At 67.1% G+C, this 109,440-nt stretch carries 116 protein-coding genes and 3 tRNA genes (1 of these 119 only partly in view); 55 read left to right on the top strand and 64 right to left on the bottom strand.

All coding sequences use genetic code 11. From position 1 onward, the window contains the following. Window positions 1-231, top strand: partial view of a hypothetical protein gene (locus tag ABDZ89_RS06355; RefSeq protein ID WP_343777561.1) — the 3' portion only. Its footprint begins 282 nt before the window's first position; 231 of the gene's 513 nt are visible here — the last part of the coding sequence; its start codon lies off the left edge, out of view; it ends in the stop codon at window positions 229-231. Window positions 232-608: 377 nt separating this feature from the next. On the opposite strand, the gene ABDZ89_RS06350 is transcribed toward ABDZ89_RS06355, so the two are convergent. The 9 genes from ABDZ89_RS06350 to ABDZ89_RS06310 all read right to left on the bottom strand — a co-directional run bounded on the left by ABDZ89_RS06350 (window position 609) and on the right by ABDZ89_RS06310 (window position 7,999). Further along, a complete protein-coding gene (locus ABDZ89_RS06350) occupies window positions 609-1,178 on the bottom strand; it encodes a hypothetical protein (protein ID WP_343777560.1) in 570 nt (189 codons plus the stop codon). A gap of 348 nt (window positions 1,179-1,526) precedes the next feature. After that, window positions 1,527-2,180 (bottom strand): DUF2238 domain-containing protein, encoded by a 654-nt coding sequence (locus ABDZ89_RS06345; RefSeq protein WP_343777559.1) that lies wholly within the window; start codon window positions 2,178-2,180, stop codon window positions 1,527-1,529. Then, on the bottom strand, window positions 2,177-2,878 hold the full coding sequence (locus ABDZ89_RS06340; protein WP_343777558.1) for a hypothetical protein: 702 nt from the start codon (window positions 2,876-2,878) through the stop codon (window positions 2,177-2,179). The genes ABDZ89_RS06345 and ABDZ89_RS06340 overlap by 4 nt, the downstream gene beginning before the upstream one ends. A 368-nt stretch (window positions 2,879-3,246) precedes the next feature. Continuing rightward, window positions 3,247-3,534 (bottom strand): amphi-Trp domain-containing protein, encoded by a 288-nt coding sequence (locus ABDZ89_RS06335; RefSeq protein WP_343777557.1) that lies wholly within the window; start codon window positions 3,532-3,534, stop codon window positions 3,247-3,249. Window positions 3,535-3,927: 393 nt separating this feature from the next. After that, on the bottom strand, window positions 3,928-4,923 hold the full coding sequence (locus tag ABDZ89_RS06330; RefSeq protein WP_343777556.1) for a M48 family metalloprotease: 996 nt from the start codon (window positions 4,921-4,923) through the stop codon (window positions 3,928-3,930). A gap of 438 nt (window positions 4,924-5,361) precedes the next feature. Next, window positions 5,362-6,093, bottom strand: a complete 732-nt coding sequence (locus ABDZ89_RS06325) for a hypothetical protein (protein ID WP_343777555.1) — start codon at window positions 6,091-6,093, stop codon at window positions 5,362-5,364. Window positions 6,094-6,558: 465 nt separating this feature from the next. Next, on the bottom strand, window positions 6,559-6,972 hold the full coding sequence (locus tag ABDZ89_RS06320; RefSeq protein WP_343777554.1) for a TRAM domain-containing protein: 414 nt from the start codon (window positions 6,970-6,972) through the stop codon (window positions 6,559-6,561). A 55-nt stretch (window positions 6,973-7,027) separates the two neighbouring features. Continuing rightward, entirely contained in the window at window positions 7,028-7,180 is a 153-nt protein-coding gene (locus ABDZ89_RS06315) for a DUF7837 family putative zinc-binding protein (protein ID WP_343777553.1), read from the bottom strand. A 534-nt stretch (window positions 7,181-7,714) separates the two neighbouring features. Further along, window positions 7,715-7,999, bottom strand: coding sequence for a hypothetical protein (locus tag ABDZ89_RS06310; RefSeq protein WP_343777552.1), 285 nt, complete (start codon window positions 7,997-7,999; stop codon window positions 7,715-7,717). Between the two features lie 151 nt (window positions 8,000-8,150). On the opposite strand from ABDZ89_RS06310, the gene ABDZ89_RS06305 reads away from it, so the two are divergent. Both ABDZ89_RS06305 and ABDZ89_RS06300 read left to right on the top strand, forming a co-directional pair. Further along, entirely contained in the window at window positions 8,151-8,690 is a 540-nt protein-coding gene (locus tag ABDZ89_RS06305) for a DUF7342 family protein (RefSeq protein ID WP_343777551.1), read from the top strand. 3 nt (window positions 8,691-8,693) lie between these two features. Beyond that, window positions 8,694-9,152 (top strand): hypothetical protein, encoded by a 459-nt coding sequence (locus tag ABDZ89_RS06300; protein WP_343777550.1) that lies wholly within the window; start codon window positions 8,694-8,696, stop codon window positions 9,150-9,152. 370 nt (window positions 9,153-9,522) lie between these two features. Here the strand turns inward: ABDZ89_RS06300 and ABDZ89_RS06295 are convergent, their stop codons facing one another. After that, complete coding sequence (locus tag ABDZ89_RS06295; protein ID WP_343777548.1) at window positions 9,523-9,849, bottom strand: hypothetical protein; 327 nt, start codon at window positions 9,847-9,849, stop codon at window positions 9,523-9,525. A 242-nt stretch (window positions 9,850-10,091) separates the two neighbouring features. On the opposite strand from ABDZ89_RS06295, the gene ABDZ89_RS06290 reads away from it, so the two are divergent. After that, window positions 10,092-10,280 carry a ribbon-helix-helix domain-containing protein gene (locus tag ABDZ89_RS06290; protein WP_094557920.1) on the top strand — a complete coding sequence of 63 codons (189 nt, stop codon included), beginning with the start codon at window positions 10,092-10,094 and terminating at the stop codon, window positions 10,278-10,280. Window positions 10,281-10,387: 107 nt separating this feature from the next. Here the strand turns inward: ABDZ89_RS06290 and ABDZ89_RS06285 are convergent, their stop codons facing one another. Then, window positions 10,388-11,275, bottom strand: a complete 888-nt coding sequence (locus tag ABDZ89_RS06285; RefSeq protein ID WP_343777547.1) for an SDR family NAD(P)-dependent oxidoreductase — start codon at window positions 11,273-11,275, stop codon at window positions 10,388-10,390. Next, on the bottom strand, window positions 11,272-11,664 hold the full coding sequence (locus ABDZ89_RS06280; protein WP_343777545.1) for a hypothetical protein: 393 nt from the start codon (window positions 11,662-11,664) through the stop codon (window positions 11,272-11,274). Before ABDZ89_RS06280 ends, ABDZ89_RS06285 begins: the two co-directional genes overlap by 4 nt. A 263-nt stretch (window positions 11,665-11,927) precedes the next feature. Here ABDZ89_RS06280 and ABDZ89_RS06275 point away from each other — a divergent pair, with 263 nt between their 5' ends. Then, window positions 11,928-12,290: a DUF6141 family protein gene (locus tag ABDZ89_RS06275; RefSeq protein ID WP_343777543.1), complete on the top strand. Its 363-nt coding sequence runs from the start codon at window positions 11,928-11,930 to the stop codon at window positions 12,288-12,290. A 73-nt stretch (window positions 12,291-12,363) separates the two neighbouring features. Here ABDZ89_RS06275 and ABDZ89_RS06270 read toward each other — a convergent pair whose 3' ends face one another. The 7 genes from ABDZ89_RS06270 to ABDZ89_RS06240 form a co-directional block, all read right to left on the bottom strand. Further along, window positions 12,364-12,999: an SOUL family heme-binding protein gene (locus tag ABDZ89_RS06270; RefSeq protein ID WP_343777541.1), complete on the bottom strand. Its 636-nt coding sequence runs from the start codon at window positions 12,997-12,999 to the stop codon at window positions 12,364-12,366. Between the two features lie 80 nt (window positions 13,000-13,079). Beyond that, the gene (locus tag ABDZ89_RS06265) at window positions 13,080-13,409 is read right to left on the bottom strand and encodes a hypothetical protein (RefSeq protein WP_343777539.1); all 330 of its coding nucleotides are present in this window, start codon (window positions 13,407-13,409) and stop codon (window positions 13,080-13,082) included. Between the two features lie 1,777 nt (window positions 13,410-15,186). Next, window positions 15,187-17,394, bottom strand: coding sequence for a type B DNA-directed DNA polymerase (locus ABDZ89_RS06260; protein ID WP_343777538.1), 2,208 nt, complete (start codon window positions 17,392-17,394; stop codon window positions 15,187-15,189). Then, a complete protein-coding gene (locus ABDZ89_RS06255) occupies window positions 17,378-17,659 on the bottom strand; it encodes a DUF8156 family protein (RefSeq protein ID WP_343777537.1) in 282 nt (93 codons plus the stop codon). The genes ABDZ89_RS06260 and ABDZ89_RS06255 overlap by 17 nt, the downstream gene beginning before the upstream one ends. Continuing rightward, on the bottom strand, window positions 17,659-18,348 hold the full coding sequence (locus ABDZ89_RS06250; protein WP_343777536.1) for a P-loop NTPase family protein: 690 nt from the start codon (window positions 18,346-18,348) through the stop codon (window positions 17,659-17,661). The genes ABDZ89_RS06255 and ABDZ89_RS06250 overlap by 1 nt, the downstream gene beginning before the upstream one ends. 417 nt (window positions 18,349-18,765) lie before the next feature. Beyond that, a tRNA-Val gene (locus ABDZ89_RS06245) sits at window positions 18,766-18,840 on the bottom strand. A 130-nt stretch (window positions 18,841-18,970) separates the two neighbouring features. After that, window positions 18,971-19,399, bottom strand: coding sequence for a hypothetical protein (locus ABDZ89_RS06240; RefSeq protein WP_343777534.1), 429 nt, complete (start codon window positions 19,397-19,399; stop codon window positions 18,971-18,973). Window positions 19,400-19,443: 44 nt separating this feature from the next. On the opposite strand from ABDZ89_RS06240, the gene ABDZ89_RS06235 reads away from it, so the two are divergent. Then, the gene (locus ABDZ89_RS06235) at window positions 19,444-19,983 is read left to right on the top strand and encodes a hypothetical protein (RefSeq protein ID WP_343777532.1); all 540 of its coding nucleotides are present in this window, start codon (window positions 19,444-19,446) and stop codon (window positions 19,981-19,983) included. Between the two features lie 48 nt (window positions 19,984-20,031). Here the strand turns inward: ABDZ89_RS06235 and ABDZ89_RS06230 are convergent, their stop codons facing one another. Together ABDZ89_RS06230 and ABDZ89_RS06225 are read right to left on the bottom strand one after the other, a co-directional pair. Continuing rightward, window positions 20,032-20,307: a DUF7553 family protein gene (locus tag ABDZ89_RS06230; protein WP_343777531.1), complete on the bottom strand. Its 276-nt coding sequence runs from the start codon at window positions 20,305-20,307 to the stop codon at window positions 20,032-20,034. A gap of 105 nt (window positions 20,308-20,412) precedes the next feature. Then, window positions 20,413-21,366 carry an alpha/beta fold hydrolase gene (locus ABDZ89_RS06225; protein ID WP_343777529.1) on the bottom strand — a complete coding sequence of 318 codons (954 nt, stop codon included), beginning with the start codon at window positions 21,364-21,366 and terminating at the stop codon, window positions 20,413-20,415. Between the two features lie 159 nt (window positions 21,367-21,525). Between ABDZ89_RS06225 and ABDZ89_RS06220 the strand changes: the two genes are divergently transcribed. Both ABDZ89_RS06220 and ABDZ89_RS06215 read left to right on the top strand, forming a co-directional pair. Beyond that, window positions 21,526-23,115 carry a sulfatase family protein gene (locus ABDZ89_RS06220; protein WP_343777527.1) on the top strand — a complete coding sequence of 530 codons (1,590 nt, stop codon included), beginning with the start codon at window positions 21,526-21,528 and terminating at the stop codon, window positions 23,113-23,115. Next, window positions 23,115-23,537, top strand: a complete 423-nt coding sequence (locus ABDZ89_RS06215; RefSeq protein WP_343777526.1) for a GtrA family protein — start codon at window positions 23,115-23,117, stop codon at window positions 23,535-23,537. The genes ABDZ89_RS06220 and ABDZ89_RS06215 overlap by 1 nt, the downstream gene beginning before the upstream one ends. Before the next feature lie 25 nt (window positions 23,538-23,562). On the opposite strand, the gene ABDZ89_RS06210 is transcribed toward ABDZ89_RS06215, so the two are convergent. Further along, complete coding sequence (locus ABDZ89_RS06210; protein ID WP_343777524.1) at window positions 23,563-23,976, bottom strand: winged helix-turn-helix transcriptional regulator; 414 nt, start codon at window positions 23,974-23,976, stop codon at window positions 23,563-23,565. 139 nt (window positions 23,977-24,115) lie between these two features. Between ABDZ89_RS06210 and ABDZ89_RS06205 the strand changes: the two genes are divergently transcribed. Further along, entirely contained in the window at window positions 24,116-24,676 is a 561-nt protein-coding gene (locus ABDZ89_RS06205) for a DUF2703 domain-containing protein (protein ID WP_343777523.1), read from the top strand. Window positions 24,677-24,874: 198 nt separating this feature from the next. Here the strand turns inward: ABDZ89_RS06205 and ABDZ89_RS06200 are convergent, their stop codons facing one another. From ABDZ89_RS06200 to trmY, 6 genes are all read right to left on the bottom strand, one after another. After that, window positions 24,875-25,576: a TVP38/TMEM64 family protein gene (locus ABDZ89_RS06200; RefSeq protein ID WP_343777520.1), complete on the bottom strand. Its 702-nt coding sequence runs from the start codon at window positions 25,574-25,576 to the stop codon at window positions 24,875-24,877. 135 nt (window positions 25,577-25,711) lie between these two features. Next, window positions 25,712-26,491, bottom strand: a complete 780-nt coding sequence (locus ABDZ89_RS06195) for a DUF429 domain-containing protein (protein ID WP_343777518.1) — start codon at window positions 26,489-26,491, stop codon at window positions 25,712-25,714. A gap of 358 nt (window positions 26,492-26,849) precedes the next feature. Then, window positions 26,850-28,754 carry an ABC transporter ATP-binding protein gene (locus tag ABDZ89_RS06190; RefSeq protein WP_343777516.1) on the bottom strand — a complete coding sequence of 635 codons (1,905 nt, stop codon included), beginning with the start codon at window positions 28,752-28,754 and terminating at the stop codon, window positions 26,850-26,852. 329 nt (window positions 28,755-29,083) lie between these two features. After that, window positions 29,084-29,156, bottom strand: a tRNA-Pro gene (locus tag ABDZ89_RS06185). A gap of 105 nt (window positions 29,157-29,261) precedes the next feature. Continuing rightward, window positions 29,262-29,711: a CHY zinc finger protein gene (locus ABDZ89_RS06180; RefSeq protein WP_343777515.1), complete on the bottom strand. Its 450-nt coding sequence runs from the start codon at window positions 29,709-29,711 to the stop codon at window positions 29,262-29,264. Window positions 29,712-29,722: 11 nt separating this feature from the next. After that, complete coding sequence (trmY, locus tag ABDZ89_RS06175; protein ID WP_343777514.1) at window positions 29,723-30,337, bottom strand: tRNA (pseudouridine(54)-N(1))-methyltransferase TrmY; 615 nt, start codon at window positions 30,335-30,337, stop codon at window positions 29,723-29,725. 50 nt (window positions 30,338-30,387) lie between these two features. Between trmY and ABDZ89_RS06170 the strand changes: the two genes are divergently transcribed. Beyond that, complete coding sequence (locus ABDZ89_RS06170; protein WP_343777513.1) at window positions 30,388-30,528, top strand: hypothetical protein; 141 nt, start codon at window positions 30,388-30,390, stop codon at window positions 30,526-30,528. A gap of 34 nt (window positions 30,529-30,562) precedes the next feature. On the opposite strand, the gene pyrF is transcribed toward ABDZ89_RS06170, so the two are convergent. The 3 genes from pyrF to ABDZ89_RS06155 form a co-directional block, all read right to left on the bottom strand. Further along, window positions 30,563-31,393: an orotidine-5'-phosphate decarboxylase gene (gene pyrF / locus ABDZ89_RS06165; protein WP_343777512.1), complete on the bottom strand. Its 831-nt coding sequence runs from the start codon at window positions 31,391-31,393 to the stop codon at window positions 30,563-30,565. 72 nt (window positions 31,394-31,465) lie between these two features. Continuing rightward, complete coding sequence (locus ABDZ89_RS06160) at window positions 31,466-32,353, bottom strand: ABC transporter substrate-binding protein (RefSeq protein WP_343777511.1); 888 nt, start codon at window positions 32,351-32,353, stop codon at window positions 31,466-31,468. A gap of 198 nt (window positions 32,354-32,551) precedes the next feature. Then, window positions 32,552-33,868: a carboxylate--amine ligase gene (locus ABDZ89_RS06155; RefSeq protein ID WP_343777510.1), complete on the bottom strand. Its 1,317-nt coding sequence runs from the start codon at window positions 33,866-33,868 to the stop codon at window positions 32,552-32,554. A gap of 114 nt (window positions 33,869-33,982) precedes the next feature. On the opposite strand from ABDZ89_RS06155, the gene ABDZ89_RS06150 reads away from it, so the two are divergent. Together ABDZ89_RS06150 and ABDZ89_RS06145 are read left to right on the top strand one after the other, a co-directional pair. Next, entirely contained in the window at window positions 33,983-34,561 is a 579-nt protein-coding gene (locus ABDZ89_RS06150) for a DUF5813 family protein (protein WP_343777509.1), read from the top strand. An 80-nt stretch (window positions 34,562-34,641) separates the two neighbouring features. After that, on the top strand, window positions 34,642-34,965 hold the full coding sequence (locus ABDZ89_RS06145) for a DUF7991 family protein (RefSeq protein ID WP_343777507.1): 324 nt from the start codon (window positions 34,642-34,644) through the stop codon (window positions 34,963-34,965). Window positions 34,966-35,001: 36 nt separating this feature from the next. On the opposite strand, the gene tmk is transcribed toward ABDZ89_RS06145, so the two are convergent. Further along, entirely contained in the window at window positions 35,002-35,595 is a 594-nt protein-coding gene (gene tmk / locus ABDZ89_RS06140; protein WP_343777505.1) for a dTMP kinase, read from the bottom strand. A gap of 180 nt (window positions 35,596-35,775) precedes the next feature. Here tmk and ABDZ89_RS06135 point away from each other — a divergent pair, with 180 nt between their 5' ends. From ABDZ89_RS06135 to cofC, 5 genes are all read left to right on the top strand, one after another. Continuing rightward, window positions 35,776-37,152, top strand: coding sequence for a hemolysin family protein (locus ABDZ89_RS06135; protein WP_343777503.1), 1,377 nt, complete (start codon window positions 35,776-35,778; stop codon window positions 37,150-37,152). A 53-nt stretch (window positions 37,153-37,205) separates the two neighbouring features. After that, window positions 37,206-38,069 carry a universal stress protein gene (locus tag ABDZ89_RS06130; protein WP_343777502.1) on the top strand — a complete coding sequence of 288 codons (864 nt, stop codon included), beginning with the start codon at window positions 37,206-37,208 and terminating at the stop codon, window positions 38,067-38,069. 97 nt (window positions 38,070-38,166) lie between these two features. Then, window positions 38,167-39,063: a complex I NDUFA9 subunit family protein gene (locus ABDZ89_RS06125; RefSeq protein ID WP_343777500.1), complete on the top strand. Its 897-nt coding sequence runs from the start codon at window positions 38,167-38,169 to the stop codon at window positions 39,061-39,063. A gap of 109 nt (window positions 39,064-39,172) precedes the next feature. Next, window positions 39,173-40,351, top strand: coding sequence for a tubulin/FtsZ family protein (locus ABDZ89_RS06120; RefSeq protein ID WP_172863972.1), 1,179 nt, complete (start codon window positions 39,173-39,175; stop codon window positions 40,349-40,351). 15 nt (window positions 40,352-40,366) lie between these two features. Further along, window positions 40,367-41,014 (top strand): 2-phospho-L-lactate guanylyltransferase, encoded by a 648-nt coding sequence (gene cofC, locus ABDZ89_RS06115; RefSeq protein ID WP_343777498.1) that lies wholly within the window; start codon window positions 40,367-40,369, stop codon window positions 41,012-41,014. Window positions 41,015-41,058: 44 nt separating this feature from the next. Here cofC and ABDZ89_RS06110 read toward each other — a convergent pair whose 3' ends face one another. Continuing rightward, window positions 41,059-41,454 (bottom strand): hypothetical protein, encoded by a 396-nt coding sequence (locus ABDZ89_RS06110; RefSeq protein WP_343777497.1) that lies wholly within the window; start codon window positions 41,452-41,454, stop codon window positions 41,059-41,061. A gap of 194 nt (window positions 41,455-41,648) precedes the next feature. Between ABDZ89_RS06110 and cofG the strand changes: the two genes are divergently transcribed. Further along, window positions 41,649-42,812, top strand: coding sequence for a 7,8-didemethyl-8-hydroxy-5-deazariboflavin synthase subunit CofG (gene cofG, locus ABDZ89_RS06105; protein WP_343777496.1), 1,164 nt, complete (start codon window positions 41,649-41,651; stop codon window positions 42,810-42,812). A 98-nt stretch (window positions 42,813-42,910) separates the two neighbouring features. Further along, window positions 42,911-43,771 (top strand): mechanosensitive ion channel family protein, encoded by an 861-nt coding sequence (locus ABDZ89_RS06100; protein ID WP_343777495.1) that lies wholly within the window; start codon window positions 42,911-42,913, stop codon window positions 43,769-43,771. 81 nt (window positions 43,772-43,852) lie between these two features. On the opposite strand, the gene ABDZ89_RS06095 is transcribed toward ABDZ89_RS06100, so the two are convergent. Then, on the bottom strand, window positions 43,853-45,304 hold the full coding sequence (locus ABDZ89_RS06095) for an MATE family efflux transporter (protein WP_343777493.1): 1,452 nt from the start codon (window positions 45,302-45,304) through the stop codon (window positions 43,853-43,855). Window positions 45,305-45,406: 102 nt separating this feature from the next. On the opposite strand from ABDZ89_RS06095, the gene thiE reads away from it, so the two are divergent. Next, window positions 45,407-46,042: a thiamine phosphate synthase gene (gene thiE / locus ABDZ89_RS06090; RefSeq protein ID WP_343777491.1), complete on the top strand. Its 636-nt coding sequence runs from the start codon at window positions 45,407-45,409 to the stop codon at window positions 46,040-46,042. Then, window positions 46,035-46,898 (top strand): hydroxyethylthiazole kinase, encoded by an 864-nt coding sequence (gene thiM / locus ABDZ89_RS06085; RefSeq protein WP_343777490.1) that lies wholly within the window; start codon window positions 46,035-46,037, stop codon window positions 46,896-46,898. Before thiE ends, thiM begins: the two co-directional genes overlap by 8 nt. 36 nt (window positions 46,899-46,934) lie before the next feature. Here thiM and ABDZ89_RS06080 read toward each other — a convergent pair whose 3' ends face one another. Continuing rightward, window positions 46,935-47,726: an SDR family oxidoreductase gene (locus ABDZ89_RS06080; protein ID WP_343777489.1), complete on the bottom strand. Its 792-nt coding sequence runs from the start codon at window positions 47,724-47,726 to the stop codon at window positions 46,935-46,937. A 157-nt stretch (window positions 47,727-47,883) separates the two neighbouring features. Here ABDZ89_RS06080 and ABDZ89_RS06075 point away from each other — a divergent pair, with 157 nt between their 5' ends. The 7 genes from ABDZ89_RS06075 to moaA all read left to right on the top strand — a co-directional run bounded on the left by ABDZ89_RS06075 (window position 47,884) and on the right by moaA (window position 54,363). Continuing rightward, window positions 47,884-49,386, top strand: coding sequence for a phytoene desaturase family protein (locus ABDZ89_RS06075; RefSeq protein WP_343777488.1), 1,503 nt, complete (start codon window positions 47,884-47,886; stop codon window positions 49,384-49,386). After that, on the top strand, window positions 49,383-50,297 hold the full coding sequence (locus ABDZ89_RS06070) for a prenyltransferase (RefSeq protein ID WP_343777487.1): 915 nt from the start codon (window positions 49,383-49,385) through the stop codon (window positions 50,295-50,297). The genes ABDZ89_RS06075 and ABDZ89_RS06070 overlap by 4 nt, the downstream gene beginning before the upstream one ends. Further along, window positions 50,294-51,172 carry a bisanhydrobacterioruberin hydratase gene (gene cruF / locus ABDZ89_RS06065; RefSeq protein ID WP_343777485.1) on the top strand — a complete coding sequence of 293 codons (879 nt, stop codon included), beginning with the start codon at window positions 50,294-50,296 and terminating at the stop codon, window positions 51,170-51,172. The genes ABDZ89_RS06070 and cruF overlap by 4 nt, the downstream gene beginning before the upstream one ends. 131 nt (window positions 51,173-51,303) lie before the next feature. Then, the gene (locus ABDZ89_RS06060) at window positions 51,304-51,861 is read left to right on the top strand and encodes a hypothetical protein (RefSeq protein WP_343777483.1); all 558 of its coding nucleotides are present in this window, start codon (window positions 51,304-51,306) and stop codon (window positions 51,859-51,861) included. Between the two features lie 85 nt (window positions 51,862-51,946). Further along, a complete protein-coding gene (locus ABDZ89_RS06055; RefSeq protein WP_343777481.1) occupies window positions 51,947-52,372 on the top strand; it encodes a universal stress protein in 426 nt (141 codons plus the stop codon). Between the two features lie 66 nt (window positions 52,373-52,438). Continuing rightward, complete coding sequence (locus ABDZ89_RS06050) at window positions 52,439-53,206, top strand: MBL fold metallo-hydrolase (RefSeq protein ID WP_343777480.1); 768 nt, start codon at window positions 52,439-52,441, stop codon at window positions 53,204-53,206. 152 nt (window positions 53,207-53,358) lie between these two features. Next, on the top strand, window positions 53,359-54,363 hold the full coding sequence (moaA, locus tag ABDZ89_RS06045; RefSeq protein ID WP_343777479.1) for a GTP 3',8-cyclase MoaA: 1,005 nt from the start codon (window positions 53,359-53,361) through the stop codon (window positions 54,361-54,363). A gap of 724 nt (window positions 54,364-55,087) precedes the next feature. Here moaA and ABDZ89_RS06040 read toward each other — a convergent pair. Continuing rightward, a tRNA-Arg gene (locus tag ABDZ89_RS06040) sits at window positions 55,088-55,162 on the bottom strand. 100 nt (window positions 55,163-55,262) lie between these two features. Here ABDZ89_RS06040 and ABDZ89_RS06035 point away from each other — a divergent pair. Next, window positions 55,263-55,886 carry an AAA family ATPase gene (locus tag ABDZ89_RS06035; protein WP_343777477.1) on the top strand — a complete coding sequence of 208 codons (624 nt, stop codon included), beginning with the start codon at window positions 55,263-55,265 and terminating at the stop codon, window positions 55,884-55,886. Then, a complete protein-coding gene (locus ABDZ89_RS06030) occupies window positions 55,883-56,335 on the top strand; it encodes an RNA-binding domain-containing protein (protein ID WP_343777476.1) in 453 nt (150 codons plus the stop codon). Before ABDZ89_RS06035 ends, ABDZ89_RS06030 begins: the two co-directional genes overlap by 4 nt. Window positions 56,336-56,366: 31 nt before the next feature. Here ABDZ89_RS06030 and ABDZ89_RS06025 read toward each other — a convergent pair whose 3' ends face one another. The 5 genes from ABDZ89_RS06025 to ABDZ89_RS06005 all read right to left on the bottom strand — a co-directional run bounded on the left by ABDZ89_RS06025 (window position 56,367) and on the right by ABDZ89_RS06005 (window position 60,481). Then, window positions 56,367-56,969, bottom strand: a complete 603-nt coding sequence (locus ABDZ89_RS06025; protein WP_343777474.1) for a DUF7978 family protein — start codon at window positions 56,967-56,969, stop codon at window positions 56,367-56,369. Window positions 56,970-57,080: 111 nt separating this feature from the next. Further along, complete coding sequence (locus ABDZ89_RS06020; RefSeq protein ID WP_343777472.1) at window positions 57,081-57,674, bottom strand: GNAT family N-acetyltransferase; 594 nt, start codon at window positions 57,672-57,674, stop codon at window positions 57,081-57,083. 125 nt (window positions 57,675-57,799) lie between these two features. Further along, entirely contained in the window at window positions 57,800-58,729 is a 930-nt protein-coding gene (locus tag ABDZ89_RS06015; protein WP_343777471.1) for an alpha/beta hydrolase, read from the bottom strand. Window positions 58,730-58,802: 73 nt separating this feature from the next. After that, a complete protein-coding gene (locus ABDZ89_RS06010; RefSeq protein WP_343777469.1) occupies window positions 58,803-59,723 on the bottom strand; it encodes a DMT family transporter in 921 nt (306 codons plus the stop codon). Between the two features lie 98 nt (window positions 59,724-59,821). Then, window positions 59,822-60,481 (bottom strand): ArsR/SmtB family transcription factor, encoded by a 660-nt coding sequence (locus ABDZ89_RS06005; RefSeq protein WP_343777468.1) that lies wholly within the window; start codon window positions 60,479-60,481, stop codon window positions 59,822-59,824. A 127-nt stretch (window positions 60,482-60,608) separates the two neighbouring features. Here ABDZ89_RS06005 and gpmI point away from each other — a divergent pair, with 127 nt between their 5' ends. Next, window positions 60,609-62,132, top strand: a complete 1,524-nt coding sequence (gene gpmI / locus ABDZ89_RS06000) for a 2,3-bisphosphoglycerate-independent phosphoglycerate mutase (RefSeq protein ID WP_343777467.1) — start codon at window positions 60,609-60,611, stop codon at window positions 62,130-62,132. Window positions 62,133-62,195: 63 nt separating this feature from the next. After that, a complete protein-coding gene (locus ABDZ89_RS05995; protein WP_343777466.1) occupies window positions 62,196-63,338 on the top strand; it encodes a thiolase family protein in 1,143 nt (380 codons plus the stop codon). Between the two features lie 462 nt (window positions 63,339-63,800). Here ABDZ89_RS05995 and thiL read toward each other — a convergent pair whose 3' ends face one another. Beyond that, window positions 63,801-64,715, bottom strand: a complete 915-nt coding sequence (gene thiL, locus ABDZ89_RS05990) for a thiamine-phosphate kinase (protein WP_343777465.1) — start codon at window positions 64,713-64,715, stop codon at window positions 63,801-63,803. A 275-nt stretch (window positions 64,716-64,990) separates the two neighbouring features. Between thiL and ABDZ89_RS05985 the strand changes: the two genes are divergently transcribed. Genes ABDZ89_RS05985 through aceA form a run of 3 tightly spaced genes read left to right on the top strand, consistent with a single transcriptional unit; the run spans window position 64,991 to window position 66,649 of the window. After that, window positions 64,991-65,368 (top strand): hypothetical protein, encoded by a 378-nt coding sequence (locus ABDZ89_RS05985; RefSeq protein WP_343777463.1) that lies wholly within the window; start codon window positions 64,991-64,993, stop codon window positions 65,366-65,368. Further along, window positions 65,365-65,607, top strand: a complete 243-nt coding sequence (locus tag ABDZ89_RS05980; protein WP_343777461.1) for a hypothetical protein — start codon at window positions 65,365-65,367, stop codon at window positions 65,605-65,607. Before ABDZ89_RS05985 ends, ABDZ89_RS05980 begins: the two co-directional genes overlap by 4 nt. Before the next feature lie 4 nt (window positions 65,608-65,611). Then, complete coding sequence (gene aceA, locus ABDZ89_RS05975) at window positions 65,612-66,649, top strand: isocitrate lyase (protein WP_343777459.1); 1,038 nt, start codon at window positions 65,612-65,614, stop codon at window positions 66,647-66,649. A 135-nt stretch (window positions 66,650-66,784) separates the two neighbouring features. Here the strand turns inward: aceA and ABDZ89_RS05970 are convergent, their stop codons facing one another. The 3 genes from ABDZ89_RS05970 to ABDZ89_RS05960 form a co-directional block, all read right to left on the bottom strand. Beyond that, the gene (locus ABDZ89_RS05970; RefSeq protein ID WP_343777457.1) at window positions 66,785-68,047 is read right to left on the bottom strand and encodes a CaiB/BaiF CoA transferase family protein; all 1,263 of its coding nucleotides are present in this window, start codon (window positions 68,045-68,047) and stop codon (window positions 66,785-66,787) included. A 117-nt stretch (window positions 68,048-68,164) separates the two neighbouring features. Then, window positions 68,165-68,329: a DUF7838 family putative zinc beta-ribbon protein gene (locus tag ABDZ89_RS05965; RefSeq protein WP_343777455.1), complete on the bottom strand. Its 165-nt coding sequence runs from the start codon at window positions 68,327-68,329 to the stop codon at window positions 68,165-68,167. A 114-nt stretch (window positions 68,330-68,443) separates the two neighbouring features. Continuing rightward, entirely contained in the window at window positions 68,444-69,427 is a 984-nt protein-coding gene (locus ABDZ89_RS05960) for a nucleoside recognition protein (RefSeq protein WP_343777453.1), read from the bottom strand. Between the two features lie 84 nt (window positions 69,428-69,511). Between ABDZ89_RS05960 and ABDZ89_RS05955 the strand changes: the two genes are divergently transcribed. Together ABDZ89_RS05955 and ABDZ89_RS17085 are read left to right on the top strand one after the other, a co-directional pair. After that, complete coding sequence (locus tag ABDZ89_RS05955) at window positions 69,512-70,399, top strand: HVO_0234 family beta-propeller protein (RefSeq protein WP_343777451.1); 888 nt, start codon at window positions 69,512-69,514, stop codon at window positions 70,397-70,399. A gap of 137 nt (window positions 70,400-70,536) precedes the next feature. Next, a complete protein-coding gene (locus ABDZ89_RS17085; RefSeq protein WP_371153050.1) occupies window positions 70,537-71,238 on the top strand; it encodes an HU family DNA-binding protein in 702 nt (233 codons plus the stop codon). A gap of 26 nt (window positions 71,239-71,264) precedes the next feature. Here ABDZ89_RS17085 and ABDZ89_RS05940 read toward each other — a convergent pair whose 3' ends face one another. Beyond that, window positions 71,265-72,215, bottom strand: a complete 951-nt coding sequence (locus tag ABDZ89_RS05940) for an aminopeptidase (RefSeq protein ID WP_343777450.1) — start codon at window positions 72,213-72,215, stop codon at window positions 71,265-71,267. Window positions 72,216-72,399: 184 nt separating this feature from the next. Here ABDZ89_RS05940 and ABDZ89_RS05935 point away from each other — a divergent pair, with 184 nt between their 5' ends. Beyond that, window positions 72,400-73,467, top strand: a complete 1,068-nt coding sequence (locus ABDZ89_RS05935; RefSeq protein ID WP_343777448.1) for a type II glyceraldehyde-3-phosphate dehydrogenase — start codon at window positions 72,400-72,402, stop codon at window positions 73,465-73,467. 111 nt (window positions 73,468-73,578) lie between these two features. On the opposite strand, the gene ABDZ89_RS05930 is transcribed toward ABDZ89_RS05935, so the two are convergent. The 4 genes from ABDZ89_RS05930 to ABDZ89_RS05915 all read right to left on the bottom strand — a co-directional run bounded on the left by ABDZ89_RS05930 (window position 73,579) and on the right by ABDZ89_RS05915 (window position 77,700). Then, window positions 73,579-73,755, bottom strand: a complete 177-nt coding sequence (locus ABDZ89_RS05930) for a hypothetical protein (RefSeq protein WP_343777447.1) — start codon at window positions 73,753-73,755, stop codon at window positions 73,579-73,581. A 151-nt stretch (window positions 73,756-73,906) separates the two neighbouring features. After that, window positions 73,907-74,230, bottom strand: coding sequence for a WNWW family protein (locus ABDZ89_RS05925; protein ID WP_465261074.1), 324 nt, complete (start codon window positions 74,228-74,230; stop codon window positions 73,907-73,909). Window positions 74,231-74,275: 45 nt separating this feature from the next. Further along, window positions 74,276-75,268, bottom strand: coding sequence for a hypothetical protein (locus ABDZ89_RS05920; RefSeq protein ID WP_343777444.1), 993 nt, complete (start codon window positions 75,266-75,268; stop codon window positions 74,276-74,278). Window positions 75,269-75,330: 62 nt separating this feature from the next. Beyond that, window positions 75,331-77,700, bottom strand: a complete 2,370-nt coding sequence (locus ABDZ89_RS05915) for a heavy metal translocating P-type ATPase (protein ID WP_343777442.1) — start codon at window positions 77,698-77,700, stop codon at window positions 75,331-75,333. Between the two features lie 138 nt (window positions 77,701-77,838). Here ABDZ89_RS05915 and ABDZ89_RS05910 point away from each other — a divergent pair, with 138 nt between their 5' ends. The 3 genes from ABDZ89_RS05910 (at window position 77,839) to ABDZ89_RS17165 (ending at window position 79,478) form a co-directional block, all read left to right on the top strand. After that, the gene (locus tag ABDZ89_RS05910; protein ID WP_343777441.1) at window positions 77,839-78,201 is read left to right on the top strand and encodes a DUF5518 domain-containing protein; all 363 of its coding nucleotides are present in this window, start codon (window positions 77,839-77,841) and stop codon (window positions 78,199-78,201) included. 529 nt (window positions 78,202-78,730) lie between these two features. After that, complete coding sequence (locus ABDZ89_RS05905; RefSeq protein ID WP_209486728.1) at window positions 78,731-79,000, top strand: HalOD1 output domain-containing protein; 270 nt, start codon at window positions 78,731-78,733, stop codon at window positions 78,998-79,000. 298 nt (window positions 79,001-79,298) lie between these two features. Further along, on the top strand, window positions 79,299-79,478 hold the full coding sequence (locus tag ABDZ89_RS17165; RefSeq protein ID WP_464388566.1) for a DUF7987 family protein: 180 nt from the start codon (window positions 79,299-79,301) through the stop codon (window positions 79,476-79,478). Between the two features lie 462 nt (window positions 79,479-79,940). On the opposite strand, the gene ABDZ89_RS05900 is transcribed toward ABDZ89_RS17165, so the two are convergent. The 3 genes from ABDZ89_RS05900 to ABDZ89_RS05890 all read right to left on the bottom strand — a co-directional run bounded on the left by ABDZ89_RS05900 (window position 79,941) and on the right by ABDZ89_RS05890 (window position 82,264). Next, window positions 79,941-80,588 (bottom strand): DUF389 domain-containing protein, encoded by a 648-nt coding sequence (locus tag ABDZ89_RS05900; RefSeq protein ID WP_343777438.1) that lies wholly within the window; start codon window positions 80,586-80,588, stop codon window positions 79,941-79,943. Between the two features lie 553 nt (window positions 80,589-81,141). Then, a complete protein-coding gene (locus ABDZ89_RS05895) occupies window positions 81,142-81,615 on the bottom strand; it encodes a redoxin domain-containing protein (RefSeq protein WP_343777437.1) in 474 nt (157 codons plus the stop codon). Between the two features lie 145 nt (window positions 81,616-81,760). Then, window positions 81,761-82,264 (bottom strand): DUF367 family protein, encoded by a 504-nt coding sequence (locus ABDZ89_RS05890; protein ID WP_343777436.1) that lies wholly within the window; start codon window positions 82,262-82,264, stop codon window positions 81,761-81,763. A 439-nt stretch (window positions 82,265-82,703) separates the two neighbouring features. Between ABDZ89_RS05890 and ABDZ89_RS05885 the strand changes: the two genes are divergently transcribed. From ABDZ89_RS05885 to ABDZ89_RS05875, 3 genes are all read left to right on the top strand, one after another. Continuing rightward, window positions 82,704-83,459, top strand: coding sequence for a coenzyme F420-0:L-glutamate ligase (locus ABDZ89_RS05885; protein ID WP_343777434.1), 756 nt, complete (start codon window positions 82,704-82,706; stop codon window positions 83,457-83,459). Between the two features lie 2 nt (window positions 83,460-83,461). Then, window positions 83,462-84,445, top strand: coding sequence for a 5,10-methylenetetrahydromethanopterin reductase (locus tag ABDZ89_RS05880; RefSeq protein ID WP_343777432.1), 984 nt, complete (start codon window positions 83,462-83,464; stop codon window positions 84,443-84,445). Window positions 84,446-84,605: 160 nt separating this feature from the next. Then, window positions 84,606-86,270 carry a methyl-accepting chemotaxis protein gene (locus ABDZ89_RS05875; RefSeq protein ID WP_343777621.1) on the top strand — a complete coding sequence of 555 codons (1,665 nt, stop codon included), beginning with the start codon at window positions 84,606-84,608 and terminating at the stop codon, window positions 86,268-86,270. Window positions 86,271-86,341: 71 nt separating this feature from the next. On the opposite strand, the gene ABDZ89_RS05870 is transcribed toward ABDZ89_RS05875, so the two are convergent. After that, entirely contained in the window at window positions 86,342-86,581 is a 240-nt protein-coding gene (locus tag ABDZ89_RS05870) for a DUF8024 family protein (RefSeq protein WP_343777431.1), read from the bottom strand. 128 nt (window positions 86,582-86,709) lie between these two features. After that, window positions 86,710-87,267: a DoxX family protein gene (locus tag ABDZ89_RS05865; RefSeq protein WP_371153051.1), complete on the bottom strand. Its 558-nt coding sequence runs from the start codon at window positions 87,265-87,267 to the stop codon at window positions 86,710-86,712. Window positions 87,268-87,383: 116 nt separating this feature from the next. Here ABDZ89_RS05865 and ABDZ89_RS05860 point away from each other — a divergent pair, with 116 nt between their 5' ends. The 7 genes from ABDZ89_RS05860 (at window position 87,384) to ABDZ89_RS05830 (ending at window position 94,374) form a co-directional block, all read left to right on the top strand. Beyond that, a complete protein-coding gene (locus tag ABDZ89_RS05860; protein ID WP_343777429.1) occupies window positions 87,384-89,285 on the top strand; it encodes a site-2 protease family protein in 1,902 nt (633 codons plus the stop codon). Between the two features lie 82 nt (window positions 89,286-89,367). After that, on the top strand, window positions 89,368-90,684 hold the full coding sequence (locus ABDZ89_RS05855; RefSeq protein ID WP_343777427.1) for an ornithine cyclodeaminase family domain: 1,317 nt from the start codon (window positions 89,368-89,370) through the stop codon (window positions 90,682-90,684). Continuing rightward, on the top strand, window positions 90,681-91,220 hold the full coding sequence (locus ABDZ89_RS05850; RefSeq protein WP_343777425.1) for a GNAT family N-acetyltransferase: 540 nt from the start codon (window positions 90,681-90,683) through the stop codon (window positions 91,218-91,220). Before ABDZ89_RS05855 ends, ABDZ89_RS05850 begins: the two co-directional genes overlap by 4 nt. A gap of 94 nt (window positions 91,221-91,314) precedes the next feature. After that, window positions 91,315-92,295: a Gfo/Idh/MocA family protein gene (locus ABDZ89_RS05845; RefSeq protein WP_343777423.1), complete on the top strand. Its 981-nt coding sequence runs from the start codon at window positions 91,315-91,317 to the stop codon at window positions 92,293-92,295. 133 nt (window positions 92,296-92,428) lie between these two features. Beyond that, window positions 92,429-92,854 (top strand): universal stress protein, encoded by a 426-nt coding sequence (locus ABDZ89_RS05840; RefSeq protein ID WP_343777420.1) that lies wholly within the window; start codon window positions 92,429-92,431, stop codon window positions 92,852-92,854. Window positions 92,855-92,993: 139 nt separating this feature from the next. Then, on the top strand, window positions 92,994-93,866 hold the full coding sequence (locus ABDZ89_RS05835; protein ID WP_343777418.1) for a sulfurtransferase: 873 nt from the start codon (window positions 92,994-92,996) through the stop codon (window positions 93,864-93,866). Window positions 93,867-93,942: 76 nt separating this feature from the next. Beyond that, window positions 93,943-94,374, top strand: coding sequence for a universal stress protein (locus ABDZ89_RS05830; RefSeq protein WP_343777416.1), 432 nt, complete (start codon window positions 93,943-93,945; stop codon window positions 94,372-94,374). Between the two features lie 9 nt (window positions 94,375-94,383). On the opposite strand, the gene ABDZ89_RS05825 is transcribed toward ABDZ89_RS05830, so the two are convergent. Both ABDZ89_RS05825 and ABDZ89_RS05820 read right to left on the bottom strand, forming a co-directional pair. After that, window positions 94,384-95,589 carry an inorganic phosphate transporter gene (locus ABDZ89_RS05825; RefSeq protein WP_343777617.1) on the bottom strand — a complete coding sequence of 402 codons (1,206 nt, stop codon included), beginning with the start codon at window positions 95,587-95,589 and terminating at the stop codon, window positions 94,384-94,386. 211 nt (window positions 95,590-95,800) lie between these two features. Then, a complete protein-coding gene (locus ABDZ89_RS05820; RefSeq protein WP_343777414.1) occupies window positions 95,801-97,720 on the bottom strand; it encodes a S9 family peptidase in 1,920 nt (639 codons plus the stop codon). A 123-nt stretch (window positions 97,721-97,843) separates the two neighbouring features. On the opposite strand from ABDZ89_RS05820, the gene ABDZ89_RS05815 reads away from it, so the two are divergent. The 4 genes from ABDZ89_RS05815 to ABDZ89_RS05800 all read left to right on the top strand — a co-directional run bounded on the left by ABDZ89_RS05815 (window position 97,844) and on the right by ABDZ89_RS05800 (window position 101,732). Continuing rightward, a complete protein-coding gene (locus ABDZ89_RS05815; protein WP_343777616.1) occupies window positions 97,844-99,472 on the top strand; it encodes an FAD-binding domain-containing protein in 1,629 nt (542 codons plus the stop codon). 121 nt (window positions 99,473-99,593) lie between these two features. Then, window positions 99,594-99,827: a YgaP family membrane protein gene (locus ABDZ89_RS05810; RefSeq protein WP_343777410.1), complete on the top strand. Its 234-nt coding sequence runs from the start codon at window positions 99,594-99,596 to the stop codon at window positions 99,825-99,827. A gap of 174 nt (window positions 99,828-100,001) precedes the next feature. Further along, complete coding sequence (locus ABDZ89_RS05805) at window positions 100,002-101,234, top strand: FAD-dependent oxidoreductase (RefSeq protein WP_343777408.1); 1,233 nt, start codon at window positions 100,002-100,004, stop codon at window positions 101,232-101,234. Window positions 101,235-101,324: 90 nt separating this feature from the next. Further along, window positions 101,325-101,732, top strand: coding sequence for a MaoC family dehydratase (locus ABDZ89_RS05800; RefSeq protein WP_343777406.1), 408 nt, complete (start codon window positions 101,325-101,327; stop codon window positions 101,730-101,732). 28 nt (window positions 101,733-101,760) lie between these two features. Here the strand turns inward: ABDZ89_RS05800 and ABDZ89_RS05795 are convergent, their stop codons facing one another. The 7 genes from ABDZ89_RS05795 to ABDZ89_RS05765 form a co-directional block, all read right to left on the bottom strand. Further along, window positions 101,761-102,861, bottom strand: a complete 1,101-nt coding sequence (locus ABDZ89_RS05795) for a 3-oxoacyl-[acyl-carrier-protein] synthase III C-terminal domain-containing protein (protein WP_343777404.1) — start codon at window positions 102,859-102,861, stop codon at window positions 101,761-101,763. A gap of 188 nt (window positions 102,862-103,049) precedes the next feature. Next, complete coding sequence (locus ABDZ89_RS05790; protein WP_343777402.1) at window positions 103,050-104,417, bottom strand: branched-chain amino acid ABC transporter permease; 1,368 nt, start codon at window positions 104,415-104,417, stop codon at window positions 103,050-103,052. Further along, window positions 104,407-105,459: a branched-chain amino acid ABC transporter permease gene (locus ABDZ89_RS05785; RefSeq protein ID WP_343777400.1), complete on the bottom strand. Its 1,053-nt coding sequence runs from the start codon at window positions 105,457-105,459 to the stop codon at window positions 104,407-104,409. The genes ABDZ89_RS05790 and ABDZ89_RS05785 overlap by 11 nt, the downstream gene beginning before the upstream one ends. Then, a complete protein-coding gene (locus ABDZ89_RS05780; protein WP_343777398.1) occupies window positions 105,456-106,154 on the bottom strand; it encodes an ABC transporter ATP-binding protein in 699 nt (232 codons plus the stop codon). Before ABDZ89_RS05780 ends, ABDZ89_RS05785 begins: the two co-directional genes overlap by 4 nt. Then, window positions 106,151-107,053 carry an ABC transporter ATP-binding protein gene (locus ABDZ89_RS05775; RefSeq protein ID WP_343777396.1) on the bottom strand — a complete coding sequence of 301 codons (903 nt, stop codon included), beginning with the start codon at window positions 107,051-107,053 and terminating at the stop codon, window positions 106,151-106,153. Before ABDZ89_RS05775 ends, ABDZ89_RS05780 begins: the two co-directional genes overlap by 4 nt. Further along, window positions 107,053-108,489, bottom strand: coding sequence for an ABC transporter substrate-binding protein (locus ABDZ89_RS05770; protein WP_343777395.1), 1,437 nt, complete (start codon window positions 108,487-108,489; stop codon window positions 107,053-107,055). Before ABDZ89_RS05770 ends, ABDZ89_RS05775 begins: the two co-directional genes overlap by 1 nt. Window positions 108,490-108,625: 136 nt before the next feature. Continuing rightward, window positions 108,626-109,327 carry a helix-turn-helix domain-containing protein gene (locus tag ABDZ89_RS05765; protein WP_343777394.1) on the bottom strand — a complete coding sequence of 234 codons (702 nt, stop codon included), beginning with the start codon at window positions 109,325-109,327 and terminating at the stop codon, window positions 108,626-108,628. Window positions 109,328-109,440: the final 113 nt, after the last annotated feature.

Here is a 109,440-nt window from a genome sequence, read left to right as displayed (position 1 = left end):
GAAAAGCCGAGCGACTTTGAGGGGAGCACATACCCGACAGATATCTCGAATATTCGAATTACCGGTGATCCCCAATTCATTGAAACCATCGCAGGGCTATTCCGCTGGGTTGTCGATATGGAGGACTACAGTCGTCGGGTTGAGATTAACCTGAAGGAGACTGAGGACCGGGAGACTGGTGAGAAAACGGGAAATTACGCATTATATTTGTCTGTTACAGAACGCGGATAGCACGCTTGTAGGACGCCATTACAGACTATTTCTCCGCAAGTAGCGATGCGCCATAGTGACTCGACTAGTAACATTTCGGCTAGTTATGAGCGTCACTGACAGCAACTTCTCGACGGCCCGGATAACGGCCAGTTAATGATCAGTGGCTCTGTTGAAATCCTATTCTTCAGATATATTCTCACCTGAAACAGCCGGTCGATGAGAACTGCGTATTGACTACCGAGAATGTTACCATCTCAGTGCCAAGTTGCGATAGCCGTGCGAGATACAGACGGTCTATGCAGCACGGCCATACTCATAGAGTGGGTGTGGGCTGAGTCTCATCCATCTCTGTCAGTCGGTAGTTCATGGAGACCACAACTCGTTACTTGAATCACCTAGTTTTCGGGGAGGATATCACCGATGGAAGCCCCGACACTCATGACGACACCAATCAACACCGTCTGTCCGCCCGCAATTAGTGGTTCGCTCCATGCAACTCGGCCCCAACCAGTCATCAACACAATAGCCAACCCACCTGCGATACACATGATAGCCACCGGTCGCAATGGAACAACTCCGAAAAGTCGGTCCTCAACGACCTGTTCGAACTCACCAGCATGTAATATCCCGAAAACAAGGGTCCCTCCAAACAGGAGCGTGAGGAGAAGAACCGGCGGACGTTTAGCGATGAACCGACCGATCTCAAGCGCGCCATCTTCAACTATCATCGGCATCCCGAACACGAAACTTCCCACCAGCGCTTCGCCAGCATCGCGGGGGCCGAATTGGGATTGGAATCGACCGATGATTCCTCGGCGACGGACCTGTCGAGCAGTCTGCATCGTCTCACGAACCTGTTGTAACTCCTCATCCCGATCAACGATATCCTCGAGTTCGTCCAATTCGGTCAGTACATCATCAATATCCGCGTCTCGGTCAATCCGAGACGATTCGGTACGAGCCATCACATCGTACTGTCTTCCTCTCGATTTATGCTCTTCCTTGTGACCCGCAACAACTACCACGTGTCGAGTGAGTCTTTCATTCTGAAACGGATCTTGGTCGAATATATGTGCTCTCTATTCACCATGATTTGGCGGTACTCCCAATTTGCCAGCATGAAACCGACTGCGCGTGTCTCACCCACTGATTAAGCGCCGGCTCAAAAGCGCTCGGTCGGAGGATAACCGGCAGAAATCCTCCCACCCTTCGAGCGCAATCAGACTTTTCTCGACCGCGGTTAGAATGAACTGCCTCGGCGTTAAACCCTGAGGCACTCGGCTTGCCCCGCCTGTGTAGACTCTGTTAGAATTTTAAGACTCCTTGTCTAACGTCCCATACAGCCCTGCTCGGATCCGCTCTGCGACTCCGGTGAGGTGTGCCTGTCCGAACGTCGCCACGATCAGCGCCCCGACGGAGTTGTACATCAGGTCGAGCACCGTGTCATCGAGTCCGTGCTGGGCGAGCGGCATGGAGATCCCCGTCTCGTCGGCGACGATGTCGAGACCGAACTCGAACAGCTCCCAGACGACGCCGAACGCGAGCACGACCACGAAGATGAACACGAACGCGAAGCGCGCTGGGATCCGGACTTGGTCGCTGTGGAGGTCGATCGCTCGCAGTGTCGTGTACCCTGCGCCGGCGATTAGCGACGCCGACAGCGCGTGCGTGAGGTGGTCCCACCACGGGACCTGCGCGTAGAACCACGCCGATCCCAGCGTGTGGAGGAACACCGCCGACGTGATCCACACGCCGAGCCACGGGTCGAGTGGAATATTGTAATTGCGCTCAAGCAGCGCCGGAATGAACGTGACGAACAAGCCGAGCCCGCCGTTGGTGATCGCCTTCGGCTGGCCGAACGCCACGCCGTATCCGACGATAGCGACCAAGAGAACCTGCATCACCCTCGTGAGCCGCCGCTGTGTCCGCAACGACGGGCGAGCGCGGAGGACACCCCGAACGCTCATCGGCGCACCACCCACCCTATCGTGCGGCGGAGCCGCGCTCCGCGTCGCCGGAAGTATGCGTCGAAGAGAATCCCGGCGGTGAGCCCGGCGAGCGTCACATAGATCCACTCGATCATCAGCGCCTCGTTGGTCGTCAGGAAGTTGGTACCGAGCAGCCGATCGGCGTTCCACCGGAGCACCGCCCACACAGCCGCCGTCGCCAGCGTCGTCATCATGACGAACACGACCGCGAACCAGTGTGTCACGCGCAGCGTGGTGAACATTTGGAGTTCGACGGTGATGATCAGCGCGAACGCGGCGATCGCAAGGTACGTCGCAAACGTCCCGAGTTCTCCCCCGAGGAGGGCACGCACCAGCACCGGTAACAGCGCGAGACCGAGCACCTCCCACGGAGGCATTACCCGCGGATTCCGCGCCGCGACCGCCGGCACGACCACGACGGCGATCATTCCGGTGACGAGAGCCATCGGGAGGATGTCGAATTCGAGCAGGCTCTCGACGAACACTCCCACCAGGACAGTCACCATCGCCCACGCGACCACCGCGTTCGTCCGCCCGCTACGGAACAGCCGCCCCAGCCGGTCCTCAATTGCATTTCCCTCCGGAACGTCGGGTTCAGGATCGGAGGGATCGATCCCATCGATCTCGACCTCAGAGTCTCCGTCCGCGGTGTCCGTAGCGGATCGGTCGGTATTCATACTCATTTGCAGTCTGGCCCCCACTATATGAGTTGCCTCTGTGGCACGCCGAACGGACGCGTTTGTGACCGTCACCTCTATTTTTCAGCTATGGATTGTTAATGGTATGAAGAACCACACGTTCGACTGCTGAAAATAGAGGGCACCGATGCGTTTGGTATGACATCTGTGTTGACCGATCCCTCCTGAGTATAGGTAGAGCTAATTCTGTCCGAAATATGCGCTGTACATGCAGCAGGCCCCCCCAACATCTGCCTAGTCTCTGTCAGTACTGGTGTGCGAAATGTAGAAGGCGGGTTCAGCACACCGGCTTTGTTTGTTTCAGGTAAGTCCTCCTGAATCAATTGCTCGGCGTGCGTCGGGACTAACTACTCGATTTCTAACTGACCACTTCCGCTACCCTTTTGACCGCCGTTCTCGTCCCATTCGAGTTCGAACTCGACACTTCGTTCAGTCATGTTGCCAGCCGGGCCTTCGCGTTCAGCTTTGACTTCAAAGGTGGGTCGGGCAGGGGGATTCAGCGTTACAGACTCGGAGCCTGCTTTCAGGGTGATACCATCTCCGCTGTCGAGATTATCCGCGACTTTTCGAAGGTACGATGCAATCTCTTCTCGACTCTGGTCGCTCTCTGATTTGAACAGGACTTCTTCAGGCATACAAGAATTAGTACACAGACGGCACCAATAAAGACAGCCGTCCGAAACCGATCTGATTGAATCGACAGATATTCTGTGTGCGATACGCGCTCTATATCTCGCAAGGTGTTCCTAACAGAAGTGGGAGAGGTATAGACGGACTCTGGTCTGTGAGTCCCCTGTACTGAGCGATTGGGGTGAAAAACTATCAGATGCTGAGGATTTCAACAGAGCCATAAATACTAATTTTGCATTCAGTAATCCTAGAGTGCTAAATTCGCGCTCTGTATGTAGCACGGCCTCGACGAATTATCAGTGACCAAGGATTTCAACAAAGCGATAATGTTTAACCGGCTTGACGTGGGCTGACTGTGAAATCCACATTAAACCAGGATCAGACGGTCACTGCTGTCGCTAAGACGGTGAACGTCGGTCCTGTTGTCGCTCGTATTCTGCGAGCTGTTCGATTCGGTCATCTGTCGGCGGATGCGTCCGGAACAGCCAGCGTTCGAACCGATACAGGCGTTTTCGAAGCCACCAGTACGACGGCTCTCTGTTCCCGTCCGGACCGAGCATCACTTTCTCCAACTCTTCCGGTTCGAGCGAGAGGATCGAGAGCGATGAAATCCCCGACACCTCGCGTAAGTCCCGATTCGGCGTATCTGAAATGCTCCGGTCGAGTTTCGTGAGCGCAGTCGCAAGCACCGCAGGTGAGCCAGTCACCGCAACGGCGGCTCGATCTGCGGCTTGTTCTCGCGCTCGGGAGAGTCGGGCAGTCATCGCTTTCCCCGTTCCCCAGATGAGCGTCGAGACGAACCCAAGTGGAACGATGAGGATCGCAGCTCCACCCGGATTTTCGATGTCCGCAAGTCGCGTCCCGAGTCCGCGAGCGAGGATCACGGGGAGTGACACGGCCGTCATCACCATCGCATCCCGATTTTTCACGTGCGCGAGTTCGTGAGCGACGACCGCTTCAAGTTCGGCACGTCCGTCGATCGTGTCGAGCGTCCCGCGGGAGAGGACGAGATGGACGTTTTCCGGACGGAATCCGACAGCCAATGCTTCAGGAGTCTGTCGATCCGAAAGGGCGATCGTCGGAACGGGGACGTCGAGTTGTGCTGCGACGCGGGTCACCAACTCGTACAGCTCGGGCTCGGCCTCCTCGTCGATGCGGTCGGCGTCAGCGAGCCGTTCGATCGTGTCGACCTGTTTGTATTCGAGGTAGCCGATCGTCACCACGATCAACGCCGTGAGTCCTCCCGCGAACGAAGATGCTGTAGAGACGTCAAGAAATGACAGAACACCGTAGAGGACAGCCCAAATCCCACAGAGAAACGCGATCGTGACAGCCACCATACCAACAATTGTAACGGTCATCTGAATGGGAAGCGACCACCGTCGAGAGGGCATGGGTTTCCGATGGTTTGAGACACAGTAGTAAGTTCGGTTTGCTATGATTGTCTTCCCAACAGTCGGCTCTGTTGAAATCCTCAGAAAGTGATTTTTTTGTCCCAGTCGCGGTCAGTACGGGTGATACACAAATCGCCCAGTACATGCTCTCGATCGCTCATTACATTGAATCTATTTTGTCTTCGAAACGATAAATGATTATAACCGCACCTATTGAGAGTGTGACTGTACTGATCATTGACCAAGCAAACATCTCATCGGGATTATTCCCCAACAAAGCACCTACTGTAACCGCAACGAGTAGAATCGCTATCGTCCCAATACCGCCGACTACACGAACAAATAAATCTTCATTCATATCTTGTCTGCCTGTTGAGCGAATTCTATTCTCTTGTGTGGCTCTGTTGAAATCCTCAGAGATTTATACATGTGTTAATCCTATTTGACACTAAAATCGTCTGTCTGAGGGTCTAAACTTCCTATCCACGCCCTGATCGCCCCCATCGGAACTAAATAGAGCAACCACACGGCCCGTGAATCTAGATCGGTACCCGTCCCGATAATCACAAAGCTGACGGGAACAACCACAAAGACCAACATCAGAAACAACTCAAAGACGGGAGCAAACGCGAAGGCCATCGCGTCTGCCGGCGATTTATCTTGATATGACCGGTTGACGATAAAATAGCGCCAGACGCGCGATAGCTGAAAGAAAACAATGCCAGCAATTGTGAACCTAACTGAGAGGGGAAGTCCTGAATCCAAAAGGGGAAGTCCTGAATCCAAATCATAACCGGAAAGGAAAGGAGTCATGATTACTGTAAGAATGAAAGCTGGGATAACCGCCTTTCGCAAAACGTAGTTGATATTCCGTCGGTATACCGGCGGTATTAGACCAATCGGCTGAATTGAAGTGGGTTCTTCATCCCAAGAATCCCCATCGAGATCATCCACGGACTGTGGCGTGAACAACGCGACAGAAAAGAACAGGAGGTTGATGATCGCTATCTCGATGAGATAGATGACAGCGATTTCAAGAAGACTCCACTCAAATACGACCACTCCAAGAATGAGTGCAGAGTTCAGAATACACGCCAACACGAAATCGCGGGACTCTCTGAGCATTCCGGGTATTGTTTCGCTACCCCCCGTCTGACTACTCGTTCCCATCTATCTACACATTCCTTCGGCAGCTGTTTATTTGTCCCTGTTGAACCTTCTCCTTCAGATACAACACGACATGACCATCTGTGGCGACTCTGCTGAAATACACAGGAAATGATATATTCTGACCGGATGTGGTCAGTACAGACGAAGTGGAAATCACCCGTATCTGACGGTTTTAATACTGTTGTTGAAAACGAAGCAACATGACCCCGAAGAAGGCTATTACAGTATACATTACGCTCCCTTGTCTCCTATATGGCGTATTCTTTGTCTTAGCAGTCACACGGTATTCCGGCATGATTGAGAGAAATACGCTGTATGCCGCACACACAGTTTTTGGTGGTTACATCGCCCTCATTGTCTACACAAAACGAGACCAACTGACTGCGGTGTAAGCAACTCTCACCGATCGGCTGTTTCAGGCGAGAATTCATCAGAAGAATAGGGTTTCAACAAAGCCGCTTCAGACTACTCGTAGTAACTGACGCGCTCGACAACTTCTGCGAAGGCGACATTCTCGCGTACATCGGTAATCTCGATAGTAACACGCTCGGTCTGTTTCGTGTCGGGAACAATAACGACGAACCCGCGCTCAACACGGGTGATACCATCGCCTTGGTCACCAATGTCTTCGATTTCGACAGTACGTTGTTCGCCCTCCTCGACAGGTGGCGTTTGTGTTGCTTGCTCCGGCTCTGGGGTAGCGTCAGTGTTGGTCGCCTCGTTGCTTGCGGGTGCCGGCAGAACAGCCACACGGTACGCCTCGTCCGCCTGTAGCTCACCAAGGAGGAGTTCTTGCTCCGGTACCTCAACCACATATGACCCATCGCGCTCTTCGACCTTCCCCGAGAACAGACACTGAAGTTCCTCTGAAATCTTCATTTGAATACCGTACACTGTAGACGCGATGAAGAGCACTTTATTCTGCTGTCTGCGACTACTCCGGGGATACAACGTCCTCACACGTCGGACACTCGGTCCACACGCCCTCGGTGCCGTCGTTTTTCTCGTACTCAACAAGAATCCACGCTTCCGAGATCTCCGCACCACATTCCGGGCACCGACCGAGGGAGGATTCGTCAGCGTTCATGGAAAGGGGGGAAGGAGCGTGTGACAGTATTCCTTCCAAATGAATTTCACTCGGGAGAGAACCTAAGCCTTTGGCGGCTTTGCGGGTCGAACGCACAGAATTTCCGGAGAACACAGATCACCAGTAGCATTAACTCACAGCCACCAAAACGTTGGAACCCATGAGTGTCCGCACAGTACTTACTCGGCTACTGCCTGGTGACGGGACAGAGGTAGTCGTGGAGTGCCGCCAGTGCGGTGAGAATCTTGCGTCGGGCGCAGATGAGTGTCCCAACTGTGGATCAGATGAGATAGAGCGCTTTCAGATTTCAGGATAGACTGCCGCGTTTGGGATACCTCAGTATTCTTCAGACAGACCATTGTCCGAACTGCTAGTCGCTGATGAGTGCGAATTGGCCGTTGATATTTCTACCAATTTAGGAAGATGTTCTGATAACGGTACAAGATACAGGGCGCGAGTCGGCCAAAAAAGGCAACCTCATTCGAGGAGTCGAGTCGGGAACTACAGTAGCCAGCTTGATTGGGCGATTGATGACTACGACTCGAACGATGCCCCGACTCCGTTAGCGATCGCTTGGAGATCGGCCTTCCGGAAGGTGGAGTCGTCGGCCGCCTCGGGCGACTCTGCGATGCCGATGTGCGCCCGGATGAGTCGGCGCATCTGCGGTGTTGAAGATTGCCCCGCCTCGTTGCCATCGACTCCGAGTGCCTCACAAATAGCTTGTAGCTCCTCCTTCGTGAACGACGCCTTGATTTCCCGTTCGAAGCGGCCCGTCGCCGCTCGAATCGCGTTTTGAAGTTCTTGGACGGTCGGACTCATAACTCTCCACTCTCCGCTTATCGCCCTCAAAGTTCCTACTCAGTGGCAGCGTCGGGATGTCGTCGTCGTGGAATTCTCGCATCCCACGAGCTGGTTCGATATAGAACAAATAGTCTCAACCTATATTAAGATACAGTCCGAACGGTGTGGTATGACCGGAGACGAATCGAATCCGAAGGGTCTGATGGAACGCCAAACGACGGGTGAAGATCGTGTGCGGATGACCGCCAGACAGCTGTCGGAGCCGCGGACGGCCAACTGGGTCGCTTCCGAAGCGGACTGGTCACACGAGCCAACCAAACGCGTGCTTGAACGCCTCGTCGACGATGGTATTCTCCATCGTGATGAAAGCGGTACTCACACGACGTACTACCCTGATTATCGCCGCCAAGCGATGCAGGAGGCGATGCGGCTTCGAGATAGCGGACATACTGTCGAGGAGCTCACGGACCGTCTTGCCGAGATGAAGACGCAGATCCGTGACTGGGAGGACGAATTCGGCGTTAAGTCACCGAACCAGCTTCGCGGAACGCTCGCTGACGAGTCTCTTGACGCTGACGAGGAAGACCGTCGCCGCGAGATCGCCCGTGAGTGGGAGCACCTTCAGCGACGTATCCGGATCGTCGGCTTCGCTATCCGCGAATGGGACTTCCTCGCCCCGACGACAGAGCCTGCCGAGGCCAACAGCTAACGGATGTCTGTCCCGCATCCCGGTGGTGATCCGAACGCGAACCTCTATGCTCAGCTAAAACGGGATGTCTTCGATCGTGTACCACAGATTTCGACGGTCGAGTTCGTTCCGGATGATATCGAGGCCACGCAGCTGCGAGCGATGTTTGATCCGACTCGTCTTGATCCCCCGACAGGCCCTGAGTCGCCGGAACTGACTGTCAAGTGGTATCGACAGGACCCAGACGATTGGTTCCGCATCAACTATACTGACTCGAACACGGGCTTTCACGCCGGCTGGCACCAAGACGAGGACCATCCCGATCTCGGGCAGGCGCATTTTCAGTACTCAACCGCCACAACTGAGGACCGATGGGGGATCACATTCGAACACGAAACTCCCTCTCTGATCCTCTGGGAAATCGTCGAGGAACTTCTCAAGGGTGTCCGTCCCACCTACCAATACGCGAACGATGAATCATAACTCCCGGTGACACCTCGAAACCGTCCCGATCAATACTCGTGAGATCCTTGGAGCGCTACCGATACGACAAGGAAAAAGATCGTAAAGGCGAGTAGATCAGTTCAAAGCGCGACGAGTCTGTCCTTGCTGGCGACAGCCACTTTGCCACTATTCCCGGTGTCAGCGTCGAAACCTACCGGTGACCATCGTCGCTTCTGCTCAAAGTTCATGAGGCCGCTGTAGGCATACGTACGGGTGATGCGTATGCGTTCCGAGTTGAGGCGTTCCGCCATACCGGGTCACACGACCCAATCACGTATGCTGAGCGACCGGAGTTTTCGTGACATGTCTGTCCAAACGACGTGGGAGAGAGTAATTCGATCTGTCGAGGTTAGGATTCGTCGGTATCGCCTGTAAATTCGTCCTCGCCGTTGAGCCGCCCCGCAACCCCGTTCATGGCATAGATGAGTGTCGCTGCGACGTCGAACGCGTCGGTTCGTGACAGCCCGGACATTGGTTTTGTGACGAATTCCTCACCATCTGCGTTCACTCCGGTGATTGGAGTTACGGAATACTGCCCGTCGCCCATCGTCCCGTCAAGGCGGACGAAAATTGTCTGATCGTCCTTGAGAATCCACTCGATGTAGTATTTATCGTGAATCTCCTCGCTCCACCCTGAAGGATAGTAATCGAGGTCCTCAGTTTCACTTTCGGGCATAAGGTGTACCTGAGTATCGTGTGTAGTAGCGATTAAAAATGTGTGTTCCACTCTTCGCTTGAATTCTCTCTGAAGACCATACCACAAGAATCGACCGAGTACGCAGATCTATTGGCTGATCTCGTACTCCGTCAGTTCAAATATACCCTGTCGTTCACAGTAGATCGGTTGTATCGGAATCAGTTGGCTAGTCTGGTGTGCTGTGCGACACTATGAAGATATTCCTCTGCGAATACGAGTGTATGCCGAAGGTCAGCGTCGAGATTCCCCAGGAACTGCTTGATGACCTTGACGAACACGTCGGTGACGAGGGAAAATTCGTCAATCGAAGCGACGCGGTTCGAGCATCGATCCGCAAAACACTCGACATGCTCGATGAGATCGATAGACGACACGGACGGGCTGAGACGGATGAAGCTGAATCTCATTAGTTGTCCCTGAGAGAACAACTCTGCGTGCGCCTAGGCAGTCCCGCGAGCAAGGCTCCTCTGAGAAGTACAGATACGTCAGAGGCAGGGAGTGAGCATGCTACCAGTTGCTAGTCCATAGTCGACGCCGGCCAGTCGAGTGTAATGCCGACCAGTTCGGCACTTATTCGCCAGAGTCGTCGTCGAACCGCTTGGTTCGTTGCCTCGGGGGCGGGGTCTTCGGGACCATCGCTGCCAACGTATTGGCCACTTACAGAACCATACCGAGGGTCCACGAGAAGCATTTGGAGGCGTTCGGCGGCCGCCTGTTTTGAGGTGGCGACACCCGGAATCAGCCCGGCGATCCGAACCAGCACCCGCGTTCGGAGCGACACCTCGCGGAACAGGTCCGTCGACGGAATGAACCCCGGATGAACACAGTTGACTGTGACTGCGGCGTCGTCCGGGAGCCGAGCATCAAGTTCGACCGTGAACGCAATGTTCGCCAGCTTCGAGCGGGCGTACGCGTCGAGTGAGTCGTACTCGTCCGTCAGTTGGAGGTCGTCGAAATCGAGTGTCGCTCGCCGATGGATGTCTGAGGCGGTAATGACAACACGGGGATCGGGTGCGTCGCGGAGATGGTCGAGCAATTCGTATGTCAGGAGGTAGGGGGCCAAGTGGTTCACCGCGAGCGTGAGTTCGATTCCATCCGGACTCTCACGCCGCGACCCGGCCGAGAGTCCGGCGTTGTGAGCGAGGACGTCGATCCGGTCGTACTCGCGTTTCACGGTTGCTGCGAGGGACCGAACGGTGGATTGAGACGCGAGATCGGCCTGATGGAACGCGATTGTTCCGGCAAAGTCTGTGGACCGTTCTACGAGAGTTGCCCCCTTCGACTCGTCGCGGCCGACGACTACGACGGTCGCACCTCGGTTTGCGAGGTCAACCGCTGCCACCCGTCCGAATCCGCTCGTTCCGCCTGTGAGAAGGATCGTGCGGTCAGAGAGATCGTCGGTCATGTCCTGTTTCGACGCCGACGGTCCAAGAGCGCGAGGAGCACATACACAGCGCCGATCACGCGGACACCGTCGGTGAGGTGTTCGTTCCACTTCACTGACTCAGGGTCTTCGTACACGAGCGGCCCCGCGATGTGCTCGTACAGTCGCGGGATGAAAAGCAAGACGGCACCAAAGATTCCGGTGACATTCATCAGCCACGCGTAGAGGCGGCCGCCACGGAGCGCGGCGAGTGTGATAACGACTCCTTCCGCCCGAATCAGGGGACCAAACCACGAATGGACAGTGATTTCCTCAGGGTTCTCGACCGCAACCGTCTCGAATACGTCCACGATCCGGTCCGGGGCGAGCGTCGTGAGAACGCCGAGTACACCGAGGAACTGCCGTAGCATACGCCGCTCTTCAATCTGACGTAGCTTAAGAGTCGGTGCCAGCAGAATGGACTCCTCACGTCGGCGCGGTGCTCGATTGACCGTCTCTCTCGTTTCTGGTGTTGCCGTTACCACACAGGTCCTAATCCGGTGTCCGGAGAATCTAATAGCGAGTAGCGACGATTTTGACCAACTCACTCATGGAGGGAGAGCCACATTTTCGTGAAGTACAACGGTTTCGTCAGCCGTGGATCTGGGTACTTCTCGGAGGTGTCTCTCTGCTCATGATCGCATTCGGGCCCATCTCGTGGGGAGGGCTCGTCGTTGTCGGCGCAGTCGCTATGCTTCTCTACAGCCTTCGTCTTGAGACCGAAGTGAGAGCCGACGGGATCTATCTCAAAATGTGGCCTCTTCACCGATCAGTCCGTCGAATTCCGTGGTCAGAGGTTGAACGATACGAATCCACACAGTACAGCCCTCTTCAGGAGTTCGGTGGCTGGGGGATCCGATGGACTCCCGGGAAGCTCGCATACAACGTTAGTGGTGACCGGGGAATTCGGATCGAACGAACAACCGGGCGGGTAGTGCTCGTTGGATCACAACGTCCCGAGGAACTCGTCAGGGCCATTGACGAGGTGGCACAGTAATCCATCTCTGTGCGCACTCTTTCTCCCACGCCTCGATGTACAGTTCAGAGGAGCGTTCTCACGTCACCCACCGTCACTCCCCCTCGACGACTTCTACCGCCACTTCATTTCGTCGCATGAATGGTGGTGTCCACGGGTCATTATACCGGAGAAGATAGGGATCGCCGTCCGGCTCGATAGCTTCATCTTCAAGCGTAGCAAGCAGCTTCTCCGTCCGCCGTTCGACCCGCCACTCCGGCGCATACCACGAAAACTGGTCCACAGCGACCGTCTTCTGTGGTTCAGTGACGAGTGTAACAGCTGGGTCCGTCGGTTCCGGTGCCGTTTCAGGCGTGTACTCGGATGGCAGATAGAACGCCATCCGAATCGTCTCAGCGTCGGTCTCGGTTGCCTCTGATCGAACAGGAGCCGTCATCGCAATTGAGTCCCCAGATTGGGTTTCGACAGGGGCCGTCATCGAGATCGACTCATCCCCGTGGTTGGCTCCGGAGATGTACTCGAAGAGGCGTTGAAACGCAATCCGTTGCGTCGGCGCTGCCGTTTCAACAAGAACTGTCTGCGGATAACGCCGAATGTCTGCGCCGTTAATGCTTCGTAGCTGTTCGTACGGGACTGACTCTGCCTTCTTAGTCGAGTAGAGTCCCCATCCAACCCAGCCGGCAAGTACCACACCACCACCAACGAGTATCGTTTTTGTAATTGATCTCACACAGCACTATTGTCGTCTATCGTGATTAACGAACTGCCCAACAAGGTTGAGCTCTTTCGCTGTCCGACAAATAAACAGCTCTATGCGTGATGACGGAGGATTGCTGTGATCTCTTCGGGAGTCTGTGTGGGGTCAGTCCACTCATCAGTATCTGCGGATTCGATGTAGAGTTGGAGCATGTGAGACCCTTCGAGGAGAAAGACGGACGCTCTCGTGTCCGGATCCGACTGATGTTCGAACGCCACCAGGAACCAGTCTTGCGTCCCGTCTTGTGCTATTTCGACGTCTGTCTCACTGACGTCCCATCCCGTCGGAATATCGACCTCGGAAAGAAGCGTATCACGCGTCTGCGCAGCCGCATCAGCGTCGGGATCCGTGAGACTCGATAGATGCTTCCGAAGTGCTGTCATACGATACCGCTGAGTAGACTATTATGACGTGTATAGCTTGTGCATCAGGTCGGGATTCTGAGAGTTTGAGTCGTACGACTTCACCACATTGCTGGTGACGTGTTCGGTAGGAAGGTGGACCTCATTCTGAACGCACCGGACGGTAATCTATGGTTTGTACCGTCATTCTACACACGTCCCATTCGAGGCAAACTCATCAGCAGCTACCAGCAATTGTAAGAATACATGCATTGCTCTGTGAGATGTAATTCAACAGTAGATAGGAGAATAGTTAGTTGAAAACCAAATTGGAATGTCAATTTTTAGTGCGAAATACTAACTAACCTTTGCACATTTCTTAAATAGAAATCATATAGCGGTTCTAACTCACCCTTTCATTTTTCTTAAAGTCAATATCTGAACACGGTATGCGATTCTAATGGAGCTTTTCACTTTTCTTAAAGTCAATATCTGAAGATATAGTCAAGAGGACGACACATCTGTTAGGGTGGGTGAAATATATTATTACATATGTTATTGGAGAGAGATACAAGACGAACACGATGTGCGATTCTAACGGAGCTTTTCATTTTTCTTAAATCCAATATCTGAACACGGTATGCGATTTTAACAGAGCTTTTCACTTTTCTTAAAGTCAAAAGTAAGTAGCGATCATGTCCATTATTATATGTGAGTGTCTAACATATTATTAGGGCTGTATCGTTCGACTCAACTCTCGATAGTCCCCCGATTCTAACGGAGCTTTTCATTTTTCTTAAAGTAAAACGGCTATTTTCGGGATCTCTCGAAAACACGCCAAAATCATGGCGCTGTTTCTAAGAGTATTAGAGACACCGCCAAGCAATCTAAGCGTATAAATTGGGTTTGGCGGTGTTGTTGTACCCCCCGATATCGTCCGAAAGTGTGTGTTGTTATAGAGGTGAGAGGGGGTTTACCCCCTGGGACCTTTGTCCGCTTGCTGCGGGACGGGCAGCACTGGCCAAGCGCCCCAGTGGGGGGCTTAGTGAGTGTAGTGTGCGTATTTTTATATATCTACTTCACCCTCTAGTTGAGGGTGAGATACAGGGGGAGGTCAAACGGTATGCGTTGGAAGATCTGGGGTGCTTAGATTAGGAGTGATCCGCAGTTTGTGTTGTTGGTCTACTTCTTCATAGAGTCGCTCCTCGCTACTGGCACAGTCCATGGAAGAATGTAAATACTGTCAGGAGAACCAGGTGGTCCCGGTTCTCGACAAAGAGATAGAACAGCAGCCCCGTGCCGGAAATAAATACCGAGGACATTGTCTTTCGTGTGAGCGCTGGCTTCCAATGTGCTCCGAGGAATACTTTCGAACCCACTCCGACCCTCATTATCTCCCTATCGGAGAACATGAAATCGTTCGACTCTCTGAAGTAGGAGTTGATGAGGGATTCTCGATGTCAGACCTTGTCGACCAAGGCACTGAACATAGTGTTTCTTCCCGGCAGTCGAGTGATGGACACGAAGTAGGGCAAAACCGAACGATGCGAAAGAAGGTCGTGATTGAGTGTGTTCTTGATATGACTGTTGAGGAGTTTATCGACAAAGAAACAGCCACTCAGTATCTATCTCATCGGTTCAGAGAACTAGGCTCGTGATCGCATGCCTCAACACTGTTATTGAGTACTGCTAACTCTTCGGCTCAGTTTTGAATAGCCATTATCGAGATAGTCATTATTTCGATTATAACCTGTATATCCCCGTTCCCGAGAGAACAGAGCTTACAGAGTGAAATGGTTCATTCGAAGGCAGGCACTAGCTAATCGCCTCCAAGGTAACTCTCAAGCGTCGTGTCAGTGGAGTCTGCGAGGTAGTTCGTAATATCGTCTTTTTCCCAGCCGACGCAGGAGACAATACTCTCAGCGGCGCGGACAGCAGCGTCCTCGTACCAACCAACATCGTATGACTCGATGTCTTCGAATGGGAGACAAACCCGGTCAATGCCGCGTCCGTCGTCGTTGACGACGACGTACCGGACGGTTTGTCCCGGTGCGAGGCTGGTTTCGTGGTGTTGCGCGCGGCGGAGCGCTGCGACAGTGAGTGTTTCCTGAGTGTAGGCATCCGCGCGCTTCGAGACTCGGTTCGCAACGATGAGGTCATCCGTTGCCACGTCACCGCGGCGCAACGCCGTGAGGTGCCGGTGGAGGACGTCACACACGGCTTCTGGCGACCGTGTCGCATCGAACACGCGGAGCACGTCTTCCTGTACGGTGGTGACCCACGGTGGTGTGCTTCGCTGCCGAGCTTCGATACCGCGCATTTTGATCGCGTCACCGATTTCGTCAGCCGACGGTTCCTCATCTTGGCGTCGCTTCCCGAAGTATCGAGTTAACGCGCCACTCTCACCGTTCCGCATCGGACAGAAGGCGACCCAGTCGAATACGGACTCATGCTCAAGGGTGATGTCCGTGTCCGCGGAGATCTCTGCGGCGACTGTCGCAAGGGGGCGTTGATCACGGTCCGGGGCCGGAGTGACCCAGATTGAATCAACGATGCCGTGGAGGACACGCCATCCGGCGTCTTCGAGCGCTGTTTTCGCATCGAGCAGTATCTCTCGGGCGAAGGCGTTGATCGCCTCGTGGCATTCGATACGACCGAACTTCGCATTCGAGAAGCCTTGGTACCCGAAACAGGAGACGAGAATCCATTTAATCGCTGACGATGCTGACTTGAGCTGGTCACGTTCAGCGTCGTCGGTCGTTTTCTCCATCTGGTCTTTGATTCGGCTACGCGCGTCGATGAGCGGGCCAAGCACTGTCGGGAGGTACCCGTCGGAATCACAGATCGAGTATCCGAGACCGGGAACGTCGTCGCTCTCACAGCAGCCACACCGAACTGTTTCCGGGGAGATGTTCCGCGTACGGATGATGTTCGGGTACAGCGACGCGAAGTCGAGTTCGTGGACGTTCTCGTGGACGCCGACTGCCGGTGCAAACGTGGTTCCGCCTCGGTCGGCGGCATCGAGTGTCGCTGCCGACTTGAACAGCTCCGGCCGCCACGCGTGCCACGGGACGAGGACATCACGATCGCGGGCGGCGGAGACTTGTAGGGCGGTGAGGACACGTCCAATCGACGCCCAGCCGAGTTCTTCGAGCGGCAACCCCACCCGGTCCACGAGGTTGAGACACCCAGGTAGTCCCGCTTCGTGGTAGAAGAACGTGTTCGACTCGTCGATCACGACGCGACCGGGAAGGGTGTACCGAGCGGGGGAGTGTCCGACCTGCCCGTAACTCGTGTACGAGCATTCTCCTGTAAGTTTCGTATACCCTGGCTCGCGGCCGAGTTCGAAATTCCGTACCTTATGCGTGTCGGCGGCGTCGAACAGGAGCGGAGTGAGCTCCGCGGTCGAGACGACAATAACGTCGGGATCGTTCTCACCGACGGCTGAAGCGACTGCGTTCACTGCGGCTTCTGGCGTCGGGCCGGCCGACTCACCGTCGATCATGAGGTGTGAGAGGGCTTCGAACCCTGACTTGTGCGCTGGGATCGAGAGGGCGAGCGTGCGGAGCGACCGGATGGACCGGTCTGGGCTGGCCGGTGCCTTTGTTTCGAGACAGTACCGGAACTGACGCGTGAGATCGACGTTGTAACACGTGTACTCGGCTGGGCGGTTGAACTGCTGAACACGCCGCGCGATGCGCCGTACGGCATCAATACTGGTGGCGTCGATCCGGAGGAGCGGCCGCTGCTCAGTCCGGAAGGTTTGTCGGTGGAATTCGCACCGTACGTCGGCAACTGCGTCCTGGCCGGCGAGGAACGCTCGCAGTTCGGTCAGCGACTCAGACAACCCGTCACGGTCCGGTGGCGTCGGTGTCTGTCCACCGCGCCGCCCATATAGGTCACGGACGGCATCACCGACGAACAACGTCGGCGTGTACTCCTCATGGACTGTCCGAGTGATGCCGTCGTTTGTGAGTGCCCAACGGACAACATCTCCTGAGGAGCGGAAATCAACCGTCAGCACCATCAGAACTGGTGGGGCCTTCGAGCTCAGCGACGCGGGCTTCGAGCTCGTCGATGCGGCGTTCCTGTTCGATTGCGACACTCACCAACAGCGGCGCGAATCGGTCCTCGTGATTCAGCATTCCGGCGGCGTCCGCGTGGTCACGTGCGTAGACGAACAACTGGTCGAATCGGGGCTGATCGCGGCGGCGGAGCGTCCGACGATACGGGATCCACCGGTCTTCGATCGCTCGCAGCGTATCACGGTACGTCGGGTTGGTCCGTCCCATCAGACGACCCGCGAGACTGCTTCCTCACTCACGATTGGTGCGTCGTACATCTGGGCTCGGTGGGCAAGCACTTCCTGCCAGTAGGCGAGCGTCGTCTGCACCCACCCGTCACCGAGGTGGTACACGAGCGCATCGATGTCGCCGGCCGCATCGGTGAACCGCGGTCCAAACTGCGTGTCCCGGCAGCGAAGACGGGTCCGCGCCGCATTCACAATTGGTTTCGTGAACTCGTCGTCACGCGACCGCGTCACGATCACCGGTACCTCGTGGACGCGCCCGACACGTGCGAGCGCTGCGAGCGACCGGACGAGTAACTGCTTGGCGTGCTTCGTCGAGGAATCGCTGTCACGGTACAATCGATCGACTCCGGTCACAACCACGACACCGGGGTCGGTCACATGCTCGCCAGCGAGCCGGTCGAGCAACGATGTCTGTTGATGCGCGGTGAATCCCCGAGCGACGTGTATGCGATCGAGATACCGCGGATCGGGAGCCAATTCACGCAATCGAGTGGTCTGTGCGGCACCTGCCGCATCGACCCAATACGCGTCTCCGGCCCCAGCGAACACGTGGTCAAGCAGCAGCGACTGTACCGGCGTCACACCGAGGTCAGCGTCTACGTCCACTAACGTGAGGCCGGAGTCAAGCTCTGGCAACTCAACGCGCGGCTGTCGTCGAGACGCGTTCATGCTGTACACCTGCCTCGTGATATTCAAAGGCGTGAGCCATACACGCACAGTGGAACTGAAAGTGGAGTCACTACACGAAGTGACCCTTTCAACCCCAAACCGACGCCGAATAGATCAGGCGGACTACGCACGGACTCTTCAGAGATACTCACTGACGCTCGCCCGAGCGCGTTCGGCCGGCGCGCTAATATCGACCTGTCCCAGCCGTCGCCGAGACCGTCACGATTCGACCCCAGTTATTTATACACACGTCGACATGATATAAGCGGATTCCCGGACGGAGGCGACCCGCCAACGCGAGCCGTATGAGTTAGGAAGTTTCCGACCCCCCGAAAACACCCGTCGAAATCACGATTCAGTCGCTAGAAGGGCTGAAGGTGAGGAATTCGCACGGTTACAATCCGTGCGTACTACGTATGGGTTGGGGCGGATTCGAACCGCCGGCCTGCTCCGTGTGAAGGAGCCGTCATAACCTAGCTAGACCACCAACCCGCGCACTTCGGCGTACCCGACCTCCGGACTTAAGAGTTACTTTACCGTCGCCGACAGGTGACCGCTTCGTTCGGAATGTCTCCAGAAGCTAACGAGGCTGAATCGGTGGGTTGAGACGCGTGTCCCGCCGTCACCCGATGAGGAAGAACCCTCTCGTGAGAAACGAGGCGGTGATGGCGGCAGTGAACACGCCGGCCGTAATCACCGCGGCACGCTGACGGCCGTATCGGCGAACGGCCACGGTCGCCGGGAGCGCGGTCATTAGGGCGGCGGGAGCCACCGCATAGATCACCACGCCCGGTACGAACCGGTCCACCCCGGTGGCATCGAACGCGATCAGCGAGACGACCTGACCGAGCAGTATCGCGGCGACCGCCACGACACACAGGAGGCCGAAAGCCACGTCACCCAGTCGACTGCCGGAGTTCTCTGAACTCGTCCTCATACGAACACGTCTGTCAGTTAGAATAAGTGTCTTTCCTCGCTTCCGATTGAACGGTCCGTACGCAGCGAGCGTTTCGTCCGTCACTCTAACCGGCGAACCGGTGGTTTCGACCACTGGAACGCCGAAGATTCATGCGGCGGCCGACCGCATCCCCCGACGTGACCCACGAGCTCCGATTCCTCGAACGGCTCCGTCAGCGCGTCGCGAGCCTGCTCCACGCGCCGTTGTCGCTCGTCGGGCTCTACGCCGAGCGGAAAACCCCTCGCGAGCAGTACGCGTTCACGCTCCGCGAGCCGTATCCGATCGTCGAGGCGCGGCTTCACCGGCTGGGGTTCGTCCGCAACCTCGTCTCCTCGCTCAAGTATCGAGCGTACGCGACGCCGCCGGAGACGACGGTCGCGAGTTGGATCCGATACCCCGAGGGAGCGCTCGCGAGCGATTACCAGCTTCACCTCGCGTTATACGTCGGTCCCGACCGTTCGACGACGGACGTGTACGCCCACTGGGAGCCCTCGTGGATCCGGCACCCGATTCGCCACTACCGCGCGACGGACGTCGACGCCGAGGAGGGCATCCAACGTGTGCGGTCGCTGTTCGAGACGGCAGGAATCGAGTACGCGGTCGTGCCGGCGGCGGAGCGACTCGGCGCCGACGCGGTCGGCAATTCGGCGACAGCGTCGGAGCCGCCGCTACGGTGATAGCGATCGAAAAGTCGGGGGTCGTGTCACCGGCCCGAAACCGGGAATCTACTCGGCTGCCGCGTCCCGGCCGCGGTATTCGGCGACGCGCTTGCGGGCGGACGCCACCGCCTCGCGGGCCTCGCCCTCGGCGCGCTCTTCGAGCTCCTTCAGGTCCGCCTGAAGCTTGTCCAGCCGCGAGGGCTCCGGCTCCTCGTCCGCCTCGCGGCCGACGAGTTCCTTCACACGCGCCTCTACGGGCGCTAACTCCTCTTTGACGCCAGCCTTGGCGTGTTCCGCCGCTCGTCCGAGGTAGTACCGTGCGTCTTCGAAGTGCTTACTCATATCTGTCCTTTGGGCGAGGGCAGATATAACCTTTGTGGCGACGCGGTGAGGACAGTATTCGACGAGCGGCGCTCTCGCCGCCCGAACGGCCCGTCGGCAGCGGGGTCACTCCCGCGCGCCCGGCGGCAGCGGGTCGGCGTGGTCGGCGATCGCCTCGGCGACGCGGTGGGGATGCTCGTGGACGACCCAGTGGGTGGCCTCGTCGATCGTGAGCAGGCGCCCGTCGGCGCAGTGCTCGACGCTTTCATGTGCCAGCCGGCGCGCGAGGAACCGGTCCTGTGCGCCCCAGATCACGAGCGTCGGGACGGTCACCTCCGTGCGTTCCGGCTCGGGTCGGTCCCGGACGATCGCGCGGTACCAGTTCACCATCGCCTTGAAGGCGCCGTCGCGGTCCCACGCCCGGCGATACCGCCGCAGGTCCTCGTCGGTGAAGGTGCCGGGCGCGCTCGTGTCGCGTAAGGCGTTCGTCGCGAGCCGCCAGTTCCCGGCGCTGGCGACCGCTTCGGGGAGCTTCGGGAATTGGAACGCGAGCACGTACCAGCTCTTGAGCCGCTGGTCCCACGAGGTGCGGAGCGCGCGCTCGAAGACGGTCGGGTGAGGGACGTTGACGGCGACCAGCTCAGAGACGCGCTCCCCGTGGTGGAGCGCGAGCCACCACGCAACCGCGGCGCCCCAGTCGTGACCGGCGACGGCCGCGGTCTCCCGGTCGTACGCGTCGATCAGGCCGACCACGTCGCGCGCGAGCTCGCCGATCCGGTAGTCGCGGACTGCCGGCGGCTTCTCCGAACAGTTGTAGCCGCGCTGGTCCGGAACGACGACCCGGTAGCCGGCGTTCGCGAGGGGGACGATCGCGTCGTTCCAGCCGTACCAGAACTCAGGGAAGCCGTGGAGCAGGACGAGCAGTTTCCCGTCTTCGGGGCCCGCCTCGACGACGTGGAGCGTCACGCCGTTCGTCTCCACCGCTCGGGACTCGGCGGGGATCGACTCCGGGATCTCGTCGTCGGGGACCGACTCCGGCAGCGTCGCCGCGGCCGGTCGGTCACTGGGGCCGTCGCGCATGGCTAAGACGACGACCGGGACGGTCAAATAGCTACGCTCGACGGCACGTCCGGGGGATCGAAATCCTCAAGCCGCTGGCAAACCGCGCTCGGGTATACTCGTGATACCCCGCGGACCGCTCGCCGCGAGCGCGGCCGCCGGGGTGTCGCCGCGCACTCCATGACAGGCGATTCGTCGGCCCACACGACCGCAGACGTGGACGCGTCGAGCCACGACGCGGCCGTTTCGAACGTCGTTCTCGTCACCGTGGACTCGCTTCGGGCCGACGCCGTTTCGCCGTACGACGCGGATCGCCACTCGCCGGTGATCGACTCCCTCGCCGCCGACGGAACCGTGTTCGACCGCGCGTTCGCGAACGGCAACTGGACTCCCTTCTCGTTCCCGTCGATCCTCGCGTCGGAGCCGGTGTTCGCCCGCACGGGCGACATCGGCGTCGGCGAGTCGGAGACGCTCGCGGAGGTGCTCTCCGAGGCGGACGTCGCGACCGGCGGCTTCAACGCCGCGAACGGCTTCCTCACGGAACACTGGGGGTATCCGGACGGGTTCGACGAGTTCGAGCCGTTCGTCACGAGCGTCGGATCCAGCGTCTACAGCCGATACCTCGCGGCGCATCCGACCGTGGAAGCGTGGATCCAGCTCGCGTCCTCCCCGGTCCGCCGACTCGGGTCGAAGCTCCGCGGGGACAGCGACGACCGCCCGTTCCTCGACGCCTCGCGCATGTTCGACGTCGAGGACGCGGCGACCGCGTTCGTCGACGACACCGACGAGCCGTTCTTCCTGTGGGTCCACTACATGGACACGCACACTCCGTACGTTCCGGCGCCGCGGTACATCCGCGAGGTGTCGGACGGTATCGTCGGCACGCATCAGATGCTCCACGCGCACGCCCGGACGAGCCTCGGCCTCGAAGTGGGCGAGCGGACCCTCCGCGAGCTCAGAACCCTGTATCAGGCGACGGTGCGGCAGGTCGACGCCAGCGTCGGTCGGCTGCTCGACAGCCTCGACGACGCCGGCGTCGCAGACGACACCGCGGTGCTGCTCGCGGGCGACCACGGCGAGGAGTTCCAGGAACACGGCCACCTCGCGCACTACCCGAAGCTGTACGACGAACTGATCCACGTGCCGCTCGTGGCCGACGTGCCCGGGCTCGACGGCGGGCGCGTCGACGGCCACGTCGGCCTCGACGCCATCCCGCCCACGGTCGCTGACCTGCTCGGCGTCGACCCGGCGGACGAGTGGCACGGCGAATCGCTCGTGCCCGCGCTCCGAGGAGACGCGGAGCCTTCCGCGGACACGCCCGACGATTCCACCGACCAGCCGACGAAAGACGAAGCGGCAGCCGGCTCCGATCCGGGTGAGAATTCCGAACTGGCGGACGACCCGGTCGTCTCGGTCACCGTCCGCGGCGACGACGTGACCCAACAGCCGATCCCGCGGTCGCTGTCGGACGGCGACCTGTTCGTCAGCGCCCGCGACGACGACTGGACGTACATCGAGAACGTCGACGCCGGGGAGGCGGAGCTGTACCACCGCTCCGCCGACCCGACCCAACAGGAGAACCTCGCGCTCGACCCCGACGACCGGGCACAGGCCGTCATCGACCGGTTGGCGCCGGTGGTCGACGCCCACGCGGAGCTCCTTCGCGAGCGCGGCGAAGCGGCGGAAGCGGCCGCCGCCGAGCGCGGCGACGACGGTGACGAGGTCGACGAGGACCTCGAAGCCCGTCTCGAAGCGCTCGGGTACAAGTGATGATCCGAGCGGCGTTACGAGACCTCCTGAGCGGGCCGATCGCCGTCCAGATGCGACGGTTCGTCGTCGTCGGCGCGCTCACGGCCGGGCTCCAGCTCGCGCTGTTGTGGCTGTTCGTCGACTACGTCGGGCTGAACTACCTCGTCGGCGCGGCGATAGCCATCGAGATCACCATCATCTGTTCGTACGTGCTCAACAACGCCTGGACGTTTCGAGCGCGGCAGAACACGGGCTTCTCCGAGTACCTGACCGGCCTGTTGAAGACGAACCTCGTCCGCGGCACCGCCATTCCGATCCAACTCGGCGTCCTTGCCGTCCTCGTCGAGTGGGCCGGCGTCCCGTACCTGATCGCGAACGTCCCCGCCATCCTCATCAGCGGCCTCTACCGCTTCGTCCTCGACGCCAAGTGGACGTGGGGGTGACCTCGACGACCGCTCTGGCGCGGATTCAACACCCGTCACCGACCGTCACGCAACCGTCCGCAAGCGCCTCGGTTCGGCACTCAGCGGCCGTGTCGAGACAGTCCTCGACTCGACCCGCCTCGGTCGCTCGGTCCCGGAGTTCGACCAGCGACTCCAGTTCCCGGAGGTGAACGGCGACCCGTTCCCCCTGATCGGTGAGCGAGTAGCTGGTAGTCGGCGGTGACGTCTCCGCCACCGTCCGCTCGACGAATCCGTGACACCGGAGCTCTTTGAGCCGCTGCGAGAGCATCGGTGCGGTCAAGCCGTCGAGTTCGCCCTCGATCTCGTTGAACCCGCACGGGCCATCGGAGAGGAGTCGAAGGACGTGGACGGACCACTTCGGCCCGAGAACGTCCTGTAGCCCGTGCCACTTCGCCTGCCATCGCTCGTTCTCCCTCATGACACTGTTTCAGGCCCCGTAGACGGATATACGTTCACCGTCGCACGCAGTCGCTCTCCGGGTACTTTCGGTACGCTAAGTCCCTTTGTGTTTGATTACTGACTAATATATCTGTCCGCGAGCCGTACGCAGAACCGCGATGAACGACTTCACTGACAGCGACCGGATCGCCGTCGTCCGGCCGGCGATCAAATCGTACTCGCGGCGGACGATCACCGTCGATTTCCTCTATCTGGACGACCAGACGTGCGAGCGGTGTATCGGAACCGAAGCGGCGCTGGAAACGGCGCTCGACCGTGTCGAACCGATCCTCGACGCGCTGGACGTCGGTATCACCCTCAGAGACGTCCACGTCTCGACGCTGGCGGCCGCCGAGGCGACCCGACTCGCCGTGTCGCCGACCGTCCGTATCGACGGCCGAGACGTGCAACCGGACTACGTCGAGAACGCCTGCGAGTCGTGCGGCGACCGCTGTGGGTGTGTGGGTGACGTCGACTGTCGCCTCTGGCGGTATCGCGGCGAGGAGTACACGACCGCGCCCGTCGACCTGCTCATTGACGCGCTGGTACGGGCCATCGCCTCGAACCAGACGCGGTTCGGTCGACCGGGCGAGAGCAGCGCGGACGGGCTCTCGTCGAACGTTCGGGGGTTCTTCGAGGCCGCGCCAGACGACGACTCGGCGTGTGGCTGTGACTGCTAGCTCTCGCATGCGCGGGTGAAATCGAACGCCGCCGTGGCGATGGTCGGTACGGCGGTACCCACCGAGGGGTCCGGCCTTCGCGCGGGGGAGTCCGCCCTCGCTGCGGTCCACTCTCGAGTCGGCGGTGCGCTCGGACTCGGGAAGACTGTTGAAACCGGTCGCAATTGACCTCGAACGAGGCCGCCCCGAGGGGCGGTGTCAGAAGGGGAGCCGCGGCTCGAAGCGTTCGACGAGGTCGCGGACCGCGTCCTGTTTGTAGTACCCGACCGCCGACGCGACCACGATGAGCGCGAGGAGCGCGATCGCCGAGAGGAACCGTCCGCTCGCGATCTCGCCGCCGGCGTAGACGGCCAACACGTACGCCGGGAGGCGACCGACGGCGATGACGGCGATGAAGGTGGGGAGCGACCACTTGGTGAGCCCGCTCAGGAAACAGATCGCGTCGTCGGGGAGTCCGGGAACGACGACGAACGCGAACAGCCCGGGAATGCCGACCGTTTCGACGAAGCCGTCGAACCGAGCGACGACGTCCTCGTGAAGCACGTTCTCGACGAACGAACGGCCGAATCGCTTGGACAGCGAAAAGGCGATCGCGCTGCCGATGAGGACGCCGGTGAGGCTGTAGACGGTGCCCCAGAACGAGCCGAAGAGGTACCCCGCGACCACGGCGACGACCTGTCCCGGAATCGGGGCGACGATGACTTGGAGCGCCTGAAGGGCGATGAAGACGAGGGGGGCGAAGATCCCGAACCCGTCGAGCCACGCTCGGAGGGCCGTGGCGTCAGTGAGAAAGCCGGCGTACCGACTGACGAGGACGTAGAGCCCGACAGCGAGGACCGCGACGCCGATCGCTGCCGCGATCCCCCGCCGGCGGTCCGCCCGCGAGGAGAAGAGTCTCATTCGTGTGATAGCGGGCGACAGAGGGACTTGAACCTTACCACGACGCGACAGACCGCTCGTCGACGCAGACTCGCGGACGCGACGCCCGCTCGTCACATCGGTCCGGCACCCGCGAGCAGTCCGGACCGTCGCCGCTCATGCGAGCGGCTCGTCGCTCCAGTACGCCATTCGCATCGGAACTCCCTCGCTGTCGCGGTGGGTCTCGCCGCCGGGCAGGAACCGGAGTTCGTCGAGCGGGCGTCGCGCGACGGTCGCCAGCCCGAGCGCGTCGACGGCGTCGTCGACGGTGGGATCCGCTTCGGCGACGACCTCGGACGACTCGTCGGCGATCCCCCGGCAGACGTGGCCCAGCGCCTCGTTCGGGTCGTCGAGGTGACCGTCGAGCGCGTCGAGTCGCTCGCCCACGCCCGGAGCCGTCGTCTTCGAGTGCTCCAGCGGCCGCCCGGCGAGCCCGCGGAAACACACCTCCGGGTGCGCCTCCATCACACGCTCTCGGGCCGTTTCGTCCTCGCGGAGGAACGCGTCGACCGCGCCGACCGCCGGCGCGATGTGGTACGACTGGCGACTGAGTCCCTTGTCGAGGTCGGCGCGATTCCGCTCGTTCACGCTCTCGTAGCCGTCGTCGTCACGTGCCAGCTCGCACGCCGCCCGCGAGGGGACGGGGAACACGCTGCTCGGCCGCTCCGCGGCCGACCGCGCAGCGGAGTCGACCGCCTCGCGTTTCGCGAGCGTTTCCGCGTCGTCCGGGAGTCCGATCGGTACGTCGACGAGGACTCGGTCGACGCCGTCGTCGCCGTTCCAGAGGGCTTCGAGGTCCGCTTCGAGGCGACACCGCGGCTCGCCGTCTCCGTCGATCACGACCGCGAGCCACGCGCCCCCCGCCCAGTCGACGCCCGCGACGGTCTCGGTTGGCATCGATCGGTTCAGGGTCCCCAGTCGGAAGTGGTTGCTGGGCGAAGGCAAACGGTACGAACTGGTGAGCACCGAGTCGTACGCCGCGGTCGACCACCGACATACGAACGGTTGAGCTCGTTGAGCGCCTCTGCGAGTCTCTCTTCGGGGGTCCCTGCCGGTGTCTCAAGCGTGGGCGCCACGTCGTCTCACCCGGCCTCCCACCAGACATGGCCTTCACACCCGCGTCGGTGGACTCACTCCGCGTCGGTGGAGCCACTCTACGTCGGTGGACTCACTCTACGTCGGTGGACCGGGACAGACGCTCGATTCACCGGACGTCGGGGAGTCGGTCCCGCGTGCCGCCGCCCCCGACCGAGCGTCAGTCGTCGGCAGGCGACGCCTCAGCCTGTCCCTGCCAGAGGTTCGCATATGTTCCTCCGCCCGCGACCAGGTCCTCGTGAACCCCCTGCTCGACGATCCGGCCCTGATCCATCACGACGATCTCGTCGGCGTTCTGAATCGTCGAAAGCCGGTGGGCGATAATGAACGCGGTCCGCTCTTCGACCAGCCGCTCAAGGCTCTCTTGGATCAGTTCCTCGGTCTCCGTGTCAACGTCCGACGTGGCCTCGTCAAACACGATGATCTCGGGGTCGTTGAGCAGTGCCCGGGCGATGGCGAGGCGCTGCCGCTGGCCGCCCGAGAGTTTGACACCTCGCTCGCCAACTTGGGTGTCGTACCCGTCGGGGAGGTCTCGGATGAACTCGTCGGCCGCGGCGGCCTCAGCCGCCCGCTCAACCCGGTTGCGGGCGCTCTCGTCTGGCCCGTCCGACCACTCGGCCTCGAGTATCTCGCGGTCGCCGTACGCGATATTCTCCGCGACGGTCCCCGAGAACAGGTACGGGTTCTGCTCGACGATGGCGATGGCGTCCCGTAACGACTGGAGATCGTACTCCCGGACGTCCGTCCCGTCGACCCGGACTTCCCCGGCGTTAACGTCGTGGAACCGGGGAATGAGTTTCAGGAGCGTTGACTTGCCCGCCCCGGTCGCTCCGGCGAGCCCGATGGTCGTGCCCGCCGGAACGTCGAGCGAGACATCTCGGAGGACCGGTTCGCGGTCCCCGTAGGCGAACGTCACGTCCTCGAACGTGACCTCTCCGTCGATCGACGTGGGGACGTGCGCCGGGTCCGGGCTGGTGATCGTGGGATCGCGGTCGAGCAGTCCGAACACGCGCTCGGCACTCGACTTCGCGAGCTGGTACTTGTTCGCCGACTTCCCGACCCGCCGCATCGGCGAGTAGAGTCGCCGCAACAGGAGGAAAAACAGCGCGAACCCGCCGAGAGTCAGCGCCCCTGCCTCGCCGGGAACGCCGGTGATGATGTCCGTCCCACCGATGTAGAGCACGAGGACGAACACGACCCCGGTCAACAGCCGCAGGGTGGCGAAGAATCCGCGTCGGATCCGCAGCGCCGCGACCTTCTCGTCGTGGTACGCCTCGCTCTGCTCAGCGACCCGGCCGTGCTCGAAGCCGTACCGGTCGAACGCCTTGATCACCGCGGCGCCACCGAGGTTGTTCTCGAGCCGCGTGTTCAGCCGAGCGACGGTTTCGCGGATCGACTTATACCGAGGCTCAATCCAAGTGAGAAACTGGCCGCTCGCCAGTCCGATGATCGGGACCGGTGCGAGCGCAATGAGCGCCAGCTTCGGCGAGTACGTCCAGAGGATAACCGCGATCCCGCCGACCGTTGCGACCACGCGGATGAGCTGGCGGAACTCCGTGTTGAGGAACTGCTCGAGCCGATTGATGTCGCTGTTGAGGATCGACATCATTCCGCCGGTCTGATGATCGGCGAAGAAATCCATCGAGAGCCGCTGGAGGTGGTCGTACGTGTCGTTCCGCAGATCCCGTTGGACCTTCTGCGCGGTCGCTTGAAGCAGATACCGGGACACGAACCGAGCGACCGACCGAACCGCGTACGCGAGCACCGCGATGAGCACGAGCTGTTCGAGCACCGCGAGGCGAGCCGCTTCGCCGGTGATCTCACCCGGCGGCAGCAAACCCACGTCGGTCAACAGTCCCGCGTCGGCCGACCCTCGGATCGCTCGATCGATGGCAGCCGCGACGACGATCGGCGGGATCAGTCTGGCGAACCGGGTGAGGAACGCCGCCAGCACGCCGAGCGTGAGGGTCGGCCAGTACCGTTTGGCGTAGCCGAGCAAACTCACCATCGGGTGGCCGTCTACGTTCTCTCGAACGTGTTCGAACCCGCCTTGGTCGTCTGTCACTGTCCTCGGTAACGCTCTCGCGTACAAGTATCCGGTGACATGACGCCGTCGGAACGGTCGACAGCTGCGGAGGTGCTCGGCACGCGCCGGGTTCGAGGCGCACATACAGCAGTGGTGCGGTCGCTCCGAATCCAGACGCCGCCAACAGCGACCGCCGGGAAACCGTACGCTCTCAGTCACGCACCCCGTTCGTCCACGGACAAAACCACACGATGACGGAATCTCATAGAGGGGGTGCGATCCGGGTCACCCGCGGCAGAGCGGAGCCGCGACGACGGAGCCGACGCTGTGTCGTAGTCGCGTCGGCTCCAAAACGAATGCGGGAGAAGTGGGCCGGCACGAATTTGAATCGTGGTTACGGCCACCCGAAGGCCGAAGGATACCAAGCTACCCCACCGGCCCGCACTCGATGGAAGGCCGTTCGTTCTTTTAATCCTTCCGAAAGGGTGCGTCGCCGCGCCCGAACCGGGCCGCGTGTTCCTCCGGTCGACCGCGGTGACCGACCCCTCAGACCTCGAAGTATCGGTCGCGGTGCGTCCGACAGCCGGGATTGAACGCGGCGCCGCACGCCGGACAGGCGTTCCCGCCGTCGAGGTACTCCCGAGCGGTGAGCGTCGTCCGGCAGGCGCCGCACAGTACCGCCGGCTCGTCGAAGCGCTCGCGGGGCCACGGGATCGCCTCGTGGTCCGTCGCGGCGTCGTGACAGGCGTCACAGGGGTAGTACGTCTCACAGCAGCCGAAGCGGAGCGCGATCACGTCGACCGGGTCGTCCCAGTGGCCGCACCGCGTCTCGGGGTCGACCCGGACGCCGCGGAGCGGGACGACGAACCGCGAATCCGCGTCCGGCGCGGTCGTCGTCTCGCGGTCGGATGGCGGTGTCGTCGCCCCGTCGTCGCTCGGCGGCCGCTCGTCGCCGGCGGATGTCGTCGCCCCGTCGTCGCTCGGTGGCGTCGCCATCGGCGTCGGAGTCAGTAGCTGGCGTAGCCGTCGGTGTCGAGCCAGTTGTGGACCACGGTGACCGCGTGGTCCGCGTGGAGCAGTTCGGGACCGACGCGGAGCCGCCGCTCGGCGCGCTCGGCGACCGATTCCGACTCGTCGGGCGCGAAGTCGTGGTGGTCCGAGAGGACGAACACGGGGTCGGCCGGCGGTTCGGCGTCGACGAGCGGATCGCCCTCCTCGTGGAGCTGGACGAGCGTCCCGTCGGGGCCGCGTCCGCCATCGCCGCCGAGCCTGTCGAGGGTCGCGTCGAGGCCCATGCGGCGGAGTTCGACGCCGGGCGAGACGTCCGCGGGCATGTGACCGATTGCGTCGTCCTGCGCGTCGAGCGCGTCGCGGACCCGCGCGGCGACGTTGCGCTCGTCGGGGTGGAGATGGCGGAGCGTGTCGGCGTCGAAGGTGACGGTGAACGCGTCGTCGATCACGAGGTGGACTCGAACCGACTCGCGGATGCCGTGCGAGAGGAAGACGCCGGCGCTCACGCACCGACAGAGCAGGTCGAGACGCCCGGCCCCGGGGATGTCCGACAGCGAGATGGCGTCGGGGTCGGTCGGCACGTCGCGGCCGATGACGACGAACTGGCGCATACCGGGCGGTCGACCCGGAGTCTGATAAGGGGTGCGACCCACCCGCCGGTATGAGCCTCTCCGGACTCTGCCAGGTCTGCGAGGCGGCGATGGCGAGCCACGCCTGCGACCGCTGCGGGCGCGCCGTCTGCGACGACCACTGGGACGAGACCGTCCGCGCCTGTGCGGGCTGTGCCGCCGGTCCTCGCTAGCGGGCGAGGCCGCGAAACGTCTCCCGCGTCCCGGCTATCGGTGTCGGTTCAGCCGCTTCTTGAGTCGCTTCGCCGCGTCGCCCGCGGCGCCGAAGTAGGTCGCCTCGTCGTCCGGCCGGCTCGACTCCTCGCCGGCGAAGATGATGCCGCGCGAGGAGTTCACGAGCCCGACGTCGACCGGGAGGTCCGGCCGCGAGGCGAGCCCGTGTTCGACCGCGGCCTCGGCGTCGCCGCCCTGCGCGCCGACCCCGGGGACGAGGAACGGGATCTCGGGGACGATATCGCGGACCGTCTCCAACTCCTCCGGCGCCGTCGCGCCGACGACGAGTCCGACGTTGTCGTTCGCGTTCCACACGTCGGCGAGCGCGGCGACGCGCTCGTAGAGGGGTTCGCCGGAGGCGAGTTCGAGGTCCTGCAGGTCGGCGCCGCCCGGGTTCGAGGTTCGACAGAGCGCGAACACGCCCTTGTCCGCGCGGTCGAGGAACGGCTGGAGCGAGTCGCGGCCGAGGTACGGGTTCACCGTGATCGCGTCGACCAAGTCGAGTATCTCGGCGTAGCGGCGCGCGGTGTTGCCGATGTCGGCGCGCTTCGCGTCGAGCAGGACGGGGACGCCCTTCCCCTCGGCGTAGGCCACGGTCTCCCGGAGCGCGCGCCAGCCGTTGGCGTCCTCGTAGAACGCGGCGTTCGGCTTGTAGCAGGCCGCGTGTTCGTGCGTCGCGTCGATGACCCGGCGGTTGAACGCCCACCGCGGGAGGTCGGCGTCGGCCACGGTCTCGGGGAGCCGGCTCGGGTCGGGGTCGAGCCCGACCGAGACGACGCTGTCGGTCGCGTCGATCCGGTCCGCGAGCGTCTCGAAGAAGCCCATACACGCCCCTGTGTCGAGGTGCGCACTAACCGTTGCGTTTCACCCGTGACGTTGACTGACACGGACCGCCGGTCAGCGCCAGTCGCTCGGGACGTACTGCTCGAAGGCGGGCGTCGCCGACCGGCCGACGGGCCGAAACGCGCGCTCCCCCGCGATCCGGAACTCCTCTATCGTCTCCTGGGCCGGGCCGGTGAGATAGCCCGCGAACGCCATCGCGAGGGGGTACGCGACGTCGTGGCGGGCCGGATTGACCGGGATGACGGCGTACTCGTTGCGGAGCAACGGCCCCGGGGCGTCGATACCGCGGTCGACGTGGGCCGTCAGCCCGTCGTCGACGACGTTGAGAAAGGTCCCGCGGTCGGCGAGCGTGTAGGCGCCGGTCTCGGCGGCCAGCGCGAGCGTGTTGCCCATCCCTTGGCCCGTCTCGCCGTACCAGTCGCCGGCGGGGTCGATCCCGGCCTCGTCCCAGAGCCGGCGTTCGCGGAGGTGGGTCCCGGACCGGTCCCCTCGCGACAGGAACGGGGCCTCGGCGTCGGCGACGGCTTCGAAGGCGGTGACGGGATCGTCGCCGGCCGCGCCGGCCGGGTCGTCGGGCGGCCCGACGACGAGGAAGTCGTTGACCGTGACCGCCCGGCGGTTGACCCCGTGCCCGTCGCGGAGGAACGCGTCCTCCAGCGGTCGAGCGTGGACGAGGACGGCGTCGCAGTCCCCGTCCCGGGCCGTCCGCAGCGCGCCGCCGGTCCCCCGCACGACCGTTCGCATCGACGCCCCGAAGGTCCGAGAAAACCCGGGTGTGAGCGCGTCGAGGAGTCCGCTGTCGTGGGTCGTCGTCGACGCCGCGACCGTCAGGGTGGCCCCGGAAACGCCCGGCTCCGCGCCGGTCGAGGCGCTACCGGTACAGCCGGCGAGCGAAAGGGCCCCGCCGACGCCGACGGCCCGGAGGTAGTGCCGGCGGTTCACACGTACGATACCGACTCTGATTACAAATCTCTTTTCTGTGACTGATTTCGGTTACTTCGTCGAGCAGTCACGGCGGCTACCGACGCCGAACCGTTCGTTGCCCTCGCGTTTCGGTCGAGACGAGCGGACGCGAGCAGATCGTGTGACCGCCTCTCAGGGCGGCTCGCGGCACGGCCCCTCTCCCGAAACGCGGCCGCTTCAACAGGAACAGTAGTACTCGCGGTCGACGAACTCCGTCTCGAACAGCTTCGCCGCCGGTCCCGGGTCGGAGGGGCGGTACACCCCGGTCGTCAGGTCGCCCTCGCGCTCGAACGCCCCGGAGACGAGCCGACGCCAGTCGGCGGCCGAGAGCTGGTCCCAGAACGGGTCGTCGCCGGCGAGCAGCGAGAGGTAGTCGCGGAGGTACACCCACCGCGTCGGCTCGACGCCGTCGGAGTCGTAGCTCGCGTCGGTGACGCTCGCGTACGCCGCCATCGGGAGGTTCGCGCCGGCGGCGACGGGCATGGCGATCCACTTCCACGGCCGGGTGTTGACGTCGAGCAGCAGGAACTCCTCGCGGGCCTCGTCGTAGACGAACTCCGCCTCGCTGATCCCGTGGTACCCGGCGTCGCCGAGGACGGCGAGCGCGCGCTCCCGGATGGCCGGCTCGTCCGCCGTCTCGACGAGACAGGAGGTGCCGAAGTTCATCGGGTAGCGCACCGCGGCGTTGCCGACGACCGCGAGCGCGTCGTCGGTGCCCGACGGGGGCACGTAGGAGGCCAGCGAGTGGTCGCGTCCCGTCGCGATGTCGACGCGCTTCTGAGCCATCACGGCGATCCCCTCGTCGCTCGCGGCCGCGACGACGTCCGCGAGCTCCTCGCGGTCCGCGACCTCGATCACGTTGGTGCCGAACGCCTCCTCGAAGTCGCGCTTGAGCTCGGGTTTCACCACCAGCGGGAAGCCGACCTCGTCGGCGGCCTCGTCGACCGTCGCGTCGGCGTCCCGCGTGCCGGCGGCCGCGGTCTCCGCGAGCCGGTACGTCTCGGGGTAGGGGACGTCGAGCGCCTCGCAGGTCGCGTACAGCGCCGACTTGTTCAACACGTCGTCGAGCGTGTCGCTCCCGGCGAAGGGGAGTCGGACGCCCTCGGGGTCGGCCTCCGCGTACGACAGCGCCCACTCGTCCATACAGCCGAACGCGACCGCCTCGGTCCCCGCGGCGTCGACGATCGCTTCCACGTCCTCGCGGAAGCCGTCGAGGTCGTCGAGTGGGTACGTCACCGCCCCGGCGAAGTCGACCGCGTCCGACGGCGGCGCGAGCCCGTCGTGCGTGACGGCACCGCCCGCGTCGCCCGGCCCGTCTCCCGCGCTCCCGTCGGCCCGGTCGAGCGCGATCACGGGCACGTCGTGAGCGTCGAGCGCGCGAGCGACGGCGAGCCCAGTGATGTGGGCGTTGCTGACGAGCGCGGGCGGTCGGTCGAACGTCGCGTCCGCGATCGCGTCGATCAATCCCTCCGTCGAGCGGAACTGGTCTGCCATACCTCGCCTCGTCGGTCGACGCACAAAAGGGCCCCACGTACCGGCCCGCCGTGCCCGTTTCGATGACGACGGCGACGCGAGCCGTTTTTCAGGTCCCGACGCCTCGTGATCGGTATGACCGGAACCGACGACGACACCGGACCAGCCGGCGAGCGCGACGCCGTCGACGGCACCGACGACAGGACCGACGGCGACCGGACCGACGAGCTCCCCGACCGAGTCCGTCGGGCGTTCGCGGACCACGATTCGTTCGAGCGCGAGGGCGACGAGTGGGTCTCCGTGACGACCGCCTTCGACGGCGCGGTCGGCGTGGAGCCGGCCGAAAACGGACGGACGCGGTTCACGGTCACCGTCCGGGTGCCCGCGCTCTCGGCGGTCACCGAAGACCAGGTCGCCGACGTGGTCGAGGACGGGTGGGCCGACACGTTCGAGCGCCGCGCGGTCGACGTGGGCGGCGTGACGCGAGCCGAGCGCGAGTTCGACCCGGTCGTCGACCGCGACGCCGACGAGATCAGGGTCACCTACGCGTTCACCGACATCAACGAGCGACGCGGCGTCGACGACGCCGGCGCGCTGATCAACTTCGTCGAGGGGACGTACGTCCAGGGCGTGATTCCCGGGTACGAGTACACGGAGCCGGTCTCCGGCCTGATTTCGTCGGCGCGGCGACAGGGGAACGACGGGGCGGTCTGACCGCGTTCGCACCGCCTCCTCGATTCCCGCCGGACGCCGAGGGCGATAGGGGGAAGTGTCGGCGGCCCGTACCCCAGCCCATGCTCGCGCTGTTCGGGTTCGGCAGCCTCCTCGCCCTGGTCGCGTTTCACACGTTCCTCGCCGGCGTCGCGACCCGCTTCTTCCGCCTCCGGCTCTCGACGTCGTGGGGGTCGATCCTGTACACCGCCCTCTTGACGCCCGCGCTGCTTCTCGTCTCGACGCTCGTCTTCACCGGCGCGCTCGGCGTCGGGACCGGCATCAACGTCGGCAGCCCGACGATCCTTCTCGCCCTGCTGATCGGGCTCCCGCTGGCGCTCGGGGTCGCGATCGACTACCTCTACGTCCCGTCGCCCGAGGAGTACGAACTGCCGGACACCCGGTGAGGCCCCGAGCGGAAGGGCCGCCCGACCCGCCCTCGCTCAGCGGTCGACCAGATCGGCGACGACCTCTTCGACCCGGGCGATCACGTCCTCCGGCGCTCGGGTCGCGTCGACGCGACGGAACCGTCCGGGGTCGGCGTCGATCAGGCGCTCGTAGTTGTCACGCACCGCCGTGAGGTAGCCGCCGCGCTCGAACTTGTCGGTCCGCCCGGCGCGTTCGGCGGCGGCCTGCGGGTCCAGATCGAGGTAGACGGTCGCGTCCGGCGGCCGCGAGAACGCCGAGTGGATGCCGCGAACGTACTCCAGCGGTCGCTGAACGTCCGCGTCCGAGCGCTCGATCGTCGCCCCCTGATAGGCGAACCGCGAGTCGGAGTAGCGGTCGGAGATCACCAGTCCGCCGTCGGCGAGCGCCGGCCGCACCGTCTCCGAGAGGTGGTTCGCGTGGTCGGCGGTGTACAGGAACAGCTCCGCGAGCGGGTCGGCCTCCGAGTCGGCCATCGAACGCGAGACGGCCTCTCCGTACCAGCTATCGGTGGGCTCGCAGGTGAATGTCGCGTCGGGGTACACGTCCTGGAGCGCCTCCCAGACCGTCGTCTTCCCGCTCCCGTCGAGTCCCTCCAGCGTGATCAGCATGGTCGCGTTCCGCCGCGGCGACGAATAAACCGCCCGGACCGCCGCGAGGCCGGGTCGGTCTGACGCCCGGGCCGCTCCTCGCCCCGACCGGCGCTCGTTGACGGCCTTTTTAGTGACCGCTTCCCGAACGGCGGGCATGGTCGTCCATTCGCCTGTCGTTCGCACGCCCGGAGGAAAGGGATGGTAAGCGTCGCCGTCTCGCTCACGCGAGTGGCGGCCGCGCTGGTGCTGGTCGTGTTGAACGGCTTCTTCGTCGCCTCGGAGTTCGCCTTCGTCCGGATCCGAGCCACCTCGGTCGACCGGTTGGTCGAGGAGGGGAAGGCCGGCGCCGAGACGCTCCAAGAGGTCATGACCAACCTCGACGACTACCTCGCTGCGACCCAGCTCGGGATCACGCTCGCGTCGCTCGGTCTCGGGTGGATCGGCGAGCCCGCGGTGGCGGCGCTGATCGAGCCGGTCCTCGGGCCGCTGCTCCCGCAGAGCGTCGTCCACCTCGTGGCGTTCGCGGTCGGCTTCTCGTTCATCACGTTCCTCCACGTCGTCTTCGGCGAGCTCGCGCCGAAGACCATCGCCATCGCGCAGGCGGAGCGGATCTCGCTGCTGCTCGCGCCGCCGATGCGGCTCGCGTACCTACTGTTCGCGCCCGGCATCGCGGTGTTCAACGGCACCGCGAACGCCTTCACGACGCTCATCGGCGTCCCGCCCGCCTCGGAGAGCGACGAGACGCTCGAAGAGCGAGAGATCCGTCGCGTACTGGCGCGCGCCGGCGAGGCCGGCCACGTCGACGAGTCCGAGGTCGCGATGATCGAGGGCGTCTTCGAACTCGACGACACCGCGGCCCGGGAGCTGATGGTGCCGCGGCCCGACGTGGTCTCGCTGTCCGCCGACGCGTCGCTGTCCGCGATCCGCGAGACGGTCCTCGACGCCGGGCACACCCGGTACCCCGTCGTCGACCGCGACGACGCCGACCGTGTCGTCGGCTTCGTGGACGTGAAAGACGTGTTGCGCGCGACGGAGGCGGACGAAAACGACGCCACCGCGAGCGATCTGGCCCACGAGATACTCGTGGTCCCGGAGACGACGACCGCGAGCGACCTCCTCGTCCAGTTCCGCGACGAGCGCCGGCAGATGGCGGCGGTCATCGACGAGTGGGGCGCCTTCGAGGGGATCGCGACCGTCGAGGACGTCGCCGAGGCGCTCGTCGGCGACCTCCGCGACGAGTTCGACACCGCCGGCCGACACCACACGATCCGGCGGACCGACGAGCGCACGCACGAGGCGGACGGCTCGGTCCCGCTCACCGACGTCAACGACGCGCTCGGAACCGACCTCAGCGGTGACGGCTACGAGACGCTCGGCGGGTTCGTCCTCGACCGGATCGGGCGCTCGCCGGAAGTCGGCGACGCCGCGGAGACGGACGCGTTCGCCTTCGAGGTCACCGCCGTCGACGGCGCGCGCATCTCGACGGTCCGAGTCACTCGACTCGACGACGGGGCCGACGCGGACGGCGAGTCCTCGGCCGACGGCGCGGGGGCGCTGGACGGCGACGGGACGTAACGTTCAGCCGAGACGACACGAGCGCTTTTCACCTCCGACCGTGACCGGTCGGTATGTTCGACCGGATCTGCGTCCCGACAGACGGCAGCGACGCGGCCGCGGCGGCCTTCGAACACATCTTGGCGATCGCCGCCGACCACGACGCGACGGTTCACCTCCTCCACGTCGCGGACACGACCCGCGACAGCGTGACCCGGATCGGCGGCGACGTGGTGGACGTGCTCGAACGCGAGGGCGACTCGATCGTGGCGGACGCAGCCGACCGCGCCGCGGACCGCGGCGTCGAGACGGAGACCGCCGTCAGACAGGGCGGCGTCCCCGAGACGATCGTCGCGTACGCCGACGAGATCGACGCCGACCTCGTCGCCATGTCGACGAAGGGCCGCCAAGGGATGGAACACCTCGTCGGGAGCACCACCGAGCGCGTCGTTCGGCAGTCGCCCGTGCCGGTCCTCGCGCTCCGTCCGGGCGACGAGGAGACCCGCTACCCGTACGAGGACATCTTGGTCCCGACAGACGGTAGCCCCGCCGCGACCGCCGCGCTCGATCGGGCGCTCCCGGTCGCGAAGCGGGCGGGCGCGACGGTCCACGTCCTCTCGGTCGTCGAGACCGGCGGCATCGGTGTCGGCGACCACATCGAGATCGACGTCCTCTCAAAGTACGCCGAGGACGCGATCGCGGACGGGATAGCGCGCGCCGAGGACGCGGGCGTGGACGCCGTCGGCGCCGTCGAGGGCGCCTCCTCCGCCGCGCGCGGCATCCGAGCGTACGTCGACGACCCCGGCGTCGACTTCGTGGCGATAGGGACCCACGGGCGGACCGGCGTGGGCCGGTCCCTGCTGGGAAGCGTCGCCGAACGGACCCTCCGGACCGCCCCCGTTCCGGTGTTGGCGGTCCCGACGCGAGCGGAAGACTGAGGCGACCCGGTGGACGGTCGCGCACCGTTCGCCCACTCGCCGCCCGGACGTCTGACATCGCGGTAGGTTTACGGGCCTTCCACGCGACGTGCGACGCATGAAAGTGTTGGTAGCCGGGGGGACCGGCTTCATCGGATCGTACCTCTGTCGGACGCTGGCCGCCGATGACCACGCGGTGACCGCGCTCGCCCGCTCGCCCGAGGGAACGCCGGACGGCGTGACCGGCGTCCGCGGGGACGTGACCGACTACGACTCCGTCGAATCGGCGGTCGAGGGGCACGACGCGGTCGTGAACCTGGTGGCGCTCTCGCCGCTGTTCGAACCCGACGGCGGCAATCGCATGCACGACCGGATCCACCGCGGGGGGACCGAGAACCTCGTCCGCGCGGCCGAGGCGGGCGGCGTCGAGCGATTCGTCCAGCTGAGCGCGCTCGGCGCGGACCCGCGTGGCGACACCGCCTACATCCGCGCGAAGGGGCAGGCCGAGACGATCGTCCGCGACAGCGACCTCGACTGGACGATCTTCCGTCCCTCGGTCGTCTTCGGCGAGGGCGGCGAGTTCGTCTCCTTCACCAAGCGGCTGAAGGGGATGTTCGCCCCGGGCGTGCCGCTGTACCCGCTTCCCGGCGGCGGCAAGACGCGCTTCCAGCCGATCCACGTCGAGGACCTCGTGCCGATGATCGCCGCGGCGGTGACCGACGACGGACACGTCGGCGAGACCTACGAGATCGGTGGGCCGGAAGTGCTCACGCTCCGGCAGGTGACGGACTACGTCTACGAGGCCGAGAAGAAGGGCGTCACCATCGTCCCCCTGCCCATGCCGCTCGCCAAGATCGGGCTCTCCGTCCTCGGTGCGGTGCCCGGCTTCCCGATGGGGCCGGACCAGTACCGCTCGCTGAAGTTCGACAACACGACCGCCGACAACGACGTCGGGGCGTTCGGCGTCGACCAGTCCGGGTTGACGACGCTCGGGGGCTACCTCGGGATCGAATGAACGTCGCACCGAACGTGTCAACTGCTCTAGTATCACTGATGGTAATGGCAACCAAAGGGTTATATATGAGATCCCATTCTCTTCATTTCAAACGCGGAGGGAGCACACGATGAAACTCGCAATGATCGGATTCGGACAGGCAGGGGGCAAAGTCGTTGACAAGTTCTTGGAGTACGACAAACGGACGGGCTCCGAGATCGTACGGGCCGCGGCGGCCGTCAACACAGCGAAGGCCGACCTCATGGGGCTCGAACACATCGCCGAGGACCAGCGCGTCCTCATCGGGCAGTCCCGCGTGAAGGGGCACGGGGTCGGCGCGGACAACGAGCTGGGCGCGGAGATCGCCGAGGAGGACATCGACGAGGTCCAGGGAGCGATCGACTCGATCCCGGTCCACGAGGTCGACGCCTTCCTCGTCGTCGCCGGGCTCGGCGGCGGCACGGGCTCCGGCGGCGCGCCGGTGCTCGCGAAACACCTCAAGCGGATCTACACCGAGCCCGTCTACGGGCTCGGCATCCTGCCGGGCAGCGACGAGGGCGGGATCTACACCCTCAACGCGGCCCGCTCGTTCCAGACGTTCGTCCGCGAGGTGGACAACCTGATGGTGTTCGACAACGACGCCTGGCGGAAGACGGGCGAGTCCGTCCAGGGCGGCTACGAGGAGATCAACGAGGAGATCGTCCGCCGCTTCGGCATCCTGTTCGGCGCGGGCGAGATCCAGCAGGGCCAGGAGGTCGCCGAGAGCGTCGTCGACTCCTCCGAGATCATCAACACGCTCTCCGGCGGCGGCGTCTCCACGGTCGGCTACGCCGAGGAGGAGGTCGAGGAGCGCTCCTCCGGCGGGCTGCTCTCGCGGCTCCGCGACGACGGCAACGACGAGGAGCTCGACAGCGCACACACCACGAACCGGATCACCAGCCTCGTGCGCAAGGCGGCGCTGGGCCGGCTCACGCTTCCGTGTGAGATCGAGGGCGCGGAGCGCGCGCTGCTCGTGCTCGCGGGACCGCCGGAGTACCTCAACCGGAAGGGTATCGAGCGCGGGCGGAAGTGGCTCGAAGAGCAGACCGGCTCGATGGAGGTCCGGGGCGGGGACTACCCGTACCGCGGCGCCGGCTTCGTCGCGACCGTCATCCTGCTCGCGGGCGTCACGAACGTCCCGCGGATCAAGGAGCTCCAGCAGGTCGCCATCGAGGCGCAGGACAACTTAGACGAGATCCGCGAGGAGAGCGACGAGAACCTCGACGAGCTCGTCAGCGACGACAGCGACGAGCTGGAATCCCTGTTCTAACCTCCCTCGTCCGCGATGGAGGTCATCGTCCCGTTTTCGACCGACCGCCCGAAGTCGCGACTCTCCGACGTCCTCTCGGCCGACGAGCGGGCCGCGTTCGCGCGGGCGATGCTCGACGACGTCTTGGACGCGGTCGCGACCGCCGGCGGTGAACCGACGGTGTTGGCGACGGGCGCCGTCGACGTCGACCCCCCGGTCACGGTCGACGACCGCCCCCTGACGACCGCGGTGAACGCGGCGCTGGGCGGGCACTTCGAGGCCGACGGCGCGAGCGACGCCGCCGCCGACCCGGTCGCCGTCGTGATGGCGGACCTCGCGCTCGCGACGCCGGCGGCGCTCGACCGCCTATTCGATGCCGGCCGCGACGCGGACGTCGCGATGGCGCCGGGCCGGGGCGGCGGCACGAACGCGTTCGTCGCCTCGTATCCCGCGTTCCGGGTGGACTACCACGGCGCGTCGTACCTCGATCACCGCGAGATCGCGGCCGAGGTCGGCGCGGACTTCGCCGCGGTCGACTCACACCGGCTCGCGACCGACGTCGACGAGCCCGCCGACCTCGCGGAGGTGCTGATCCACGGCGAGGGTCGCGCGGCGGAGTGGCTGCGCGATGCGGGCTTCGCGCTCGACGCGGACGAGGGGCGCGTGGCGGCGGTTCGAGGCTGAGCCGCCGCCGCACCGCGCCGGGCGCGTGTCCGTCCCGACGGCGTTCACCGCTGCGTCAACTCGCCCGTTTCTTGGATGTCGAAGGTCAGGGTCTCCGTCTCGTCCCCCGACGGGATGAAGTGAACGTGGCCCTCGTCGGTCAGTTTCGAGTCCTCTTCGTACGCGTGATAGCTGACGAGATACCGCCCCGCATCGACGACTCCCTCTTCCGTCGCCTCCCCGTCGGGTTCGACGTCGAACGACGAACTGAACGCTCTCGCCGCGGCCTCCGACGCACCGTCGTCGCGATAGAACGCCACGTAGACGGTGTAGGGAGCGTCCGTCTGGTTGAACACGGTCAGGTCGATTCGAGCGCCGCGCGATCGGAGCCGCGAACAGCCGGCCAAGGCGCCGGCCGCGGCGACACCGACCGTCCGGAGAGCGGATCGTCGGGAGGGCATGGCTTCATCCTCGAGAGACACAGGTTATCGGCTTTTCGGCTCGCTTCCGAACCGAACCGCACGCGTCCCGTCTCGCGCGGAGGCCGGCCCGGTTGCCCGACCCGTGCCGGCCGGCCGCGACGTAACCGAATTCGGTATCTCCGGGGGGATCCGCAACCGCGATCCTTTTTAAACGTCGACCGCGAGTGAGTGGCGTGTTCGCCGGGGTTGACGAGTACGGCGTCGACGTCGCGGTCGACGAGCGGGACGTCGAGCGACTGCTCTCGGTCCGTCCCGCAGACGTCGAGGCCGCCGACCGGCTCACCTTCGCGCGCAACGTCTTCGTCCCGCTGACCACGGCGTGTCGCTACACCTGTACGTACTGTACCTACTACGACGTGCCGGGCGAGGCGTCGCTGCTGTCGCCCGAGGAGGTGCGCGAGGAGTGCCGAGTCGGCGCCGACGCGGGCTGTACGGAGGCGCTTTTCACCTTCGGCGACGAGCCGGACGACCGGTACACCGCGGTCCACGAGACGCTCGCCGAGTGGGGGTTCGACTCGATCCACGACTACCTCTACCGCGCCTGCGAGATCGCCTTGGAGGAGGGGCTGCTCCCGCACTCCAACCCGGGCGACCTGACCGAGGCGCAGTTCGCCGACCTCCGGGACGTGAACGCCTCGATGGGCGTCATGCTGGAGACGACCGCCGACGTCGACGCCCACTCGGGCGGCCGCCGGAAGACCCCCGGCCAGCGGCTCAACACGATCCGGGCGGCGGGGCGACAGGGGGTCCCGTTCACCACCGGGATCCTCGTCGGCATCGGCGAGGACTGGCGGGACCGCGCCGAGAGCCTGCTCGCCATCCGCGAGCTCCACGAGCGACACGGCCACGTCCAGGAGGTGATCGTCCAGAACGTCGTCCCGAACGAGCGCTCCGACTTCCCGAAGCCCGACCTCGACACGATGCGCCGGGTCGTCGCGATGGCGCGGGCGGCGCTGCCCGAGGAGGTCTCCGTCCAAGTGCCGCCGAACCTCTCGCCGGCCGCCGACCTCGTCGACTGCGGCATCGACGACCTCGGCGGCGTCTCGCCGGTCACGGACGACTACATCAACCCGGCGTACGAGTGGCCGGACCTCCGCGGGCTCGAATCGGTCGCCGACGCCGGCGGCGTGCCGCTCCGCGAGCGACTCCCGACGTACGCCCGACACCTCCCGGACGATATTCGGCCCGCGGGCGTCGACCCCGCGCCCGACCCTCCCGGCCGCGAGGCGTGGATCCCCGCCCCGGTCCGAGAGCGGATCGCCGCGGACGACGTCCACGGGCGACGGCTTCGCGCGGTCGCTCGCGGCGACGGGCCGCTCGCCGTTCGGAGCGACTGACGCGCCGCGATCGAAGTCGCGGGCGCGGCCGGGGCGACCGGGAGTAAACAACCGCGCTGCCAGTAGCTTCTTTATATAGTCCCAGTAATGAGTGGACGATGTACCCCTTACAGCTCGACGCGATCACGAACGCGGTCGACGTGGCGGCGATCGCGACGATCGCGCTCCGGTTCGTCGGCGGCTTCGTCGCCGTGTTGTTGCTCGGAAAGCTCGTCCTGATCCCGGGGCTCCAGCGGATCGTCAGGTCGCGCGGGTTCGACGAGGCGGTGTTGAGCCTCGGCACGAACGTGCTCAACGCCGTCGTCTGGGTGGCGGCGATCGCGATCGGCTTCGCCGTGGCCGGCTACGGCAGCTTCCTCTCGGCGTTCGCGGTGTTCGGCGGCGCCATCGCGCTCGCGGTCGGCTTCGCCGCGCAGGACCTCCTCGGGAACTTCGTCGCCGGCGTGTTCATCCTCAAGGACAAGCCGTTCGAGGTCGGCGACTGGATCGAGTGGAGCGGCAACTCCGGCCGCGTCGAGGAGATCGACCTCCGCGTCTCGCGGGTCCGGACGTTCGACAACGAACTCGTGACGGTGCCGAACGGCGACCTCGCGAACAACGCGGTGAAAAATCCCGTCGCCTACGACACGCTCCGACAGAAGTTCGTCTTCGGGATCGGCTACGACGACGACATCGGGGAGGCGACCGACATCATCGTCGAGAAGGCCGAGGCGCACGACGAGATTCTCGACGATCCGGGCGTGTCGGTCCGCCTGACCGAACTCGGCGACTCGGCGGTCGGACTCCAGTCGCGCTGGTGGATCGACGACCCCGACCGCGGCGACTTCGTCCGGGTGCGCTCCGAGTACGTCACCGCGGTGAAGGAGGCGTTCGACGACGCCGGCATCGACATGCCGTACGTCCACCGCCAGCTCACCGGGAGCGTCGAGGTCCTCGAATCGGTCACGGACGACGAGTAGGACGCGAGGCTCCGACCGCCTGACGACGACCGGGCGCCGTGACGCCCCGGCGCCTCGCGAGACTCAGCGGCTCGCCGCCAATCACCCGACTTCTTCGTCCGCATCGCCGCCGCCGGGCCGGTACTGCCGGCTGACGGCCTGCCAGCGGTTCGACCGGAACCGGTAGCCGTTCAGTCCGGCGGGCACGAGCTTTTCGGCCACCAGCGCCACGTAGAGGCCGGCGACGCCGAGCGGCGTGACGAGCCCCACGAGCGCGACCGGAAGCGCGACGACGTACAGCCCGACCATCGACGCGGCGAACGGCCAGCGGGTGTCGCCCGCGCCGCGGAGCGACCCCGTGATCGAGCCGTCGACGCCCAGCGGCACCGCCGACACCGCGGCCGCGACGACGAACGCCGCGGTCGCGGTCACGGCCGCCGAGCCGTCGACGAACACGCCCGCGACGGGGCGCGCGGCGACGACGACCGCGGCCGACGCGAGCAGGTAGACGACGGCCGACAGCGCGATCACGTCGCGGCCGTACGCGGTCGCGAGCGACTCGTCGCCCGCGCCGAGCCGCTGGCCGACGAGCGTGCTCGCGGCGATCGAGAAGCCCCAGCTGAAGCTGCCGAGCAGCGCCCGGACCCGGCGCCCGACTTCGAGGGCGGCGACGACCGCCTCGCCGAACGACGAGGCGATCCACAGGAGCGGGAACACCGCGACGCCCTCCGCCACCCGACGCCCGATGAGCGGGGCCGACACCCGGAGGAGCTGTCGGCTCAGGTCGACGTCGAGCCACGGGCCGGAGACCCCGACCGGGACCGGCGAGGCGCCGCGACCGAAGTACGACCGGCCGGACATCCCCCACGCGAGGACGACGCCGACCGCGCCGATGGAGACCGCGGTGCCGAAGGCGGCGCCGAACACGCCGAGACCGGCGCCGAGGACGAGCCAGCCGGTGAGGACGATGTTCAACAGCGCGCCGCCGGCGCGCGCGACCATCGGCGTGCGGGTGTCCCCGACGCCGGCGTACGTCCGGCTCGCGATCATGTTGAAGAACTCGAAGGCGAGCGCGGGCGCCGTGACGGCGAGGTAGGTGGTTCCCGCCGCAAGCGCGTCGCCGTCGGCGCCCACGAGCCCGATCAGCCGCTCCGCCCCGAGGACGTAGCCCGCGACGATGGGGACGGCGAGCAGCGCGGCCACGATCAGCGACTGCTTGACGACGAGCTCGGCCCGGCCGCGCTCGTCGCCGCCGTAGTTCTGCGAGACGAGCGAGACGGTGCCGCCGGCGAGCCCGATCGAGACGAACTTCGCCAGCTGCCAGTACGCGAACGCGTACCCGAGCCCGGCGACCGCGGAGACGCCGAGCGCGTACCCGATCACCGCGAGGTCCACGGTGTTTTTCGACATGATCGCGAACCCGGTGACGATCCGGGGCCACGCCAGTCCCATCGTTTCGTCGAGCCGCGAGCGGTCGATGACGCCGGCTCGGTCGAGCGCGCCTGCGACCGCCTCGGCGACGCGAGCGGCGCCGTTCCGGAGCCGGGATGGCATTGGACCGGCGTACGGGACGGGTCGGCTTGTGTCTGTCCGTCCGCGGTGCGGCGGCGCCCGGAGCGCAACCGTTTTGGGCCGACTCCCCGGTGTGTACCACACATGAATACCAACCAGTGGCAGACGTACCTCGTCACGGCGGCGGGCCGGTCGGCGGGGCGGACCACGCCCGACGTCGTCGCGGCCGCGCTCGACGCCGGCATCGACGCCGTTCAGCTCCGAGACAAGGGAACCTCCGCACGAGAGCGGTACGAGACCGGCCGCCGCCTCCGCGAACTGACCGCCGAGGCGGGCGTGCCGCTGATCGTCAACGACCGGATCGACCTCGCCGCCGCGGTCGACGCCGACGGGGTCCACCTCGGCCAGTCGGACCTTCCGGTCGAGGTCGCGCGCGACCGCCTCGGCGAGTCGGCGACCGTCGGCGTCTCGACGTCGACCGCCGACGAGGCGCGCGAGGCCGCGGCCGCCGGCGCGGACTACCTCGGCGTCGGCGCCGTGTACGCGACGACCTCGAAGGACGTGCCCGACGATCGGAACGGGATCGGCACCGACCGGATAGCCGCCGTCGCCGACGCGGTCGACGTGCCGGTGATCGGGATCGGCGGCATCGACGCGAGCAACGCGGCCTCCGTGGTGGAGGCGGGCGCGACCGGCGTGGCGGTCCTCTCGGCGATAACGGCCGCCGAGGACCCCGCGGAAGCGACCGCGGAGGTCGGGGAGGCGGTCGCGGATGTCTGACGCGCGGGACCCGGGGACCGCCCTCGACGGCGACCTCCTCCGCCGGACGCTGTCCGCGGTCGACGAGGCCGCGCCCCTCGTCCACCACCTCACGAACGACGTGACGACGAGCGAGACGGCGAACGTCACGCTCCACTGGGGCGGGCTGCCGGTGATGGCGGACGCCCCGGCCGAGGCCGGCGACATGGCGGCCGGCGCCGACGCCGTCGTGATCAACACCGGCACGGCGAGCCGCCAGGACGTCGACGCGATGGTCGACGCCGGGCGCCGGGCGAACGAGGCCGACGTTCCCGTCGTCCTCGATCCGGTCGGCTACGGCGCGACGCCGCACCGCGTGGCCTCGGTCGGTCGACTCCTCGACGAGGTCGATTTCGACGTGATCAAGGGCAACGCGGGGGAGGTCCGGGGCCTCGCGGGCGAGGAGGCGACGGTCAAGGGCGTCGAGTCCGTGGGCGAGGAATCGGGCGTCGCGGGCGCCGCCGACGCGCTCGCGACCGAGACCGGCGCCGTCGTCGTGGCCTCGGGAGCGACCGACGTCGTCGCCGGCGGAGAACGGGGGCCCTACGAACTCGCCGTCGGTCACGAGCGGATGGGGTCGTTCGTCGGCTCCGGGTGTATGCTCGCGAGCACGCTCGGAACCGTGACCGCGCTCGCCGGGCGGGCGGACGCCCCGGTCGCGACGACGACCGCGGCGGCAATCATCGCCACGGCGGCGTACGGGCTGGCCGGCGAGCGCGCGGCCGCGGCCGAGCCGAACGGCCCGGCGAGCTACCGGACCGCGTTCATGGACGCGGTGGCGTCGACGGCGACCGACCCGCCGGAGTCGGACGTCGCCGACCGCGTGTCCGAGGTCTGATCGCCGTCGACGCGATCGGACGCCGTCCCCTCCGCGCTAGCGCGTCGCGGTCTTCCACTCGCGGAGGCCGATCCGGCCGCCGTTCAGGTCCTCTGCCGGCGCTTCGGTGGCGGCCCAGACGAAAAGCGGCGCGACGCTCTCCGGGTCCCGGGCGCGCTCCTTGCCGGTCAGGTCGGTCGCGACCAGCCCGGGGTCGATCACGCCGACCGTCGCGTCGATGTCGGCGGCGAAGCCGCGCGCGACCGCCTCGGCGGCCGCCTTCGAGACCGCGTACGCGCCCATGCCGGGCTTGGACTCGGCGGCGACCGCGCCGGACGGGACGAGGACGCGGGCGTCGTCCGCCAGGTGAGGGATCGCCTCCCGTATCGTCGCGAACACGCCGCGAGCGTTCGTCCGCATCGTGTCGTCGTAGTCGGCGTACGAGACCTCGGTCGTCGGGCTCTCGCCCGGCGCGCCGTGGAACAGGCCGGCGTTCGCGAACACCACGTCGATCGGGCCGGCCTCGCGGGCGACCCGCTCGAAGAACCGTTCGAGGTCGAACTCGTCGCGCACGTCGACGCGGTCGCCCCACGCGGTGCCGCGCCCGGGGTCCCCGTCGTCCGCGCCGTCTCCTTCCCCGTCGGCGTCTGTCGCGTCGTCGCTGTCGGCTTCGGGATCGGCCGCGTCCGCCGGCTCGTCACCCTCGCCGTTCAGCGCCGCGACGGTCCGATCCACGGCCGCGCCGTCGCGCCCGGAGACGGCGACAAACGCTCCTTCGTCGACGAACGCCTCGGCGACGGCTCGCCCGATCCCGCTCGTTGCTCCGGTGATCGCGACCGTCAGATCCATATGGAAGCCGGTACGGGCGTCGGCGACTTAGTGGTATCCACTCGACGCGACGGACGATCGTCTCGGGACTCTCGCGGCCGCTCGTCCCGAACGTGTGGGGGACGCCTCGGCGGCGCGTCCGGCCGGATTTATACCTCCGCCGCCCCTAGGTTCGTGTATGGACGTGGTCCCGGACATCGACGACGTTGCCGGCGAGTCCGTCGTCGTTATCGGCGGCGGATTCGGCGGACTCTCGACGGCCTGTTACCTCGCCGACGCTGGCGCGGACGTCACGCTCCTCGAGAAGAACGAACAGCTCGGAGGACGCGCCAGCCGGCTCGAAGTCGACGGCTTCAAATTCGACATGGGGCCGTCGTGGTACCTGATGCCCGACGTCTTCGAGCGGTTCTTCGGTCACTTCGGCCGATCGCCCGACGAGTTCTACGAACTTGAGCGGCTCGACCCCCACTACCGCGTGTTCTGGAAGGACGGGGACAGAGTCGACGTGCTCCCGGACCGCGACAAGAACCGGGAGATATTCGAGTCGTACGAGCCGGGCGCCGGCGAGGCGTTCGACGCGTATCTGGCGGAGTCCGAGCGGACCTACGACATCGGGATGGAACACTTCGTGTACGAGGACCGCCCGCGGCTGCGCGACTACGTCGACACCGACGTGTTGCGCTACTCGTGGGGGCTCTCCCTGCTCGGAAAGATGCAGGGACACGTCGAGGACTACTTCGACCACCCGAAGCTCCAGCAGCTGATGCAGTACACGCTCGTGTTCCTCGGCGGGTCTCCCACGAACACGCCGGCGCTGTACAACCTGATGAGCCACGTCGACTACAACATGGGCGTCTACTACCCGGACGGCGGGATCGGCGCCGTCGTCGACGGCATCGTCGAACTCGCCGAGGACCTCGGCGTCGAGTTCGTCACCGACGCGGCGGTGACCGGCATCGAGGGGCGCTACGGCGCCTTCGCGGTCGACACCGAGAACGGCGGCCGCTACCTCGCCGACCGCGTCGTCTCCGACGCCGACTACGCGCACACCGAACAGGCGCTGCTGCCGGAGCGGAAGCGACAGTACACCGAGGAGTACTGGGAGTCGCGGACGTACGCTCCCTCCGCGTTCCTGCTGTACCTCGGCGTCGAGGGCGACGTTCCGGACCTCGAACACCACACGCTCGTCCTCCCGACCGACTGGGACGAGCACTTCGAGCAGATATTCGACGACCCCGAGTGGCCCGACGACCCCGCGTACTACCTCTGTGTGCCCTCGAAGACCGACGACACCGTCGCGCCGGAGGGGCACAGCAACCTCTTCGCCTTGGTCCCCATCGCGCCGGGGCTGGCCGACACGCCGGAGATCCGCAACCGGTACCGCGACCTCGTGATCGACGACATCGCCGAGAACACCGGTACCGACCTCCGCGGCCGCGTCGTCGTCGAGGAGACGTTCTCGGTCGACGACTTCGCCGAGCGGTACAACAGCTACGCGGGCAGCGCGCTGGGCCTGGCGCACACCCTCACGCAGACGTCGCTGCTGCGCCCGCCCCACACCTCGGACGCGGTCGACGGGCTCTACTTCACGGGGTCGACGACGACCCCGGGCATCGGCGTCCCGATGTGTCTCATCAGCGGACAGCTGACCGCGGAAGCGATGGCCGACGACGACGTGTGACCGAGGCCGTGAGCGACCAACACCGATCCTCCACGGACGAGCGAGAGCGGTCGGCCGGGGGCGGCGAGGGCCTCCGGTACCTGCTGGTGTTGTCGCGGCCGCGCTTCTGGCTGTACCTCGCCGGCCCCGTCGCGGTCGGCGTCACCTACGGCATCGGCGACGTGAGCGAGCTGTTCACCCCCGTCACGGTCGCGCTCGCGGCGTACTTCCTCGTCCCCGCCAACGTCTTCCTCTACGGCGTCAACGACGTGTTCGACGCGGACATCGACGAACTGAACCCGAAGAAGGAGGAGCGCGAGGCGCGCTGGCGCGGGAGTCGCCTCGTCGTCGCCGCGGTCGTGGCCGCCGGCGCGCTCGGCGTCGCCACGTTCGCGATCACCCCCAGGGTCGCGTGGCCGTACCTCGCGGGGTTCCTCCTCCTGTCGGTCGGGTACAGCGCCCCGCCCGCGCGGTTCAAGACGAAACCGTTCCTCGACTCGCTGTCGAACGGGCTGTACGTCCTCCCGGGCGCGGCCGCATACGCGACCGTTGCGGGGTCGCACCCGCCGGTCGCGGCGCTCGCCGGGGCGTGGCTCTGGACGATGGGGATGCACACGTTCTCCGCCATCCCCGACATCGAGCCGGACCGGGCGGCCGGAATCGACACGACCGCGACGGTGCTGGGCGAGGCGCGCACCTACGCCTACTGCTTCGCGGTGTGGGCCGCCGCCGCCGTCGCGTTCGCGCTCGTCGACCCCCGGCTCGGCGCACTGCTCGGCGTGTACCCGGTCTTCGTCGCGTGGGTCTCGCGGGCGTCGGTCTCCGTCGACCGCGCGTACTGGTGGTTCCCGGCGCTGAACACCGTCGTCGGCACGCTGCTGTCGATGGGCGGTCTCTGGCGGGTGTACCCGCTCTGGGAGGCGCTGCCGTGAGCGACTCGACCGCGACGACCGAGTCGCGCTTCGACGCCCTCCGGGAGCGCGCGCCCGACACGCGGCGCGAGGCCGAGGCGCTGCTCGACCGGATCGTGCGAGAGAACCGCTTCACCATCGCGGTCCTCTTCCCGCTCGTGGGTGCCGTCGCGCTCATCGGTAGCGCCGAGGGGGTCGTGCCGGAGCCGTTCGCGTTCCACCCGTGGTTCGTGCTCTTCGGCGTCCTCGTGATGCGCTCGCCGCTCGTCGTCGGGGTCCTCCCCACGGTCGACCGCCGCGCGCTCGGCTGGATCGGGGTCCTGATGGCGTACACGTACCTCATCGAGGGCGTCGGCGTCGCGACCGGCTGGCCGTACGGGGAGTTCGCGTACACGGTCGACCTCGGACCGATGCTCGCGGGGGTGCCCGTCGCGCTCCCCGTCTTCTTCATCCCGCTCGTGATGAACGCGTACCTGCTGTGTCTGTTGCTGCTCGGCCCGCGCGCCGACAGCGTGTGGGTCCGGCTGGCGACGGTGATCCCGGCGGTCGTCGCGATGGACGTGGTGTTAGACCCCGGCGCGGTCGCGCTCGGCTTCTGGGACTTCGGCGGCGGCGCGTTCTACGGCGTCCCGCTCTCGAACTACGCCGGGTGGGTGCTGTCGGCTATCGTCGCGGTCGTCACGCTCGACCGCGCCTTCTCGTCGGCGGGGATCCGCGAGCGGCTCCGCGACTGCGAGTTCATGCTCGACGACATGGTGAGCTTCGTGATCCTCTGGGGCGGGATCAACGTCTGGTACGGGAACCTCCTGCCCGCCGCGGTCGCCGTCGCGTTCGGCGTCGGCCTCTTCCGCGCCGACCGGTTCGACGCGCAGGTGTTCACCCAGTGGCGGCGGTGAGCGGACCGGCCGAGAGCTCGCTGTCCGGCCGCGGTCGACTCGGTTGCCCTTATATACTCCCCTCGCGTTTTTCCTGACATGACCGACGGCGGCCACACCACGGCGCGACGACGACGGGAGGATCGACCCAGATGAGCGACCTCGCGATAGCCTACGGCGACCACGGAGGCGTGTGCGAGGTCGTCGACAGGCTGACCTACTGCGCCGAACAGGTCAGCGTCGCCTTCGACGGGTGGGACGAACCCCACGTGAAGGGACCGGGACTGTACTTCGCGGTCATCGGCGACAGCGACTACGGCTCGTACGCGGACCCGATGGGCGACAACCGCTGGGCGCGCGAGAGCTGCCCGTCCGTCTTCGACGAGGACGCGCTCGCGACCGCCGCCGAGTCGGTGAGCGTCGGGCAGGACGGCGGGATCGTCGTCGCGGTCGACGGCGAGATAGAGGCGCAGATGGTCCGGTTCCGCGACCTGGGCACCCGCGACGAGGAGACCGACCTCGTCGACGACGTGAGCTACGAGCCGTGGATGGGGTCGCGACACATGAGCGCGATCGAGACCTCCGTGCGCCCCGAGGTCGTCGCGACGGTCACGCTCAGCGAGGAGACCGGCCGCGTCAGCGTCTTCCGCGACGGCGAGGCGAACAGCATGCGGCGCGGCGAACTCGGCGGTCGGTGGCGCGCGGAGTAGCGGTCACCCGGTCGCGTGACCGCGGATTCCGAGCGACCGGCGCCCGGGCCCCACGGTTAAGCCGGGGGCACGCGAACGACCCCACATGTACGACGACATCCTGGTCCCCACGGACGGGAGCGAGGCGGTCGACCGCGCGCTCGAACACGCGCTCCGACTCGCGAGCGACCACGACGCGACGGTTCACGCGCTGTACGTCGTCGACCGTCGGATCGCGACCGCCAACTCCGGCGACCTCCACGACGAGGTCGTCGCCGACCTCGAAGCACAGGGCGACGAGGCCGTCGGCGTCGTCGCCGACGCGGCGAGCGAGGCCGGCCTCGACGTCGAGACCCACGTCGCGCACGGGACGCCCGACACCGAGATCGTCGCGTACGCCGACGAGGCGGGGATCGACGTGATCGTCATGAGCCCGGAGGGGAAGTCGCCGCGCGAGCGGATCCGGTCGCTCGGGAGCGTCTCCGACCGCGTCGCCGACGACGCGTCGGTCCCGGTGTTCCTGATCAAGTGAGCCAGGTCCGGGCCGCCGCTCCGAGCGGTCGGTCCAATTAGGTGCCTTCGGCCACGCGGAGTCGACATGGAACTCACCGTGCTCGGTTCGGGCAGCGCCATGCCCGTTCCCGACCGCGTTCAGGCCGGCTACCTCCTCGACGACGGCGACCGGTCGCTGCTCGTCGACTGCGGCAGCGGCGTCCTCCAGCGACTCGCCGGCACCGAGACCGGGTACGAGGGCGTCTCGACGGTCCTGTTGACCCATCACCACCTCGACCACGTGGCCGCGCTCCTGCCGCTGGTGAAGGCCCGCTGGCTCGCCGGCGAGGAACACCTCGAAGTCGTCGGGCCCGCGGGGACGAAGGGGCTCGTCGACGGCCTGCTCGACGTCCACGACTACCTCGACGGCCGGATCGACCTCGCGGTCCGCGAGGTGTCGGCCGCGCGCCCGTTCACCGCCGGCGGGTTTGACGTTGCCGCCCGCGAGACGCGCCACTCGATGGACGGCTTCGCCTACCGGTTCTCGCCGCCGAGTTCGGACGCCCCGGCGAGCGAGGGGCCGCTCGCGCTGTCCGGCGACACCGAGGCGTTCGCGGGGATGGCGTCGTTCGCCGACGGCGCCGACTGCCTCGTCCACGACTGCTCGTTCCCGGACGACGTCGACGTGTCGAACCACCCGCGCCCGACGAGCCTCGGCGAGTCGCTCGCGGGCACTGACATCGGGACGCTCCTCTTATCGCACCTCTATCCGCACACCGGCGGTCGCGAGCGGGAGATGGAAGAACGGGTCCGCGAGGCCGGCTTCGACGGCGAGGTGCGGGCCGCGACCGACGGGCTCCGCGTGTCGCTTTGAGGTCGCGATCGCCAGTCGCAATGGGGCCGCAACCGCGAGTCGCAATCGTAACCGATCGGCCGCCGCGGCGCCGGAGTGACGTAACCGCTCGCTGTTACGTTCCTTCACGATCGACCCGTTTACTTAAGCGCGCGTAGTCGTTCCTGTTCCACATGGCCGACCCACTCGCGGACGACTTCGGACGGGAGGTGACGGGGGTGCGAATCTCGCTCACCGACCGGTGTAACTTCGACTGCGTCTACTGTCACAACGAGGGGTTAGGCGACACGCGCGGGCCGATGGAGCCGAGCGAGTCGGAGATGAGCGCCGACGACGTGGTCCGCTTCCTTGAGGTCGTCGAGGGGTACGGCGTCGACGCCGTGAAGTTCACCGGCGGCGAGCCGATGCTCCGCCAGGACCTCGAAGAGATCATCGAGCGCACGCCCGACTCGATGGAGGTGTCGATGACGACGAACGGCACCTTCCTCCCCGGGCGTGCCGCGGACCTGAAGGCCGCCGGGCTCGACCGCGTCAACGTCTCGCAGGACGCGCTCGACCCGGACGACTTCGCGGAGGTCACGAAGTCCGGCGCCTACGAGCAGGTCCTCGAGGGCGTCAGGGCCGCGGTCGACGCCGGGCTCGATCCCGTGAAGCTCAACATGGTCGTGTTCACCCACACCGCGGGCTACGTCGAGGAGATGGTCGAACACGTCGCGGACAACCACGGCCTTCAGCTCCAGCTCATCCAGTACATGCCGGAGCTGACCGGCAAACCCGAGTGGAACGTCGACATCGGGCGCGTCCACGACTGGCTCGCCGAGAAAGCCGACCGCGTCGAACACCGCGAGATGCACGACCGGAAGCGGTACTTCGTCGGCGAGGACAGCGACGACGAGACCGGCGGCATGGTCGAGATCGTCGACCCCGTCGAGAACGAGGAGTTCTGCGCCAACTGCGGCCGCGTCCGCGTCACCCACGAGGGGTACCTGAAGGGGTGTCTCAACCGCAACGACGACCTCCGCTCGATGGGCGAGATGACCCGCGAGGAGATCGCGGAGACGTTCGAGGAAGTGGTGGCGAACCGCGTGCCCTACTACGGCGAGTACCTGGTCGAGGGCGAGGACGGCGAGTACGAACTGAACGAGAAGTACCTTGGGGCGCCAAGCGCGGCGGACTGAAAGGGGATCGACCACACCTGCTCTGTCGATATCCTCACGAACAGACAGGATCGGCGTGCGAGATACAGAGAGTGAGTTCAGCATAGCGATGACTCTAATCGTACCATTCTCACGTACACCGGGAAACGTTCGCGCAGAGGTGCTCTCCGAGGAGAAGTTCGACGCTGCTGAGCGAAGCCAGATGCTCGGTGGGCAGGCTATGATGATCGGCGACGACCGGAACGATTTAATGACACTTCTCGTATAAGAATTAGTACCCGCGGCCGTCATCGAAACAACTACCACACTTTTCGGCTCCGAACTCCTCGGTGGCCCGCTTGACCTGAATCACCTGGAGTTGTCCGTGATCGAGGTGGTACGTCTGCCCACACGACGCCTGGAAGTCTTCTGCTCCCGGCTCGTGTTTGTGGATCGTCCTGCGCGTCTCATTCAGTATTCCTCTTCTGTCTTCTTGCTGGGTATTACCCATAGTGTGTAAGCAGTTTTTGATCGGGTTCCTGTTTAATCAGACACAATTTCATACAGAACCGAGTTTTGAGCATCTGGGAGACTTGAAACTAACCAGTGAAGAGAGAACGACGGTTTGGTAAGAACTCCAGAACGGTTGATTGCGCCATCTGTGGCTACCCGAACGAGTGTGCTGACTATGCGCCCCACATTCGGCACGTCTACAAGAATATGTCACCTACCAAGGATTTCAACAGAGCCACCACACCCAGAAGAACGAGCACAGTGGGATTCGAACCCACGACCGTCGGATTAGAAGTCCGACGCTCTATCCTGGCTGAGCTATGTGCCCTCACCCGTACCTGATTCGCCGGGTCTAAAAAACGCCCGCGGTTCGCGCCGCCCGCGGGCCAACAGCAGACCTAAGTCCGCGAGCGGAGTAGCGACCGGTAATGAACGTCATCGGAACCGTCGGCCTCCCCGGCAGCGGGAAGGGGGAAGCGGCGAACGTGGCCGAGGCGGCCGGCATCCCCGTCGTCGTCATGGGCGACGTGATCCGCGCCGAGTGTCGCCGCCGCGGCCTCGACCCGGCGCAAAATCACGGGCGGATGGCCGGCACGCTCCGCGAGGAGGAGGGCGACGACGCCATCGCCGCGCGGACGCTCCCGCGGATCCGCGAGGCGGCGGCCGAGAGCGACCGCGGCGAGACCGTGCTGGTCGACGGCCTCCGGTCGACCGTCGAACTCGAACGCTTCCGCGAGGCGTTCGGCGAGGACTTCACCCTCGTCGCGATCCGGGCGCCGTTCGAACTGCGCGCCGAGCGCCTCGACGACCGCGGCCGCGACGACTCCGACTCCGACCTGTCGGCCCTCCGCGAGCGCGACGCCCGCGAGATAGACCTCGGACTCGGCGAGACCCTCGAACTGGCCGACGTGGAGATCGACAACACGGACAGCCTCGCCGCGTTCCGCGGGCGCGTCCGCGAGGTGCTCGGCGTCGCGGAGCCCGAGGCCGACGGCTCCGCGCCCGGCGCCGACCGCGCCGAGGCGGCAAACGCCGGAGGTGACGGCGCGTGATCTACAGCGTCGACGTGCGGATCGAGGCGCCGGTCCGCGACACCGAGGTGACCGACCGCGTCGCCGACGCGGTGAAGAACGTCTTCCCGGACGCCGAGCCCGTCCACGAGGACGGGATGCTCGTCGCCGAGGCGCACACCCTCGACGCCTTCTCCGACGTGCTCCACGAACAGGAGATCCTCGACACCGCCCGCCGCGTCTTCCGACAGAACCGCACCGACGGGGGGTTCACCTTCTCGCTGAAAAAGCAGGCGGCGCTGGAAGGCGTGGTCAACTTCGCGGTCGGCGAGCCGGACGAACTCGGCGAGATCGACGTCGAGGTTCGCGTGCGCGAACCGGACGTCGAGTCGTTCATCGACTACATCGCGCCGGAGACCGACGAGGGACAGCCGGTCGATCCCGACCGCGAGTACGGGGACCGGTTCGACCCCGAAGACGAGGCGTACTGAGGCCGTCGCTGCGAACTCCGGTTCTCTCGACTCAGTCGCTCAGCACCGACGAGACGGCGCCGCCTATCGCACCGAACGCGACCGGGTAGACGGCTCCCGCGAGCAGAACGGTCGTGATCATGTCTGGCGCGACGGTCGCGCCGTCGCCGACCGAGACCCGGAACAGGAACCCGCCGACGACCGCGAGCGGGAGGTATCCGGCCGTGAGGAGGGCGCCGGCTCGGGCGCCGTCGACCGGCGTGGACGCGCCCGCGACGCGGCCGGCCGCGAGGCCGGCGAGGACGAGCAGCACCGGCGGGACGACGAACAGGTACGCGCCCCCGTCCGCCTGCGAGACGAAGTTCACCGAGCGAGCGGCGCCGATCAGCGACGGCACCGAGACGTCGACGAAGTGGGCGTTGTAGAACAGCCACCCCACGCCGCGCCAGACGGAGATGGGGTCGCCGCCGAACAGGTCGGCGAAGAAGTTGATGCCGGAGAGCCCCTCCTCGACCTGGTCGCTCTGCGTGACGTACACGAACAGGTAGCCGAGGACGTACGCGGCGGCACCCGCGACCGCACCGCCGACCGCGTTCGTCGTGAGGCTCGAATCCGTGCCGTTCGCCGCAGCCGTTCCGGGTGTCGACGAAGACATGCGCCCCGACTCATTTCGGACGCGGTAAGTGTCTGTTGGGTCACGCCGACCGCGACGGAGTGGATTATTCCGCCCGTAAAGCCCGTTCCAGCGCCGAATACGGGTTCGAACCTACTCGGTCGCCGCTCGCCACTCCGCCTGCGAGACCGTGTACCGGACCTCGTCGTGGACGCTGCCGTCGGCGAACTCGATCGCGTTACGGAGGTGACCCTCCCGGCGGCCGCCGAGCCGGTCGACGTACTTCTCTATCGCTCGCCGCGACTGGTCGTTGTCCGGGAGGTGGCTCACGGCGACGACCTCCAGGTCGAGGTCGTCGAACGCCACCTCGGCGAGCGCGGCGGCGCGCTCGGCCGAGTACCCGCGACCCCAGAACCGCCTCCGGAGCCACACGCCGAGATTCGCGGTCTTCCGGTCCCAGTCGACCTCGAAGCCGCCGAAGCCGGCTATCTCGCCGGCCCCGTCCTCGCCTTCGCGGGGTCGGATCACGTAGGTCGCGGCCTCGGCCTCCTCGAACTGCTCGCTGGCGCGTTCGAGGAACTCGAGCGTCTTCCGCTTCGTCTCGTGGGCGTCCCAAGTGACGTACTCCGTCACCTCGTCGATCCCGGGGTCGGACGAGCAGATGCGATAGCACGCGTCGAGGTCGACGTTCTCGGGGGAAGCCGCTTCCAGTCGGAGGCGGTCCGTCTCGATCGTTTCGGGGAACACGCGACCGACATCGCGGCGTCGAAAATAAATACCACCGCCGGCGGGCGGGACGTTCACACACCTCGTACGGCGGCGGGAGCGGACGCGACCTGTCGCTCGCCGCCGCCCGCGCGAGCCGGACGGGATTACGCGTCGAACGCGTCTGCGAGGTCGTCGCCGACCGCGGCGATCGCTTCGCGGGCCCGGTCGACTCCCTGCATCGTCATGAACCCGTGGACCATTCCGGGGTAGTTCTCGTACCGCGTCGAGACGCCGTCGGCGACGAGTTTCTCGGCGTACGCCTTTCCGCCGTCGCGAAGCGGGTCGAACCCGGCCGTGACGACCGTCGCGGGCGCGACGCCGGAGAGGTCGCCGGCGTTGATCGGGTCGGCGTACGGGTTCCGCCGGTGGATGTCGCTCCGGTAGTACGCCTCGGAGAACCACTCGATGTCCGCCCGCGAGAGGACCGTCCCGCCGTGTTCGCGGACCGACTCCTGCTCGGGGTCGACGCCGATACCGGGGTACAGCAGGGCCTGATGGGCGATCTCGGGGCCGTCGCGTTCGGCGGCCATCAGCGCGGCGACCGCGGCGAGGTTGCCGCCCGCGGAGTCGCCCGCGACCGCGATCCTACCGGTGCCGCCGAGTGCGTCCGTCGCGTCCGCGGCCCACTCGACCGCGGCGTACGCGTCCTCGACGGCGGCCGGGAACGGGTGTTCGGGCGCGAGCCGGTACTCGACCGAGAGGACCGCACAGCCGCTCTCCCGCGTCAGGTGTCGACAGAGCCAGTCGTGGGTCTCGACGCTGCCGAGGACGAACCCGCCGCCGTGGAAGAACACGACCGTCGGGAACGGCGGATCGCCGGCAGGCGTGTACAGACGCGCGTCGAGGTCCCCGGGACCGGGAATCGTTAGCGGCTCGGTCGCGCCGACGCTCGGCGGGTTTCGGTTCTGAAGCCGCGACAGCGGACCGCTCACGAGACGGAGCAGCTTCAGGCGGTACCGACCGTGAGGAAGGGGAATTCGCGACTGGCGGGCCGCGGCTCGCTTCGCTTGGGGATCGATCTGGTCGGCGCTCACGCCGCGAGAGTCGTTTCCCCGTCGCCAAGACGGTTGCGGCGAGAGCCGTCGGAGACGGGACTGACCGCCCCGTTCACCCGATCACGCCGGCGCCCCGCAGCTCCTCGCGGATCGCGTCGCGTTTCACCAGCCCGAAGCCGACGCAGATGATCAGGAAGCCGGCGACCGTCGCGCCGGTGATACCCTCGTCCAGCAGGATCCACCCGACGGCGGCGGCGAACACCGGCGCGACGTACGAGACGAGGTTGATCTCGATCGGCCCGAGTCGGTCGAGCAGGTCGAAGTAGATCAGGAAGCCGATCCCGCTGGCGAACACGGAGAGGTAGCCCAAGGCGAGCAGCGACTCGGTCGTCCAGGCCGCGTCGGCGACCGACTCGCCGAGCCCGATCGCGATCAGATGGGTGAGGCCGGCCCCGAGGAGCATCGACCACGCCTCCATCGTCTCGATGGGGAGGTCTGCGTCGGAGGCGCGGGAGAGGACGGAGCCGAGCGCGAACGAGGCGGCCGCGCCCAACACGAGCAGCTTCGCGACGGTGCCGTCGCCGGTGAGGTTCGCGGGGTCCGGATTCGCGAGGACGACCGCCCCGACGAGTCCGATGGCGAGGCCGAGCACGCCGACGGCGGTCAGTCGCTCCGCGGGCAGGAAAGCGCGGGCGAACACGGTCGTCAGGAGCGGCGAGAGACTGACGATCACCGCCGCGACGGCGCTCGTCACCGCGGGGTCGGTCTCGCCGACGAACAGCAGCGCGTGGTAGCCGGCGATGATGAACACGGCGCCGGAGAGCACTTCCAGCCACTGAGCGCGCCCGCGAGGGATCGGGTCGTCGACGGCGTACGCCGCGTACGCCAGCATCACGATCCCGGCCACGTCGTACCGGAAGGCCGCGAAGAGCACCGGCGGGAAATACGCCAGGCCCGCCTTGATCGCGACGAACGCGGAGCCCCACACGGCGGCGAGGACGAGAAACAGCGAGAGGTTCCTGAGACGGCTCACGTCCGCCCTCTCCCTGCGGCAGTCCAAAAGCTTCCGGAAGCGGCCGGGCTCGCTGAGTTCGTCGTCGCGAGCCCCGCAGCAGCCGTAGAGAAGTCGCGTCAGCGCACCCGGTAGCCGTCCGCGTCGCGGGCGACGACGCCCACGTCGGAGAGCCGGCGGAGGGCGTCGCTGACGGTCGACTCGCGGGCGCCGACCTCCTCGGCGACCGCGCCCGGCGTGCCGTCGGTCTCGACGACCGCGGCGAGGACGGCCGCGAAGAAGCGGCTGTCGGCCTGCCCACCGAGCCGGTCGTCGATCTCCGAGAGCGCGTCCTCGACGCGGCCCTGTACCCACCGCTGGGCGAGCGAGAGCTCGCGGTCGAGGTCCTGAAGGCGCGCGTACTCGCCGACCAGCTCGGCGAGGTCGCCGCTCGCCTCCGACCCGTCCGGCATTTCGAGCGAGAGGTGGGGACATCGGCCCGACATGTCGAGGCTGTTCTTCGCCGGGTAGGCGCTTTTCGCGCCGAAGCCGTACGGCGAGACGCTGACCTCTAAGCGGAGGCTGCGGGCGATCCGGAAGTACTTCCGGCGCTGGTCGTCGGTCGTCGACTCGACGAGACCGGCCTCCTCCAGCTTCCGCAGGTGGTCGATCACCGCCTTCGGGCTCACGTCGAGGTACTCCGAGATCTCCGTGACGTAACACGGCTTGGTGGAGAGAAGCCGGAGGATGCGCCGCCGGTTCTCGTTGCCGAGGAGATCGAGCAGTACCGCGGAGTCCATTAACGTATGGTTAGCGTCGGACGCGTAAAACGTTGGCTTCCGGCGACGGCGCGGCGGGCCGCCCCCGGTCCGGCGAGGGAGTAGCGGTCACCGAAGGGTAGTTACCCCCCGGGCGGCACGCTGGGGTATGGAGACGGCACTCGTGATCCTCGACGGTTGGGGGCTCGGCGACCACGACCGGCTGGACGCCGTGAAGGCGGCCGACACGCCGACGTTCGACGCGGCGACGGAACGGGGGGCGGACGGCCGCCTCGTCGTTCACGGGCGGCGCGTGGGGCTCCCGGAGGGACAGATGGGCAACTCCGAGGTCGGCCACCTCAACATCGGCGCCGGCCGGGTAGTGAAGCAGGCGTACACCCGGATCACGGACGCGCTCGCAGAGGGTTCGTTCGCGGACAACGACGCGGTCGCGGACGCCTTCGACCACGCCGCGGAGACGGGCGGTCGGGTTCACATCATGGGACTCGTCTCGGACGGCGGGGTCCACTCCGACGTGGAGCACGTGCTGGCGCTGATCGAGGCCGCGGCCGACGCGGGCGTCCCGGCGACGACTCACGCGTTCACCGACGGGCGCGACACGGCGCCGGAGATTGCCGACGAGTTCCTCGCGGACGTGACCGCGACGGCAGGCGAGCACGGGACGGGACGCGTCGCGACCGTGACGGGCCGGTATCACGCGATGGACCGCGACGAGAACTGGGAGCGGACGCGGAAGGCGTACGACGCGATCGTCTCGCGCGAGGCGCCCCACGAGGCCGAGAGCGCGGTCGCGGCCGCACGGGAGGCCCACGCTCGCGGCGAGACCGACGAGTTCGTCGAGCCGACGCTCGTCGCCGACGAGCCCGCGCTCGCGGACGGCGACGCCGTGATCTTCGTCAACTTCCGCGCGGACCGCGCCCGGCAGCTGGTCCGAATGCTGACCGACACCCGACCCGAGTGGGGGTTCGACCTCGATCAGCCCGACGTGCGGCTGACCACGATGACCGAGTACGACGAGACGTTCGACTTCCCGGTCGCGTTCCCGCCGGAGACCCCGGCGAACACGGTCGGTGAAGTGGTCGCCGACGCCGGCGGCACCCAACTCCGGATCGCCGAGTCGGAGAAGTACCCCCACGTGACCTACTTCCTCAACGGCGGCCGCGAGGTGAAGTTCCCCGGCGAGATCCGGACGATCGTCGAGAGCCCGGACGTCCCCACCTACGACCAGCAGCCGGAGATGTCGGCGCCCGGAGTGACCGACGCCGCGGTCGAGACGATCGCGTCAGACGACCCCGATCTGTTGGTCCTCAACTACGCCAACCCCGACATGGTGGGGCACACGGGCGACTTCGACGCGGCGGTCGAGGCGGTCGAGGCGGTCGACGGACAGCTCGACCGACTCCTCTCCGCGATCGCCGACGCCGGCGCGCACGCGGTCGTCACCGCCGACCACGGCAACGCCGACGACATGGGAACCGCAGACGATCCCCACACCGCCCACACGTTCAACCCGGTGCCGTTCGTCTACCTCTCGCCCGAGGGCGACGACGGCGGGCGTGCGGTGCGCGACGACGGGTCGCTGTGCGACATCGCGCCGACACTCCTGGAGCTGATGGACCTCGAGTGCCCGGCGGAGATGACCGGCGAGCCGCTGTTGACCGATAAACGATAAACCCCGGATCGATTTCCGCCCGTTCCACGGCGTTTTAATACGCCGACCGACCTGTGATCGTTCATGACAGACGAGACCACACCGGTGATCGCGGCCGCTCATCGAACGCCACAGGGCAAAGACGGCGGCGTCTACGAGGACGTCCGTACCGAGGACCTCTCGACGACGCTCATCGACCACACGCTCGCGGAGACGGGGCTGACGAGCGACCACGTCGACGACCTGATGTGGGGCGTCGCCCAGCAGCGCGCCGAGCAGGACAACAACGTCGCGCGGGTCATCGCCCTCCTCTCCGAACTGGGCGAGTCCGTCCCCGCGACCACGATCAACCGCTGGTGCGCCTCGTCGATGCAGGCGGTCATCTCCGCGTCGGACGCCGTCGCCGCGGGCAACCGCGACTGCGTCATCGCGGGCGGCGCCGAGAACATGAGCCGCGTCCCGATGGACGGCGACTCCTACCAGCACCTCCACCCGGAGCTCTCCGAGCGGTACAACGTCTTCCAGCTGCAGATGGGGATGACCGCCGAGAAGGTGGCCGAGGAGTACGGCGTGAGCCGCGAGGCGCAAGACGAGTACGCGGCCCGCAGCCACCAGCGCGCCGCCGAGGCGACCGAGTCGGGACGGTTCGACGACGAGATCGTCCCCGTCGAGACCGACGACGGACTCGTCGAGGAGGACGAGGGGATCCGCCCGGACACGACCGCCGAGAAGCTCGCCGAGCTGCCGCCCGCGTTCACGGGCGACGGCACGGTCACGGCCGGGAACTCCTCGCAGATCTCCGACGGCGCGTCGGTCACGCTCGTCACGAGCAAGGCGTTCGCCGAGGACCACGGGCTCGACGTGCTCGCGGAGGTCGGCACGAACAACGTCGCCGGCGTCGACCCGACCGTGATGGGGATCGGTCCGGTGCCCGCGACGCGAGGCCTGCTCGATCGCGCCGGGACGACCGTCGACGACTACGACCTGGTCGAACTCAACGAGGCGTTCGCCTCCCAGTGCGAGTACTCCCGGCGCGAACTCGGCATCGACGAGGACCGGTACAACGTCAACGGCGGCGCCATCGCGCTCGGCCACCCGCTCGGCGCCTCGGGCGCGCGGCTCCCGGTGACGCTGCTCCACGAGATGCAGAAACGCGACTCCGAGCGCGGGCTCGCGACGCTCTGTGTCGGCTTCGGACAGGGCGCCGCGATCGAGTTCAAGCGGTAACGAACTAACCACCTCTCTTCATCCGCGGTGGCGCGTGCCTCCGAGCGCCCGGTAGGGCGCGAGGAGCACGCGCGAGGGAGTCGGTGTCGGTCGAGCGAAGCGAAGAACGCCAGCGACAGGACGAGAGCGAAGCTCTCGCTTGAAACCGGACGTAGTCCGGTGACGAGGCTGGGGAGGCGTGAGGTGCGGTTGCGGTGCTGTGCGGGCGGGGCTCGAAGGGGCAGCCGGGAGGACGAAGACGCGCGACGCAAGCAGCGTGGCGCGATGTGCCACGGGCAGCCGGCGGCGGAGCCGTCGGCGACACCGCAGGAGCGAACGTAGTGAACGACGAGGAGCGCAGCGAGCGCATCGAATCCTCCCGGCTGGGGATTCGGCCGTCTCAGTCACTCCGTTGACTCCAGCGAAATTCGTTACGTACAGCCGAACTGCTGAGGCTGTGACGGCACCCATCGGGTTCCGGGCCTATCCGTCGCCGTGCGTGTACCCGCGGTCGGGCAGCGCGTCGCCGTCGGCCGTGACGCGCGACGGTTCTTCTCCGTCCGGCTCCGCGATCACCCTCCCGACCCGCGTCAGGCCGGCTGGACACGCCTCCCGAACGCTCTCCACTTCGGGTTCCGGTACCGCACAGAGCAGTTCGAAGTCCTCGCCGAAGTGCGCCGCCAGTTCGAACCGCTCGGCGGCGTCCGCAGCCACTTCCTCGACAGCCGGGTGGACGGGGACCGCGTCGCGCTCCAGTTCGATCCCGACGCCGCTCGCCTCCGCGAGTTGGTGACAGGACCGGGCGAGCCCGTCCGAGGAGTCCATCATCGCGGTCGCCGCGTCGGCGAGCGCGACGCCGTCGGCCACCCGCGGCGTGAACCGGAACAGGTCGTTGGCGCGTTCGACCGCCTCGTCGCCGCCCGACTCGAACAGCCGGAGCCCCGCCGCTGACCGGCCCCACTCGCCGGTGACGCAGAGCGCCTCGCCCGGTTCCGCCCCGTCTCGCGTGACGGGACCGGCGTCCGTGACCGAACCGATCGCCGTGGTCGCGGTCGTGAACTCCACGTGTTCGTCGAGGTCGCCGCCGACGTACTCGGCGTCGACCGCCTCGCAGACGTCGACCGCGCCCGCGACGAACCGCGTCAGTTCCTCTCGGTCGAACCCGTCGTCGGCGTAGACGGCGACCGCGGCGCTCGCGGCGGCGCCCATCGCGGCCACGTCCGACAGCGACGCGCCGACCGCGCGCCAGCCAGCGGTGTACCGGGTGGTGCCGGCCGGGAAGTCGGTCCGCTCGTGGAGCATGTCCGTCGTGATGACGGTCCCGTCGACGACGGCGGCGTCGTCGCCCGCGTGCGGGAGGTCGCCCGCGAGGACCCGGAGAGCGTCGCGCTCGTTCACTGCCACACCCTCCGGGAGCCGGAGGCAATAAGCGATCGGTCCAGGGCGGACGCGAGGCCGACGCGAGCCCCGGATGCTGAATACGTGGTGCGTGTTGGCATGGAACATTTAATCGAGTAAAACAACATAACGAATATTATCATTATCAATCATTATGTTTATTACTCCCCTCCTGCTGGTACCAGTCGCAATGGCAGTATCCGTACGCAAACACGCAGCCGGCCGACGCACAGACGCGACCACTATACGACCGCCGCAACCGCCCACGCGACCAGATGACGACACCTAACGACACGCCCGACGACACGACCCGACGCACAGACAGCACGACCGATCCGGATCCGACGACCGACCGATCCACTTCTCCGCGGACGATCCCCGGCCGCACCCCGCTCACCGAGGAGGCCGGCGCGCCGCTCGTCCCGCCGATAGCGACTCCCCGCACGCGCACCGACGGCACCGGACCGACCGACGAGTCCGACCGCCCCGCTGACGGCGACCGCCGGACGGCGACCACTCGCTCTCCCGGCTCGCCGCCCCAGACCGAGGCCGCCTCGCCGACGCGCCCGCCGACCGACGGCGAGCGCGACGCTCCGCTCGTCCCCGACCTGCGTCCCGCTTCGCGGACGCGGACGGACGGGGGGTCGCGATGACGGCGAACGCGACGCGCCGACCCCGCACCCGCTCGCACCCGTCCGACGGCGAGCGCTCGTTCCGGCGCGCGGTCCCGATGACCGGGACCGGCGACGGTCCGCGACCGGACCCGACGACGTTCGCTCCGACGAGTCAGTCGGAGAGGACTCGCGGCACCGGACGCCGCGCCGACAGCCGCTCCACCGACGAGCGCCGCGGCGCGTCGAACCGCACCGCAAACGACGCCACCACGCAGTAATCCGATGAATCCCAACGAACTCGACGACGACGTCTTCACGAGAGATATCGACAATCCGGCCGGCCGCCGGCTCCGCGAGCTCTTCGACGAGCAGGAGTACACGTTCGCGCCCGGAATCTACCACGCGCTCGACGCCCGCCTCGCCGAGATGGCCGGGCTCGACGCGGCCTACATGAGCGGCTACTCCACCGTCCTCGGCCAGTTCGGCTTCCCCGACCTGGAGATGGTCACCATGTCGGAGATGGTCGAGAACGCGAAGCGCATGGTCGAGGCGACGAACCTGCCCGTGATCGCCGACTGCGACACCGGCTACGGCGGGATTCACAACGTCCGGCGCGCGGTCCGCGAGTACGAGAAGGCCGGCGTCGCCGCCGTCCACATCGAGGACCAGACCTCCCCGAAGCGGTGCGGCCACATCGCGGGCAAGCAGATCGTCTCCCGCGAGCAGGCGCGGTCGCGGTTCGAGGCGGCGGTCGACGCCAAGCAGAGCGAGGACACCGTCATCATCGCCCGCACCGACGCCTACGGCTCCGCGAACGGCGACTGGGAGGAACACCTCGAACGCGGCCGGATCTACGCCGACGCCGGCGTCGACCTCGTCTGGCCGGAGATGCCCGACCCGTCCCGCGAGGACGCGGTCGAGTACGCCGAGACGATCCACGAGACCCACCCGGACCTGGATCTCGCCTTCAACTACTCCTCGTCGTTCGAGTGGGGCGCCGAGGAGGACCCGCTCACCTTCGAGGAGCTGGGTGACCTGGGCTACCAGTACATCTTCATCACGCTGTACGGGCTCCACTCGGGCGCGCACGCCGTCTACGAGGACCTGTCGAACATCGCCGAGAACGACGAGCAGGCGCAGTTCGACCTCGAGGAGCGCTACATCGGCCACGAGACCGAGAGCCACCACGAGCTCTCCTTCGTCCCGCGGTATCAGGAGACGGAGGCCGAGTTCGACCCCGAGGCCCGCCGACGGCAGGAGGAGTCGGCCGGCTTCACCGAAGACGAAAGCGACCCGATCACCGCCGAGGACGACGACTGATCGACCGGCCCAATCCGGGCGATCACGTCGCCCCCTGACGTCCGCTGTTTCCGTTTTCGGCCCGCGATCGCCCGTCGGCCACGCCCTCTTCCCCGATTCTGCCCCGAACCGTCGCTCCGCCTCGGCCGCGAACGCTCACCCCGAGGCCGACCCGTCGTCGCCGTCCGGGATCGCACCGACGCGTCGCAGCGCCGCCACGTCGTCCTCGTCGTAGCCGAACTCCGACAGGACCGTCTCCGTGTGCTCGCCGAGCGCCGGCGGGTGGCGCCGGACGGTCGTCGGGGTCCGCGAGAAGTGCATCGGCGACCCGGGGAACGTCACGGTCCCGGCGGTCGGGTGGTCGGCCTCGGCGACCATGCCCCGCGCCTCGATCTGCGGGTCGGCGAACACCTCGCTCACGTCGCGGACGCGGCTCGCCGGCACGTCGTGTTCCTCCAGGGTCGCGGTCGCCTCCCCGGTCGTCATCGCCGCGAACGTCTCGGACAGCTCGCGGTCGAGGACCTCGCGGTTCCGAACGCGCCCCTCGTTCGTCTCGAACCGCTCGTCCGCGAGGAGGTCGGGGCGGTCGAGCGCTTCACAGAGGGGCGGCCAGAAGCGGTCCGACGAACAGGCGACGACGACGTAGCCGTCCGTCGTCTCGAACGCCTGATACGGGGCGATGTTCGGGTGTTTGCTCCCCATCCGGCCCGGGGCCTCGCCGCTGGCGAAGTAGTTCGTCGCCATGTAGCTGGTCCAGGCCGCCTGCCCGTCGAGGAGGCTCACGTCGATCTTCTGGCCGCGGCCGTCGCCGAGTTCGCGTTCGAGCAGCGCCGCGAGGATGGCCTGCGTCGCGTACATCCCGGCGCCCACGTCGGCGAGCGCGACCCCGATCCGGACCGGCGGCCCGCCCTCGACGCCGGTGAACGACATGAAGCCGCCCCTGGCCTGCATCATGATGTCGTACGCGGGCTTGTCGCGGTCCGGCCCCCACTCGCCGTAGCCGGAGATGCCGCAGTAGACGAGTCCGGGGTTCTCGTCGACGAGGTCGCCGTAGTCGAGCCCCCACTCGGCCGTCTTGCCGACGCGGAAGTTCTCGACGAGCACGTCGGCCTCGCGGGCGAGGTCGCGCGCGACCGCCCGCCCCTCGTCGGTCGTCAGGTCCAGTTGTATCGACCGCTTGTTGCGGTTGACGCTGACGTAGTAGGCGCTCTCGGCGCCCTCGCCCTCCCCGAACGCCGGCGGGACCCACGTCCGCGTCTGGTCGCCGTCGCCGGGGCGCTCGACTTTGATCACCTCGGCGCCGAGGTCGCCGAGTTGCATGGTACAGAACGGCCCGACGAGGACGCGAGAGAGATCCAACACGGTGAGCCCGTCGAGCGGACCGGTGTCGCTCTCGGGGCGTTGCGCCTCACCGACCACGCGGTCTCACCTCCGCGTCCGGACGCTGTCTCCGGTTCATGCGATCCGCCTCAGCCCCCTGACTACTGAGTGTTGCGGCGGGCGGTACGCGGAGCGAAAAAGTGGGTCGGGGCCGCGTCAGGCCGGGAGGGTGTCGATACCGTTGATTTCGACGTAGCCGTAGCCGCAGTCGGGACAGCGCCACTTCGTCTTCTCGCCGAGGTGTAGGGTCATCGCCGCGGTCCGGTAGAACGAACGGCTCTCGCCGCACGCGGGGCAGTCCACGTCCTTTTCGAGCGACATGGGCGGCGATCGGTCCGGGGCGGTGTTGAAGTTACTGATCCGAGCGCCGGGAGTCGCGACCTGTCGCTTCCCGGGTTCCTCCCTCTCGCCCGCAACGTCCCGCCGTCGGCCCCGTCACCACACCGGCACGAGAAGCAGCGCGACCGTCGCCGCGATGAAGACGAGTTTCAGCCCCGTGTTGACGGCGATCACCTTCGTTCCGAACGACGGGCCCCAGATCCCGTACTGGAACGGGATCGAGCGCCGGAACGTGGAGACGGCGAACGAGAGGATGCTCCCGATGAGCAGCGACGCCACCGCGGTGCGGGTCGTGAAGATCCCGGCCTCGGTCCCGGCGAGCGTCGCCGCGCCCGCGGTGGTGTCGAGCGTGAACACCGCGATGACCGGGACCGCGGCCCCGGGCAGCCCAAGCACGCCGGTTATCGGCTCCGCGACGGCCGTCAGCGCCGTCACGTCGTACGTGGTGACGAGCCAGATCACGAGGGTGTAGACGACCGCGAGCCGCGGGACGATCCGGCGCAGGGTGCGCCACGACTTCCCGGCGGCGTCGCGGACGCGCTCGCGGCCGCCGCGCTCGTCGTCCTCGGGACCGGCCGCGTCGACGTCGGCGAGGGCGGACCGGTCGACGTTCCCCTCCGAGAGGAGGAGTCCGCCGGCCGCCACGCCGGTGACGGTGATGAGCAGCGCGATACCCGCTCGCGCGGAGACGTACCCGACGCCGACCGGGATCCCGAGAATCGGGATCAACACCGGGACGTAGTAGGTGAACACGTGCTGGACGAACCCGAAGAACGTGTTCATCGTCACGGCGACGAGCGTCGCCCGGTCGTCGAGGAAGCCGGACTCCCGGAACTCGGCGAGGGTCGCGTACCCGGCCGTCGTCGACGCGGCGGTCGTGAGGATCGCCGTGCCGACCTCATCGGGGAGGTTCGCGGGTCGCGTGAGCCACCCCGCGATCCCGGCGACGTAGCGGATCAGCCCGAACGCGACGGCGACGTTGGCGACGAAGACGCCGGCCGCGATGAACGCCGTGATCCGGGCCAGCCGTGGGACAACGTCCGCGAGCAGCACCGAGAGGTCGGCGGCGACCGATTGCACGAATCGGCGTACGCGAGCGGCGCTCAAATGGCCGTCGGAACGCTCGCGCGAGGCTTATGTCCCGCCGCGGTGAACGCCCTCCCGATGGCACCCGCCGAGGACGACATCTCGATCGACGAAAAGCGCGTGTACGCGGGCAGCGCCGGCCGCACCGACGCCTACGTCGCGACCGGATCCGGGATCGTCCGCGTGTCGCTGTCGGCCGACAAGATCGGCGCGTTCGACATGGTCGCCCGCGACGCGGCCCGCGATGTCGCCGTCCTCGCGCGCGACGGACGGGCGGACCTCGTCGTCGCCGCGACTCCGGACGGGCTCTCTGTCGCCCCGGTCGACGACGACCCCGACTTCGCGCTCGTCGACGACGATCCGGCGGTCGCGGTCGGCGTCGCGGGCGGTCGTGACGACGCGCTCCTCGTCGCCCGGGAGGACGGCGCGGTCGAGCGCGTCGAGTTCGCGGGAGGGGAGACTGCGGTCGCCTCGACGACGCCGCTCGGAACCGTCGCGGACCCCCGCGCGGTCGACGGCGCGCTCGTCGCGGCCGCGGACGGGGTGTTCCGCGTCACCGGCGACGCGGTCGAGAACGTCGGGCTAGACGACGCGCGTGACGCGGCGGGCGCGGGGATGCCCCTCGCGGCGACCGGCGCGGGGCTCTACTGGCTCGGAAACGGCTGGATGTCGGTCCGGGAAGGGGGGGCCGACGCGGTCGCGGCCGACGGCGACGGCCACGCGATGGCGGTCGTCGACGGCGACCTGCTCGCTCACGCCGACGCTGGCGGCGAGTGGGACGACGAGACGTGGGCGGTCGCGGACCTGCCCGTGGACGAAACGGCCGTCGCGCTCGGCTACGGCCCCGGCCTTTCGGTCGCGGTCACGGACGCTGGCACCCTCTGTGTCGACGCCGGCGACGGCTGGCGCCACCAGGTGGTCGGCGTCCGAGACGTGGAAGGGGTCGCGCTCGCGGTCGTCGAGTAGGGAATCGACCAAACCGGCGGCGAGCGCTTCCGATGCCGGCACGCCCTCGGGACGCTCCCGAAGTAAATATATGCTAAGTGGTATGTACAATACACTTATGATTGCGCGGAGCGACATAGCATCGTGAGTGTGAACAGATGAACAAAAACGAGCTCTCGCGACGAACCGTGCTCCGGAACGGCGCCGTCCTCTCGACGGCGTTCGGATTAGCCCTGGCGGTGACCCCGGGGCGGGTAGCGGCGATGAACAAGGCGGAGCTGATCGAGCAGATGGCGAGCGAAGCCGGCCTGCCGAAGGACGAGGCGACGGCGGCGCTCGACGGGTTCATCAACGCGACGACGACGGCGCTGCGGGACGGCGACAGCGTCGCGCTGAGCGGGTTCGGGGCGTTCCGGCCCCTGAAGCGTGCGAAGCGGGGGCTCGACAACGGCTCGGCGGACGGGTCGTCGGTCGGCTTCGACGCGTGCCCGGAGTTCGCTGCGGGACTCGACTTGATCCCCGGCAGGGGGGATGAGCGGGGCGCCCGCGCCGGGTCCCGGTGTCGCAACGCGGACGTCGTGATCGACGCGGAGCGCCTCGCCCGCGAGACGCAACACGGACGGGAGCGCGGGCTGTCGAAGGCCGACGCGAAGCGGGCGATAGAGGGTTTCACCGTCGCGACGACGAAGGCGCTGAAGATGGGTGACAGGCTGTCTCTCGCCGGCTTCGGCTCGTTCAGTATCTCGAAGCGCTCCGCGCGCACGGGCCGCAACCCCCGGACCGGCAAGGAGATCCAGATCGCCGCCAAGAACGTCGTGAAGTTCAAGGCCGGCGCCGAGCTGTCCAAAGCGGTCAATTAACGGGAGTTCGATTCGGTCCGAACCGCCTACGCGTTCGGCAGGTCGATCGGCTCGCCGTCGGCGTAGACGGTCGGGTTCCGGATGATGCCGTCGAGGTGGAGCGGCGCGTCCGTCTCGCCGCCGATCCCGGCGTTGTCGCCGATCGCGATGTGAACGGTGCCGCCCGCCTTCTCGTCTAAGAGGACCGAGCCGACCAGTTCGTCGACCCCGACGTTGGTGCCGATGCCGAGCTCCGCGAGGTTGTAGGCCGCGTCGCCGACCTCCTCGGCGGCCGCCTCCACGTCGGCGCGGATCTCGTCGTCGGAGATCGACGTGACCGTCCCGTCCTCGACCTCGAAGGCCAGTTCCTGTCCCTCGTCGAGCAGCCCGTGGGGCATCATCGTCCCGTCGACGACGAACGTCCCGGTCGCGGTCGCGGGGGCGACGAACACCTCGCCCGCGGGCAGGTTCGAGAAGTCGCCGGGGTCGCGGACCATCCCGGTGTCGGCGAGCCACTCGCGGTCGCCGATCCCGAACGTGATGTCGGTGCCGGCGGGCGCGGTGACGCGGACCTCCTCGGCGTCGCCGACCTGCGCGAGCACGTCGTCGCAGGCGGCGTCGATGGCGGCGTAGTCCGCGTCGAGCCCGGTGGTGAACACGTCCTCGGTGATGCCCGGGAGCGTCGCGCCGCGCGCGCCGGCGTCACAGGCGGCGCCGCGGGCCCGCGTGTGGCTCAGGCTCTTCGTCGTCGGCGCGAGGAAGACGTCGGCCTCCGCCATCGCCGCCGCGACGGGGGCCGGCGGCTCCGTCCCGTGTTGGTCCGCGGGCGGGTACCGCAGCACCGTCGTGTCGTCGGTGACGGCCGTCGCGGCCGCGTAGAGCGCCTCGCCGATCGGCTCGCGCGCGTCGTCGGTGACCACGACGACCGACTCGTCGGGGGCGACGTTCAGGCACTGTTCGATCGCGGTCGCCGCGGCGCCGGAGAGGTCGGCTGTCATGTCGCCGTCTCCGAACGGACGGGCGTTAGGCCTTGTCATCCGCGTTTTTACTCTATTCCGTAATTGAATTATTTACGTCCGGTGTCGATCGCCCTCGAATTAACCGATCGGTTACTCGTGGGGTAGTTAATTTCAAACTAATTTTAGCGAAAACATTATAGTGGTCCCTGAGGGACGGAGGGATATGATACGCGTGGGCGTCAACGGGTACGGTACGATCGGGAAGCGGGTCGCGGACGCGGTCGCGGCCCAGCCCGACATGAAGCTCGTCGGCGTGACGAAGGCGTCGCCCGACTACGGCGTCGAGGCCGCGGCCCGGCGGGGCTACGACCTGTACGCGGCGGTGCCGGACCGGGTCGACGCCTTCGCGGGCGCCGGTATCGACCTCGCCGGAACGCTCGGCGACCTGCTCGACGCGGTCGACGTGGTCGTCGACTGCGCGCCGTCGGGCGTCGGCGAACGGAACGCACCGGTCTACGAGGCCCACGACACGCCGGCCGTGTTCCAGGGTGGCGAGGACGCCGCGGTCGCCGAGGCCTCGTTCAACGCCCGCGGTCGGTTCGAGGCTGCCCGCGGCGCCGACACCGTCCGCGTCGTCTCGTGTAACACGACCGCGCTCTCGCGGCTGTTCGCGCCGCTCGACGAGGCGTACGGGATCGAGAAGGCCCGCGTCACCCTCGTGCGTCGGGGCGGCGACCCGGGCGAGACGGACCGCGGCCCGATAAACGACATCGTCCCCGATCCGGCCGCGGTCCCCTCCCACCACGGGCCGGACGTGAACGAGATCCTGCCCGACGTGACCGTCGACACCGCGGCGCTGAAGGCCCCGGTCACTGAGATGCACACTCACAGCGTCAACGTCACGCTCGCGACCGAGCCCGACCCGGCGGCCGTCCGCGACCTGCTCGCCGACGAGGGACGCATCTTCCTCGTCCCCGAAGGCGCCGGGATCGACGGTGCCGGCGCGCTGAAGGCCTACGCCGACGACGCGGGACGCCCGCGCGGCGACCTCTGGGAGAACTGCGTCTGGGAGGAGTCGATAAGCGTCACCGGTCGCGACCTGTACCTGTTCCAGAACGTCCACCAGGAGGCGGACGTCGTGCCGGAGAACGTGGACGCGATCCGCGCGATGACGACCGACGTCGAGGCGGCCGAGTCCGTCGCGCGCACGAACGAGTCGCTCGGCGTGGGCCTCGACAGCCGACTCGACGACATCGGTCCGGAGGCCGCGGAGCTGGCCGCCGACGACTGACGGTCGCGACCGCGAGTTTCAGCTCAGGCGAGTCTCGCGCCCGGATGGCCGCCGCTCGGGAGGTTCCCTGCGAAATCGAGGGCCGATCGCGTCATCGACTCGAACCCGCGATCACTCGGCCGGCCGCGTCACGAGGAACGTCTTGCCCCCGCGACGCTCGAGGTGGACCTCGCTCCCGTCGACGCGGTTCGCACGGATCCGCTCCGGGAGGCGGCCGGTTCGGCACTCGGTGACGTCCACGCGCGTCGGCGTCGCGTACCGCGGTCGGTCGGCAGTGACTGCGCTCATACAACGGAGTCGGGCCTGAACTCCCCTATAAGCGAGCCATGCGCGGAGTGAAACTGAAAGTGGACGGCAGAGCTTCGTTACCGTGAGGTCAGGAGTTCGAGGACGGGACCGAGGTGAGACGGCGCGCCGTCTCTCGCCGACGGACGGTCGCTTATCGGTGGAGGCCGGTCGCCTCGTCGTCCTCGACGAACCGCACCGTGAAGTAGTCGTAGCCGCCGTAGGCGGTGTCGAGCGCCCCCATCCACCAGTTCCACCGCTCGACCAGCGAGGAGCCGTCGGGGGCGTCACCCAGGTGTTCGACCACGCCGGCCACCGTGAGGCCGTGACCGCGGTCCTCGGAGGGTCGCTCGGAGTCGACGAGGTCGCGGGCCGCTCGCGAGACGGCGCGCCGATCCGCCTCGGTCCCGCCGAACTCGTCTTCGAGCGCGCGTTCCAGGCGCTGTCTGTCCATACTCTCCCTTCGGGACGCGGGTATATGAGTCGCGTGGTAGGGGGTGGCACGTCCGGTGTCGCGCCAGGTTCACAGCCGCGCGGCGAGCGCGAGGAACAGGATCGAGAACGGCGCCGTGAGCAGTGCGAGCGCGACGCCGCCGGCCCCCTCGCCGCCGGCGACGGCCATGAGGAGGCCGACCACGAGCGAGAACGACCCAACCACCGCGAGGGTGACCCGCTCGGGGACGCTCGCGCGGTCCGGGCCGTCGCTCGCCGCCAGCACCGCGTCGAGCGCCGACTCCACCGCGTCCGCCTTCTCGGACGGCGCGAACAGCCACGGCGTCGACCGGTACCACGCGTTCCCTCGGTAGGCGAGCAGGAACACGGTCAACCAAGGGAGGTCGATCCGCCGCGTCCGGACCACCGACCCGAGGTCGTCGGTCTGGGAGCGGTCGTGCGTGTGATTCGTGCGCTCGACGACGCGCTCCGCCGGGTCGAGCCGAATCGACGTTCCCCTCGACCCGGCGAGCATCGGCAGGAACCAGATCAGCGGGAACAGATAGAACACTCCGACGTCGGTCGGCGGGGGTCCCCACACCCAGAGCGCCCCGAACGGGGCGGCGCCCGCGACGACCCAGGGAAGGCGGATCGATTCCCGCGAGAACGAGTAGTCGCCGAGCGCCGACCGGAGCTTCTCGCGGGTCCGTCCGTCCGATCGGTCGCGTGCGATGAGGAGGTACACGAGGGAGAACGGTCCGCCGACGAGGAGCAGCACGCCCAGCACCCACAGTTCTCCGCCGGCGACCGCGCCGCCACCGGTCACCGCGGTCCGCGCCGCACCGGCCACGGCGACGGCGACGACCGCGACCACTGCGAGAAGCCCGACCGCAACGACGAGACTCACGCCGAGGGCGACGGACCCGAGCCGGTCGTGGCGGACCGGCCCCCACTCGATCGGGTCGGAGGCCGGCTCCGATTCGGACGCCGTCCGCGCGCCCGCCGTCGGCTCGGTCGTTCCCGTCGAGTCGGGCCGTTCTACCGTATCGGTGGTCTCGGCCGCGGAACCGCTTTCGGAGGGCATCTCGACCTTCGATACACTCGACACGGGATTAAAGCTGACCACCGTCGAGGTCGGCAACTCGGCTACGACTCGGTCCCGGGCGGCGCTTCCGACTGCGGCGGCTCCGCGGGCTCGACGCTCCCGAGTCGCAGCGCGTTGCCGGTGACGCCGAGGCTCATTCCCATGTCGCCGACGACCACCGCCATCGCGACGCTCACGTAGCCGAGCGGCGCGCCCGCCGCGAGGACGGCCTTCACGCCGAGCGACGCCCAGATGTTCGTCCGGATCGTCGCGTTCGCGCGGCCGGAGAGGTCGATCACGTACGGCAGTCGCGTGAGGTCGTCGGCCATCAGCGCCACGTCCGCCGTCTCGATGGCGGTGTCGGTGCCGGCGGCGCCCATCGCGATCCCCACGTCGGCGGCCGCGAGGGCGGGCGCGTCGTTGATCCCGTCGCCGACCATGGCCACGCCGCCGTCGGTCTCGCCCCCGATCTCGCGCACCGCTTCGACCTTCTCCTCGGGGAGCAACTCGGCGCGGACCTCGTCGACGCCGACCGACTCACCGATCGCCCGGGCGGTGCGCTCGTTGTCGCCGGTAAGCATCGCGACGCGCTCGATCCCGAGGTCGTGGAGCCGATCGACGACCCACGCCGCCTCCGGCCGGACCGTGTCCGCGACCGCGATGACGCCCTCCAGTTCCGACTCCGTCCCGACGAGCACGACCGTCTTCCCCGCCGCCTGAAGCTCGGGAATCGTCTCGCTCGCCAAGTCGAGGTACTGCCCGTGGTCGCAGGGTTCGGGCTCCACGGAGCCGTTCGACTCGCCGTCCCGCTCCCGAACGACACCGCCGTCCGAGCGGACGTGCGCGTGGCTCAGGTCGAAGCCGAGGTCGGCGAACAGCGACGGCTTGCCGGCGTAGTGGGTCTCGCCGTCGAGGTCGGCGCGGACGCCCTCGCCGGTCAGCGCCTCGAAGCCGGAGACTTCCGTCGGCTCCCGGTCGGTCGCCGCGTCCGCCTCTCCGCGCGCCACGATCGCTTCGCCGACCGGGTGTTCGCTCCGGCGCTCGATGGCGGTCGCACACGCCAGCACGTCGTCGGCGTCGCGGCCGCCGAGCGGGACCACGTCGGTGACTGACAGTTCGCCCGTCGTGAGCGTCCCGGTCTTGTCGAGCGCGACGGCGTCGACGTCGCCCGCCGTCTCCAGGTGTTCGCCGCCCTTGATCAGGACGCCGTTTCGCGCGGCCGCGGTCACGCCCGAGACGACGCTGACGGGCGTCGAGATGACGAAGGCGCACGGACACGCGATCACGAGGAGCGTGAGCCCGCGGACGAACCAGGTCTCGGCGCCTCCGCCGACGAGGACCGGCCCGAGCGTCGCGGTGGCGATCGCGGCGACCACGACGATCGGGGTGTAGACGCCGGCGAAGCGGTCGACGAAGCGCTCGGCGCGCGTCTCCTCGCCGCCGGCGGCCTCGACGAGTTCGACGACCCGGGCGATGGTCGACTCCTCGGCTGGCGCCGTCGACTCGATTTCGAGGTAGCCGGCCTCGTTGATGGACCCCGCGTACACCTCGTCGCCGGGCTCCTTCTCCGCGGGGACGGACTCGCCGGTGATCGGCGACTCGTCGACCGCCCCGGACCCCTCGCGGACGATTCCGTCGAGGGGGACGCGCTCGCCGGGACGCACGGCCAGCCGCTCGCCCGTCGCGACGCTCGCGGCGGGGACCGTCTCCTCGACCCCGTCGCGGATCACGACCGCCTCGTCGGGGGACAGCTCCATCAGCTCGCGGAGGGAGGTGCGCGCCCGGTCGATCGAGTAGCGTTCGAGCAGCTCCGCGACCGAGAACAGCACCGCGAGCGTCGCCGCCTCGAAGGGGAGGTCCACGAGCAGCGCGGCGACGACGCCCACGCTCATCAGCAGGTCGATGTCGAGGCTCAGGCCCCGCAGCGAGTAGTAGCCGTTCCGGAGGATCGGCGGCCCGGCGGCCGCGATCGCGAGCAGGTACGCGACCGACGCGCCGGTCACGGCCCACGGCCCGAGGAAGCCGGCGCCGCCTAGCGTCCCGAACGTCGGGTCGAGTCCCGGCAGCAGCCACTCGAGCGCGAGCCCGACCGCGAGGAAGACGGCCCCGACCGCGGTCGCGATCGCTCGCGGGCTCGTGAACAGGTCGTCGGCGACGCCGTCGGACTCTGCGTCCGCGACCGCGTAGCCGGCGCCCTCGACGGCGGCCGTCAGCGTCTCGACGTCCGTCCGGTTCGGGTCGTAGGTGACGACCACGACGCCCGTGGTCGGGCGCGTGTCCACCGACAGGACGCCGTCGCGGTCGAGCGCGCCCTCGACTTTCCCCGCGCACGAGGAGCAGTCCATGTCAGGCACCGACAGCCGGAGCTGTGCGCCCCCGGAGTCGTCGGTCGGTCCGCCGTCCGGACCGCTCGGCTCTCGTGAATCGCTCATTGGTTCTCCGTAGTCACCGCACCGTTATTAATTCGGCTACCATTCTACGGGCCTGTTATGTGAACAGTTATTAAAAATATATTCACAAATAACAAATAATCCCGCGAGTATTTATCCGCGGGTCAGTTACCGCGGCGCATGACAGACTGGCGCGCCGTCGGCTACGGATTCGTCGTGATGCTCATCGCCGGGGTGCTGGCGACGGCCGCCCCGGGCCTCGGCCACGCGGCCGCCGGACTCGTCGGCGGGTTCGTCGCCGGCTACGTCGCCGGGGGCGGACTGCTCTCCGGCTTCTGGCACGGACTGCTCGCGGGGTCAGTGAGCGGGGTCGTCGTCACGCTGTTGCTCGCCGCGTTCGGCGGGCTGCTCTCGCTCGCCGCCGGTCCGCTCGGGGGGCTGATCGGCGGCGCGGGCGTGTTCGTCGTCGGCCTGTTCCTCACGCTCCTGTTCGCTATCGACTCGGCGCTCGCGGGCGCCATCGGCGGCGTACTTGGCGAATAGTCGGGAGATTTTCCGGGCGGCGCGCGCCTCCGAGCGGTCGCCCCCGGCGGCCGCGAGGAGCGCGTGCGAGGGAGTCGCTGGCTCCCGGAGCATCGCGGAGGGCGCCAGCGACGAGGTTGGGGAGGCGTGAGGTGCGGGGCGGTGCCGTTTAGGGCGGGACTCGAAGCGGCGGCCGGGGCATCGGCAGTCTCGGTCACAGCGTCAGGGTCGTCGTAACGAGCGGCCGGTGGGTCGACGGTCGTGTCGGTCAGCAGTTTATAGAAATCAAAAAATCCAGTACTTGGTGCCATCCGATCAGGAGTCGCTCGTTTACTCTCGTCGGCTCTGTTGAAATCCTTAGCAGGTGATATGTTCTTGGAGCCGTGCTGAGTACAGGGCGCGTATCTGGCACTGATGGTATTTTGATCGGCAGGAGTCGTAATCGCTGATACAGCGACCTCAGAGGCCTGTATGAATTGGCGACTACAAGTACCTATCTGGACATATCTTGGTAACAAAGTGCTTTCCTTCGGCTTTCCAGTATGTATACATGAGGAACACCCAAGAGTTCTACTACGAGCCCGACGAGACCGAACAGCTCAGCACAGCCGTCGTCACGGCGGTCGCTCAAGCGCACGATGAGGATGTGCTTGAACAAGAATGGCTCATCAGTGACGACATCAACACGGACGCCCTCGATGGCCTCTTTCAGGAACGGAATCTCGATATGACCATCCAGTTCGAGGCCGACGGGACGACCGCGACGATCATCGCCGACAGAGATGGAAACCCCCGCATCAAAATCGAATCACACCGCTAAGTTACACGCTCCGCGAAGAGTTGGTTCAGCGGGTTTGGTGCGAAACAACGACGGTCTTTGTGCTGTACTCATCCTTTGAGTCTTGCACTTCGGTTCTGACAGAGAACAGAGAGCTCGTCTGAGAGCTGCTGAATACAGGGCGCATATTGGTCAGCCGAAGCAGACTGGAGCACGGGTTGCGATTCGGTCAATATAGCGGATTTACCTGAGCAGTGTTGGTGTCTGATTCTTTGTCTATTCTACCGCTATTATAGTTATATCGCAAGAATATAGTGAAACGGGAATGATCTAATCTGATATGGTTTCCCGCAAAAATAAAATTGTGTTTATATGTGCTGTTATAGGAATTATCCTTGCCGTATTTGCTGATGATGGGTTAGATGCCCCGTTACTTGTGTCGACGAGTGTCTTAGTACTTATCGCAGCAGTTCTCCCGATGGTTATCAACAATTACATTGAGAGTACGGAGAGCACTTGAGAATACACGATATCTCAGGAGAAAACCATGAATCCTTTTCGAATGCAGACTCTCAGACTACTGCTCATTTCGCACACCCAGTTAGTAGCCGATTCATTCGAGAGAGTCGGGAGTGAAGATGAGAGCCGTGCTGACTTTACGCTCTGTAGCTCGCACACGGTTTCTGACACGATGTGAACAGGTTGGTGCGCTACTCGATATGTGAGTCCCCTATACTGAGCGATTGGTATTTGCCGAAGATTAGCCTCGGTTCACACCCCCATTCGCGCCCTGTTTCTATCAACGCGCTTGTAATCTCCTCAGTTTCTGTCAGTAACGACGTGCGAGATACAGAGCGCGTATCTCGCAAGAGATGGTCTACCGCTTGCTACCGAAATCGCTCAGCACAGCGGATGAGTTTCCAAGAGGAGTTCGTTCGATTCGGCATGGACGAGTGAAACAGGCGAGAGATACGTTGCATGCCTATTTGCCTGTGTCCGATTTCCGATCGCCACGGGCGCCGAGCCAGAGTGTCACCGTCCCAGTTATGACAACCATGCCTGCATTGAGGCCGAGTAAGAGCAGGCCGCCACTGGCCTTAACAGGTGCTCGTGACAGCAATGTTATTCCCCCAGCAGCAGCGGCCGGAACGAGTGCGAGGGCAGCGACGACGCCGACGAGCGTGTCTTGCCGTTCTTTGTCGGTCGTTACACCCGCTGCGATACCCGCTGCGGCAGCAGCAACGACGCTGTACCAGCCGGCTGTAATGCGCTCCTCAAGTAGTGGTTTCTCAATGAGGTTCTCCGCAGGTGGGAGAACGCCTGTCATGTTCAGTGCCAACGTCGTCACGATAGCCCCCACAGTCGCAGCCAACAGACCGACGAACGCGACCCAAGTCCCAAATCCGGCTCGTTTCCACCGGTTGGCAGCAATGCCAGCAGAAACGAGTTCCAACGGCGTTAATGCCGGGGCAATGACCATCGCGCCAATGAGTATCGGAATCGAGTTGGTGAGCAGAGCCACGCCAGCAAGCACCCCGGACATCGACATCAAAACAAGATACGACGTATCAAGGGCGACCTGTTCGTACTTGTTCTCGCACTTTTCGGCAAGTGAGACTCTAGAAGACATTTCGAAGAAATGCGGGCGTGCCGGGTGAAACAATTGCGACGATGCGAGAGTGTCTACTAATCGAACTCCGTCCGTAGTATTCCACTCTTATGCCCCCCATCTACTCTCTGTACCGGTCACGCTGCTTTCGACAGAGAAACGATAGTCGAGAGCGCTTGTCCGAGATGGAGGGCGCGAATCTTGTGATCTAGATCGTGCTGGAATCATCAGTAATGATACCGCTTCGGTTTCAGTCTCCTTTCAATTCAGCCATACACTCGGCGCAAACTTTTATACCACCCTCCCCGGCAAAGTCTTCTTCGCCGTGATCGATTGAGTCGATCAGTTCTTTCGAGATAACATCTGGCGAGATGCTTTGGAGATCGTCCGCATCACAGTCGCATCGAGCACATTCGGCCATGTAATGGAGTAACAGGGTCACGGGTTATTACTATTAGCCACGAATCATACCATCAACGCTGTAGCCTCTTCTTACGGATCTGCTGTATCCACCCTCTGTATCTCGCAAGCCGATCCTATCAGATACTAAGGATTTCAATAGGGGCTTCTCGTTTTAAGCGCTTTCGACCGCGTCGAGGACCGCTTCGTAGTCGGGCTCGTTCGTGGGGTCGTCGGCGACCCAACTGTAGACGACCGCGCCGTCGTCGTCGACCACGAACACGGCGCGGTTCGCGATGCCGTGGAGACCGAGGTCGGCGATGTCCATTTCGAGGCCGTACGCCCGGATCGCGTCGCCGCCCATGTCGCTCACGAGGTTGAACTCGATCCCGTGCTCCTCGCGGAACGCGCCGAGCGAGAACGGCGAGTCGGCGCTGATCCCGAACAGGGTCGCACCGGCGTCGTCGAACGCGGCGGCGCGCTCCTGGAACGCGATCATCTCGTTCGTACACGGCGGCGTGAACGCGCCGGGGAAGAACGCGAGCACGACCGGGCCGTCCCCGACCTGCTCGTCGAGGTCGAACGGCTCGTGGTCGCTCGTGCCGACTGTCGCGGTGAACGTGGGTGCGGTGTCGCCTTCGGAAACCATCACTAAACGGTAGGGCCGAACGAGGCAAAAGACTTGCCGCGACCACGTTCGGTGCCGGTTTCTGCCGGCGGGCTCGGTAGCCCCGCCCGGCGGCGCCTCGCGGCACGCGCTCGACGCCGGGGTCGACCGCCGCGACGCTCGCGGGCTACTCTCGGTCGAGGTACTCCTGCTGGATCGCGACGATCTCAGAGGAGTCCTCGCAGTCGGCGTACCGGCGGAGCGGCTCCGCGTTGAGTTCGAGGAACGTCTCGCCCCACGTGAACTTCGAGAGGACGCGCTCGGCGTGGTCCCGCTCGCCGAGGATGACGAGCGCGGCGGCGAACGCCTCGACGGTCGTGAGCCGCATCGGGCGACCGAAATTTACGGGGTTGGCGGCGACGAGGTAGGGGAGCGCGCGGTGTTCGCCGGGGAGGCTGAACATCTTCTCGCCCGCCGACTCCCACGAGCAGTCGAGCGCGACCAGGGCGCTCTCCGCGGCGCGGTCGGCGTCGGCCGGCGAGAGGGCTCGGTCCGCGTGCGGGTTGAGAACGACGCCGTACGGCGTAGCGCGGTCGGAGCGGTGTAGCTCCGCGAGGTCGAAGCGCGCGAGCTTCCGGGCCGTACACTTGTCGGGGTCGTCGTCGCCCTCGTACCGGACGTGGAGGTCCACGGTACGCCATTGGCTGAGTCGGTTATAAGGTGTACGAACGGAGCCGGCGAAAAAACGGGCGGAGCCGCCGCGCGCGCCCGGTCACGGGGCGCGAGTCTGCGTCACGATCGGGTCGTCGTCGTCTCGCGACGGAACGCGCGTCCGCGTTCCGATGGGTGCCGATTCGTCTTCAGTCGGTGGTTCGCTCATTGCGAGTGCCGGTCAGTCATCAGCGCATATGAACCCTAGGCTAAAACAGTACGTATTCGGAGTAAATCCTAATATATGAACGGAAATTCGCGAACTGTTCCAGTGAGTGTACACTTATTATCTGCTATTACTGTTGGACGACGGATCCTGCGGCTGTCGTGCCGTCCAGGTAGCCCCGACGCGCGCCTCGATAGCGTCAAACCGGCCCGGTACCGGCGGGGTTTTTCATCGTCGCCGCGCAGTGATTAGTATGGAGTTGTTCGCCGTTCCGGACCTCCCGGAAATCAGGGACGGAGACGATCTGGCGGCCATGATCGACGAGCGCGTCGACCTCCGTGAGGACGACGTCGTCGTCGTCGCCAGCACCGTCGTCTCGAAGGCGGAGGGGCGCGTCTTCGACCTCGACGACTTCCCGCCCGGCCCCCGTGCGAACGAGGTCGCGGAGCGCCTCGCCGGGATCGCGGACGAGGAGAAGGACCCCCGGTTCGCGCAGGCCGTCATCGAGGAGTCGACGGAGCTGATCATGGAGGCGCCGTTCCTCCTCACGGCGACTCGCTTCGGTCACATCGGCGTCAACGCCGGTATCGACCGATCGAACGTCCCGGACGGCGACCTGCTGTTGCTCCCCGAACGCCCCTCGGAGAGCGCGGAGCGAATCCGCGAGGGAGTCGCGGCCGACCGCGTCGTCGTCAGCGACACCTGCGGCCGTCCGTTCAGGCACGGCCAGCGCGGCGTCGCGATCGGCTGGGCCGGCATGCCCGCCAGCCGCGACTGGCGCGGCGAGCGCGACCGCGACGGCCGCGAGATGGGCGTCACCGTCCAGAACGTGATCGACGAGCTCGCGTCGGCCGCCAACCTCGTCGCCGGCGAGGGAGCGGGCGGCACCCCCGTCGTCGTGGTCCGCGACTGGTCCTTCGGCGACCACGAGGGCTCGGACAACCACTTCCGCGAGGTCGACGGCGACTTCGTCCGACAGGCCCTGCGAGAGTGGGACTTTCAGGAGTAACCATGCTCGGAATCGAACTCACCCCGGAACACGATCTGCACCGCCTCGTCGACCTCGGCGTCCGCGCCGAGGAGGCCGGCTACGACACCGTCTACTCGACGTGTCACTACAACAACCGCGACCCGTGGGCGTTCCTCTCCCGGCTCGCGACCGCGACCGACTCGATCCGGCTCGGCCCGGGCGTCGCCAACCCCTACGAGACCCACCCCGTGACGCTCGCCTCGAAGGTCGCGACCCTCGACGAGCTGTCGGAAGGACGCGCCGTCTTCGGGCTCGGCCCGGGCGACCCCTCGACGCTGGCGAACCTCGGCCTCGCCGACGAGCGCGGGCTCCGGCCCGTGCTGGAGGCGTTCAAGACCGCACAGCGGCTGTGGGCCGGCGAGCGCGTCGACCACGAGGGCGCCTTCGACGCCACCGACGCCGGCCTCAACTACGAGCCGCCGCAGGGCGCCTCGATCCCGGTCCACGTCGGCGGCGAGGGCCCGCACATGTGCCGGATGGCCGCGAAACACGCGGACGGGCTCCTGTACAACGGCTCGCACCCGAAAGACCTCGAGTGGGCCCGCGAACAGGTCGACGACGGCCTCGACGACCGCCCGGACCACCGGGGCGAGTTCGACCTGATCGCCTACGCGGCGGTGTCGGTCGCCGACGACGAGGCGGCCGCCCGCGAGGCCGCCCGGCCGCCGGTCGCGTTCATCACCGCGGGCGCGGCGCCGCCCGTCCTGAAGCGACACGGGATCGATCCCGACGCGGCCGAAGCGATCGGCGAGTCGGTCTCGGCGGGCGAGTTCAGCGACGCCTTCGAGCGCGTGACGCCGGCGATGATCGACGCCTTCTGTATGGCCGGCACCCAAGAGGCCGTCCGCGAGCGCGCCGCCGCCGTCGCCGAGCACGCCGACGGGCTCGTCGTCGGCTCGCCGCTCGGACCCGACCTCGAAGCCGCCGTCGACCTCGCGGCCGAGGCGGTCGGCGACGCCTTCTGATCCCGTCGGTCGGGTTTTCACGGTCCGGGAATCGAGAATCGATCGTGATAGCGGCGACCGGGGTTTCATAACCCGCTCCGGTCGAGACCCGGACATGTCCACGACACGACAGCGCCGTCCGGGGATACGCGGACGGTACGACGCCCTCCTCTGGCGGACGATGGACGCACTCGGCGTCACCGAGTCGATCGAGCGGAAAGTCGTCACGGCGGTCGGGATCCAGTTCCTCGTCACCGTCGGTATCTTCCTCACCCAGTTCCTCGTCTCCGGAACCGCCGCCTACGTCGTCTCCGGGGCCCTGTTTCTCGGCGCCGTCGTCGCCATCTACAACACCTTGCTCATCGTCCGCCGTGACTTCGTCGCCCCGATACAGGCGTTAGAGAGAGAGACGGAGGCGATCGCGGCGGGTGAGATCGATCGAACCGGTCGGTCGTCCGCCGACGCGGACGCGCTCGACCCGACCCAGCCAGACGAGATCGGAAGCCTCGTCGGCGCGTTCGACGAGGTCCACGGCTACCTCTCCACCGTCTCGGCGCAGGCGGAGGCGCTCGCGGCACAGGAGTTCGACGACCCGGCGCTCGACGAGGACGTCCCCGGGTCCTTCGGCGAGTCGCTCGACGAGATGGCCGAGAACCTCGCCGCCTACACCACCGAACTGGAGTCGCTCGTCGACGCCTTCGCCGACGCCGCCGAGCGCGCGCAAGGCGGCGACCTGACGGCGACGATCGATGACGAGGCGCTGGCGACCGACGAGGAGCGGTACGCCGAACTCGTCGCCAACTACAACCGACTCGTCGAGACGCTCGGCGAGACGCTCGCCGATGTCGGCGCGTTCACGGCCGACGTGGCCGGCACCGCGAACGACGTGCGCGCGAGCATGGACGAGGTCGACGACGCGAGCGGAGAGGTCGCGGCGTCCGTTCAGGAGATATCGGACGGCGCTGCCGAACAGACTGACGAACTGGAGGCGATCGCCGGCGAGATGAACACGCTCTCGGCGACGGTCGAGGAGATCGCGGCCTCCGCCGACGACGCGGCCGAGACCGCCCGCGACGCGGCCGAACGCGGCCGGTCCGGACGCGAGGAGGCCGCCGAGGCGATCGCGGAGCTCGAGACGCTCGAGACGCGGATCGCGGAGACGGCGGCCGCGGTGACGGACCTCGCGGAGCGCGTCGGCGAGATCGACGAGATCGCGGCCGTGATCGACGAGGTGGCCGAGGAGACCAACCTGCTCGCCCTGAACGCGTCCATCGAGGCCGCGCGTGCGGACGGCTCCGGCGACGGGTTCGCCGTCGTCGCCGACGAGGTGAAGTCGCTGGCCGAGGAGACGCGCGAGTCCGCGGCGGAGATATCCGGCCGCATCGAGGAGGTTCAGGCGGCCTCGGCCGAGACCGCGGCCGACGCCGAGGCGATGGAGGCGCAGGTCGCCGAGGGCGTCGAGACGATCGAGTCGACGCTGCGGGAGTTCGAGGGGGTCGTCGAGGACGTGACGACCGTCGACGAGACCGTCCAAGAGATCAGCGACGCGACCGACGATCAGGCGCGTACGACCCAGGAAGTCGTCGACATGGTCGACGAGGTCGCGTCGGTGAGCAGACAGACCGCCACCGAGTCGGAGACCGTCGCTGCCGCGGCCGAGGAACAGACCGCGACCGTCTCCGAGGTGACGGAGCAGGCTCACATCCTCTCGGAACAGTCGGACGAGCTATCGGCGCGGCTGAACGAGTTCGAGGTGCCGGACGAGGGCGGAGAGCGCGCGGACGGCACTACCGCCCCGGCGACCGGTGCCAGCGCGCGGTCGGCGACTGGCGCCGACGACGACTGAGAGCGGTTCGTCGAACGGTTGGATCGTGCGTCGAACGGCCGAAGGCCTCTTCGAACGGCCGGGCAGTTTCGCTACTCCGAGCGGCCGCGACCGCCGAGCGAGGGGAGCGTAACGCCGATTTCGTTGAAGAGCGCGCCGACTGCCGCGTAGCCCAGCACGGCGACGGCGCTGACGAGCAGCACCTGTCCGACGACGACGAGCAGGGCCGACAGCGGGTCGCCCGCGCCGAGGATGAGGTCGTTCAGGAAGATGTCGAGGAACCGGCCGATGTCGCCGACGAGCCGAGCGACGAAGTCGATGAGCGCGATCATACGCCACGATTGGACCGGGGATACTTGGGTGTTGAGTTCGCGGTCGGCACCTCGGCCGCGGGAACCGCCGTGAGAGCGTCAACATTGGGACGACCCTTGCGGCTCGATCGGCCGTTCGCGGTGAGCCGTCAGTCCGCGGGCCGTTCGCCGGCTTCGGGTTCTCCTGCCCGTCGCTCGCCCGAACCGGTGTACCGCAGGGCCCAGGCGATCAGGACTCCCTGGAACGGGAGCCTGACCCACGCCGCGAGCCGCGCCACGCCCGCGAACCGGTCCGAGACGAGGTCGTCTAACACGTCGCCGCGAGCGAGGTGGACGTTGGCCGGGAACACGGCCACCAGGAGGGCCGCGATCCCCCACGCCGACGGGCGCCGCGTCCGTCGCAGCGAGACGCCGATCCCGAGGAGTATCTCGGCGATTCCGGAGAGGTACACGAGCGCGACCGGCCGCGGGAACGACGGCGGGATCGCGGCGGCGAAGCGCTTCGGCGCGAGGAAGTGCGCGATCCCGGCGACGACGTACGTCGCGCCCATGAGCGGCGCGAGCGACCGCCCGGAGCCGCCGGGCTCGTCGACTTCGCCGGCCCCGGTGACCCCGTCTGTGTTGTCGGACTCGTCGGAGTCCGACGGATCGCTCGGCGGCTGTGCGGTCGACGCGTCCTCGGAGGGCGGCTCCCGTCGATCGGTCATCGCTTCGACCGACGCTCCGGACACGTATCAGTCCTCCCCGGCGCACGGCCGCGACACGCCCTCCGAGGTTTCGGGAACCGAACCCCTTAGGCACGGCCGAGCGTAACGGGGACGTAATGAACACGTTGTTCTGGGTGCTAACTGGGATCCTCGCGTACTCCGGAGTCGCGATGTGGCTGCGGAACAGGGGGATCCTCCCGGACGCGGTCAAGGTATCGGGGCCGGTGTTGACCCTCCGGACCCTCCGCGGTCGCGCCTTCCTCGGTCGGCTCGCGGCGCCGAAGCGGTTCTGGCGTGCGGTCGCTAACCTCGGACTCGGCGGGGCCCTGGTGGCGATGGTCGGATCGTTCGTACTCATCATCTCGTCGGCGCTGTCGGCGTTCACGAACGCCCAGCCCTCCGCGATCCAGCAGCCGCAGAACTTCCTCATCATCCCCGGCGTCAACGACTTCCTCCCGCTGTCGGTCGCCCCCGAGATCATCGCCGGGCTCGCGGTGGCGATGGTGATCCACGAGGGAGCCCACGGGCTCCTCTGCCGGGTCGAGAACATCGACATCGAGTCGATGGGGCTCGTCTTCTTCGCTTTGCTCCCCGTGGGCGCCTTCGTCGAGCCCGACGAGGAGGCGACGCAGGAGGCCTCTCGCGGCGCCCGCGCCCGGATGTTCGCGGCCGGCGTCACCGCGAACACCCTGCTCACGGTCGTCGTCTTCGCGCTCCTGTTCGGTCCCGTCGTCGGGGCCATCTCACCCGCGCCGGGCTACGCGGTCGGCGAAGTGAATCCCGCCTCGCCGGCGGCCGCGGCCGACATCTCGCAGGGCGATCGGGTCGTCGAGGTGGCGGGGACGCCGGTCGAGACGGCGGACGCGTTCGAGACGGCGATCGCCGACGCCGGGGAGTCGGTCGCGCTCACGGTCGACGACGGCGACGCCCGCTCGACCGTGACGGTCGATCGCGAGCTACAGGTCGTCGGGTCCGCCGGCGGCAACCCCCTCGGCGTGACGATCGCGGGGTCGCCCGTGACGATCGCGGCCGTGAACGGCGAGCCGGTCGCCACCGAGTCGGCGTTCTTCGACGCGGTCGGCGACGACGAGCGCGCGGCCGTGACGGTGACCGGCAACGAGAGCGTCCTCGAATCGGTGCGGGACGCGCCCGGCGCGGAGAACGCCTCGGGCGTCGAAACGGCCGGCGGCGAGGCCGCGGTCACCGTCCCCGACGTGGTCGTCGGCGCGTACGTCGTCGGCGTTCAGGAGGGCGGCCCGCTCCACGCCGAGGGCGCGGCCCTCGGCGAGCCGCTGACGATCGTCTCGGTCGACGGCGAGCGCGTCGTCGACAACGAGGCGCTCTCGGCCGTCCTCGGCGAGCGCGAGCCGGACGAGACCGTCCCCGTCACGGTGTACGACGCGGACGGCGAGCGCGAGACGTACGACGTCGAACTCGACGCGCACCCGACCCGCGACGGCGGGTTCATCGGGGTCAGCGTCTTCCCCGGAACGAGCGGACTCGCGCTCGACGACGTGGGCCTCACCCAGTACCCGGCGGGCACGTACCTCGAACTGCTCGGCGGCGAGGGCGGCGAGGCGGCCGAGAGCGGCCTCCCGGTCGGCGGCGTCATCGACTCGCCCCTCGGGCTCGTCTTCGTCGCGCTGATCCTCCCGCTCGGCAGCCTGTTCGGGCTCCCGTTCAACTTCGCGGGCTTCACCGGCAACGTGACCAACTTCTTCGTCGTCGAGGGACCGCTCGCGGTGCTCGGCGGCGGGACGTTCCTGCTCGCCAACCTCCTCTTCTGGACGGGGTGGATCAACATCCAGCTGGCGCTTTTCAACTGCCTCCCGGCGTTCCCGCTCGACGGCGGCCGCATCCTCCGGATGGTCGCCGAGGCGGTGATCAGCCGCGTCCCGATCGACGACCGGCACGCCGCGGTTCGGACGATCACGGTTTCCTCCGGGCTCGTGATGTTGGCCGGACTGATCGCAATGATCTTCGGGAACCAGATCCTCTCCGCGCTCGGGCTGATCTGAGCCGCGTTCGGAGTTCGCCGGACGCGCCCCGCCGCGCGGATCCGAGGGAAACGGGTTTCCCCGGCGGGCGTGACCCCTCAGTATGACGCACTCGCGGACCGTCGAACTCGAGGGCCACATCATCGACAGCGGCGCGATGCAGCGCTGCTTCGGCGCGGTGATGGACCTCGGCGGCTCGTTCGACGTCGAGCAGTTCGACGTGGGGAAACACGAGACCGAGGAGTCGTACTGCCGGCTGACCGTCTCCGCGGACGACGCCGAGACCCTGCGGGCCATCCTCCACGAGCTCCACCAGAACGGCGCGGTGTTGGAGAGTCCGTCCGACGTGGAACTCGTCGCAGCGCCCGAAGACAAGGTCGTCCCGCCGAACTTCTACTCCACCACGAACCACCCGACCGAGGTGCTGTACGACGGCGAGTGGATCGACGTCGAGCGGATCGAGATGGACTGCGCGCTGGTGGTCGAACCCGAGCCGGCAGCGGACGCCGGCGAGGGGAGCCGAGCGGAGGCCTCGGCCGACGCGGGCTCCGCGGCCGCCCCCCGCGCCTACACGAAGACGCTCAACGCGGTCACGGAGGGAGACCTGATCGCGACCGACCAGTCCGGAATCCGCGTGAACCCCCCGGAGCGACCGCGAAGCGGCGGCGGCGCGTTCGGGTTCATGCAGGGCGGCGTCTCCGCCGAGCGACCGTCGGAGTCGACGATCCGGCAGGTCGCCGAGGAGTTGCGCGCGGTGAAAGAGGACGGCGGGAACGTGATGGTCGTCGCGGGGCCGGCCGTGATCCACTCCGGGGCGGGGGACGCGCTCGCCGACCTGGTCGCGGCGGGCTACGTCGACGCGCTCTCGGCGGGCAACGGCTTCGCCACGCACGACCTCGAACGCTCCATCTACGGCACGTCGCTCGGCATGAACGTGGAGACGCTCGAACACCCGCGGAAGGGACACAAACACCACATCTGGACCATCTCGGAGATCATCCGCGCGGGCGGGATCGAGGCCGCCGTCGAGGAGGGAATCGTCACTGAGGGCGTGATGTACCAGTGCGTCGAGCGCGACGTGGACACCGTCCTCGCGGGCTCGATCCGCGACGACGGCCCGCTCCCTGACACGATCACCGACGCGGTCGAGGCCCAGAACGCGATCCGCGAGCAGGCCCACGACGCCGACATCGTGATCATGCTCGCGACGCTGCTCCACTCGGTCGCGGTCGGGAACTGCCTCCCGTCGACGACGAAGACCGTCTGCGTCGACATCAACCCCGCCACCGTCACCCAGCTGCTCGACCGGGGCTCGGCGCAGGCGGTCGGGATGGTCACCGACATCGGGACGTTCGTCCCGACGCTCGCGGAGTTCGTCCTGGAGGGCGACGACGAGGGGCGCGGGGTGAGGGGCGAATGAGCGCCGAAGTCCGCCCGTACGACCCCGAGCGCGACGCCGACGCGTTGTCCGAGCTGAAGACGGCCTTCGAGCGCGGCCTCGGCGAGAACACCGGCGGCGACGGGAAGGCGGCCGCCTACGAGGGCAAACTGACCGACGACTACCGCGAGCGGTGGCTCGGGTGGGTCGACCGCTGCGTCGCCGACGACGAGCGCTGCGTGACCGTCGCCGTCGACGAGAGTCCCGAGGGGCCAGACAGCGGGAGGGACGACGGCGGCGCCGTCGTCGGGTACGTCTTCGTCCTCCCCGAGCGCCTGTCGATGATCTGGGACGCGGCGGTCCTGAACGAGCTGTACGTCGCTCCAGGCTACCGCGGTACCGGCGTCGCCGACGACCTGATGGACGCCGCCGTCGCGCTCGCGAGGGATCAGGACCTCCCGCTCGATCGGATCGTCCTCGACGTCGACCCCGCGAACGGGCGCGCCAAGGGGTTCTACGACCGCCACGGGTTCGAGTCGTGGGGCGAGATGGTGGCGCGGCCGCTCGGCGACGACTGAAGCGGCGTCCAGTCGGCGCCCGCGACCGCACCCGCGACGGCGACACCGCTCTGGCTTCCGAAGCTACAAGCGCGTCGAACCGCTCCCGACGCCCGTGATGGACATCGGTATCGTCGGCTGCGGCGTGATCGGGAACCGACTCGCCGCAGCGATCGACGACCACGCCCGGTTCGAACTGGCGGCGGCCTGCGACCTCGACGCGGACCGCGCCGAGGCGCTCGCGACCGAGCACGGCACCGAGCGGACGACCACGACGACGGACCACCAGACGCTCGTCGATCTCGACGGGCTCGACGCCGTCTACGTCGGCGTCCCGCCGCTCGCGCACCGCGAGGTTGTCGCGGACGCGCTCGCCGCCGACAGACACGTGATCTGCGAGAAGCCCATCGCGGCCGACGCTGAGACGGGGCGAGCGCTCGCCTCGCTCGAAGCGGAGACGGACCGCGTCACGGCGGTGAACCTGCCGTTCCGCTACACGCCCGGCTTCGTCCGCCTGCGGGAACTGGTCGAGTCGGGCGCGATCGGCGACCCGCGTCGGGTCGAACTCCGGTTCCGCTTCCCGCAGTGGCCCCGCGAGTGGCAGGACGTGGCGTGGCTGGAGTCGCGCGAGCAGGGCGGGCCGCTCCGCGAGGTGGGGACGCACTTCCTGTTCGGCGTGCAGGAGCTGTTCGGTCCCGTCGAGACCGTCTCCGCCGACGTGGGGTACTCGGGGCCCGACGCCTACGAGGACGACGTGGTGGGGAGCTTCCGGGCCGGGGGCGTCCGCGGGTCGATCGACCTGCTCTGCGACCACGAGGGCGACGAGGAGAACGTCGTCACGGTCGTCGGCGACGGGGGCTCGCTGTCGCTCACGGAGTGGTACCGCTTGACCCGCGACCGCGGCCGCGAGAGCGAGGCGACGCTCGTCGACGAGCGCGGCGACACCGTGAGTGCGCTCCTGACCGAGTTCGCGGAGGCCGTCGAGGGCGACGGGGGCGACCTCGTCTCGTTCGCGGAGGCGACGCGCGTCCAGGAGGTCCTCGACGCGGTCCATGCGTCGGAATGCGACGCCGTCCGTCCGGGAGACGGCGGGTAGCGGCGAGGCGTAGACGGGGACGCAACGGCGACGAGAGCGAGGCCGAGACCCCGTATCGGCCGACCGCCGTCGCGGAGTCGCGAACCGGGAACGCCCGACAGGAATTATGTGTCCATCGGACCGATCTCCGCGCATGAGCTACCTCGTTGCGACCGACGGATCGACGGAGAGCGACGACGCCGTCCGGTACGCGGCGCGACAGGCGGTCGCGTTCTACGAGACGCTCGAGATCGCCCACGTGTTGACGCCGGACTCGGAGCTGGTCGACGGCACCATCGTCCTCCCGGGCGAGGACGCCGCGGTCGAGGCCGGCGAGGCCGTCTTAGAGAGCGCCCGCAGCATCGCCGAGGAGGCGGTCGGCGACGAGTCGGTCGACGTGGAGACGCAGCTCCTCACCGGCCGCCCGGCCGACGCGATCACCGAGTACGCGGCCGAATCGGCGGTCGACGCGATCTACGTCGGCCACCGCGGACTGAGCGAGGAGCGAGAGCAGGTGGTCGGCAGCGTCGCGAAGAGCGTCGTCGACAAGGCCGACGTGCCCGTGACGGTGATCCGGTAGCTGTCAGTCGAAGAAAACTACTGAGGGGCCGCGAGACGACCGATTTCCGTGTTTTTCCCCGCCGATCCGGCTGTCACAGGCGCCGGAAAGAACCGCCATTATCGGACGTTCAAAGCGGCGTTGGGCCCTATACGGAGTGATGCCAGGAGACGTACTCGTCACGGCGGATTGGGTCGAAGACCACCTGGACGACTTCCAGAGCGACGACTCGGACCTGCGGCTCGTCGAGATCAACAACCCGACCGTCACCGACGAGTCGGAGTACACGCCCTACGAAGAGGGTCACATCCCCGGCGCGCTCAACTTCGAGTGGGACGCGGTGTTCACCGACGAGACCGAGCGCGACATCGTCTCGAAGGAGGACTTCGCGGCCCGGAACGGTGAGGGCGGCATCGACGCCGACACGACGGTCGTCGTCTACGGCGGCGGTCGCGTCCCCAACTGGTTCGCGCTGTTCGGCTACTGGATCTACAAGTACTACGGTCACGGCGACGTCCGCGTGATCGACGGCGGGAAGGGGTACTGGGTCGAGAACGACTACCCGCTCTCGACGGAGGAGCCCGACTTCACGCCCCGCGACTACGTCGCTCGCGGTCCCTTCGAGAGCGTCCGCGCCTACAAGGACGACATCGACAAGGCGATCGAGGAGGGGATCCCGATGGTCGACGTCCGCTCCCCCGAGGAGTTCTCCGGCGAGGTCATCGCCCCCGAAGGCCTCAACGAGACGGCCCAGCGCGGCGGCCACATTCCCGGCGCGAGCAACGTGCCGATCGGCACCACGCTGAACGAGGACGGCACGTTCAAGAGCGCGGACGAGCTCCGCGAGCTGTACAGCGACGCCGGCGTCGACGGCGACGAGTCGACGATCACCTACTGCCGCGTCGGCGAGCGCTCGTCGATCGAGTGGTTCCTCCTGCATGAACTGCTCGGCTACGACGACGTCCGTAACTACGACGGCTCGTGGACCGAGTGGGGGAACCTCGTCGGCGCGCCGATCGAGACGGGAGAGTAAGCGGCCCCCCGGTCGCCCTTCCCCGCACCGCGCGACCGATCACCGGCGATATGTATCTGGGGAGGCAAGGCGTCGTATGGCGGCGTCTCACGTCCTCGTTCCCCTCGACGGATCGCCACTGGCCGCCGACGCGCTCGACGACGCGCTCGAACTCTTCGACTGTCGAGTGACCGTCCTGAACGTAGTGACGCCGCTCGACGCGCCGATGAGCGAGGGCGGGATCCTCGCCGCCGACGAGAGCCGTCGCGAGAGCGCGCGCGAGCGGGCCGACCGCATCGTCGACCGAGCGACCGATCGAGCCGCGGAGAGCGATCGCCGCGTCGAGACGGCGGTGCGGACGGGCGACCCGGCGGAGACGATCGTAGAGTACGTCGACGCCCACGATGTCGACCGCGTCGTCATGGGCGGACACGGCGGTGAGCGCGGCCGCGTCGCGAGACGGCTGCTCGGCACCGTGGCGACGAACGTGGTCGGCGAGGCGCCCGTGACCGTGACGGTCGTGCGCTGAGGCCCCTCTTCACCCGCCGAGCACCGCGGCGAAGGCCGCGTAGAGCCCGTACCCGATCGCGATCGAGGCCACGAGCGTGATCCCCCAAAAGAGGATCGTGACACCGATCTTGCGCCGAGAGACGCCCGCGGAGCCGCCGGCGAGCCCGCCCCCGATGACCCCGGAGATGATGATGTTGTTAAACGAGATGGGGATCCCGAGTCCGATGGCCAGCTGCGCGATGATGAACCCGGGGACCAGCGCGGCGATCGACCGCCGGGCGCCGAGCTGCGCGTACTCGCGCGAGGTCGCCTGGAGCAGCTTCGGTGCGCCCATCCACGCCCCCGCGAGGATGCCGGCGGCGCCGAGCGAGAGCAGCACGATGCCGGGCAGCCCGAGCTCGACGCCGTATAGGTTCTCGAGCGGGCCGGTCGCCAGCCCGACCTGGCTGCCGCCGCTGGAGAAGGCGACGACGCTCCCGAGGACGAGGAGGAACGTCCGGATACCGCCCTCGGCGGACGCCTGTGTCCGCCGCCGAACGGCGACGAACCACGCCGCGGCCGCGAGCAGCGTGACGAGCGCCGTCACGGGGTCGATCCCGACGACCGTCGGCGCGTCGACCCGTCGAGCGATGAACCCCGCGAGAGAGCTCTGGGTCGCGTCCGGCGGCGAGGGGATGACACCCAGCTGGACGTTGGCCACGATCCCCCCGACGACGGCCGCGAGCAGCGGGACGCCGACCGTCTCCGGGATGTCGTCGCGCCGGAGGAGGGTGGCGGTGACGTACGCGAGCCCGCCGGAGACGGGCGGCACGAGCGCCCAGAACAGCGCGATACGGCGGTAGGTGTCGATGGCGGGGTCGCCCCCGAGCGAGAGCCCGACGCCGACCATCGCGCCCGTCGTCGCGAACGCCGCCGGAACCGGGTAGCCGGTGGAGACGCCGAAGGCCATGAACCCGGTCGCGGTGAGCAGCCCCGCCGTCGCCGCCAGCGACGTTATCTGCACGCCGTCGATCAGGCCCGCGCCGACCGTCTCCGAGATCGCTCCGCCCTGCGTGAGCGCGCCGAGGGCGGCGAGGATCCCGATGAGGAAGGCGGCCCGCATCGTCGAGATGGCGTTGGCGCCGATCGCCGGGGCGAACGGCGGCGAGTTGCTGTTCGCCCCGAGCGCCCACGCCGTGGCGAGGCTGGTCAGCGTCGCCAGCGCGACGAGGGCCCAGAAGCCGACGCCGGCCACGCTCACGCGCCTCCCTCGACGAGCAGTCGAGCCATGTTACTCCCCCCGACGACGGCGCCGGGTAAATAAGCCCCGTCGGACGGGCGCCATCCGGGTCGCTCGGAGGCCCCCCTCGCGCGGTACGAGAAACAGCTCGACTCGACCGGCAGCATGCGGTCCCGGGGCCGAACCGCGCGGTCGGCCCCGACGGCAGCGAACCGTCCGCGCCCCGCTAGTCGTCCAGCGAGGCGACCGCGGTCCGCTCCGCGCCGATCCGGCGGTCGAGGAAGTCGTCGATGAGTTCGAGCGACCGGATCTTCTGGTCGATGTCGCCCGAGCCGTGGCCCTCCTCGCCGAGCTCCTCGTACTCGTAGTCGTCGCCCTCGACGGAGCCGGCGTCGTCGAGCGCGTCGCGGAGGATGCGCGCCTGCGAGACCGGCACGCGCGGGTCGTTCACGCCGTGGACGATCAGGAGCGGCGCGGCGACGTTCTCGACGTAGGTCACGGGACTGCGCTCGCGGTAGGTCGCCTCGTTGTCGTCCGGCTCGCCGAGGTTCTTCACCATGAGCTCCGTGCGGAAGTGCGGCATCGTGTTCTCGTACATGTCGAACAGGTCGCTGACGCCGACCCACGTGATCCCCGCGGCGTACAGGTCCGGGTACTGGACCATCTGCCAGTTGGCGGAGTAACCGCCGTAGGAACCGCCGTAGACGGCGACGCGGTCCTCGTCGAGCCAGTCGTACTCGCCGAGGACGTGTTCGACGCCGGTCGCCACGTCGCCCTGCTCGGCGCCGCCCCAGTCGTCGTACAGCTCCTCGACGAACTCGCGGCCGCGCCCCGTGGAGCCGCGGTAGTTCACCTGAAGCACGGAGTAGCCGCGCGAGAGCAGGAACTGGACGCGGTAGCTGAACCGCCGGCTGTCGTGGTGCCGCGGCCCGCCGTGCGGGTTGACGATCAGCGGCGACGGGCGTCGGCCGGAGTCGAACAGCAGCCCCTCGATTTCGAACTCCTCGTAGGGGTCGTGCTCGACCGCGCGCGCCGGGGTCTCGGGCACGCCGTCGGAGGCGAACGAGACCGTTTCGGGCTCGACGAAGTCGTCCGGGTCGAACGGGCCGTACTCCGCGTCGAACAGGGTCTCAGTGGCGTCCGCGTCGAGGTCGTACGCGACCAGTTCGGGCCGCCGGCTCGACGTGGTGCGGTACGCGAGCAGGCGGTCGTCGGCGAGCCGACCGTCCGTCACGTTGGCGACGCCGGCCGAGAAGTCGAGTTCGCGGCCGTCGCCCGTCTCGGCGTCGTAGACGACGGGAACGGTGACGGCCCCGCGGGTCCGGCTCGCGACGAACCGGTCGCCCCCTTCGAGGAAGTGGCTCGGGGACTCCTCGAACTCGTCGCCGCCGAACCAGGTCACGTCGACCGCGTTCCCGGCGTCGTCCGTCCCGGCACCGTCCCCGCTCAGGTCGACGATGCCGCTCCGACCGAGGTCGGTCGTGTTGTCGGCGACGAGGAGCCGCTCCCCGTCCGGACCCCAGTCGACCGGGACCGCCTCCGCGCCCACGTCGCCGATCCCGAGGTTCCGGGCGTTCGACCCGTCGACGTCGGCGACGTACACGTCGGTGTTCTCGTAGGCGTCCGTCTCGTTGGTCGCGTACGCGATCCGGTCGCCGTCGGGCGACAGCGCGCCGGCGGCCACCGCGCGCTCGTAGTCGGTGACCTTCGTCGTCTCGCCGCTCGGTAGGTCGTGGCGGTAGAGGTTCATCTGGCCGTCGCGGCTGGAGCCGAGCAGGAGGGTCTCACCGTCCTCGCCCACGTCGTTGAGCCGGATCTGCCCCTCCATCTCGACGACGGGAACGCTCTCGCCGTCGAGCGACATCGCCCAGACGTCGTGCTGTTCGTCGCCGCCCTCGTCGCGGTGATAGTAGAGTCGGTCGCCGCTCGGATCCCACTCGAAGCCGGCGCGGACCGACCGGGGAACGTCGCCGTCGCTGAGCTGCTCTAAGGACCCGTCCTCCGGGTCACAGAGGTGAAGCTCGTTGCGGCCGGTCACGTCGTAGTAGAGGGCGACGGTCTCTCCGTCCGGGGACACGCGGGGGCTCGCGATCGTCGGCAGCTTCGCGAGCTCGCGGAGCACGTCGGTCTCGTCTGAGTCTGACATCCGCATAAACGGCGTGTCGGAATCCTCTTCAACGTTTGCCGGTCGCGAGGTCGCCATCGCGTTCGTGCCGAGCCGGGGCGGGCCGACAGGCCCATGCGCCGGGAGGCCGAACGATCGGTCGAGATGGCTCCGGCCGACGACGCCTCGCTCTCGACGGCTCCCGACGCGGCCGCGGTCCGGTCGCTCGCCGTCCCGTCCGACGGCGCCGCGGAGACGGGCCCGGGGACCGTCGTCTGGCATCGGACGGACCTGCGGATCGCCGACAATCCGGCGCTCGCGGCGGCCGCGGCGGCGTCCGACCGCGTGCTGCCCGTTTTCGTCTTCGACCCGGGCTTCCACGACGAGCGCGGCGCGGCCTGTGACGCCCGGATCGAGTTCCTCCACGACTGCCTGCGCGACCTCGACCGACAGTACCGCGACGTCGGCGGCGCGGGACTGACGTACGCCCACGGCGATCCGCTCGACGTGCTGGGTCGGTTCGTCGACGCCGGGTGGGACGTGGTCGCGGGCGCGACCGCGACCGGCCGGTACGGACGGCGTCGCGACGACCGGGCTCGCGAGGAGCTCGGCGTCCGCTTCGTCGCGGGCGACGGACTCGTCCGGGACGCCGACCGCCCCCGAGACGGGTGGAGCGATCGCGTCGAGTCGTGGTTCGCGAGCGAGCCGTTCGATTGGGACCCCCGATCCGTCGCGGTCGAGCGCGTGGAGACCGGGGTCGACCCCGACCGCGTCGCTGGCGCGTACGGCGTCGACTCGACGAAGACGCGCGTCCCGACCGGTGGCCGCGGTCCGGCGCGCGAGAAGCTCGACGCGTTCACCGAGCGGATCGCCGGCTACCCGGGATCGATCTCCTCGCCCGTCGACGCCCGGGAGGGGACGAGCGGCCTTTCCCCCTATCTGCGGTTCGGCTGCCTCTCGGTCCGGGAGGTCCACCGGCACGTCGACGAGCGCGCGCCCGACGGCCGCGGGAAGTCGATGTTCGTCTCGCGGCTGTTCTGGAACCGCCACTACACCCAGAAGCTGCTCGACTGGCCGGGGTGGCTCGACGAGGCCGTCAATCCCGTCTACCGCGGGTTCAACCGCGACCGCCACGATCCCGAACTGGTCGCGGCGTGGAAGCGCGGCGAGACCGGATTCCCGATGGTCGACGCGAGCATGCGCTGTCTCCGGGAGACCGGGTGGCTCAACTTCAGGATGCGGGCGCTCTGCGCGAGCGTCTACTTCCACGTCCTCCAGCAGCCGTGGCGGATCGGCGCCGACCACTTCTTCGAACACCTGATCGACGGCGACGCCGCGATCAACTACACCCAGTGGCAGTCGCAGTGCGGGCTGGTCGGTCGTCCCGGTCTGCGATTGTACGATCCCCGCAAGCAGGTCCGCGATCAGGACCCGGACGGGGAGTTCGTCACGCGGTGGGTCCCCGAACTCGACCCGCTCCCGGCCGCCCATCTCGACGCGCCCGAGAAGACGCCGCTGGCGGTCCAACGCGAGACCGGCGTCCGGATCGGCGAGGCGTACCCGTACCCGGTCGTCGACTACGAAGCGGCCCGCAGCGAGTTCCGGGACCGGTACGGCGCCGTTCACGGCGCGGCCGCCGCTCGCCTCGCCGACGAGGAGATAGCCCGCCGAGCGTCGCTCTCGGGAGGGCTGGGGGCCGCTCGCACCATCGCTGCCGACCACGGCGACGCGCGAGACCCCGAGGAGGCCGACGCGGCCACGGCGACGCAGACGGACCTCGCCGACTTCGGGTGACTCGTTGACTTCGGGTGACTCGTTGACTTCGGGTGACTCGCCGGTTCGAAACCGTCGCGAGCGCGGTCGGACCGAGGAAATCGCAGAAAGGTTCATACGGTTGTGTGGCGTATTGTGACGTATGAACCAAAACGTCGGTTCGATGGACAAGCGCGCCAGAACGCTCGTCGGGGCCGTGGCCGGTGCCGCCTCGATAGCGACGCTCGCGGGCGCCGCGCCGCTCCCCGCCCTCGCCGCCCCCGTGTTGGGCGTCGTCGCGCTCCTCATGTTGGCGACCGCCGCGATGAACACCTGCCCCGTGTACTCGCTGCTCGGCGTCGACACCTGTCCCGCGGACGCCGGCCGCTCCGTCTGATCGCCGCCACCGAAACGAATTTCGGCGGTAGCCCGCTCCGAAATACCTTTCTCGGCCGCCTCGACGGCAGTCTCAAGTGATCGCAGTGCGTACCGTTCACATGGTTAGCATCGGTTCCGGCCGACGGCGACTCGCGACGAACGACGCCACCGACGCGACCGGGGTGACGCTCGCGTGAGCGACGACCCGACGGTCCTCGTGGTCGGCGGCGGAGCGACCGGGACGGGCGTCGCCAGAGACCTCGCGATCCGCGGGGTCGACGTGACGCTCGTCGACCGCGGCGGGCTCGGGAGCGGCACCTCCGGCCGCTCGCACGGCCTCCTCCACAGCGGGGCGCGGTACGCCGAGGCCGACCCGGAGGGCGCGAGCGAGTGTATCGAGGAGAGCCGCACGCTCAAGGAGATCGCCGGCGCCTGCGTCCGCGACACCGGCGGACTGTTCGTCCGGCTCGACGGCGACGACCCGGACTACTTCGCGGAGAAACTCGCGGCCTGCGAGGAGATCGGGATCGAGACGGAACGGCTGGACGGGGACGCCGTCCGCGAGCGCGTCCCGGGGCTCGCGGACGAGGTCGCGGAGGCGTTCTCGGTCCCCGACGGCGTCATCTACCCGTCGCGGCTGGTGGCCGCCAACGCCGCCGACGCGGAGCGACACGGTGCGACCGTCCACCCGAACGCGCCGGTCGAGGACGTGACCGTCACTGACGGCGCCGTCGACGCCGTGCGCGTCGGGGGCTCGGTGGACGCGACGCTGTCCCCGGAGGTCGTCGTCAACGCGACCGGCGCGTGGGCCGACGCCATCGCCGACATGGCGGGCGTCCCGGTCGGGATGGCGCCGAGCCGCGGCGTGATGGTCTCGGTCGAGTACGACGGGCTGGCGCCGGTGTTGAACCGGTGTCGCGACCCCGACGACGGCGACATCGTCGTCCCCCACGACGGCGAGGTCGTGTTGGGCACGACGAGCGTCCCCGTCTCCGACCCCGACGACTACGAGACCGCCGACTGGGAGGTCGAGCGGTCGGTCGAGGAGTGCGCCGCGATGCTCCCCGACGTCGCGGACGCGCCGACCGTCCGGACGTGGTGGGGCGTCCGCCCCCTCTACGCGCCCGACGAGTCCGGCTCGAACCGACGAGGCATCTCGCGCGGCTTCACGCTGCTCGACCACGAGCGCGACGACGCGGCCGGGCTCTACAGCGTCGTGGGCGGGAAGCTGACCACCTACCGGCAGATGGCCGAGACGACCGCCGACCGCGTCTGCGAGCGGTTGGGGGTCGACGCCGCCTGCGAGACCGCGAGCGAACCGCTCGCTCACGCCGACGACCCCGAGCGACTGGACGAGCTCGTCGCGGCCTACGGCGGCGCGAACCCCACGGACTCCGACGTCGTGGGTGCGCCGGCGGACGACTGATCGGACCGGATCGCCCGGATCTCGCGGAGCGGCGGCGCGGGTTCGAGGTTGAACCACGGGGTTGAGGGACCGACGGCGAGACCGATCGGTATGCCAGTCGCGACGGTCGGCGAGACGGCGACCAACGAGGTATCGGTGAGCGAGGAGACGATCGAGGCGTTCGCGGAGCTCTCGGGCGACGGGAACCCGATCCACCTCGACGACGACTACGCCGCCGAGACGATGTTCGGCGGTCGCGTCGCGCACGGAATGCTCTCGGCGGCGGTCGTCTCCGGCGCGCTCGCGGGGCTCTCCGGAGACATCGTCTACCTCGCGCAGGAGATTTCCTTCGAGAAGCCGGTGTTCCCCGGCGAGACGATCGAGGCGAGCGTCAGCGTCATCGACGACCTCGGCGGCGACCGGCTCGCGGTCGAGACGACCGCGACCGTCCCGGAGCGCGACGAACGCGTCCTCTCCGGCGAGGCGACGGTGCTGTCGGTGCCGCACGAGTCCTCGTAGCCGGTCGCGCCGCGCTCGGCCGCGGCCGCTATCCCCGCCAGCGGAGGACGGTCGCGGACCAGGTGTACCCGGTACCGGCCGCGAGGAGGCAGACGAGGTCGCCGGGTTCGAGGCGGTCGGTCTCGACGCCGCGCGACAGCGCCAGCGCTTGGTCGACGCTCTGGACGTGCCCGTACTCGTCGAGGTAGTAGCCGTCGCTCGCGGGGTCGAGGCCGAGTTCGTCGAGGACGCGCTCGTGGAACGACCGCTTCATGTGCGTGAGCGCGACGTAATCGAGGTCGCCGCGGTCGAACCCGGAGCGGTCGAGCGCCGCGTCGGCGACCGAGAGGTACGCCGGCAGCGAGACGGGACCGAGCCGCTTTTTCATCCCGTCGGGGTCCGGAACGTCGAGGGCGTGGAGGCCTTCCCGCACGGTCTCCTCGCTGGGCGGTCGCTTCGACCCGCCGGCGGGCATCACCACGTCGTCGGCGAACGACCCGTCGGTCTCGGCCGCGCTCGACTCGACGATAGCCCGCGCGCGACCGCCGAAGGGGTCGCCGTCGCCGGTCTCGCCGTCGTCGCCGCGGTCGTTGCTGTTGTCGCCGTCGGTGCCGTCCCGCTCGTCCTCCGACGCCGCCTCGACGACGAACGCGCTCGCGCCGCTGCCGAAGTTGAACATGAAGGAGCTGTCCTCGTTGCCGTAGTCGACGAGGTCCTCCTCGCGGCTGGCGGCGACGAGCAGCGCCGCGTCTATCGGCTCGGCTTCCAACTGCGCCCGCGCCTGCCGGAGCGCGATCGGTGCGCCCGCACACAGCGTGTAGCTCTCCGTGGCGTACGCGTTCGTCGCCCCGAGGCGGTCGGTGATCGCCGCCGCCGCCGACCACACGACGTGGTCTTTGTACTCCGAGCCGTGGTAACAGACGAGGTCGAGGTCGGTCGGGTCGACGTCCGCGTCCGCGAGCGCGGCCTCGGCCGCCTTCACCGACATGTCGGTCGCGTGGTCGCCGTCGGGCGGACAGACGTGCTTCTCGCGGACGCCCATCTTCTCGACGACCACCTCCTCCGGGATGCCGCTCTCGGCGGCTATCTCGGTCCCGGTGATCGTCTCGTCCGGGACGTACGTCCCGAGTCCGGTGATCCCGACGGTCATCGTCGCCCTCGGGGTCGCGGTCGGTTCCAGTCGTCTCGTCGCGTGATTTCGGTCATGTGGCGTGTGTTCAGATGTAGTGGGTCGTTCGGACCGCCTGCGTGCGTTCAGATCTTCCGCGTGCGTTCGGACCGCCCGCGTGCGTTCGGACCGCCCGCGTGCGTTCGGACCGCGAACCGCGGCCCTGCGAGCTACCGGAAGTAGCGTCGCAGGTGTTTCGGGAGCCGCTTCCCGACGGTACCGCCGAGCCGGTCGCGCAGCGTCCCGAGGATGCCGTTCGGGACGAACAGCACGAACAGCACGAAGATGATCCCGAGGTACAGCGGGGCGCGTCCGTCCACCGCGGTGTTGACGAACAGCTCCACGCTGACTCCGAAGAGGTCGGCTTCGAGGACGCTCGCCGGGAGCCCTTCGCGGAGCAGCGTCGCTATCCCGCCGCTCTCGGTGGAGAGCACGTCCTCTAACCCCTGATTGAACAGGGTCCCGAAGACCGGCCCCGCGAGGGTGCCGAACCCGCCGACGATCGTCGTGATCAGCGCGTCGGCCGTGACGAGGAAGTAGAACGTCCCGTCCGGGGCGACCGACCGCGAGAAGGCGGCGAAGATGCCGCCCGCGACGGCGCCGAAGAACCCGCTGATGGCGAACGCGGCCAGCTTGAACCGGTAGGTCGCGTAGCCGACGGCGCGGGCGCGCTCCTCGTTCTCGCGGATCGCGATCATCACGCGGCCGAACGGCGAGTGAATGATCCGCTGCATCGCGAAGTAGCAGACGACGACGACGATCCCGAGCGCGTAGTACGAGACCACCGTCGTCGACAGGTCGATTCCGAGTCCCAGCAGGTTCTCGACGCTCTCGCCCGTGAGCCGTCCGACCTCGAGGCTGAGCGCGTCGACGAAGGGGACGCCGATCGCGAGCGCGTCGCCGCTGACGGTCGCGCCCTCCGTCGGGTTCGTCGAGACGTACCCCCACGACCGGATCAGCTCGTAGATCACCTGCGAGAATCCGAGGGTGATCATCGCGAAGTAGACGCCCGTGAGCCGGAAGGACACCGACCCGATGACGAGCGCGAGCACCCCGGCCAACACGGCGCCGAGGAGCAGGGTGATCATGAACGGGGTCCCACCGGGGACGCCCGGCACCTGCCCGTTCGCGGCGAGCACGACGAAGTACGCGCCGGTGCCGAAGAAGGCGGCGTGACCGAAGGAGAGGTACCCCGTGTAGCCGCTGATGAAGTCGAAGCTCATCGCGAACAACCCCATGTACAACACGACGATCATGAACGTGATCGCCGGGAGGAACGCCTCGGCGAACGGCGCGGCCGGGGTCGCGAGCAGCGCCTCGTAAATCAGCGGGTACACCAGGAAGCCGAGTATGACGCCCGCGTGAACGACGTGGTCCCGGAGGTACTCGCGGAGGCCGGGCGCGTCGCGGTGGGATCCGGCGTCGGCGCTCGTTTGCGTGCCGGCGCTCGCCTCGGGGTCGGCGCTCGCCTCGGGGTCGGCGCTCGCCTCGGGGTCGGCGTTCTCCCCGGCGGCGGAGTCGGGGTCACTAATGGCCACCCACCTCTTCGACGCCGTAGAGCCCTTGCGGGCGGATGATGAGCATCACCACGAGCAGGAGGAAGATGGTCACCTCGGAGAGGCCGGGAAAGGTGACGATCCCGGTGGTGAACAGCCACGTCGTCACCGAGTCGGCGATCCCGACGATCCCCGCCGCGACGAGCGTCCCGGTGAAGCTCCCGAGCCCCCCGATGATGACGACCACGAACGCGTACAGCAGCACGTCGATGCTCAACAGGACGCTCGGCCCCCAGATCGGGTCCCACATCAGCAGGACGCCGCCGACCGCGGCGAGGCCGGTCCCGACGCCGAACACGACGGTGAAGGCCTGCCGCACGTCGATGCCGAGCGCCTGGACCATCTCGGTGTCCTCGCTGCCGGCGCGGATGTAGAGCCCGTACAGCGTCTTCGTCAGGAACGCCCAGACCGCGACCGCGACGACCGCGCCGATCGCGACCTCGAAGAGGTACAGTCGCCTGACGCCGATCCCGAGCAGCTCCGTCCGGCCGAGGAGCACGTCCGGCGTGGTGCCCATCGGCGCCTGCCACTGCGGGTTCGGCTGGATCCCGCGGAGCGTCAAGACGATCCGAGCGAACTCCTCGATGATGAGCGAGACGCCGAACGTCAGCAGTATCTGGTAGGTCGGCGTGCGGTCGTAGATCGGTCGGATCAGCCCGACCTCCATCGCGCTGCCGGCCGCGGTGGTGATCGCGAACACGAGCGCCATCGCGACGAAGAACACGAGGATGGTGGCGAGCGACCCGGTGTTCGCCCCGACGACGAGGACCAAGACGAGTCCGCCGAGGTACGCGCCGACCATCGCGATCGCTCCGTGCGCGAAGTTGAGCACGCCCATCAGTCCGAAGACGAGCGTCAGCCCGACGGCGATGGTGAAGTACACCGCCGCCTTCCCGATACCCTCGACCAGCACGCGGGCCGCCGTCTGGAGCCCGCCGACCGCGCCGCCGGTCGCGAGCGGGACGCTCGGGTCGACGAGCGGTGCGACCTGCGCGAGGACGGGGGCGAGCGATTCGAGGATCATGCGGTGAGGTACCTCCGGACGCGCTCGTCGTCGCTCGTGACGCCCTCGGTGTCCCCCTCCTCGACGACGACGCCGTGGTCGACGAGGTAGAACCGGTCGGCCAGATCCATCGCCAGTCGGAAGTTCTGCTCGACTAGGACCATCGTCGTCTCGGCGGAGGCCGCCCGCAGCGCCTCGACCACGTCCTCGACGATCTGCGGCGCGAGCCCCTCGCTCGGCTCGTCGACCAAGAGGAGGTCGTTGTCGCCGAGCATGCCGCGGGCGATGGCGAGCATCTGCTGTTGCCCGCCGCTCAGGTCGCCCGCGTCCTTGTCGCTGAAGCGTTCGAGCGCCGGGAACAGGTCGTAGGCCTCGGCGATCCGGGCGCCGGTATCGGTCGCCGAGTGCGCTGCGATGCGGAGGTTCTCCTCTACGGTGAGGTGTGAGAACACGCGCCGCTCCTCGGGCACCCAGCCCATCCCGCGGGCGGCGATCTCGTGTGGTTCCATCCCCGTCACGTCCTCGCCGTCGAACCGGACCGTCCCCTCGCGGGGCGGCGTCAGTCCGAGCGCGGTCCGGAGCGTCGTCGTCTTGCCCACTCCGTTCCGCCCGACCAGGGCGACGATCTCGCCCTCGTCGACCGACAGGGAGAGGCCTTGGAGGATATGGCTCTCGCCGTAGTAGGTGTGGACCCCGTCGAGTTCGAGCATCGTCACCGCTTTTCACCCCTACGTACGCGTCGTCCCCCGTCGGCGGCGGCGTCGCCGGTCTCGTCCGCGTCCGCGGCTCCCGACGCGCGCTCGTCGGCCGATCCCTCGCGGCCGTACCCGCCGAGGTACGCCTCCTGGACGGCCTCGTCGCCGCGAACGTCTTCGGGCGGTCCGTCGGCGATCAGCGCTCCGCGGTGAAGCACGGCGATCCGGTCGGAGATGTCCATCACCACCTCCATGTTGTGTTCGATGAGCATCACCGAGTGGTCCTCGGCCACGTCCTCGATCAGGGCGACGACCTCGTCGACCCCGTCGCTCGACACGCCGGCGGTCGGCTCGTCGAGGAGGAGGAGGTCCGGGTCCCCGGCGAGCGCGACGCCGATCTCGAGGCTGCGCTTCTCGCCGTGGCTCAGGTTCTGCGTGACGGTCTCTCCCGTCCCCGCCAAGCCGATACGTTCGAGGATCGCGGTCGCCTCCGCGTAGTGGTCGTCGAACTCGGTGACGTTGCGCCACAGCTTCCACGAGTCGTTGCCGCGGCCGGCCTGGGCGGCGATCCGAACGTTCTCCAGCACCGTCAGCGTCGGGAACAGGTTCGTGATCTGGTACGACCGGTGGATCCCCGCGAGCGCCGTCTCGTTCGGCGAGGCCGCGGTGATGTCGAGCGCCGAGCCGGTCCCGTCCGTCGCTCCGCCGTCCGGGCCCCCGCCGCCGCTCGGCGGATCGAACCGGATGCGTCCGTCGGAGGGCTCCAACACGCCCGTGAGCAGGTTGAAGAACGTCGTCTTCCCCGCGCCGTTCGGACCGATGATCGAGCAGAGCTCGCCGGCCTCAAGCGCGAAGTCGACGCCGTCGACGGCGGTGATGCCGCCGAAGCGCTTCGTGAGCCCCTCGGTCTCCAGCAGCATTACAGCGAGCAGCTGGCGTCCGCTTCGGGGACCATCACGTCCTCGGCGTCGAGCCGTTCGAGGGGCTCACCGGGCATGATCGGCGCGTCCCAGGTGTCGGCGTACTCGTCGCTCGTCGGCACCGGCCACGCGACCGTCATCTGCGAGGCCGCCTGGTTGTTGTGCTCTTGGAACGTGTACCCGTCCGCGCCCTTCGGCGTGTCCGTGACGGTCATCCCGCGCAGCGCGTCGGCGATGTCGCCTCCCTCCGTGGACCTCGACTCCGAGACGGCCTGCGAGAGCGCCGAGGCGGCGGTGAAGGTGCCGGAGCTGAACAGGTCCGGAACGATGCCGTACGCGTCGATGTGCATCTGCCGGAACTCCTCGTTGATCGGGTTCTCGTACTGGTTCCAGTGGTAGCGGCTGGTGAACGGTCCGAGACCGGCGTCCTTGATGTCCTGCTCGGTGAAGCCCTCGCCCAGCGCAGACTGGATGGTCCCGCCGATGAGCTTCGTCGTCAGCAGGGCGGCGAACCCGCCGAACACCTGGACGTCGTAGGAGATGGCCGAGGTGAGGAACTGGGGCAGCGTCGACGCCGTGAAGCCGCCGACGACGCCCGTCGCGCCGTCCGAGATCGCCTGTTCGAAGAGCCCGTCGAACTCCGAGTAGCCGACCTGGACGAACCGCGGTTCGAGGACGTCGACGCCCTGGCTCTCTAAGACCTCGGTGTAGTTGCTCGCGACGCTCTGCCCGAACGCGTTGTCGGACGCGAACACCGCGACCGTGTCGATGTCGAAGTTCTCGGCGACGTACGTGCCGCCCGCCCGCGCGTCCATCGCGGTGTGTTCGCTCGCGCGGAACGCCATCGGGTGACAGAACTCGTCGCTCACCGTGATGCCGGCGTCGGCCGCGGGGCCGATCAGGTAGGGCACGTCCGTCTCGTCGACGACGGTGTCGATGAGGCGGCGCGCGCTGTCGGAGGAAGTGCCTCCGAACAGGACGTCGATATCTTCTTCTAATACGAGGTCGGTCGCGACGCTCTGTGCCGTGTCTGGACTGAAGCCGGTGTCCTTGACGATGATCTCGTAGGTCGGGCCGCCGTCGGGTTCGACCGTGTACGTCCCCGGCGTGGCCCCCTGGATCGGGTCGAGGTCGTGTTTGTACGCCAGCCCTGAGTAGAACCCGCGAAGGCTGATCTGTCCGTAGTACTGGAGGTCGCCGGAGGTCGGTTGGAGCGCCCCGATCCGGACCGTCTCGCCGGAGAGGTCGCCGCCGTCGCCGCCGTCCGACCCATCGGAGCCGTCCGATCCGTCTCCGCCGTCCGATCCGTCTCCGCCGTCTTCTCCGTCTCCCCCGTCTCCGCCGCCGGAACAGCCGGCGAGCCCGGTGAGTCCGGCCGCGCCGACCGCGGCGCTGGTTCGTCGCAGGTACGATCGCCGTGTGTGGTCGTCTCGCATACATGAACTGAGAACGACCACCACAATGAAGGGCCGAGTTAAGATGTTAACAAGCCACGCGAAAGTTCCGGATCAGGCCGGCGTTCGCCGCTGAATCCTCACATTCCGGCTCGGCGACGGAAGATCGCTCGCCGCGTCACTCCAGCCGCTCCAGCGCGGCGACGACGCTCCGGAGCAGCTTCTTCTCGCCGCGGCGCATGTTCTTCGAGACGGCCGCGGTGGAGACGTCGAACTCGTCGGCCAGCGTCGACAGGGTCGCCTCCCGGGGGGACTCGAAGTAGCCGGCGTCGGCCGCCGTCTCGATGGTGTCGCGCTCCACGTCGGTCAGGTCGCGGCACGCGTCCAGCATCGTCGACGCCGCGTTCGCGTTCCGCATCGTGTCGAACAGCGCCTCCATCGAGAGCTGCGACCGGTCCTCGACGACGAACTCGTTGCCCTTCTCCAGTTCGTGGAGCGCGTCCTCCGTCGTCTCCTCGTCGTCGAACCCGACCTGCCAGCGCTCGGAGCCGTCGGCGATCCGGAACGGGCCGGTGATGTAGCCGCCGTGGTCGGTTATCGTCGACATGGCGTTCGTCTCCTCGATGACGGTGCGGATGACGGCGGTCCCGTCCTTCTTGGAGAACAGGCGGTACTCGGCCATGTTCTCGTGGTCGCGAAGGGCGGAGAGCCCCTCGCCGAGCTCGTACCGGTCCGGCGACTCCACGAGCAGCCGCGTCTCCAACTGCTCGGCGGCCGTGTCCAACTGCCAGTGCATGGCCGAGAAGGAGACGTCGTGGTCGGCGGAGGTGTCGATGAACGGGCAGTCGAACTGCTCCATATCCATCGTGACGTCGAGCATGCCCCCTCCTTATTCTGTGCGTATATAATGGTTGTTCCTGTGGAATACGTCGCGTTAAGTTAGAGGATGAGGCGCTCGACTTCAGAGTGTCTATGGCCGAAACCGAGCGCCTC

The sequence above is a fragment of the Halorubrum ejinorense genome (genome assembly GCF_039522565.1).
Classification (GTDB): Archaea; Halobacteriota; Halobacteria; order Halobacteriales; family Haloferacaceae; genus Halorubrum; species Halorubrum ejinorense.
The sequence above is the reverse complement of the archived record's forward strand: the minus strand, read 5'-3'. Positions and strand labels throughout refer to the sequence as shown.

What these genes read in the sequence shown, in the direction of transcription:
- ABDZ89_RS06350 (WP_343777560.1), bottom strand. Translation starts at nt 1,178, where the DNA reads ATGGCTCGTACCGAATCGTCTCGGATTGACCGAGACGCGGATATTGAT.
- ABDZ89_RS06345 (WP_343777559.1), bottom strand. Translation starts at nt 2,180, where the DNA reads ATGAGCGTTCGGGGTGTCCTCCGCGCTCGCCCGTCGTTGCGGACACAG.
- ABDZ89_RS06340 (WP_343777558.1), bottom strand. Translation starts at nt 2,878, where the DNA reads ATGAATACCGACCGATCCGCTACGGACACCGCGGACGGAGACTCTGAG.
- ABDZ89_RS06335 (WP_343777557.1), bottom strand. Translation starts at nt 3,534, where the DNA reads ATGCCTGAAGAAGTCCTGTTCAAATCAGAGAGCGACCAGAGTCGAGAA.
- ABDZ89_RS06330 (WP_343777556.1), bottom strand. Translation starts at nt 4,923, where the DNA reads ATGCCCTCTCGACGGTGGTCGCTTCCCATTCAGATGACCGTTACAATT.
- ABDZ89_RS06325 (WP_343777555.1), bottom strand. Translation starts at nt 6,093, where the DNA reads ATGGGAACGAGTAGTCAGACGGGGGGTAGCGAAACAATACCCGGAATG.
- ABDZ89_RS06320 (WP_343777554.1), bottom strand. Translation starts at nt 6,972, where the DNA reads ATGAAGATTTCAGAGGAACTTCAGTGTCTGTTCTCGGGGAAGGTCGAA.
- ABDZ89_RS06315 (WP_343777553.1), bottom strand. Translation starts at nt 7,180, where the DNA reads ATGAACGCTGACGAATCCTCCCTCGGTCGGTGCCCGGAATGTGGTGCG.
- ABDZ89_RS06310 (WP_343777552.1), bottom strand. Translation starts at nt 7,999, where the DNA reads ATGAGTCCGACCGTCCAAGAACTTCAAAACGCGATTCGAGCGGCGACG.
- ABDZ89_RS06305 (WP_343777551.1), top strand. Translation starts at nt 8,151, where the DNA reads ATGACCGGAGACGAATCGAATCCGAAGGGTCTGATGGAACGCCAAACG.
- ABDZ89_RS06300 (WP_343777550.1), top strand. Translation starts at nt 8,694, where the DNA reads ATGTCTGTCCCGCATCCCGGTGGTGATCCGAACGCGAACCTCTATGCT.
- ABDZ89_RS06295 (WP_343777548.1), bottom strand. Translation starts at nt 9,849, where the DNA reads ATGCCCGAAAGTGAAACTGAGGACCTCGATTACTATCCTTCAGGGTGG.
- ABDZ89_RS06290 (WP_094557920.1), top strand. Translation starts at nt 10,092, where the DNA reads ATGCCGAAGGTCAGCGTCGAGATTCCCCAGGAACTGCTTGATGACCTT.
- ABDZ89_RS06285 (WP_343777547.1), bottom strand. Translation starts at nt 11,275, where the DNA reads ATGACCGACGATCTCTCTGACCGCACGATCCTTCTCACAGGCGGAACG.
- ABDZ89_RS06280 (WP_343777545.1), bottom strand. Translation starts at nt 11,664, where the DNA reads ATGCTACGGCAGTTCCTCGGTGTACTCGGCGTTCTCACGACGCTCGCC.
- ABDZ89_RS06275 (WP_343777543.1), top strand. Translation starts at nt 11,928, where the DNA reads ATGATCGCATTCGGGCCCATCTCGTGGGGAGGGCTCGTCGTTGTCGGC.
- ABDZ89_RS06265 (WP_343777539.1), bottom strand. Translation starts at nt 13,409, where the DNA reads ATGACAGCACTTCGGAAGCATCTATCGAGTCTCACGGATCCCGACGCT.
- ABDZ89_RS06260 (WP_343777538.1), bottom strand. Translation starts at nt 17,394, where the DNA reads ATGGTGCTGACGGTTGATTTCCGCTCCTCAGGAGATGTTGTCCGTTGG.
- ABDZ89_RS06255 (WP_343777537.1), bottom strand. Translation starts at nt 17,659, where the DNA reads ATGGGACGGACCAACCCGACGTACCGTGATACGCTGCGAGCGATCGAA.
- ABDZ89_RS06250 (WP_343777536.1), bottom strand. Translation starts at nt 18,348, where the DNA reads ATGAACGCGTCTCGACGACAGCCGCGCGTTGAGTTGCCAGAGCTTGAC.
- ABDZ89_RS06230 (WP_343777531.1), bottom strand. Translation starts at nt 20,307, where the DNA reads ATGAGTAAGCACTTCGAAGACGCACGGTACTACCTCGGACGAGCGGCG.
- ABDZ89_RS06225 (WP_343777529.1), bottom strand. Translation starts at nt 21,366, where the DNA reads ATGCGCGACGGCCCCAGTGACCGACCGGCCGCGGCGACGCTGCCGGAG.
- ABDZ89_RS06220 (WP_343777527.1), top strand. Translation starts at nt 21,526, where the DNA reads ATGACAGGCGATTCGTCGGCCCACACGACCGCAGACGTGGACGCGTCG.
- ABDZ89_RS06215 (WP_343777526.1), top strand. Translation starts at nt 23,115, where the DNA reads ATGATCCGAGCGGCGTTACGAGACCTCCTGAGCGGGCCGATCGCCGTC.
- ABDZ89_RS06210 (WP_343777524.1), bottom strand. Translation starts at nt 23,976, where the DNA reads ATGAGGGAGAACGAGCGATGGCAGGCGAAGTGGCACGGGCTACAGGAC.
- ABDZ89_RS06205 (WP_343777523.1), top strand. Translation starts at nt 24,116, where the DNA reads ATGAACGACTTCACTGACAGCGACCGGATCGCCGTCGTCCGGCCGGCG.
- ABDZ89_RS06200 (WP_343777520.1), bottom strand. Translation starts at nt 25,576, where the DNA reads ATGAGACTCTTCTCCTCGCGGGCGGACCGCCGGCGGGGGATCGCGGCA.
- ABDZ89_RS06195 (WP_343777518.1), bottom strand. Translation starts at nt 26,491, where the DNA reads ATGCCAACCGAGACCGTCGCGGGCGTCGACTGGGCGGGGGGCGCGTGG.
- ABDZ89_RS06180 (WP_343777515.1), bottom strand. Translation starts at nt 29,711, where the DNA reads ATGGCGACGCCACCGAGCGACGACGGGGCGACGACATCCGCCGGCGAC.
- trmY (WP_343777514.1), bottom strand. Translation starts at nt 30,337, where the DNA reads ATGCGCCAGTTCGTCGTCATCGGCCGCGACGTGCCGACCGACCCCGAC.
- ABDZ89_RS06170 (WP_343777513.1), top strand. Translation starts at nt 30,388, where the DNA reads ATGAGCCTCTCCGGACTCTGCCAGGTCTGCGAGGCGGCGATGGCGAGC.
- pyrF (WP_343777512.1), bottom strand. Translation starts at nt 31,393, where the DNA reads ATGGGCTTCTTCGAGACGCTCGCGGACCGGATCGACGCGACCGACAGC.
- ABDZ89_RS06155 (WP_343777510.1), bottom strand. Translation starts at nt 33,868, where the DNA reads ATGGCAGACCAGTTCCGCTCGACGGAGGGATTGATCGACGCGATCGCG.
- ABDZ89_RS06150 (WP_343777509.1), top strand. Translation starts at nt 33,983, where the DNA reads ATGACCGGAACCGACGACGACACCGGACCAGCCGGCGAGCGCGACGCC.
- ABDZ89_RS06145 (WP_343777507.1), top strand. Translation starts at nt 34,642, where the DNA reads ATGCTCGCGCTGTTCGGGTTCGGCAGCCTCCTCGCCCTGGTCGCGTTT.
- tmk (WP_343777505.1), bottom strand. Translation starts at nt 35,595, where the DNA reads ATGCTGATCACGCTGGAGGGACTCGACGGGAGCGGGAAGACGACGGTC.
- ABDZ89_RS06135 (WP_343777503.1), top strand. Translation starts at nt 35,776, where the DNA reads ATGGTAAGCGTCGCCGTCTCGCTCACGCGAGTGGCGGCCGCGCTGGTG.
- ABDZ89_RS06130 (WP_343777502.1), top strand. Translation starts at nt 37,206, where the DNA reads ATGTTCGACCGGATCTGCGTCCCGACAGACGGCAGCGACGCGGCCGCG.
- ABDZ89_RS06125 (WP_343777500.1), top strand. Translation starts at nt 38,167, where the DNA reads ATGAAAGTGTTGGTAGCCGGGGGGACCGGCTTCATCGGATCGTACCTC.
- ABDZ89_RS06120 (WP_172863972.1), top strand. Translation starts at nt 39,173, where the DNA reads ATGAAACTCGCAATGATCGGATTCGGACAGGCAGGGGGCAAAGTCGTT.
- cofC (WP_343777498.1), top strand. Translation starts at nt 40,367, where the DNA reads ATGGAGGTCATCGTCCCGTTTTCGACCGACCGCCCGAAGTCGCGACTC.
- ABDZ89_RS06110 (WP_343777497.1), bottom strand. Translation starts at nt 41,454, where the DNA reads ATGCCCTCCCGACGATCCGCTCTCCGGACGGTCGGTGTCGCCGCGGCC.
- ABDZ89_RS06100 (WP_343777495.1), top strand. Translation starts at nt 42,911, where the DNA reads ATGTACCCCTTACAGCTCGACGCGATCACGAACGCGGTCGACGTGGCG.
- ABDZ89_RS06095 (WP_343777493.1), bottom strand. Translation starts at nt 45,304, where the DNA reads ATGCCATCCCGGCTCCGGAACGGCGCCGCTCGCGTCGCCGAGGCGGTC.
- thiE (WP_343777491.1), top strand. Translation starts at nt 45,407, where the DNA reads ATGAATACCAACCAGTGGCAGACGTACCTCGTCACGGCGGCGGGCCGG.
- thiM (WP_343777490.1), top strand. Translation starts at nt 46,035, where the DNA reads ATGTCTGACGCGCGGGACCCGGGGACCGCCCTCGACGGCGACCTCCTC.
- ABDZ89_RS06080 (WP_343777489.1), bottom strand. Translation starts at nt 47,726, where the DNA reads ATGGATCTGACGGTCGCGATCACCGGAGCAACGAGCGGGATCGGGCGA.
- ABDZ89_RS06075 (WP_343777488.1), top strand. Translation starts at nt 47,884, where the DNA reads ATGGACGTGGTCCCGGACATCGACGACGTTGCCGGCGAGTCCGTCGTC.
- ABDZ89_RS06060 (WP_343777483.1), top strand. Translation starts at nt 51,304, where the DNA reads ATGAGCGACCTCGCGATAGCCTACGGCGACCACGGAGGCGTGTGCGAG.
- ABDZ89_RS06055 (WP_343777481.1), top strand. Translation starts at nt 51,947, where the DNA reads ATGTACGACGACATCCTGGTCCCCACGGACGGGAGCGAGGCGGTCGAC.
- ABDZ89_RS06050 (WP_343777480.1), top strand. Translation starts at nt 52,439, where the DNA reads ATGGAACTCACCGTGCTCGGTTCGGGCAGCGCCATGCCCGTTCCCGAC.
- moaA (WP_343777479.1), top strand. Translation starts at nt 53,359, where the DNA reads ATGGCCGACCCACTCGCGGACGACTTCGGACGGGAGGTGACGGGGGTG.
- ABDZ89_RS06035 (WP_343777477.1), top strand. Translation starts at nt 55,263, where the DNA reads ATGAACGTCATCGGAACCGTCGGCCTCCCCGGCAGCGGGAAGGGGGAA.
- ABDZ89_RS06025 (WP_343777474.1), bottom strand. Translation starts at nt 56,969, where the DNA reads ATGTCTTCGTCGACACCCGGAACGGCTGCGGCGAACGGCACGGATTCG.
- ABDZ89_RS06005 (WP_343777468.1), bottom strand. Translation starts at nt 60,481, where the DNA reads ATGGACTCCGCGGTACTGCTCGATCTCCTCGGCAACGAGAACCGGCGG.
- gpmI (WP_343777467.1), top strand. Translation starts at nt 60,609, where the DNA reads ATGGAGACGGCACTCGTGATCCTCGACGGTTGGGGGCTCGGCGACCAC.
- ABDZ89_RS05995 (WP_343777466.1), top strand. Translation starts at nt 62,196, where the DNA reads ATGACAGACGAGACCACACCGGTGATCGCGGCCGCTCATCGAACGCCA.
- ABDZ89_RS05985 (WP_343777463.1), top strand. Translation starts at nt 64,991, where the DNA reads ATGACGACACCTAACGACACGCCCGACGACACGACCCGACGCACAGAC.
- ABDZ89_RS05980 (WP_343777461.1), top strand. Translation starts at nt 65,365, where the DNA reads ATGACGGCGAACGCGACGCGCCGACCCCGCACCCGCTCGCACCCGTCC.
- aceA (WP_343777459.1), top strand. Translation starts at nt 65,612, where the DNA reads ATGAATCCCAACGAACTCGACGACGACGTCTTCACGAGAGATATCGAC.
- ABDZ89_RS05965 (WP_343777455.1), bottom strand. Translation starts at nt 68,329, where the DNA reads ATGTCGCTCGAAAAGGACGTGGACTGCCCCGCGTGCGGCGAGAGCCGT.
- ABDZ89_RS05955 (WP_343777451.1), top strand. Translation starts at nt 69,512, where the DNA reads ATGGCACCCGCCGAGGACGACATCTCGATCGACGAAAAGCGCGTGTAC.
- ABDZ89_RS17085 (WP_371153050.1), top strand. Translation starts at nt 70,537, where the DNA reads ATGAACAAAAACGAGCTCTCGCGACGAACCGTGCTCCGGAACGGCGCC.
- ABDZ89_RS05940 (WP_343777450.1), bottom strand. Translation starts at nt 72,215, where the DNA reads ATGACAGCCGACCTCTCCGGCGCCGCGGCGACCGCGATCGAACAGTGC.
- ABDZ89_RS05935 (WP_343777448.1), top strand. Translation starts at nt 72,400, where the DNA reads ATGATACGCGTGGGCGTCAACGGGTACGGTACGATCGGGAAGCGGGTC.
- ABDZ89_RS05930 (WP_343777447.1), bottom strand. Translation starts at nt 73,755, where the DNA reads ATGAGCGCAGTCACTGCCGACCGACCGCGGTACGCGACGCCGACGCGC.
- ABDZ89_RS05920 (WP_343777444.1), bottom strand. Translation starts at nt 75,268, where the DNA reads ATGCCCTCCGAAAGCGGTTCCGCGGCCGAGACCACCGATACGGTAGAA.
- ABDZ89_RS05915 (WP_343777442.1), bottom strand. Translation starts at nt 77,700, where the DNA reads ATGAGCGATTCACGAGAGCCGAGCGGTCCGGACGGCGGACCGACCGAC.
- ABDZ89_RS05910 (WP_343777441.1), top strand. Translation starts at nt 77,839, where the DNA reads ATGACAGACTGGCGCGCCGTCGGCTACGGATTCGTCGTGATGCTCATC.
- ABDZ89_RS05905 (WP_209486728.1), top strand. Translation starts at nt 78,731, where the DNA reads ATGAGGAACACCCAAGAGTTCTACTACGAGCCCGACGAGACCGAACAG.
- ABDZ89_RS17165 (WP_464388566.1), top strand. Translation starts at nt 79,299, where the DNA reads ATGGTTTCCCGCAAAAATAAAATTGTGTTTATATGTGCTGTTATAGGA.
- ABDZ89_RS05900 (WP_343777438.1), bottom strand. Translation starts at nt 80,588, where the DNA reads ATGTCTTCTAGAGTCTCACTTGCCGAAAAGTGCGAGAACAAGTACGAA.
- ABDZ89_RS05895 (WP_343777437.1), bottom strand. Translation starts at nt 81,615, where the DNA reads ATGGTTTCCGAAGGCGACACCGCACCCACGTTCACCGCGACAGTCGGC.
- ABDZ89_RS05885 (WP_343777434.1), top strand. Translation starts at nt 82,704, where the DNA reads ATGGAGTTGTTCGCCGTTCCGGACCTCCCGGAAATCAGGGACGGAGAC.
- ABDZ89_RS05880 (WP_343777432.1), top strand. Translation starts at nt 83,462, where the DNA reads ATGCTCGGAATCGAACTCACCCCGGAACACGATCTGCACCGCCTCGTC.
- ABDZ89_RS05875 (WP_343777621.1), top strand. Translation starts at nt 84,606, where the DNA reads ATGGACGCACTCGGCGTCACCGAGTCGATCGAGCGGAAAGTCGTCACG.
- ABDZ89_RS05870 (WP_343777431.1), bottom strand. Translation starts at nt 86,581, where the DNA reads ATGATCGCGCTCATCGACTTCGTCGCTCGGCTCGTCGGCGACATCGGC.
- ABDZ89_RS05865 (WP_371153051.1), bottom strand. Translation starts at nt 87,267, where the DNA reads ATGACCGATCGACGGGAGCCGCCCTCCGAGGACGCGTCGACCGCACAG.
- ABDZ89_RS05860 (WP_343777429.1), top strand. Translation starts at nt 87,384, where the DNA reads ATGAACACGTTGTTCTGGGTGCTAACTGGGATCCTCGCGTACTCCGGA.
- ABDZ89_RS05855 (WP_343777427.1), top strand. Translation starts at nt 89,368, where the DNA reads ATGACGCACTCGCGGACCGTCGAACTCGAGGGCCACATCATCGACAGC.
- ABDZ89_RS05850 (WP_343777425.1), top strand. Translation starts at nt 90,681, where the DNA reads ATGAGCGCCGAAGTCCGCCCGTACGACCCCGAGCGCGACGCCGACGCG.
- ABDZ89_RS05840 (WP_343777420.1), top strand. Translation starts at nt 92,429, where the DNA reads ATGAGCTACCTCGTTGCGACCGACGGATCGACGGAGAGCGACGACGCC.
- ABDZ89_RS05835 (WP_343777418.1), top strand. Translation starts at nt 92,994, where the DNA reads ATGCCAGGAGACGTACTCGTCACGGCGGATTGGGTCGAAGACCACCTG.
- ABDZ89_RS05830 (WP_343777416.1), top strand. Translation starts at nt 93,943, where the DNA reads ATGGCGGCGTCTCACGTCCTCGTTCCCCTCGACGGATCGCCACTGGCC.
- ABDZ89_RS05820 (WP_343777414.1), bottom strand. Translation starts at nt 97,720, where the DNA reads ATGTCAGACTCAGACGAGACCGACGTGCTCCGCGAGCTCGCGAAGCTG.
- ABDZ89_RS05815 (WP_343777616.1), top strand. Translation starts at nt 97,844, where the DNA reads ATGGCTCCGGCCGACGACGCCTCGCTCTCGACGGCTCCCGACGCGGCC.
- ABDZ89_RS05810 (WP_343777410.1), top strand. Translation starts at nt 99,594, where the DNA reads ATGAACCAAAACGTCGGTTCGATGGACAAGCGCGCCAGAACGCTCGTC.
- ABDZ89_RS05800 (WP_343777406.1), top strand. Translation starts at nt 101,325, where the DNA reads ATGCCAGTCGCGACGGTCGGCGAGACGGCGACCAACGAGGTATCGGTG.
- ABDZ89_RS05795 (WP_343777404.1), bottom strand. Translation starts at nt 102,861, where the DNA reads ATGACCGTCGGGATCACCGGACTCGGGACGTACGTCCCGGACGAGACG.
- ABDZ89_RS05785 (WP_343777400.1), bottom strand. Translation starts at nt 105,459, where the DNA reads ATGATCCTCGAATCGCTCGCCCCCGTCCTCGCGCAGGTCGCACCGCTC.
- ABDZ89_RS05775 (WP_343777396.1), bottom strand. Translation starts at nt 107,053, where the DNA reads ATGCTGCTGGAGACCGAGGGGCTCACGAAGCGCTTCGGCGGCATCACC.
- ABDZ89_RS05770 (WP_343777395.1), bottom strand. Translation starts at nt 108,489, where the DNA reads ATGCGAGACGACCACACACGGCGATCGTACCTGCGACGAACCAGCGCC.
- ABDZ89_RS05765 (WP_343777394.1), bottom strand. Translation starts at nt 109,327, where the DNA reads ATGCTCGACGTCACGATGGATATGGAGCAGTTCGACTGCCCGTTCATC.